Consider the following 115,343-nt stretch of genomic DNA (forward strand, 5'->3'; position numbering starts at 1 on the left):
CAGATCGTGAACCGATTTCACTTCCTGCGCGATGCGTTGCACGGTTGGCGGGTGCAAACCGAATCCCTGATCCCCCATCAAAGCTTCGCCTGAGATTTTCAACATGACCCGATTGTACTTTGTTTTCGGGGTCTCGGCTGTTTCAGAAGAAGGGGAAAGGCTCATGTTGCGCTCCGGGCTGGCACGGGGTTAATTTCCGGCGCAAAATGAAGCAAAAGCTCCGCAGGTTCAATGCGGTTGGTGAGGATAGAGGCAACCGCGCATGACCCGGCGATCAACAGACCTGCTTTTTCGGCAACTGCCGCCTGTTCCGGACGACAAGCCGGTTCTGATCGCGGGGCCCACGGCGTCCGGGAAATCAGCACTGGCTCTGGAGATCGCCGAACGGCATGGCGGGGTTATCGTCAATGCGGATGCGAGTCAGGTTTATGACTGCTGGCGCGTCATCTCGGCCCGGCCGTCCGCCCGGGAAGAAGCCCGCGCGCCGCATCTGTTGTACGGGCACGTCGCCTATGATCAGGATTATTCTACCGGCCATTGGCTGCGAGAGGTCCTGCCTCTGTTAACGGGGCACCAGCGCCCGATCATTGTCGGTGGGACCGGATTGTATTTCTCGGCCCTGACCGAAGGCATGGCCCAAATTCCTGCGACGCCACCCGAAGTTCGGGCCGAGGCCGATCAGATGCCCATGGTAGACCTTCTGGAGGGGGTCGATGCAGACACGCTTGCAAAGCTGGACATTCACAACCGTGCCCGCGTGCAACGCGCATGGGAGGTGCAGCGCGCCACAGGTCGCAGCCTGTTGTCGTGGCAAGCCGAAACGCCCCCACCGGCACTTCCGCTGAACGAGACCCTGCCGATCGTTTTTGACGTTGACAAAGCATGGCTGCTGAACAGGATAGAACGCCGCTTTGACCAGATGCTGGAACAGGGCGCGATCGAGGAAGTGCGTGCCATGCAGGACCGGTTCGATCCCACCCTTCCGTCCTGCAAGGCCATAGGCGTGCCGGAACTCAGGGCATATCTGGACGGCGCGATGACTTTGGATCAGGCGCGAGAGCGCGCAACCATTGCGACGCGTCAATTCGCCAAGCGTCAGCGCACCTGGTTTCGCGCCCGAATGAAGGCCTGGAATCACGTCGATCCCACTAGGTGATACCCAGCACGTCTGACATTGCACAAGCAAGATGCCCCGCCAGCTCTCGAAGCTTACGAGAACTTAATGATTTACTGCGGTTTCCCTTAACAAACCGGGAAAACAATGGGGAAACCGGCATCGTTTTGGGCTGCTGGAAGAAATGCGTCTTCACGACTTCAACGGATCGCGAATGTCGTTTTTGTACTACTTATGACGATTTCGAACATTGACCTTATTAGAAATCTGGTGCCGAATAACGACATGGGGATGAACAGAGTCCAAGAAACAAAATCCTTCACTCTGGCGACCGTAAGAAACCGGGTCGCGTAGAGCCATAATCAATCAACAAAATCAGTGTCACAGGGAGACATCCATGACGAATACCGTATCCACCGAAGACAAGGTGCACTGGGCGGCAGCGATGCACGCTCAGGAATACCGCGACGGCAAGCTAAGCCGAAGGGAATTCATGACGCGCGCAACCAGTCTTGGGGTTACTGCCGCAGCGGCCTATGGCATGATCGGATTGCCGACACCTGCTTTGGCCGAAACAGCAAAGCAGGAAGGCGGCACGCTGCGTGTCCAGCAGGAAGTCCGCGCCCTCAAAGATCCCAGAACTTATGACTGGTCGCAGATCGCAAACGTGACGCGCGGCACGCTGGAATATCTGGTCGAGTACAACTCGGACGGATCGTTCCGAGGCATGCTGCTGGAAAGCTGGGAAGTCAACGATGACGCAACCGAATACACTCTGAATGTCCGTCCGGGCGTCAAGTGGAACAATGGCGACGATTTCACGGCTGACGACGTTGCCCGCAACATTGCGCGCTGGTGCGACAAGAGCTCGGAAACCAACTCGATGGCGGGCCGCTTTGCAACCCTGATCGACGCGGATACCGGTCAGGCCGGTGAGGGTGTCATCGAAGTCGTCGACGCAACCACGGTCAAACTGAACCTGCCAAAGCCGGATATCACCCTTATTCCGGGCATGGCCGACTATCCCGGCGCGATTGTTCATAGCTCGTTCAGCGAGACTGACCTGCTGAACAATGTTGGAACCGGCCCCTATCTGATGGACGAACTTGAGGTTGGCGTAAAAGCCGTTCTGGTTCGCAACCCGGATCACACCTGGTGGGGTGAAGAAGTGTACGGCCGCCCTGCCCTGGACCGTATCGAGTACATCGACTACGGAACCGACCCTTCTGCCTGGTTGGCGGCGCTGGAATCCGACGAAGTCGACATGTTGTATGAATCGGTGGGTGAATTCATCGACGTGATGGACGGGCTTGGCTATGTGAAGTCAGAAGTGGTAACCGCCGCGACCATCGTTATTCGTCCCAACCAGCTGGCCGAGATCGACGGGCAAAAGCCTTATGCGGACAAACGTGTCCGGCAGGCCCTTCAGATGGCCGTAGACAATTCAGTTTGTCTGGAACTGGGCTATGGCGGTCGCGGAGCGCCGGCGGAAAACCATCACGTAGCACCGTTGCATCCGGAATATGCCGAGCTTCCACCGCAAAAGGTTGATCCCGCGGCAGCCAAGGCGCTGATGGACGAAGCCGGTTTTGGAGATTTCGAGCACGAGATCATCTCGATCGACGATGACTGGCGCCGCAACACCACAGATGCCGTTGCCGCGCAGCTGCGCGATGCCGGAATCAAGGTCAAGCGGACCGTTCTGCCGGGCAATACCTTCTGGAACGACTGGGCCAAGTACCCGTTCAGCTCGACCAACTGGAACCCGCGTCCGTTGGGTGTTCAGATTTGGGCGCTTGCTTATCGTACGGGCGAAGCCTGGAACGAGTTCGGCTATGCGAGCCCCGAGTTTGACGCCATTCTGGAAGAGGCGCTGGCCATTGCCGACGCGGACAAGCGTCGCGAAGTCATGGCGCGTGGCGAAGCACTGCTTCAGGAAGATGGGGTTACTATTCAGCCCTATTGGCGCTCGCTCTATCGCCACATGAAAGAGGGTCTTGTTGGAACCGACATGCATGTGACCTTCGAACACCATCACTACAAGTGGGGCTGGGCTGCCTAAGCACTGCAATCCACACACGAGGGGCGCCTGACACGGGCGCCCCTTTCCAGCCGCAGACTTGCCGACGCGGGGTCGGACGTCCGAGGCCAGAAAATGGTCCAATGATCTGCGGAATACCTGAACAACAGGGGCCACCATGGGACTATTCATCCTACGACGGTTCGGAGTGATGCTGCTTACGGCATTATGTCTGACATTCGTCGTCTTTTTCCTGACCAACCTATACCCGAACCTTGAAAAGCTGGCGAAAACGCAGGGCAACCAGCGTATGTCGGATGAGCAGGTCGAAGCCTGGTTGGAAAACCGCGGCTACTTGCAGCCGACACTCGTTAAATACGGCCAATGGTTGGGCGTGATGCCCGGGTTCCAGAATACACTGGAAGATGGCCAGTTCGTGGGAACCTGCACAAGACCCGGTTCGACTGCAGAGGACACGGCAAGATATTGTGGTGTTCTTCAGGGCGATTGGGGATACTCAACCGTTTTCAAGGAAGAAGTCGGAACCATCGTTGGCAAGCGCTTGGGCAACACAGGTTACCTGATGTTCTGGGTTTTGGTCCTGATGGTGCCTTCCGCCCTGATCGTTGGTGTACTGGCCGGGATGCGAGAGGGATCAGCCCTGGATCGATCATTGTCGACCTTCTCAATCATCACGACAGCGACACCGGAATACGTATCGGGCGTTATCTTCATCGCGATCTTCACCTCGTCCACCGTGGGGCTGAAATGGTTCAAGGGAACCGCGACGCAAGCGATGGAGAACCCGACATTCGAAAACTTCTTCCTGCCGGTTCTTACCATTGCGCTGTACGGTATGGGCTATATCGCCCGGATGACCCGCGCTTCGATGACCGAAGTGATGACGGCGCAATACATCCGGACCGCACGGCTGAAGGGTGTCTCGTTCCCGAACATCGTCATGAAACACGCCTTGCGCAACGCGTTGATCGCGCCGTTCACGGTTATCATGCTGCAGTTCCCATGGCTGCTGAACGGCGTGGTGATTGTTGAAACCCTGTTCAACTACAAGGGTTTCGGCTGGGCGCTGGTTCAGGCCGCTGGCAACAACGACATCCAGCTTCTGCTGGCGATCTCGGTCGTGTCGGTCTTCGTGGTTCTGATAACGCAGCTGATCTCGGATATCGGCTACGTTTACCTCAACCCGCGCATTCGCATTTCATAAGGAGGGTGAGATTATGGAACCACTAACCTGGACCGGCTCTATCGCCTTCCTGAACCCGCTTCTGATGATCGCACTGGCAGCACTTTTCCTGTCGATCCTGGTCTGGATCATCGCCAGTATCTTTTTGCCTGAACAGCAGATTGTCGTGAACCCGGATGGATCCGTCAGTTCTGGCGGCGGTGTCCGTGGATTGATCCAGCTTGCGCTGCACTACAGTTTCCTTGCCAGCGTGGGATTGGCCGTGGCTTATCTGGTGCTGGGCATCCTGATGGGCACTGGCGCAGGGATCATCGGCGCAATTTCCCAGCAATTCCTGCCAGTATGGGTCGCGCTGATCATCATGTTCGCCATGTCCATCGCCTTCAAACGACGGTTGGGGTTGTACGGCAAACTGTATGACAGTCCCATCGGAATGATCGGCTTTGGCCTTGTGATGTTCTGGGTCTTTACCGGCATCTTCGGCGCGCTTGATCTGATCGTGACCCATGACCCGCTGACACAGATCTCTGGCATGAAGAACAAAGTGCCGGGAACGCCTCTGCCAAATCTGGAGGACGGCGAGTATGCCTGGTATCTTCTGGGCGGTGACAATCTGGCGCGTGACGTATTCAGCCGGATGGTCAAGGGGGCCTGGGTTGTGGTGCAAATTGCACCGCTGGCAACGATGTTCGCCTTCATGGTCGGCATTACGCTGGGGCTTCCCGCCGGTTACTATGGGGGCCGTTTTGATACATTCCTGTCCTTCCTCGCCAACCTGATCCTCGCCTTCCCGGTGATCCTGCTGTTCTACCTGCTGGTGACACCGGAGATCGTGGCGACCGGGGTGCCGAACTACATGGCGGCCGTACTGTTCGTGTTCCCGATCCTGTTCATCGGCGTATTGCTGAATTCACGCTATTACACGCGCCCGAATTTCCGTACGCCGTTGCTGATCGGTGTTCTGGGTGTTGCGATCTGGCTGTATCTGTCGCTGATTTCGACCGGTGGCTACATCATCAACACCGACGCCTACCGGATCTGGGGCCTGCCGACCTATCTGGACCTGTTCGATATCCCCGGCGGTATTCTGGTGGTGTTCGTCTCGGTGGTCTTCGTCAACTCGCCCACGGTCTTCCGTATCGTGCGCGGCCTGGCGCTGGATATCAAAACCCGAGATTACGTGGCTGCAGCCCAGACACGCGGCGAGGGGCCGTGGTACATCATGCTTTGGGAAATCCTGCCCAACGCACGCGGCCCCCTGATCGTCGATTTCTGTCTGCGCATCGGTTACACCACCATTCTTCTGGGGACTTTGGGCTTCTTCGGACTGGGCCTTCCGCCGGAAAGCCCGGACTGGGGATCCACGATCAACGAGGGGCGCAAGCTGCTGTCGATCTACCTGCACCCTGCCCTTCCTCCTGCCTTTGCACTGCTGTCGCTGGTTCTTGGTCTGAACCTGCTGGCTGACGGTCTTCGCGAGGAAAGCCTGAAGGACTGATGTGATCGAGGCCGGGGGGCCAGCCCCCCGGACCCCCCGGGATATTTTTGGCCAGATGAAGGGGATCCCCGCATTTGGTGAGGAGTAAGCAAAATGAGCAAAATGGCGGATTATGACGGCCCGATCCTGGAGATCGACAAGCTGTCCATCTCATTCTTTACCCGCCTGCGGGAAATCCCCGCCGTTATGGATTTCTCGGTCAGCGTAGAGCCCGGTGAAGCCGTGGGGCTGGTTGGTGAATCCGGTTGTGGCAAATCAACCGTGGCACTGGGCGTTATGCAGGATCTTGGCAAGAACGGTCGCATCGTCGGAGGCACGATAAAGTTCAAGGGCCGCGATCTGGCAGAGATGTCGGCCGAAGAACTGCGCGACATTCGCGGCAATGAAATCGCGATGATCTATCAGGAGCCGATGGCATCGCTGAATCCGGCGATGAAGATCGGCAAACAATTGATGGAAGTGCCGATGATCCACGAGGGGGTAAGTCAGGAAGAGGCTTATTCCCGTGCGCTGGAAGTGGTGACGGACGTTCGCCTGCCAGACCCCGAACGGATGTTGAATTCGTTTCCGCACCAACTGTCGGGTGGTCAGCAGCAGCGGATCGTGATTGCGATGGCGCTGATGTCGAAACCGGCGCTGTTGATCCTGGACGAGCCGACAACGGCTCTGGACGTGACCGTCGAGGCCGCCGTGGTTGAACTGGTCAAGGATCTGGGCAAGAAATACGGCACCTCGATGTTGTTCATCTCGCACAATCTCGGGCTGGTTCTGGAAACCTGCGACCGTCTGTGCGTGATGTATTCGGGTGAAGCGGTCGAGCGTGGCTCGATCAAGGATGTGTTCGACGAGATGCAGCACCCTTATACACAGGCGCTGTTCCGTTCGATCCCGCTGCCGGGGGCTGACAAGAACACGCGTCCGCTGGTGGCTATTCCGGGGAACTTCCCATTGCCCCACGAGCGGCCTCCGGGTTGCAACTTCGGACCGCGCTGCGACTATTTCGAAGAGGGGCGCTGTGACGCGAAGGAAATCCTGATGGAGGCCGTTCCCGGAAATGACCGGCACCACACCCGCTGCCTTAAATTCCAGGAAATCGACTGGAACGCCCCACTTGCGCTGGCCGATCAGAAAGAAAAGGGTGAGATTGGCCGAACGGTTCTGAAAATGGACAACCTCAAGAAATATTACGAGGTTGCGGCAAATGCCTTGTTTGGCGGCGGTGAGAAGAAGGTTGTGAAGGCCAACGAAACGCTCAGCTTCGAGGCGCACGAATCCGAGACACTGGCCATCGTGGGGGAATCCGGCTGCGGCAAGTCGACCTTCGCCAAGGTGCTTATGGGATTGGAGACGGCCACAGACGGGCAGATCCTGCTGGACAACCGCAACATCGAACAGGTGCCCATCGAAGAACGCGATGCCAAGACGATCGGCGAAGTTCAGATGGTTTTCCAGAACCCGTTCGACACGCTGAATCCGTCGATGACCGTTGGCCGTCAGATCATCCGGGCGCTTGAAATCTTTGGTGTCGGAAACTCTGAAGCCGAGCGCAAGAAGCGGATGCTGGAATTGCTTGATCTGGTGAAGCTGCCGCGCGCCTTTGCAGACAGGATGCCGCGACAGCTGTCCGGTGGTCAGAAACAGCGCGTGGGTATCGCGCGCGCCTTTGCCGGCGATGCACGTATCGTTGTGGCGGACGAACCCGTCTCGGCGCTGGATGTGTCGGTTCAGGCTGCCGTGACGGATCTGTTGATGGAGATACAGCGACAGCACAAGACCACGCTGCTGTTCATCAGCCACGATCTGTCCATCGTGCGTTACCTCAGTGACCGGGTCATGGTGATGTATCTGGGCCATGTTGTGGAATTGGGCACCACGGATCAGGTCTTTGCCCCGCCCTATCACCCCTATACCGAGGCGCTGCTGAGCGCGGTTCCGATTGCGGATACCTCGATCGAAAAGCAGCATATCGTTCTGGAAGGCGATATTCCCTCGGCCATGAACCCGCCACCAGGCTGTCCGTTCCAGACGCGTTGCCGATGGAAATCCGAGGTGCCTGACGGTCGGTGCGAATCCCACGTGCCGCCGGTGCAGACGCTGGCGGATGGCCACCAGATCAAATGCCACCTGGCCGAAGATATTCTGGCCCGGATGGAGCCGGTGATCAAAGTCGCGGCGGAGTAAACCCGTTTCTGAACCTTGAGAAAGGGCCGGTCAGGAACCGGCCCTTTCTATTGGCGCCGCGGTTCGTGGGGAGACAGGCGGCGCTTGGGAGTGGCGTGAGTGGCGACCCCGGTAATTCGTCAGCCGGTCATGACGTTGTTGCCGAAATGCATGAATTCCTGGTTCATTCCTGCAATGCCACCGGCTTCAAGCAGAAGGCTGGCACTGTCGAGCATCTTGTAGCTCTGCTGAGCTTTCACCCAGTCGTCGGCAGATTGCAGAGTGGTCAGCGTGTAGGATGTGACCTCATTCAGGTAATGTGTGGGGATGATCACCTTGGGCTGGAGCTTGGATACGATGTCGTTGCCCTGATCGAAGCTGAGGATATGTTCCGAGCCATCAACCGGCAGCGTCAGAACATCCACCCGACCGATCGCGTCCCAGAACTCCTGTGGCGGGTTGTGGCGGTTGTCGCCCCAGATCAGCGTTCGAATGCCGCCGGTCTCGACCAGATAGACGACCATATCCATGTGGCCCACGTTGTTCGGCGGGCAGGCTTCCACACCGAACTCGGCCAGCGCATTGGTCCAGTCATACCATCCGGGCGCGACACAGGCGTGCTTGTCGGCAAAACCGGTGATCTTGATGTCTGCAAACTCGAACTTGCCCGCCATGCGATCCAGCACCATGGTCGAACTTGGGCGTTCAATCGCATCGTGATCAAAATGGGCATGGGTCGACAGGGTGATATCCACCGGGATTTGCGGGAATTCGTTGCGGAACCAAAGCCCCCAAGCGCCCGACGGATCATCGCGCCAGGGATCAAACAGCACTGTTGCGCCATTAGGCGAGGTGATCTTGATCGCACAATGACCATAATAGTCGATGCCAACCGTCCCGGTGCTGGCCTGACCCGTTGCGCCTTGCAGATCTATCACGTGGTTGTTGTTGCCCGGCTGTAGCCACGCCTGAGACTGCGCCTGAGCCGGTCTTGCGCCCAGTACGGAAGCAGTCGCACCGACACCGGCAGCCCCCGCCGCCATAAAGAACGACCGGCGAGACAGCCCCGGCGCCAGGTCATCCTTGTCCCCGTTCAGGATGGTTGGTTTCAGATCTTTGCGATCCATTTTTGTGTACCTCTCTGTTGGACATATGCAGGTTTTCCGCACGTCCCAACCAAAGGTAACAAGCCAAGGCACCTTGGCTCAGACCGAAAAAATGGGGGCGGATTATGGGGGAAAACCCCATATTCCGTGTTCACGAAATCGAGAGCAAATGACTGCGCAGGTTCTTGCTGCGCCCTTCAAGGCCCAGCTTGCGGCGGATGTTGTTGCGGTGAAAATCGATTGTCGATGTTTCTCGGGACAGGGCCTTGGCGATGTCCTTGGTTGTTTTTCCAAACATGACCATCTGCGCAATCTCGATCTCGGTCGGGGTCATTGCTGCAAACGCATCCGTCAGTTTGTCCGACAATGAAGACGTGATCTCGTTCAGGTTCTTCTCGGCCAACTCAAGATAGACATACTGCGCTTCGTCCCCGGAAAGCTGCGTTCGAACCTTTTCCAGATAGGGCAGAACTCGGCCGCGCACCTGTTCGACAATTTCGTGATCGCGGTTTTTGCGTTCGTCATCCAGACTGGACAGCAGAACGCGCAGCGCCGTGTTGGTTTCCTGCAATTCACGGGTACGATCCGCGACACGGGTTTCAAGCTGCGCCAGTGTTTCGTTGAGTTTCTCTTCCAGCGCGCGGCGCAGGTAAACCTCTTGCAACAAAGCCAAATCCGACTCGACCATGCGTGCGAACTGCGCCAACCCTTCGCGGAACAACAAGGCACGCCGGTTCTGCTTTCGATCCAGAACACAAATCGTTCCGAACACCGATCCATCGGGCCATTTCAGCGGCAGGCCGATGTAAAATGTCATTCCATGTTCCAGATCGTCATTGTCGGCCCAATCCGGATCGCAGGCTGCATCCTCAACCACCAGTTCTCCGTCCCGTTGCAATACGCCCTGACAATAAAGTTTGGGATTCAACTGGAAACTCAAACCAACCGGATACGGGTTTTCGGGATGATCCGAGGTGATCAGCACCGCGTGATCCGGTGCGTCGGTTTTCATGATCAGGCTTGCGGGCACATCCGCCAATTCCGCGACCAGATCAACCAGTTGCTGCCAGTTAACCAGCGTTTCTTGCGGGATCTCAGGGTGGTCAACAGGCATCAGGCGGCCTCACCAATTGCTGGACGATACCCTTTCAGGTTAGTTGGACTGGTTGCGTCGGATCAAGAACCGGACGTTCTGCGTCGCGGCATCGGGTTTAACCGCCCCAGATAACCTTCACGTAGTTCTGGGTTTCCTTGTATGGCGGTATGCCGCCATGCTTTTCCACCGCTTTTGGGCCAGCATTGTAGGCGGCCAAAGCCAGTGGCCAGGATTTGAACTTGCGATACTGCCAGGACAGGTATCTGGCCCCACCTTCGAGATTCTGCTTGGGGTCATGCGGGTTGACCCCCAAAAGCTCGGCGGTCTGAGGCATCAATTGCGCCAATCCCAGAGCACCCTTGTGAGACTTCGCGTGCGGGTTCCATCCGCTTTCCTGCTGAACAAGGCGCAGGAACAAGTCTTCGGGAATGTTGTGAAGGCGGGCAGCCTGTTTCGCCAGATCCAGATACTGGCCGCGATACTTGCCAGTATATCGCTTGCCGGTATGCGTACGGGATGTCTTGGGTTTCAACCGCGCGGAGTCGCGATACTGCGTCGCCGCACGGGAATCCAGAATCTTCGACTGCTTGAGGAAGATATCCTTGCGGCTTTTGGTAGACAGAGTTTGCGCCTGCACAGGCAAAACGGCCAGCACAAGGCAGACAACAGAAAACCCAGCAACCCAAGAACGCATCAATGCCTATCCTGCTCGATAAGAAACCAGTCGGATTATAGGTATTCCCACGAAAAATGAAAGCTTGGTAAAGACCAAAGTAAGACTCTTGTCCAACACTGTTGTATCTACTGTTTTCATCCATGATGCAGGCCGTATAGGGTCTCACGAAACAAGTCGCGCCAGATTCGGCGCACATACGCGAAAACAGAACGAGGAATTACATGGCGGGTTCAGTCAACAAGGTCATTCTGGTCGGAAATCTGGGTCGTGATCCCGAAGTGCGGACATTCCAGAACGGCGGAAAAGTATGCAATCTACGCATTGCCACGTCAGAGACCTGGAAAGACCGCAACACGGGCGAACGCCGCGAACGCACGGAATGGCACTCGGTCGCCATATTCAACGAAGGTCTGGTCCGTGTGGCCGAGCAATACCTGCGCAAGGGCTCTAAAGTCTATGTCGAAGGGCAGCTTCAGACCCGCAAGTGGCAGGACCAGTCTGGCCAGGACCGGTATTCTACTGAAGTTGTCCTGCAGGGCTTTGGCTCAACCCTCGTGATGCTGGATGCGCGCGGCGAAGGCGGCGGCGGCGGCGGTGGTTACGGCGGCGGCCAGGCCGGTGGCAGCGGGTACGGAGACCCTTACGGCGGTCCGTCCAGTTCCCCGGCACCGGCATCGGGTGGCATCGACGACGACGAGATTCCGTTCTAGGAAATTCGGAGACACGACATGACATGGTCCTTTTCTCTCGGCCGATTGCTCGGTTCCGAACTGAGGGTCCATGTCACGTTTTTCCTGCTTCTGACCTGGGTGGGCTTTGCGGCCTATTCTGCCGGTGGCCTGCCGGCCGCCATAGACAACCTGTTGTTTGTTCTGGCCTTGTTTGCCTGTGTGGTCGCGCATGAATTCGGTCATGCCCTCATGGCGCGGCGCTTTGGAATCAAGACCCCAGACATAACATTGTTGCCGATCGGCGGGTTGGCCCGTCTTGAAAGGATGCCGGAAAAACCGATGCAAGAAGTGCTTGTGGCACTTGCAGGTCCGGCGGTGAACATCGTGATCTGGGTCATACTGGTCGCCTTCGGAGCAGGAGTGCCGATCGAGACGCTTTCCCAGATCGATTCACCGGGTATCGGGTTTCTGAACAGGCTGGCCTACATCAACCTGCTGCTGGCCGTATTCAACATGATCCCGGCCTTCCCCATGGACGGAGGGCGCGTTTTCCGCGCCCTTCTGTGCCTGCGCATGGATCGCGTCAAAGCAACACGCGTGGCTGCTGTCGGAGGTCAGATCGTTGCGGTGGGTCTGGGGTTTTTGGGGCTGAGTTCAGGCAACCCGTTTCTGGTGCTCATCGCCGTGTTCGTGTTCATCGCCGCCAACGCCGAAAGCCAGGAAGTCGCCCTGCGATCCGCAGCGCGCCGGGTTCTGGCGCGGGACGCGATGATCACGGAATTTCACGCGCTTTCCCCCGACGATACGCTGAGTACCGCGGCGCAAGCCGTGATCCACACCACTCAACACGAATTCCCTGTATTGGACTCAAGCCAGGCCCTGCTGGGATTCGTCACGCGTGAACGGCTGTTCGCTGCGCTGGCAAGTGACCAACCCAGATCTGCGCCCGCCACGTCGATCATGGACGCGGCGGTCCCCGCAGTTTCGCTTACCACCGGGCTCGAGACCGTTCTGGAGCACTTGCACAACGGCGCTCCGGCCATCGCTGTGGTCACTCGGGGTGGTCGCATGATGGGTTACATCACGCGCGAGAACATCGGTGAATTGATGGTCATTCAGGGGCGCTAGGCTTTTAGGTCAAGCCGTGGCAAGCGCATCCGACAGGACCGAAAGAACCGCATCTTTCGGCACATCTGAGGTCACGAACGCCTCTCCGATCCCACGCGCCAGAATAAACCGAAGCTGGCCATCCACGACTTTCTTGTCCTGTCCCATAAGATCCACCAGCGCCTCGGCGCTTGGCAATTCGCCCGGAATATCGGCCAGATCCGTCTTCATCCCCATCGCACGCAAATGCGCGCGCACCCGGCTTGGGTCCTCTTGCGAACACAAACCCAGCCGAGACGACAACTCAAACGCCAGCGCGCAGCCAATTGCCACACCTTCGCCATGCAGAAGGCGGTCAGAATACCCTGTTGCAGCTTCCAGGGCGTGGCAGAACGTGTGACCCAGATTGAGAAGAGCCCTGTCACCTTGTTCGGTTTCATCCCGCGCGACGATGTCGGCCTTCATTTGCACCGAGCGCGTCACCGCATGCACACGGGCCGCCATGTCACCCGAGGAAACGCTTGGCCCGTGCGCCTCAAGCCAATCAAAGAACTTTGCATCACCAAGCAATCCGTATTTCACGACCTCGCCATAGCCCGACAAGAAGTCTCTTTGGGTCATGGTCCCCAGAACAGAGGTATCCGCCAGAACCAGCGAGGGTTGATGAAACGCGCCGATCAGGTTTTTGCCCTGTGGTGCGTTGATCCCGGTCTTTCCACCGACCGAACTGTCCACTTGTGCCAGCAATGACGTTGGAATCTGCACAAAGCGAACACCGCGCCGCAAAACCGCTGCTGCAAAGCCTGCCAGATCTCCGATGACGCCGCCCCCCAAGGCTACGACGACATCCCGGCGTTCGACTTTTTCTGCAAGCAGCCACTCGACGGCGCGCTCGAAATACGGCCAGCTTTTGGTTGCCTCTCCGGCGGGCAGCGCCAGTGCGGTCATCTCGATCCCCGCGGCATTCAGCCCGGCGCGCAGCGCCTCAAGATGCAGACCGGCCACGTTTTCATCCGTCAGAACCGCGACTTTTGGCCGGGCCAGAAGTGGTGATATCCAGCCCCCTGCCCGCGTCAGAAGATCCGGACCGATTTCAACATCATAGGATCGGTCACTGAGGTCCACATGTACTGTTTGGTGCATTTATTTGAGTTCCAAAACATCAGGGCGCGCCAACAGAGCGTCGACAACGCGGCCTACCATATTTTCGATCGAGGTCTCGCCATCCGAATCCACTGTCAGATCGGCCTGAGCATAAACCGGCACGCGGGCCTCGTAGAGGGATTTCAGCGTCGCATAGGGATCGGCGGTGCGCAGCAGAGGACGGGTGTCTTTGTGGCGCACACGGTTCCACAGAACATTCAGATCCGCGCGCAGCCAGACGGCAGCACCCTTTTCGGCGATGATGCGACGATTTTCCGGCTGGAGAAACGCCCCCCCACCCGTTGAAAGAATGCCTTTTTGTTCATCCAGCAAGCGCCCGATGACCTGCGATTCCTTGGTGCGAAAGAAAGGTTCGCCGTCACGCTCAAAGATTTCAGGAATGGTCATGTTGGCGGCTGATTCGATCTCGGCATCGCTGTCCAGAAACGGAACACCCAGACGTGCGGCCAACGCGCGACCCACCGCTGTCTTGCCAGCCCCCATCATACCCACCAGAACCACGGTTTTGTGCAGATCAAAACCACCCTGTGTGTCTGTCGAATGTGTGTTATGCTTAATTTCGCTCATTTAAACGTGAATGACGTGATCTTGGGAAAAATGCCAGTTATAACTTGGCCAAAATCAAAAATTGAGGCAGCGTGGGGCCATGGGCCGACTGATCAAATTCCTGATATATGTTCTTTGCCTGGTATTCATTGGGCTGGTCGCCTACGCCTATGTTGGCCCATTCTTTGGCGCGGATTTTTCTGCGCCTCAAAGTGAAATCCGCGAACCGGTCGTATTGGATGTCAACTAAACAGGCGTTGTTGGCGGTCTTTCTGGCGGGATCGGCACATGCGCAAACCCCGTTATCAGCGATCGAATGGCTTGCGGAACCGCCAGAAAACCTGCCCGGAACCGTATTGCTGGAACCGCCGGTGGCACAGAACGGCGGATTGCCCGAAATTGAGGTCACGCCGCTTGAAGCGTTGTCGCAACCTTTGGGCTTGGTCGCATCATCCGTCACCGGGTTGCCCGTGGATTTGTGGCAAGGCAGCGATGCGAACCGGCTGGCAGAGCTGATCGCGAAGACGCCCGTTCGCGACAACCCGACCATGCAACGCCTGTTGTTTACATTGCTTCTGTCGGAAACCCGCGCACCGGCGGGCCCTGATGCGCAAGAGATTATGCTGCTGGCGCGGCTGGACCGTCTGATGCAACTGGGTGCGGCTGATCCCGTGCAATCGCTGGTTCAACTGGCTGGGCCGACCGATACACAGGATCGGTTTCAGCGTTGGTTTGACGCAACGCTGCTGACCGGTGATGAGGATCGCAGCTGCACCGCCCTTATCGCCGATCCGCACCTGTCAAAGGACTACGCCGCGCAAGTGTTCTGTAAAGCCCGACGCGGAGATTGGGCATCGGCCGCGTTGACGCTTGAGGCAGCGCATGCCCTGAACATCCTGCCGCCGGCAGAGCTGGCGGTTCTGGATCGTTTTCTAAGCCCTGAACTCTATGAAGGCGCGGCTTATCTGCCCCAACCTGAAAACCCGGATCCTTTGAGTTTCCGACTGTTCGAAGCGATCGGAGAACGGCTTCCTTCCGCCTCGTTGCCACGCGCTTTCGCCAACGCGGATCTTCGGGATGTGGCCGGATGGAAAGCGCAGATCGAAGCCGCCGAACGGCTTACACGCATTGGCGCTTTGACGCCCAATCAATTGCTTGGACTTTATACCGAAAGGTCCCCGGCAGCGTCCGGCGCAGTTTGGGACAGGGTCGCGGCCATCCAACGATTTGAAAGCGCGTTGGATACGCGAAACGCTGAAGCCATTGGAAAAACATTGCCGACGGTCTGGCAGCAGATGCGCAGCGTCGGGCTTGAAGTGCCCTTCGCCGAATTGTTCGCCGAGCGTCTGTCGAAGGTTTCGCTGTCGGTGCCGGCGACTGAAAACCTGCGCTGGCGCATTCTGATGCTGTCTGGCCTGTACGAACAGGCTGCACAATCAGCGCCGGACAACTCGATCGATACCCTGTTTCTTGCGGCGCTGGCGCAGGGTGATCCGGGGCGGGCGGTTTCTCCTTCTCCGTTGGCCGACGCTGTTTCTCAGGGGTTTGCATGGGCAGCACCCGTACCCAACGACATCGACGCCTTGCTGGACAATGGTCAACTTGGTGAAGCCATACTGGAAGCCATGCAGTTGTTTGCGCATGGTGCACGGGGCAATCTGGTGGATCTGACCGCAGCAATCGCAACCTTCCGACGCGTGGGCCTGGAAGACACCGCGCGGCGTGCCGCGCTGAGCCTGTTGATCCTGCAAGAGCGCTGAAGATGGCTATTCCGGCGACAAATGAGCTATGGATTTCGACCTTTCTACAGGCCCAGGCAGCGGAACTTGGCGCGGCGACAAATACCTTGCTGGCCTATGGCCGCGATCTGAAAGACTTTGCATCCTGGTTGCAGCACAGGGGATCCGGATTCGATCAGGCAGATCGTGATCAGATCGAGGCCTATCTGATCGACTGCCAGGCACAGGGCTTGTCACGTTCCACCCGCGCGCGGCGATTGTCGGCGATAAAACAGCTGTACCGCTTTGCATTCGAGGAAGGCTGGAACGAGACGAACCCCGCCATCCAGATCAAAGGTCCGGGGCGGCAGAAGCGACTGCCCAAAACGCTGGACGTGCCCGAAGTCGACCGTCTTCTGGCAGCCGCCCGACAAACCGGGCGCAGCAAGGGCGATCGCATACGCAATACCTGTTTGATGGAAGTTCTGTACGCCACCGGGATGCGTGTGACCGAACTTGTGTCCCTGCCCGTTTCCTCGGCCCGTGGCGATCCCCGTATGTTGCTGGTGATGGGCAAAGGCGGCAAGGAACGCATGGTACCCCTGTCCCCACCGGCGCGGGATGCTTTGGCTGCCTGGTTGATCGCGCGGGACCAAGCCGAAGACCAGACCGTCGAGAAAGGCGGTCAAAGATCCCGTTTTCTGTTTCCGTCGCGCGGCAAATCCGGCCACCTGACACGGCACAGGTTCTTTCTGCTGGTCAAGGAACTGGCCGTTCAGGGTGGCGTTTCGCCCGAGAAAGTCACCCCGCATACCCTGCGCCACGCCTTTGCCACGCATCTGCTGGCCAACGGCGCGGATCTGCGTTCGATCCAGACCTTGTTGGGTCATGCCGACGTTGCAACGACCGAGATTTATACTCATGTTCTGGATGAACGGCTGTCGGAACTGGTGTTGCAACACCACCCGCTGAGCAAAGACCCTGACGAAGACCGGGGCTAAGCCCTTGATCCAGCAGCGCGGCATCCCCATAACGGATGCGTCACCCTAACCCACCAAGGACCAATGGAACCCTCATCTTCTCTGATCGACAGCACATTCTGGATTACGTCAGGCGCGATCCTCTTGTTGCTCGTTTTGTCCGGCTTTTTCTCGGGTTCGGAAACGGCGCTTACAGCTTCGTCTCGCGGAAAACTGCGGGCGCAGGCCGACAAGGGATCACGGGGCGCAAAAAAGGCGCTGGAAATCACCGATGACAATGAACGCCTGATCGGCTCGGTTCTTCTGGGCAACAATCTTGTCAACATCCTGGCCGCCTCGCTGGCGACGGCCTTGTTCACCCGTATATTCGGCGAAAGCGGTGTGGCGTTGGCGACCCTGGTCATGACTTTGCTGGTGCTGATTTTTGCCGAAGTGCTGCCCAAGACCTACGCCATCACCAATTCCGAAAAAGCCGCGGCGGCTGTTGCCCCGATCATCAGCGTCGTCGTGACGGTGTTTTCGCCCATTGTGGCGGCGGTGCGGCTGCTGGTGCGCGGTGTGTTGCGCCTGTTCGGCGTGCAGATCGATCCCGACAGCAACATTCTGGCTGTACGCGAAGAGATTGCCGGCGCCTTGCAACTTGGTCATTCCGAAGGCGTGGTCGAAAAGGAAGACCGCGACCGCATCTTGGGTGCGCTGGATCTGGGCGACCGGACGGTGGAAGAGATCATGCTGCACCGATCGAATATCGAGATGATCGACGCCAATGCCGCCCCAGAGGAAATCCTGAAACAATGTCTGCAAAGCCCCCACACCCGTCTGCCTGTGTTCCGGGACGAGCCGGAAAACATCGTGGGTGTTGTCCACGCCAAGGACCTTTTTCGCGCCATGTATGCGCAGGCAGGCAGCAGCGACGGCGGGACCGACCGTTTGGCAAGCTTTGACATCGGAAAGGTGGCAAACGACCCTTACTTTGTGCCCGAAACCACGACGCTGGACGACCAGATGCGGGAATTCCTGCGCATGCACAGCCATTTTGCATTGGTTGTGGATGAGTATGGGTCACTGCGAGGCCTGATCACGCTTGAAGACATTCTTGAAGAAATCGTGGGCGAGATCGCCGATGAGTTCGACATAGACGAAGAGGTGCCGGTAATGCGCACCGAAGATGGCCAGTATCTGGTTGAAGGATCCATGACGATCCGGGATGCCAACAGGGCGCTGGACTGGTCTCTGCCGGATGACGAGGCGAACACGCTGGCCGGTCTGGTGATTCACGAGGCCCAGATGATCCCTGACGTCGGTCAGGTGTTTTCGTTCCACGGTTTCCGGTTCGAGGTCACGGCGCGTGAAGGCAACCGTATCACGGGACTGAAAGTGCGCCCCCTGTAGCGCCTGCGATTTTTCTGAAATGTTCCGCGCGCTGCCCAAGTGCCTGTCGTCAACTGAACGACCCAATTGCACTGAACCGGGCCCGGATATTCCGATCATCGCACAGTTCGACCCAAGCACGGAGCTGGGCGAGATGGGCCAGTTTGATCACCCCGACTTTGTTTCAGCTGTGCAGTAAAGTGGAAAAGCAGCCTTCAAGGCCGAAAAACCACAGGGCGATGTCGTGCTGAACGAGGCCCAGACCGCCTGTTTGTTTGCCCTCGGCTACAGGTTTTGACGACATTGGCTGCGCGAGAAGGCTGTGAAATCCAAAGCTGGTGCAATAGGTGACATGCGACACTTGTTGTCGCTAACAGACGAGTAATATCCCCATCGGCTCGACAGTTTTTTCCAAAGTCATGGGGAGGAACACTGTGAAAACCACCTGTCAGGTTGCCGTCATCGGGGGCGGCGTCGTCGGATGCTCGGTGCTCTATCACCTGACCAAGCTGGGCTGGTCCGACGTGATGCTGCTGGAGAGGTCGGAACTGACCAGCGGATCGACATGGCACGCGGCGGGCGGGTTTCATACGCTCAACGGCGACACCAACATGGCCGCGCTGCAGGGCTATACTATCCGGCTGTATAATGAGCTGGAAGAGATCACCGGCATGTCCTGCGGGCTGCACCATGTGGGCGGCATCACGCTGGCCGACAATCAGGACCGGTTCGACATGCTGCTGGCCGAACGCGCCAAGCACCGCTTCATGGGGCTGGAAACCGAGATCGTCGGCCCCGACGAGATCAAGAAGATCGCCCCAATCGCCAACACCGACGGCATCATCGGTGCGCTTTATGACCCTCTGGACGGGCACCTCGACCCCTCGGGCACGACCCATGCCTATGCCAAGGCCGCGCGCATGGGCGGCGCCACGATCGAGACCCACTGCATGGTGCGCGAGACCAACCAGCGCCCCGACGGTACATGGGACGTGGTCACCGACAAGGGCACCATCCATGCCGAGCATATCGTCAACGCCGGCGGCCTCTGGGCGCGCGAGGTCGGCGCGATGGCGGGCATCTACTTCCCGCTGCACCCGATGGAGCATCAATACCTCGTCACCGACAACATCCCTCAGATCGAGGCGATCATCGACGCGGGCGGCGAACATCCGCACGTCATGGACCCGGCCGGTGAAAGTTATTTGCGGCAAGAAGGGCGCGGCCTGTGCATCGGGTTCTACGAACAGCCCTGCAAGCCCTGGGCCGTGGACGGCACTCCGTGGGAGTTCGGGCACGAGCTGCTGCCTGATGATTTCGACAAGATTACCGACAGCATCGAGTTCGCCTATCGCCGCTTCCCGGTTCTGGCCGAGGCCGGGGTGAAATCGGTAATCCACGGCCCCTTCACCTTTGCCCCCGACGGCAATCCGCTGGTCGGACCAGTGCCCGGCGTGCGCAACTACTGGTCGGCCTGCGGCGTGATGGCCGGCTTCAGCCAGGGCGGCGGCGTCGGCCTGACGCTGGCGCAATGGATGATCGAGGGCGAGCCCGAGCGCGACGTCTTTGCCATGGACGTCGCCCGCTTCGGCGACTGGATCACCCCCGGCTACACCCGCCCCAAGGTGATCGAGAACTATCAGAAACGCTTCTCTGTCGCCTACCCGAACGAGGAACTGCCCGCCGCCCGCCCCAACCGCACCACGCCGATGTATGACATCTTCAGCGATCTGGGCGCGGTCTGGGGCCAGCAATACGGGCTCGAGGTGCCGAACTATTTCGCGCAGGAGGACGAGCCGACCTATGAAACCCCCTCCTTCCGCCGCTCGGACGCCTTCGCGGCAACGGGCCGCGAGGTGCGCGCCGTGCGCGAGGGCGTCGGCATCAACGAGGTGCATAATTTCGGCAAATACCTTGTGACAGGCCCCCGCGCCCGCGACTGGCTGGATCGGATCATGGCCGGGCGCATCCCCAAGCCGGGCCGCCTGTCGCTGACGCCGATGCTGTCGCCCAAGGGCAAGCTGATCGGGGACTTCACCGTGTCGTGCCTGGGCGAGGAAGAGTTCCAGCTCACCGCCTCATATGGTGCGCAGAATTTCCACATGCGCTGGTTCCGGCAGCATCAGGAAGACGGCATAACCATTGAGAATATCAGCGACAAACGCAACGGGTTCCAGATTGCAGGCCCCAATGCCCGCGAGGTTCTGGCTGCCTGCACCCGCGCCGATATCAGCGACATGCGCTTCATGGACGTGCGCCGCATGGTCGTCGGCATGACCGACTGCATCGTGCAACGGGTCAGCTATTCCGGCGACCTGGGGTTCGAGATCTACTGCGATCCGATGGCGCAGCGGCAGCTGTGGTGGACGCTTTGGCAGGCCGGCCAACCGCACGGCATCACCCCCTTCGGCATGCGCGCGATGATGAGCCTGCGGCTGGACAAGTTCTTCGGCTCGTGGATGCGCGAATTCTCACCCGACTATACCCCCGCCGAAACCGGGCTGGATCGCTTCATCGCCTTTGGCAAGGACGCCGATTTCATCGGCCGCGCCGCCGCCGAGGCGGAACGTGCCAACGGCCCCGCGCGCAGGCTGGTGGCCTTTGAAGTCGATGCAGTCGATGCTGACGTGAACGCCTATGAACCGATCTGGCTGGACGGCAAGGTTGTGGGCTTTTGCACCTCGGGCGGTTATTCGCATTATGCCCGCAAGTCCGTCGCCATCGGTTTTCTGCCAACCGAACGCGCAGCAGATGGGCTTGAAACGAAGATCGAAATACTGGGCCAGATGCGCAAGGCAAAGGTCATCTCGACACCCTTGTTTGACGCAGATGGCGCCCGAATGAGGGGATGACTCGGGCTCGGGCTGACGGCATTGTGCTGAAATGACTGAAATACCCATTATCCTTCTGGCGGCTGGCCAATCCAGCCGCATGGGCGGCATCGACAAATTGATGCAGCCGATCAACGGCATCCCGTTGATCGCCCGCTCTGCAAGCGTGGCCTGCGCCGTGGGACCTGTGATCGTCGCCCTGCCCCCTGAACCAAATCCAAGATATGGCGCGCTTGATGGCATGGATGTTCAGATCGTTCCGGTCCGGGATGCGGCAGAAGGCATGAACGCCAGTTTGCGCGCCGCGATCCAAAACCTGCCACCTGATGCACCCGCCGCGATGGTTTTTCTGGCTGATCTGCCCGATCTGACAGAAGCTGACCTGGCAGCAATCCTGAAAGCGCGAGAAACCCATCCCCACAACCTGATCTGGCGTGGGACGACCGAGGAAGGAAAGCCCGGTCATCCGGTGGTGTTTGACAGATCCCTTTTTGATCAACTGTCACAATTGCAGGGGGACGACGGTGCCCAGAAGATCGTGCGAAAGCATCAAAACAGTGTTCATCTGCATCCCCTGCCCGGCCGAAACGCACTGTTGGATCTGGATACCCCGGGTGACTGGAAGGCCTGGAGCAAAAAACATGCCCCCTGAACAAACACGGCCCGGTCTTATCGACCGGGCCGGTGCCCAAAACAGGACTACCACTTTGCTCAATCTCCAAAGCGCGGCCAGTGTGCTTTCAGAAACACCCCGGCTCTCAAACAGCCAAACCTAAACAAGACCCCCTCGTTAACACGCCGTTATCACTTTTGGTGATCGAGTTAGCCGCCAGCGCCCCCTAGCGCTTTTGGCTCCCCTCACTTGGGCACCTTCATCCTCACTTATCCGATCGCTCGAAACAACGTAAAATTGGAAGGAAGGGTTAATTTGGGTCTTGTTCAAATGGCTTTTACGCAACATCGCGCCAACCAGAAATCAACTTAAAGGCGATAGACTGTTTTCACAAGAGGTAGCGATTCGTGATTAAACGCAAACTTATTAGCCAATATCCGTAATCATCCACATTTTTTTTGTGTCAAGCCATGTCTCAACCAAACCCACCCACAACCATTGGAAGAGCAGCTCTTTTCCCCATCATTTGGAAGGATGATTGTCAACAAAACAAAACAAATTCAATGTTTTTGAAAGTTTGACGCCATTTTTAGCAACAATCCTCCGATTCGCTGCGGTCTTGGTCGGTGAAATTCCGCGAATCCCGATTGACGTCGACCGCAAGCCAACACCGACTTTGTGGCAAAATTAAGATTTATTAATTGATCAGTCAGGAAACGCCAATTCTGAGCATGCATCTGTTGTCTCAACGCGCAGCCGCAACTGCGCGACGATAATCAGGAGACACAAATGAGCATCCGCAAATCCTCGCTTTTACTTCCCCGCACTTCCAACTGGGTCGGTGTCAGTGCGCTCGGCGCGGCCCTACTGGCAACGACGGCTATCCCTTCCATGGCGGACGAGGCATTGGCTGACCTGGTTGAGACCGTTTCACCATCGGTCGTAACCATCATCGCTGAACAAGACGCAGTGCCGACCCCAGCCCAGGGGCAGAACTTTGACTTCGAAGGACACCCGTTTGGTGAATTCTTCAAACGCTTCGGCGGCCCCGAAGGGTTCAACATGCCGCAACGCGGCCCGTCTCAGGGCCTGGGTTCGGGATTTGTTCTGGACGAAGCCGGATACATTGTCACCAATCACCATGTCGTCGACAATGCCTCGACCGTGACCGTAAGGCTCAGCGATGATCGTACCTTCGACGCCGAAGTGGTCGGAACGGACCCGCTGACGGATATCGCGGTTCTGAAAATCGACGCGGGAACTGACCTGCAAGCCGTAGAGCTTGGCGACAGTGATGAAATCCGCGTAGGTGAAGACGTGGTCGCCATCGGCAACCCCTTCGGCCTCAGCTCGACCGTGACCACGGGCATCGTTTCGGCAAAAGGCCGCAACATCTCGGAAGGCCCTTATGCCGAGTTCATCCAGACGGATGCAGCGATCAACAAGGGCAACTCGGGCGGTCCCCTGTTCAACATGGATGGCGAAGTGGTCGGTGTGAACTCGGCCATCTATTCGCCCAGCGGTGGTTCGGTGGGGCTTGGATTTGCCGTCACGTCCAACATCGTTGAACACATCGCGGCCGATCTGCGGGATGACGGACAGGTGAGCCGCGGTTGGCTGGGCGTGTCGATCCAGAACGTAAGCCCACAACTTGCGGCAGCGTTGGGAATCGAGGCTTCCTCGGGCGCGCTGGTGTCTGACGTGGTTGCGGGCAGCCCGGCAGACGGCGCCCTGAAGCAGGGAGACGTTATCCTGACCTTCAACGACGATGCCGTGGAATCCAGCGGTGACCTGCCCATCCTTGTGGGCACGACCAAGGTCGGCACCGACAGCACTCTGACCGTTTTGCGTGACGGCAGGATGGAAACGGTGACCTTGACGGTTGGCCAGCATCAGGCCGCAACAGCCGAGGCCGACAAACCGGTCGAGGCGGAAATTGCGGGAACAACACTGGGTGTGACCGTGGCCCCCCTGACCGAAGCGGTTCGGGCAGAAACCGGTGTTGCTGAAACCGTCCAGGGCGTCGTCGTCACCGACCTGAAGCCCGACAGCCCAGCGGCAAAGGCCGGCCTGCAACGCGGCGATGTGATCGTCAAGCTCGGCAATCAGGACACTGTCTCTCCGGACGCGCTGAAATCTGCGCTGGACAGTGAGAAAACCGATCCTGCCCTGGTGCTGATCAACCGTGGCGGCAGCCAGATTTTTGTCGCGGTCGAACTGGCCTGACCTTGAACATGCGTGCGCCGCTTGATGGGGATTTTCGGCGCACGCCTCACCCGGCGGATCAGAGTTGTCCACTATCCGCCGGGCTTGCCGGGTGCCGGCCCAGCACCCGGCAAGAACTTCTTCTAACCATATGCTTTAGTTAAAATTTGTGTTTAAATATCAAAAGAAAGGATCCCGACCATGAGCCGCCGTCTGTTGATCGTCGAAGATGATGCTGACACCAGGGACTTCATCGCCAAAGGTTTTGGCGAAGAGGGGTATGTGGTCGAAACCGCCGCTGACGGTCGTGAGGGGTTGTACCATGCCACGGACGGTGGGTTTGACGCCATTGTTCTTGACAGGATGCTGCCCGGTCTGGATGGGCTGTCGCTGATCAAGTCAATGCGGGCCGCCGGTTTGAAAACCCCGGTTTTGATGCTGACTGCGATGAGCGCTGTGGACGAAAGGGTCAAAGGACTGCGCTCGGGCGCTGACGACTACCTGGTCAAGCCTTTTTCGTTTCAGGAGTTGCACGCCAGAATCGAAGCCCTTTTGCGTCGCCCTCAGGAATCCGAAGAGACGCCGACATTGACTTGCAAAGACCTTCAGATGGACTTGTTGACTCGCAAAGTCACACGCGATGGGCACGAGATCACTCTGACACCGCGTGAGTTTCAGATTCTCGAATTTTTCCTGCGCCGCAAAAACCGTGTGGTGTCGCGCACCATGTTGCTTGAAGGGGTTTGGGATTATCATTTTGACCCGAACACCAACGTCGTGGACGTGCATATTTCGAAGTTGCGACGCCAGTTGGACGAAGGCGGTGACGCGCCGTTGATTGAAACCGTCCGCGGAGCGGGTTACATGATGTCCGATGGATAACCTTCGGCTTTCCCTGAACAATTCCCGCACAAGGCTGGTTGCAACCAGCATGTTTCTGAGCACGATTTTGACGGCGTCTGTGCTCGCCATCGTCTATGTGACCGCCAACCGAAGCATCGAGGCCGAAACCCGCTCGGTCGTGTCAGCCGAGTTGACAGGGCTTGCGGATGAATACGAAAGGCGTGGGCTTATAGGTTTGATCACTGCAATTGAGCGCCGTTTGCCAAGTGCCGCCGAGCGGGACGCGCTGTATCTTTTGACAGACAGGTTGGGAGTCAAACTTGTCGGCAATCTCAAGTCTTGGCCGGTGAACATTGCCGCTGGAAGCGGTTGGGTGGACTTGGAATTGCGCCGGGCCGACAATGATCAGCTTGTGCCGGTTTCAGCTGCATCCATCCGCCTGCCGGGCGGCGAGCGCCTGCTGGTTGGACGGGATGCAGCGTCGCGCCAGCAATTCGACAGGGTTTTGTTTCGCTCGGTTGCGTTGGCGCTTGGGATTGCTTTGGTTCTGAGCGTCATCACTGGCTGGTTGTTCACGCGTTTGGTGTTTTCACGCCTTTCGGATATCGCCAGTACGGCCGAGAATATCGTTTCAGGCGACCTGTCAAAACGGATGCCGCTGCGCGGAACCGGGGACGAATTCGATCAGGTTTCAGGCACATTGAACAACATGCTTGACCGGATCGAGGAGTTGATAAGCAACCTTCGGACCACATCTAATTCGATTGCTCATGATCTCCGCTCACCTTTGTCTCGTCTGCGCCAAAGGGTCGAGGCCCTCTCTGAACCCGACAAAAGCGACTTGGATCGCGAGATCGACATTGCGCGGGCGACGGGTGAAATCGATCACGTCCTGCGGGTTCTGGGGCAGCTCACTGAAATCTCTCGGGCCGAGGCCGGCCTGGGGCGCGAGCAATTCGAAACCATCGATTTGCAGCAACTTGTTGGTGATGTTGTCGAGCTTTATGACCCGGTGGCCGCCGATCAAGGCGTGCAGCTTGAAGTCAAAGGTTCCGCCCCTGCCATTCAGGGGCACCGGCCCCTTCTGTCGCAAGCTCTTTCCAATCTGTTGGAAAACGCAATGCGTTACGCGCCGGAACATACTGCAATCACGATTTCGATCGGTACTCGCGACGGATTCACCCAACTGAGCGTCAGGGATCGTGGCCCCGGCGTACCGCCTAAAGAACTGGATCGCCTTCAGCTTCCCTTCGTGACACTTGACCCCGCGCGGACGGAACGGAATGCGGGTTTGGGCCTGGCTCTGGTGGCCGCAATCTCACATATGCACGGCGGAAAATTTGCCGCCCGGAACTGCGACCCCGGGCTGGAAACCACGATCAATCTGGCGCAACTGCGTTAATCCGGAACACCGTATATCGCCATGGTCTTGTTCTTGTATCGCGTGTCGGCAGTGACATCCGCACCGAACCAATCCGGTGGCACGTATGCTTTGGCCTGCTCCTCCGAAGTGAATTCTACCTCGACCAAGCGTAGCGGCGCCAGATCGCCTGAAAAGACGTCCAGCTCAAACAGCAAACCATCCGGCAAATGGCCGGTGTAGCGCTCTTTTTCCACCCTGCGCCCTTCTGTTTCCGGCCAGAAGGTTTCGAACTGATCCGCAGTTATCTCAGCCTCTCGCTCTAACCGGACCAGGCCACCAACCCCTTTCAAGGTCAGGAAATACGCATCGTTCTTTTGCCTCAGCCGCAGCTCGGTGGAATCGTCGGGGGCCGTCAGATAACCCTGTCTTACGACGGCCTTTTTCGCTTTGCTCAGGTCCGGCAGGCTTGAAACCAGAAACTTGCGCTCGATTTCCTTGCTCATTGGTTCGAAATCACTCCATTTTCCAGCTCTTCAAACAGCGCCCTGTAAGACGCACAGGCCGCACTGCGCCCGGCATAAATACAGACCGGGGCACGATTCTGACCCATCTTTTCAATATCCGCAGCGAAAGGAACCACCGTCCGCAAAAAGCGTTTCGGATACAGCTTGCGCATCGCCTTCATGGTTTCCTGATGCAAAACCTTCTGGTGTTGCACCATCGAAAAAAAGGCGCGCAGCTTTTTCTTGCGCAGCTTGTGTTGTTCAAAAAAGCTCACCAACTGATCGAAACTCCGCTCGGACAGGGTTGTCGGCATGACCGGCACAACGATTTCATCGGCAGCCTTGAAGACATTTTCAGACAAAGTCGAAAAGTTGGGCGGGCAATCCAGAACGATCACGTCATAGTCGCTGCCCGCGGCCATCAAAGCTTTTTTCAGCCGCGAGCGTTTGTATCGCATCCGCGACAGGAACACGTCGAAGTCGCGGAAGGTCAGGTTCGCCGGCAGAACGTCCAGCCCTTCGAAATCGCTGGCCCGGATCGCCTTGATAAACCGCTCCACATCCTCGAAAAACCGCGCATCCTTCAGCTTTTTTGATGGCTTCACCCGAAAGTAGAACCCTGAAGCGCCCTGGGGGTCGAGATCGCACAACAGCACCTGTTGCCCCGCCTGCGCATAGGAATAAGCCAGATTCACCGAAGTAGCGGTTTTGCCGACACCGCCCTTGTTGCTGTAACAGGCAATGATCTTCATTCCTCACTCCTTTTTTCGGTGAAACAAGTTCCGAAACAGGCGCCGGGTATCTGGCCCGTCAAACTTCTGAAAGCTGGCAATCACGCGGCTCCGCTCGGCCTTTTGGCGCTGATCCAGAACGGCAATCAATCCCCCCACGGCCAGGCCCATCCGCGCATCCACACGGCCCCGCGTGTCGCTGTGCTGCGCGACAAAAGCCGTCAAGGACTTTTGCTGAACAGCACAGTCGTTGAACACGCCCAGATTGTCTTGTAGCTTTTTCAATGGCTTGATGATTTTCTTGAAGCTCTTTTCATCGAACAGAGGCCCAAAAATCTCCATCAGATAGCGCAGTTTCTTGCAATCAATACGAAGGTCATGCACGATTTCGTCCCGAGTTTCGTCATTGACACCGCGTGCGATTTTGCAGACCGTGCGATACCGTTTCCAGATCAATGCGCACGCGTATTCATGTGCTGCCCGTTTCGCGTTTGATCCGGGCGTCAGGCGGTCTGTTCCGTTGAACATCGCCGTCAGATCGGACATACGGGCGTTGTATTCGTCACTGCGCAACCGGCGGGACAAGCGTGACAGTTCCTCGGCACGCTCCTTCTCGAAAAGGTCGAACATCTCTTGCAGACCCGCGTGAAGACTGGGCGGTACAAGACTGAAGTATTTATCTTTTTCCAGAAGATAGACATCCAGATCACGCATACGCCCGGTGGCGGCCATGAGATCGGAAAAGACACGTTTCAATTGCACTGTCTGCGTGTCTGAAAAAACGCCTTTGAACAGGCTGATCACCGAGCGGACCTTTCGCAATGACACCCGGTAATCATGCAGAAACTCTGTGTCGATATCGGCTATCACCCCATATTCGTTTTGCCGGGCAACTTCCAGATATGTTTGAATAATATCTGCCGCGACCTGAATAGATGGCTCAGCTTCCCCCAACTTGATCTCTGGCTTGGCCCGATAGGCGGCCATGCCTGGGAAAAGTCCGGCACAAAGCGCTTCGACACCCGGCCCGCCCACGGACAAGGCGGAAATCGCGGTGTTCACCTTTTGAAATTCTTTCTCATACCCCCGCAGCCGCTGAAGCTGAACGATTGCTGCCTGACCCGTCTGCGAAGACAGGCACCAAGCCGTTCCCCTGACCAGCATTTTCTCCAGCTCATCCAATACGGCGAGGGGTTTCGTCTGAATCTCTCCGGTTCCGATCTGCATCAGCGCACGCAGTTTGGGGAAACCCTTCAAAGCCGCTTTCACCGGACCCTGCGGCAGGTCATGAACAAACCGCCCCTGCCCCTTGCAGCGTTGAGACAGCGGCGCGCGGCCATTCTGGAAAAGCCACAGTGTTTCTGCGACCTCAACCAGAACACGACCTGAATTCCGCAACGATTGATCGTGGCAATCCAAAAGCACGAAAGATCTCGATTCCGCTGGTGGGTCGATCCCGATCGTGAACCCGGGAATGAGCTTTTCAACATGCGCTTGGTCAATGGATTGGGACAGAATGCACTGAACACCTGAAGGATCGGTCATGATCCACCAATCCGGGGCGTTTTCAGGTATTCATTGACATTTGCCTCAACGATCTTCTGCACGCTGGTTCCTTCTTCGACGGTTCTGATCTTTCATCACGTTCAGCGTAACCGGCTTTTACCTTGGTCAGCAGTTTGTCTGGCCCTGGACCGACCCACGTTTGGTATCTGTTGGCTTTTGAAACCCGGACCGCCGAGGCAGCATGACTTCATGAGAGCGGAAACACCAGAAGACAGCAAGACATTATGTTGCGCCAACGCGCAAACATGGGTGACAGACCCCAGAGGTGCAATTAAGACAGGCTAATGAGCGATCCAGTTTCTTCGATCCGCAACCTTGGACCGGCTTTCGAGCAGGCCTGCGCGCGCGCCGGCATCCACTCGGCTGAAGAACTGCGACAGCTGGGACCGGATGAAGCCTATGCCCGGCTTTTGCGGGCTGGCACCAAAGCACATTTCATCGGCTACTATGTTTTGGTGATGGGGCTTCAGGGACGCCCTTGGAATGATTGCAAGGGTGAAGAGAAGAAGAAGCTGCGACAGCGTTTCGACGCGATCAAGGCCGGCAACAGCGCCGCGCCGGAAAACCAGATGGTTGCCGATCTGGATGCCATCGGGGTCCGCGTTGCAACCAAAGATCTAAAGCAGGTCTGAATAAAAAAGGCCGCTCCTGGCGGAGCGGCCCGATCTTTCGGCAAAAAACCGGCTTAGCCGACCAGTTCGATGCCCGAGAAGAAATATGCGATCTCAACAGCCGCGGTTTCCGGAGCGTCGGAACCGTGAACCGAATTTTCGCCAACCGATTCAGCGAACTCGGCGCGGATGGTGCCCGGTGCTGCGTCCGCCGGGTTGGTTGCACCCATAACTTCACGGTTCTTCGCAATGGCACCTTCGCCTTCCAGAACCTGAACAACGACCGGAGCCGAAGACATGAATTCGCACAGTTCGTCATAGAACGGGCGCTCGGCGTGCACTTCGTAGAACTTGCCGGCTTGTTCCTTGGTCATGTGGATGCGCTTCTGCGCAACGATACGCAGCCCGGCTTCTTCGAACTTGGCGTTGATCTTTCCAGTCAGATTGCGGCGCGTTGCGTCGGGTTTGATGATCGAGAATGTACGTTCCAGTGCCATGTCGGCCTCTCCTTACAATGTGGCGCGGGTCCGCGCCGAAATCCATCGCGCGCCGCGTATCACGGTCTTTCGCTCATGAAAAGTGTTATGATGGTTTGCCTGCCGCTTTGGCGCTCAGAATGTATCCGGCAAAGGATCTGTCCGGTCCAGACGCCGAACGTAAAGCACTGCAAGCAGACCTGCAAAACTGCTGGCCCACATCATGCCCAGAACCAGAAACGGCCCGTTTTCAGGGCTGACAAACGCACCCGTCATCGAGGTCAGGATCGCGCCAAGCCCGACCACCATCGCCCCGGACAACCCTGCCGCGCTGCCTGCCAGTTTGGGTCGCACGGACATGACCCCTGCCGAAGCGTTTGCATTGGTCAGTCCATTGCCGAACCCAACGCAGATGGCCGAACCGAAGAATACCCAGACTGACCCCAGCCCGGCGATGAACAGAAGCAATCCGCAGAATGGCCCGGTCGAAGCCACAACGCGGCCGATCAGGATCATTGTGGTCAGACGTGTCCGTGCCGCGATCCGACCAGTAACGAAGTTACCGACCATGAACCCGCCTGTTATGATACCAATCCCAAGGCCCAACATGACAGGGCTCAGATCAAACCACGCGGCGGCGACCAATGGCGCACCGGTGATGAAGCTGTAGAACCCACCAATCGAAAACGAAGCGCATAAGGCATAACCCCAGAATCGGCGGGCGCGAAACAGATCCGGATACTCGCGCAATTGGGCGGTAAAGGTTGAAGAGCGGTTTGTATTGGTCTCGCCCATGTCGAACCAAAGCAAAACCAGCAGCCCTGCCCCCAGCACAGTGTAAAGAGCAAATCCCGAGCGCCAGCCAAAGAGCATGTCGAGTGTCCCACCCAGCATAGGGCCAAGCATTGGGGCCAAAGCCATGGCCATCGCCACATACCCCAGTTTGCTTGCAGCCTCATTCGGCGGATACCGATCTCTGATCGATGCGCTTGAAAGAACTGACCCAGCCACCACCGCGGCCTGCAAAAGACGAAAGCCCAGAAAGGTCCAAATGGCCTCGGCCAGAGAGCAACCGATTGAGGCGATGACGAAGATGGTGATGCACATCAAAAGTATCGGTCTGCGCCCGTAACGATCGGAAAGCGGACCCATGATCAGTTGCAACACGGCTGAGACCGCCAGATACCCGGCAACCGACAGGTTAACCAAGCCATAATCCACACCGAAATCCGTACTCATGTGGGCCAGAGACGGCAGGAACATGTTCAATGACAAAACCGACAGTGCCGTGGCAAAGATCAGAGTGACCAAGTGCGGAGGTGTCCGGGCCGCGCGCATGTGAAAACCGTTCTGAATAGCAAACGACACAGCGCTATCACATTGCTGAAAGCTTGAACATGCCGAGCCGCTGGCGGTGGCAACACAGCTCTGCTAAGAGCGCCCCATGTTACGGATCGAAGACATCACCTATGCCGTTGAAGGTCGCCCGTTGTTTGACGGCGCAACCGCGACAATTCCCGATGGTCACAAGGTTGGCCTTGTCGGTCGGAACGGAACCGGAAAGACCACGCTGTTCCGCCTGATCCGGGGCGAGTTGGCTTTGGAATCGGGAAATATCTCGGTCCCGAAACGCGCTCGGATCGGTGGCGTGGCGCAAGAGGTGCCCTCCTCTGACGTCTCGCTGATCAATACAGTTCTGGCCGCCGATACCGAACGCAGTGCGTTGATGGCCGAGGCCGAAAGCGCCGAAGACCCGATACGCATCGCCGAGATTCAGACACGTCTGGCCGATATCGACGCCTGGTCCGCCGAGGCCCGCGCAGCTTCGATCCTCAAGGGGTTGGGCTTTGACGACGAAGACCAGCAGCGCCCCTGTTCGGATTTCTCGGGCGGGTGGCGGATGCGCGTAGCGCTGGCGGCGGTGCTGTTTTCTCAGCCCGATCTGCTGCTGCTGGACGAACCGACCAACTATCTGGACCTCGAAGGCGCGCTGTGGCTGGAAAGCTACCTGGCCAAATATCCGCACACTGTGATCATCATCAGCCACGACCGCGGCCTTCTGAACCGCGCCGTGGGGTCGATCCTGCATCTGGAAGACCGCAAGCTGACCTATTACGCGGTGCCCTACGACAAGTTCGCGGAACGCCGTGCGGAACGGCTGGCACAGGCGGAATCGGAAAACGCCAAGGCCAAGGCCCGCATCGCACATCTGCAAAGCTTTGTGGATCGGTTCCGTTATAAGGCGTCGAAGGCCGTTCAGGCCCAGTCGCGCCTGAAGATGATCGAACGCATCCAACTGGTCTCGACCCCGCAAGAGGCCGCCCTGCGCGCCTTCAGCTTTCCGGAACCCGAGGAACTGTCGCCGCCGATCATCCAGATCGAAGGCGGCGTCATCGGCTATGGCGAAACCGAAGTGCTGCGCCGCCTGAACCTGCGTATCGATCAGGATGACCGTATCGCGCTGTTGGGCAAGAACGGACAGGGCAAGTCGACCTTGTCCAAGCTGCTGTCGGACCGGCTGCCCCTCATGGGGGGCAAGATGACCCGCAGCAACAAGCTGCGCATCGGGTATTTCGCACAGCATCAGGTGGATGAGCTTTACGTGGACGAAACGCCGTTGGACCACCTGCGCCGTCTGCGCCCCGACGAAGCGCCGGGCAAGTGGCGCTCGCGTCTGGCCGGGTTCGGGTTAAATGCGGATCAGGCGGAAACCGAGGTCGGGCGCCTGTCGGGCGGACAGAAAGCGCGGCTTTCACTGCTGCTCGCCACGATCGACGCGCCCCATATGCTGATCCTTGATGAGCCGACCAACCACCTTGACATCGAAAGCCGCGAGGCGCTGGTCGAGGCGCTGACGGCCTATTCCGGCGCGGTGGTTCTGGTCAGTCACGACATGCACCTGCTGAGCCTTGTCGCGGATCGTCTCTGGCTGGTTTCGGACGGTACCGTCAAACCTTTCGACGGCGACCTTGAAGCCTATCGGTCCCTGCTGCTGGCGCGCGACAGACCTGTCAGGGAAAAGCCCCGCGCGGTCAAATCGAAACGCCCCCCACGCGAGACGATACTGGCCTTGCGTGCGGATCTGCGCAAATGCGAGGACCGAATCAAAAAGCTGACGGAAATGCACGACAGGCTTTCGACCAAACTGGCCGATCCGGCGCTGTACGAGGACGAAAGGATCAACGATCTGGAAACCTGGAACCGCAAGTTCACCGAAGTCACCGAGGCCATGCAAAAAGCCGAGGCATTGTGGGTCGCGGCCGCCGAACGGCTTGAACAGGCAGAAACCGCATGAGCACGCCCATCACGGACACCGACGCCATGATCGCAGGTATGCAGCCCGACTTGCAGCCCGGTGAATTTGCCTTTGTCGTCTGGCCTGACAACAAACCCTGGCCAGACGGAACACGTGCAAGCTGCGTCGAGGCGGAGGGGTTGTCCCTGATCGTCCCGATTGACAGCGCGCCACAAGACACGGTCGCCATGCACTGCATCACATTGCAGGTTCATTCCTCTCTGGAGGGCGTGGGCCTTACCGCTGCCGTATCTGGTGCTTTGGCGCGGCAGGGAATACCTGCAAACATGGTCGCGGGATATCACCACGACCACATCTATGTCCCCGCAGCGCAGTCGCAAGACGCCTTGCGGGTCCTACAAGACCTGCAACGGAGCAGCAAACAGTGATAGACAGCGCATTCCTGATTACTGCGTTCACGACGCTATTCGTGGTGCTCGACCCGCCTGCGCAAACACCGATCTTTGTGGCGCTGACCCAGGGCATGGATTGGAACACGCGCCGCTCGATCGCAATCCGCGCGTGTCTGACGGCGGGCGTCATTCTGGCCATGTTTGCCGCCTTTGGCGAAGCCCTGCTGGGGTTTGTCGGTATCTCGATGGAGGCATTCCGGGTCGCAGGTGGCGTCCTGCTGTTCCTGACAGCGCTCGACATGCTGTTTGAACGCCGAACAAAACGGCGTGAAACCAGCGCCGAGGAAGAAGAGCACCCGGATCCATCGGTCTTTCCGCTAGGCATCCCGCTGATTGCAGGCCCCGGATCGATTGCAACGATGATCCTGCTTGCGGGTCAGCAGCCCGGTATACAGGGGTTGGCCATCGTCATCGGTGTGATGCTGGTCGTGCTGGCGATGGTGTTCGTGATGTATCTGACATCCGGCGCTGTGGCCCGTATTCTGGGCAAGACCGGGCTGAACGTGCTGACCCGCCTGCTGGGCATGTTGCTGGCAGCTTTGTCGGTTCAGTTCATCTTGGATGGCCTCAAGGCCTTTGGATTTGCGTCCTGAATTCCCATGTATCACTCAGATAGTCTTGTTGGGATAACGGTATGGATGGCGACAGCATTGCACGTTTGGCGTATCTGAGCTTGCTCGGCGCAGCGGTGGTGGCCTGGTTCATCTCTCAGAACCGGCAATCGCTGAACAAGACCCTGCAACAGATGATGGCCTGGGTGTTCATCTTTATTGGCGTGATAGCCGTCATCGGCTTGTGGGAAGACATACGGTCTTCGGTTGGCCCTGCCCCGCAGATGACCGTCACCGGCAACGCGATCGAGGTGCCTCGTGCCTATGATGGTCACTATTACCTTCCGGTTTTGGTGAATGGTGAGCCGATCAACTTTCTTGTCGACACCGGCGCCAGCCAGATCGTTCTCAGTGCCCGGGACGCAAAACGTGTAGGCATCGATCCCGATCAACTGAACTATTTCGGCCGCGCCCTGACCGCCAACGGCGAGGTGCGCACGGCGCCGGTGCGGCTTGACACCCTGACCGCAGGGCCCATTACCGACCAGAACGTATCGGCCTGGGTCAATGAGGGCGAGCTGGACAAGTCGCTTCTGGGGATGGAATATCTGCATCGTTTCTCGAGCGTCCAATTTGCAAATGGTAAGTTGATCTTGTCTCGTTGACGGCCCGGGCAGCTTGAGAACAAAAATAGAACATGCTAGTGTTCCGGCATGTCCACTCAGCTTCTTGGCCACAAAACTGCGCGTCAGGCACCGGGGGTAAAGCTCCATCCGCAGATCACCCTGGAACTGGGCCGCGTGCACGAGGCATGCGGCCCCGCCCGGCGCAGCTTTGCCATGTGGCTGGCCAGTCAGACGCAGGGGCCGGTCTTGTGGATTTCCCCCGCCTGGGAACCCGGCCAGCTGAACCCCGATGGGATGATGGCCTTTGCCGATCCGGCCCGGTTCATATTTGTTCATCCCACCCGTGCCGAAGATCTGCTGTGGTGCCTGGAGGAGGCGCTGCGCAGCGGGGCCATTCCGCTGATAATCGGCGACCTGCCCGGCGCACCGGGGCTCACGCCGATACGCCGGATGCATCTGGCTGCCGAACAGGGGGGTGCGATGGGGCGGGCTCCGCTTGGTTTGCTGCTGACACCCGGAGATGGCGGCGCGCAAGGGGTTGAAACGCGCTGGCACATGGCGGCCACCCATCGGGATGAGGCTCGGATCTGGGCTCTGACACGCCGCCGCGCCCGTGCCCTGCCCCCGGTCACATGGCAGGCCACCATGACCGCCGCTCGTGCCGGGTTGCATCTGGAACGGATCGAAACCGAAGACACACCGGCATAAAGCCACACGGATCACGCAAGAAGTGACTGGTCAAAACCCGGGCCGCGCCCTAGCGTCACGACATGAGCCATCCGATCCATGACAGCCGCTATTCCTGGCTTCGCCTTCTGATCACGCTCGCCATTGCAACAGTGGCGAATGTCGGCATGTGGGCCGTGATCGTGGTCATGCCCGCAGTTGAAACCGAATTCGGGGCCGGTCGTGCCGAAGCCTCGATGCCGTACACTCTGGCAATGATCGGTTTTGCCCTGGGCAACATGTGGCTGGGGCAGGTAGTGGACCGGCTGGGCGTCACCAGCGCCCTGATCGGAGCAGCCGTCTTAAGTGCGCTGAGCTACGTGCTGGCAACGCTGGCACCAAGCATAATGTTGCTATCCGCGGCACATCTCCTGCTGGGGCTGGGCACATCGATCGGGTTTGGCCCGCTGATCGCAGATATCTCACATTGGTTCATGAAACGGCGCGGCATTGCCGTCGCGTTGGTCGCCAGTGGGAATTACCTGTCCGGCGCCATCTGGCCCACCATGCTGTCCGGAATTCTGGCGCGGGATGGATGGCAACAGGTCTATCTGACGCTCGCCGTGCTGACGCTTGTCGTCGTCATTCCCCTGTCGCTGCTGCTACGCCGCAGGGTTCCGGTCGAGGCACACAGCACCGCCGCAGCATCCGCCAAAATCAATGCACGAAGTGTCGGTGTATCACCGCGCGCGCTGCAATATATTCTGGGCCTGGCCGGGATCGGTTGTTGTGTCGCCATGTCGATGCCACAGGTTCATATCGTCTCCTATTGCGTCGGGCTGGGATATGGGCCCGCGGTCGGGGCCGAGATGCTGTCACTGATGTTATTGGGTGGTGTTGTCAGCCGGATCATCTCGGGTTTGTTGGCAGATCGGCTTGGCGGGGTCCTGACGCTTTTGATCGGTTCGCTCCTGCAATGTATCGCCTTGTTCCTGTTCCTGCCCTACGATGGAATGGTGTCGCTTTATGCCATCAGTCTGCTCTTTGGTCTGGCACAGGGCGGCATCGTGCCCAGCTATGCGTTGATTGTCCGCGAATACATGCCGCCGCAAGAAGCTGGTGCGCGCGTCGGGTTCGTCATGATGATGACTATTCTTGGCATGGCACTCGGTGGCTGGATGTCAGGATGGATCTACGACCTCACCGGAAGCTACCAACTGGCGTTCGTGAATGGCATCCTTTGGAACGGTCTGAACATTGCAATCGTTCTGATGCTGCTCAGAAGATCCCGCCCTACACGGGAAGGCGTCATGGCATGACCCTTCTGACCCGTCGCAGCCTGCTTGCCGGGCTGGCAACCCTGCCCCTGACCCGGGCAGCACAAGCCGCATTGCGGCCATACATCCTGTCGGATGAAGGCACCCGGGTCGGGTTCACCTTTGATCTTGCGGGGGTGACACAGTCAGGGACGATGCCGATCCGGACCGCCGATGTTCAGATTGACACAGGTCGGCAACAGAACAGCCAGGTCACGGTGACACTGGACGTCAGCAAAGCCAGAACACGGCTGCCCTTTGCCCGTATGCCCATGCTCAGCCCCAGCGTTTTGGACGCGAAACAGCACCCAACGATCCGGTTTGTGTCAACAGACATACAACTGGGCGCGGAAGGGCGAATATCAGATGGCGCTCGGATCACGGGTGATCTGACGGTCCGCGGCGTGACCCGCCCGATCACATTGGAGGCCAATCTGTACCGGCAGGCGGGAAGTGCGGCAAACGATCTCAGCCGTCTGACCTTTGGTCTGAAGGGCGCCTTGAACCGGCACGACTTCGGAGCTTCGAGCTATCCTGACCTGGTTGATGACACTGTCGGCCTGGACATCCGCGCCGAGATCATACGCGCGACCTGATCGCCGAACGGCAAAAAACGACTCGCTAAAGTCGAATTGATGCGCGCATTGTGCGGCGACCCTGCCAATCTGAGACCACCATGCGCACGATCATTTCATTTGCCGCCCTGTTTCTTTCGGTCATTCTGCTTCAGCTTTCGACAGGAGGCGTCGGGCCACTCGATGCCATTTCCGGCATCACGCTGGATTTCACGACCGAGCAGATCGGTCTTTTGGGGTCTTCGCACTTTCTGGGGTTTTTCATCGGCTGCTGGTGGGCGCCACGTCTGATGGGCAATGTCGGTCATTCACGCGCATTTGCAGTTTGCACCGCGTTGGGCGCGATGGGTCTCATCGGACATACGCTGACCGAAAACCCATATATCTGGGCCGCCCTTCGTGTGGCCTCGGGCACCTGCGTCGCAGGCGCTTACACGGTGATCGAGGCATGGCTGAACGCAAAGGTCACCAATGAAACCCGAGGGCGTGCAATGGGAACGTACCGGATCGCGGATATGGGCGCGTCCCTGTGCGCCCAGTTGATTATCGCCGTTCTGCCCCCGGCCTCTTACGTCTCGTACAACCTGCTGGCGATCCTGTGCTGTGCGTCACTTCTGCCGCTGACGCTGACCAAAGCAAGCCAACCCAAAACACCCGACGCGCCCCGTCTGAAACCCAAGCTGGCTTGGCGCAGCTCACCCTTGGCCGTGGCTGGCGTGATCGTGGCCGCGCTCAGCTCGGCCTCGTTCCGAATGGTGGGTCCGGTTTACGGGCAAGAGGTCGGACTGGGCGTCGATCAGATCGCATTCTTCCTGGCCTCTTTCGTACTGGGTGGAGCGCTTGCTCAATACCCTGTCGGCTGGCTGGCTGATAAATATGACCGGCGCTGGGTGCTGATCTGGCTGTCAGCTGCCGCGGTTTTCAGCTGCGGCGTCACCATGGCGGCCAGCGGCACCGGAACGATCGGAGTCATGTCGGCGGCCGTGTTCTTTGGTCTGACAACCTTCCCGATCTTCTCGGTCTCTTCCGCCCACGCAAACGACTTTGCCACGTCCGAGGAACGGGTGGAACTCTCGGCTGCCCTGATGTTCTGGTTTGCCTTGGGGGCAATTGCATCGCCCTACATAACCTCGACCCTGATCCAGCAATTTGGCCCCGGTGCCCTTTTTGCCTTTGTGGCGTTCGGGCATGTCTTCCTGATCGTGTTTGGTCTAGCGCGGATGCGGTCTCGCCCCACCCCCGAGGAGCGCACGAATTATGTTTACGCCCCGCGCACCTCATTCACGATTGGTCGCCTTCTGAAACGATCACGGGAAGACTGAACAACCCAACGCCCCCGTTTTTGGATGTCTTTTGTGATCGCCCCGTCCTTTTCGGTCGGTTCGGTATGGAACAAGGAGAAGGCGCTGCCACTCGGAGTCGCAGCGTTGAGATCCCTCTGTTCACTTCAGTGGCATTTTACGTCTCCGGAACGCGATCCAGACCGTCGCGGCAGCACGATTTTCGATCCCTTCGGGATCTAAATCGACAAGCAAGTCAATGCCGGGCTTTTGCTGGGCGATCACATCATGTAGACGGGCGCGCAGACAGTTACGCGGAAACGGATCATGGCTCGGATTCTCATCACCTCGGCGATCCCCTACATCAACGGGATCAAACACCTCGGCAATCTGATCGGCTCGCAATTACCGGCTGATTTGTACGCACGTTACCAGCGTGGCCGGGGGAACGAGGTCATGTTCCTGTGCGCCACGGATGAACACGGTACACCCGCCGAGCTGGCCGCCGCCAAGGCTGGCAAGCCGGTGGCGGAATATTGCGCCGAGATGTATGCGATTCAGGCCGATATCGCCAACCGGTTTGGTCTCAGCTTCGATCACTTCGGCCGCTCGTCCAGCGACCAGAACAAGCGCCTGACCCAGCATTTTGCGGGCAAGCTGGATGACGCGGGCCTGATCCGCGAAGTCAGCGAGAAACAGGTGTATTCCAACGCCGATGGCCGCTTTCTGCCTGACCGGTATATCGAAGGCACCTGCCCTAATTGCGGCTATGATCGCGCACGCGGCGACCAGTGCGAAAACTGCACCAAACAATTGGATCCGACCGACCTGATCGAGCCGCGCTCGGCCATTTCCGGATCCACCGATCTGGAAGTGCGCGAGACCAAGCACCTGTATCTGCGTCAATCCGCGATGAAGGACAAGCTGGATGCGTGGATCGACAGCAAGACGGACTGGCCGATCCTAACCACTTCGATTGCCAAGAAGTGGCTGCATGACGGTGACGGCTTGCAGGACCGTGGCATTACCCGCGATCTGGACTGGGGTGTACCGGTCAAGAAAGGCGATCAGGATTGGCCGGGGATGGAAGGCAAGGTCTTTTACGTCTGGTTCGACGCCCCCATCGAATACATCGCCTGCGCCAAGGAATGGGCCGATGCCAACGGCAGGACCGATGCGGATTGGGAACGCTGGTGGCGCACCGACAAGGGCGCGGACGACGTGCGCTATGTCCAGTTCATGGGCAAGGACAACGTGCCGTTCCATACATTGTCCTTCCCGGCCACCATACTGGGCACCAACGCGCATAATGAAGAGGCCGGATCACCCGAAAGCTGGAAGCTGGTGGATTACATCAAGTCGTTCAACTACCTGAATTATGACGGCGGCCAGTTTTCGACCAGCCAGGGCCGTGGCGTGTTCATGGATCAGGCGCTGGACATTCTGCCTGCCGATTACTGGCGCTGGTGGCTGCTGAGCCATGCACCCGAAAGCAGCGACAGCGAATTCACCTGGGAGAATTTCCAGCAATCGGTGAACAAGGACCTTGCAGACGTTCTGGGCAACTTTGTCAGCCGCATCACCAAATTCTGCCGCTCGAAATTTGGTGAGACCGTGCCCGAAGGTGGACAGTTCGGCCCCCGCGAACAGGCCTTGATCGAAGAGCTCACCAAACGTGTCCGCGCCTATGAAGGCCATATGGAGGCGATGGAGGTTCGCAAATCCGCGCAGGAGCTGCGGGCAATCTGGGTCGCAGGAAATGAATATCTACAGGCCGCAGCTCCGTGGTCCACATTCAAGGAAGACCCCGAGCAGGCCGCCGCGCAGGTACGTCTTGGCCTGAACCTGATCCGGCTTTACGCCGTTCTCAGCGCACCGTTCATCCCCGAAACCTCGGCCCGTATGCTGAGCGCGATGAACACTTTGGATACCAACTGGCCCGATGATGTTGCCACCGCGTTGAACGCCTTGCCGTCCGGCCACGACTTTGCCGTGCCAGACGTTCTGTTCGCCAAGATAACGGATGAACAGCGCGAAGAATGGCAGGACAGGTTCGCGGGAACCCGCGACTGATCGGTCCGGCACAATAGACCCGGGGGGCCCATTTCGGGCCCCTTTTGTTTGGGCCCCGCGGCCGCGTCAGGGCCTAAGCCAGCATAAGTGCTTGAACTTTTGATCTCCGCCCTGACCAGCGCGGGACTCATCACGCTTGAGATATCGGCACAAAAAAGTCATCCTGAGACAAGGTTCTTCCGACTCGCGTCGCCGTGGCGACTGGGTCGGTATCTTTTGTTTCTGCATCGATCGAGGCTTTCGCCATGTCCCCAGCATTCCTTTCACCCAACAAGACCAGCAGGCATTTGGCCGCCGCATTCATGCTGATGTCCTTGGGTTTGGCGCATCCGGCGACCGCGCAGGAAGAAGGGGCACCGCCAAAGGTTTCCATAGCGGCGGCCTATACCGAGGAAATCACCGACGAAGCCACGTTCATCGGACGCGCCGAGGCAATCAACAAGGTCGATATAGTGGCGCGGGTGAACGGATTTCTCAACAGCCGCGAGGTCGAGGATGGGGCGACCGTCAAAGAAGGCGATCTGCTGTTCACCATCGAACCCGACCTGTACGAGGCGACGCTTGAGGCCCGAAAGGCCGATCTGAACCGGGCCGAAGCAAATCTTGAACTGGCAAAGGTCGATCTGGCGCGTAAAGAAGAACTTTACAAACGCGACGCGACACCAGAGTCAGAACGCGACATTGCCCGCGCCAACGAACTGGTCGCCGAGGCAGAGGTGAAGGCGGCCAATGCTGCAATCCAGCAGGCCGAGCTTGACCTGAGCTACACGCAGATGCATGCGCCATTCGACGGCCGTATCGGCAGGATCACGACCAGCGTCGGAGATGTGGTAGGCCCAAACAACCCTCCTCTGGTCAATATCGTCAGCGAGACGCCCATATATGTGAATTTCTCGTTGAACGAAAAGCTCTTCACCTCAGTCTTGCAGACTTATGGTGAAAACTCGGCATCGCTGGCGGAAAGCCCGCAAAGCCCGAATGTACACGTCATCCTGCCCAACGGCACCAAGATGGATGAAGTCGGCAGAATTGTATTCGTTGACAACCGTATCGACCCATTGACCGGCGCAATTACCATTCGCGCCCAGTTCGACAACGCGGACCGGCTGATTCTGGATGGCGCCTTTGTGAATGTGCAGATCGAAGCGCTGGAACCGACCTTGCAGGTGTTGGTGCCTCAAGCCGCCTTGCAGCGCGATCAGCGGGGTGAGTTTGTCCTGGTGGTCAACGACAAGCAGATGGTTGAACAGCGTTACATCACCACCGGTGACACGGTCGGAACCGCGATTATCGTGCTGGACGGGCTGCGCGAAGGCGAAAGCGTCATTGTCGAGGGCCTGCAACGGGTTCGCCCCGGCGTCGCTGTTGACGCAGTCGTCGCCTCTGAACAACCGGGAGAGTAACAGATGTTCTCAGCCCTGTTCATCAGCCGGCCCAAGCTGGCGCTCGTCATTTCGCTGGTGCTGACCATCATGGGCGGTATCGGATACCTTGTGCTGCCGGTCGCGCAGTTTCCCGATATCACCCCGCCCGTGGTCAACGTCTCGACCACCTATACCGGCGCAAACGCCGAGACCGTTGAAAATACCGTTGCCGCGCCGATCGAGGCACAGGTCAACGGTGTGGACGACATGATCTACATGACGTCCAGATCATCGGACAACGGGTCCTATTCGCTGGATGTGACCTTTGAGGTCGGCACCGATCCTGACATCGCATCGGTCAACGTTCAAAACCGTGTGGCGCAGGCCATGTCGTCGCTGCCAGCCGAAGTGACTTCGTCCGGCGTGGTGACACAGAAATCTTCGACCAACATGCTGATGCTGGTCACTCTGACTTCACCAAATGGGACCTATGACAGTGTGTTCCTGTCGAACTATGCCTCGATCAATCTGCGCGATGCGCTGGCCCGCGTGCAGGGCGTCGGCAAGGCCGATGTTCTGACCAACCTTGAATACGCCATGCGGATCTGGATGGACCCGGACAAGATGGCGGCGCTGTCCATCACACCGGGGGATGTCATCAATGCGATCCGGGAACAGAATATCGAAGTATCCGCCGGTTCGATCGGTGCGCCACCCGTTCCCGAAGGGCAGACGTTTCAATACACGATTAAATCCAAAGGCCGTCTGACCTCCGCAGAGGAATTCGGTGACATTGTCATCCGGACAGGTGACGCCGGTGCCATCGTCCGCGTCAAAGACATCGCCCGGGTAGAGCTTGGCGCGGAATATTATGCGGCTTCCGGCTATTTTCAGGCGGTTCCAGCCACGGTTATCGGCATCTATCAGGCCCCCGGTGCAAACGCTTTGGCGGTTTCGGAACGCGTGCAGGCGGAATTGGAGCGGCTGTCCCGCGCCTTTCCGACAGATGTCGAATATGATGTCCCCTTCAACACGACCGACTTTGTCGAGGCGTCTTTGAACGATGTGGTCTCGACCCTGATCCTGACCTTCATTCTGGTTATTTCGGTTGTGTTCGTGTTCCTTGGAAGTTGGCGCGCAACGATCATTCCGGCGGTGGCAATCCCGGTATCCCTGATCGGTACTTTTGCCTTCCTGCTGGCGTTCGGGATGTCGCTGAACACCATCTCGCTGTTCGCCTTGGTGCTGGCCATCGGTATCGTGGTGGATGACGCCATCGTCGTCGTCGAAAACGTGGAGCGCATCATTGCCGATGAAGGGTTGCCCCCTGCTGAAGCCACCCGTAAAGCCATGGGCCAGATCACGGGGCCGGTCATCGCGACCACACTGGTTCTTTTGGCGGTGTTCGTGCCGGTCACGTTCATGCCCGGCATCTCGGGGCGGCTGTACTCCCAATTTGCCATAACGATCTCGACCGCTGTCGTAATCTCTTCCATCAACGCTCTGACCCTTTCGCCCGCCCTGTGCGGCTTGGTTCTTCGTCCCCGGTCCGGCCCTCCCAAAGGGGTGCTTGCGATGTTCGAAAACTTCATCGGCACCGTGCGCAACGGCTATGTGGCCATTGTACGAAAGCTGTTGGTTTTTCCGGCCATTGCGCTGGCCATCGTGGTTGGGCTTGGCATGGGAACCGGAACAATCATGTCCAACACCTCGGCCGGGTTTATTCCGCTTGAAGACAACGGGTATCTGTTCGTTGATGTTCAGTTGCCTGATGCCGCAACGTTGGAACGGACCGAGGCGGTCACTGCTCGTCTGGACGAACAGATAAGTGAAATCCCGGGCGTTGCGAGCACGGTTCTTGTCAACGGCTTTTCGATGCTGAACGGCACGATCACCAACGGCGCTGCGATTTTCGTCAATCTCGAAAACTGGAGCGAACGGCAGGAAGAGGATCTGAGCGCGGACGCCATTCTGGCCAAAGTGCTGGCGATCGCGAACGGTGAATCAGCAGCTTCGGTCCTTGCTTTCAACCCACCGCCCATCCAGGGCCTTGGTATGTCCGCCGGTGTCGAGATGGAAGTTCAGCAAACCGGTGGTGGCACTCCGCAGGATCTGGCCTCGGCCGTGGGTTCGTTCGTGTATTCGGCCAATCAGAGGCCCGAGATTGGGCAGGCCTATACGACCTTCCGCGCCAACGTCCCACAGCTGTTCGTTGATCTGGACCGCGAAAAAGCCAAAACGCTGAATGTCTCGGTCGCCGAGATATTTCAGACCATGCAGGCGCAGCTGGGATCTTACTATGTCAATGACTTCAACCTGTTCGGCCGTGTCTATCGCGTGATGATTCAGGCCGATGGGACCTATCGGGACAATGTCGAAGATATCGCGAACCTCTATGTCCGTTCTCAAAACGGAGACATGGTGCCGCTGGGGACACTGATCGACGTTGAAAACGTGCTGGGTCCGGTTCTGCTGAAGCGCCACAACCTGTTCCGGTCGGCCACGGTGACGGCGGTCCCTGCACCCGGCTTGTCCAGCGGCGATGCAATCAACGTGATGACCGAAGAATCCGCGACCGCCCTGCCCCCGGGCTATGCGTTCGAATGGACAGGGACAGCGCAGCAGCAGCTGGCCTCGGGAAGTCTGGTGATCATCATCCTCGGGCTTGCCATCCTGTTCGGTTACTTGTTCCTGGTGGGTCAGTATGAAAGTTGGACGCTACCTGTTTCAATCCTGCTTTCCGTTGTCGTTGCCTTGTTTGGGGCCGTGGCGGCGGTGGCCATCGTGGGCAGTGACATCAACCTCTATACGCAGATCGGTATGATCATGCTTGTCGGGCTGGCCTCGAAAAACGGTATTCTGATCGTCGAGTTCGCCATGGAGCAACGCGCCAAGGGGCTGTCCATCAAAGAGGCCGCAGCAGAGGCGGCATATCAGCGTTTCCGCGCTGTGATGATGACTGCGCTGTCCTTCCTACTTGGCGTTGTCCCCCTGCTGGCCGCCAACGGAGCCGGTGCCGCCAGCCAGAAGGCGATTGGTGTCGCGGTATTTGGCGGGATGCTGGCCGCAACGCTGGTTGGTGTGATCGTGGTACCCGTGCTCTATGCCCTGATGCAAGGCATGCGGGAATGGTTGAAGGGCAACAAGAGCGACCCCGACCCTACGGAAAAAGCCGCCTGAACACCGAAAGCCCCATCTGAACTGATGGGGCTTTTTTGCAATTCCGCTACTAGGATTTAGGCGTTTTCAGGCTATCCCTTATCCTCGGACCGTTCGGACATCCATTGATCGATCCGCGCAATCTGCTCGGCACTCAGCCGCAAGCCCAGCTTGTTGCGGCGCCAAACCACATCTTCGGCTGAGCGGGCATATTCCTTGTTCATCAGCCACGCGACCTCTTTCGCTGTCAGGGTTGCGCCAAACTCCTCTCCCAGATCGGATACCTGTTTTACATCATCCAAAACATCCCTTGCTTCAGTCCCGTAAGCTCTGATCAGGCGGGCAGCCCAGCTTTCGGTCAAAAAAGGATAGGCCGCCATAAGATCGCTTTTCAGGGTTTCGACAGCATCCACCGGAAAATCACCCCCCGGCAGTGCGACACCTGCGGTCCAGGGGCCGGGCAGGTTCGGAAAATACTCACCGACCTTCTCAAGCGCGCTTTCTGCAAGCCTGCGATAGGTCGTGATCTTGCCGCCGAATACATTCAAAACAGGCGCCCCGCCCTGCGCATCGACTTTCAACGTGTAATCCCGCGTTGCCGCAGTGGCACTGCTTGCTCCGTCATCATAAAGAGGCCGCACGCCGGAATAGGTCCACACGACATCGTCGCGCGTTATGCTTTTTTTGAAGTACTTTGATGCAAAGGCGCACAGGTAATCCTGCTCGGCCTCTGTGCAGACCGGTTTGGTCGACGGGTCCGGATGATCCTGATCCGTTGTCCCAATCAAGGTAAAGTCCTGCTCGTATGGTATGGCGAAAATGATGCGGCCATCTTCGCCCTGGAAAAAATAGCATTTGTCGTGATCGTAAAGCCTGGGCGTCACGATATGACTGCCCCGCACAAGCCGCACGCCCTCGCGAGAGTTCACGCGGATCTTGGATTGAATGATGTCGCCCACCCAGGGCCCACCTGCATTGATCAGCATCTTGGCCCGGACCAAACGGGTCTCACCGCTGATCCGATCCCGAACGGACACTTCCCAAAGATCGCCGACCCGCTCGGCCGAGGTCACTTCGGTTCGGACCATGATCTGCGCGCCGCGCGACTCGGCGTCACGCGCATTCAGGACCACCAATCGCGAGTCTTCGATCCAGCAGTCGGAATATTCATAAGCGGTTTCGAACTTGTCCTGCAACGGGGCCCCCTCGGGCGCTGACCGCAGGTTCAATGACGTCGTGCCCGGCAGGATTTTGCGCCCGCCCAGATTGTCATACATGAACAGGCCCAACCGGATCAGCCAGGCCGGACGCCGCCCGCGCATCCACGGCATGACCGTGCTGAGCAACCGCGAGGTCGGCGTTTCGGAATCAAACCGCATATCCTTGTGGTAGGGCAGCACAAAACGCATGGGCCAGCTGATATGCGGCATCGCGCGCAGCAGGGTTTCACGCTCGATCAGGGCCTCACGCACCAGGCGAAATTCAAAATACTCAAGATACCGCAATCCGCCGTGAAACAACTTGGTCGAGGCAGAGGACGTGGCAGAAGCGAGATCGTTCATCTCGACCAGCGTCACCGAAAGACCCCGCCCGGCGGCGTCCCGCGCTATTCCACAGCCATTGATCCCGCCGCCGATGATGAAAAGGTCTGTGATCTGGTTGTCCGTTGACTGCATATCCATTGATTCCCTGCCTGACACGGTTGCGGGCATTAGCCAGAATGACCTTCGCTTCGTCAATGTTTATGTTCGTTTTTTTTCTTTTTGCAACACTGGTATGAATTTCCAGCAAGTTGGCTTGCCAAAATCGACAAAAAGAACAAAAACGAAAATCAATCCTCTACACCGGAACTGCCCATGTCCTTGTCCTTTCGCCAATCCGACATTCTGGAAATCGCCAGCACCGATGGGCGCGTTACCGTCGAGGGGCTGGCTGAACGCTTTGGCGTCACCGTTCAGACGATCCGGCGCGACCTGACCGAGCTTGCAGATGCGGGCAAGCTGGACCGGGTTCACGGGGGCGCTGTTCTCCGCTCGGGTGTTTCAAATATCGGATACGAGGACCGCCGCGCGCTGAACGCGGACGCCAAGACCCGCATCGCTCAAACCTGCGCGGCTGATATCCCGGATGGCGCATCAATTTTCATGAACATCGGAACCTCGACCGAGGCCGTGGCAAGGCAGTTGCTGAACCACAAGAACCTGCTGGTGGTGACCAACAACATGAACGTTGCAAACATTCTTGTCGAAAACCCGGACTGCGAAATCATCATGGCCGGCGGCGTTTTGCGTCGGACAGACGGGGGGCTGATCGGCAACCTGACCGTATCAGCCATCCGGCAGTTCAAATTCGACATCGCCGTCATAGGATGTTCGGCGCTGGACGCGGATGGCGATCTTTTGGACTTCGACTTTCAGGAGGTTCAGGTCAGCCAGGCCATCATCGAGAAGGCGCGCCGAACTTTTCTGGTTGCCGATCATTCAAAGTTTCAACGCTCGGCCCCGGCGCGGATAGGATCAATTGCCGAACTTGACACGGTGTATAGCGACCTGCCCCTGCCCGGCAAGCTGCCAGAGCATTGTCGCGAGTGGCAGACTGATGTCGTCATCTGCGACTAGAGGCGGGCAAATAACAACGTCCGGGCGAGTTGCGCGGCTTGCCAGATCGAACTTGGCCTGACACTATCCTTCATACAAGAATTTGTGCACGGGAGGGGAGGACCGGGCCATGATTGCGCTTTTATTTTCGTTGTTTATCGCCACGATGGGGCTGAACTATTTCAAGTTGACCAAAGCTGGCAACGCCTTGTTTTTCGTCACATTGACCATGTGTATCTACTGGTTGAAATTCCACGCCACCACACCGCTTACAATTCAACTCTGAGGGGCTTGCCATGACACCTGAACTGTCCCGCACCCTCAACGCGATCGGTATGCTTGCCGTCTGCCTTGTACTGGCGTTGGCGTTTTTCTATCAGCTTGTCCTCTATGAACTGCCCTGCCCGCTTTGCCTGCTGCAACGTGTTGGGTTCGTTGCCGTCGGTGTGGGGCTTGGTTTGAACCTGCTCTACGGTCCACGGCCGCAACACTATGCCATCGTGCTGATTGCGGCCTTGTATGGCGGCACTGTATCGATCCGCCAAATACTTCTGCATATCGTACCCGGCACCGGGCACTATGGCTCTCCTGTTTTGGGCCTGCACTACTATACCTGGGCCGGGATCGCCTTTTTCCTTGTGTTGCTGGGCACGTCGATCATGCTGTTGTTTGATCGCCAATACGCGGACCCTTCCCGTCAGGAACCAAGGTTCGGCGGAAATGCTCTGGCCAAGATCGCGTTTTTCGTCATGCTGGCTTTGGCGGTGCTGAACGCGGGTTCGACCTTGTTGGAATGCGGGCCGGGTATCTGCGCCGACCCGCCGACAAGCTACAAGTTGATTGACGAGTTGGACGCCGGCAACTGAAGATACCGTAACCTTCCCGAAAAGGAGGAGCGAGCATGGGACTACTGGGACAGCCGCTTGGCTATTATGACTATCTGACTTTCGTGGCATTGATCCTGCTTCTGGCGGCTGTGATGGCGTTGTTTCTTTTTCTCATGGGTCTTCCGGGTCGGATCGCCATCAAGCGCAACCATCCCCATGCCGAGGCCGTAAAGATAATGGGCTGGATGGGATTTCTGGCCGTGGTGCCCTGGGTCCATGCCTTTATGTGGGCGTTCCATGATGGCGTTACGGTCGACATTCGCCGTGGCCCTGACGAGGAAAAAGACGCCATTCGTGATGAAATCAAACGTCTGGGTGGCGATGTCCGACCTGAATATCAAGGTCGTCTGGACACAGACGATCCGCAGCAAAGCTAAGGCCAGAGGAAGTCACAAAACATGTTCGTCGCCCTTGGCATCACGTTATTTTACATCATTTTCGTCTGGCTTATTTTCTTCAAGCTGGAACTGCTGAAATTCAACATCGCCTGGGGCATCGTATCCTTTTGGGTTGGCGCGCACCTGTTGCTGATTTTTCTGGTCGCATTGCGGTTCTTTCAACCCTTCTCGGCCGACAGCCACGTGGTGCGTTCGACCATACAGATCATTCCCAAACTGACACAGCCGACGATCCTGACCGAAGTTCTTGTGGAACCGAACACACCTGTCACCAAGGGCGATCCACTCTACCGCTTTGATGACACGGTGTTTTCACTGGCGGTGGACAATGCGCAGGCGCAATTGGTCGCCGCTGAACAGAATTCCAAGATTCTGGAACAGGATGTGATCGCGTCGACCGAAGCTGTTGAACGCGCAAACGCGCAGCTGGCCTATGCGCAGACTCAGCAAGCCCGGTATGAAACTCTTGTGCCCGCCGGTGGAGCGCGGCAAGACGAACTGGACCGCTGGAACGAGCAGGTGACCGAAGACCTTGCTGCCGTCAAACAGGCCGAAGCAAATCTGGAAAAGGCGCAACTGGCTGTGGAGTCCCAGATAGACGGTGTTAACACGGGTATTCTCCAGGCAAGGGCGCAGTTGGCCGAGGCTGAGTATTTTCTTGAAAACACAACGATCTACGCGCCTGAAAACGGCATGATCGTATCGCAGCAAGCCCGCCCCGGGCTGGTCGTCGGCGATGTTCGACTGGGCGCGATAGCCAGTTTCGTGACCGAGGACAGCCCCTATCTTCTTGCGACCTTTCGCCAGCAGAATCTGAAATTCGTGGAACCGGGGCAAGAGGTCGAAGTGGCGCTGGATCTTTACCCGGGCGAAATCCTGACGGGCAAGGTCGAGGCGATCTGGTGGGCCACACGCCAAGGGCAACTGATCCCTTCAGGCCGCCTGCCCGGCTTTGAACTGCCGAAACTGCCCGGTCGAATTGCCGTGCAGATCACCGTCGATATCCCGGAAGGGCACACTTTCCCGGCTGGCGGCCACGCCGCAGTGGCGATCTACACCGGCATGGGCAAAAGCTTTGAGTTCCTGAGACGCATCAACATCCGTCTCTATTCCTTCGCCAACTTCATTCGACCGCTGGATATCTGAGGATGCGCGCCATGACACTTAGCCGGTTGATGGGAACTGCACTTTGCGCCGCCACTTTCGCGGCCTGCACGCCCGTGGGGCCCGATTTCGTGCGCCCGAACTCTCCGGTCGTCAAGCAGTGGATCGAGGTAAACAGCCCCAGCGTCGGTCAAAGCGGCCTGACATCGCGCAGCGCACCCGTGGTCAAATGGTGGGAGACATTCAATGACCCGACCCTCAACCGGCTGATTGCCGAAGCTTATGCTCAGAACCTGACGCTTCAGGTCGCGGGCGCGCGGGTGCTGCAAGCGCGGGCACAGCTGGGGATCGCTTTCGGCGAATTGTACCCGCAATCCCAGGCCATAGGCGCGTCTTTGCAGCGGCGGCAAATCAGCGACAACCTTGGGCCTGTTGCCGATATCAACCGGATCATCCCCCTGGATACCGAATTCTCGACGTCTCAGGTTGGGTTCGACGCCCAGTGGGAGCTGGATGTCTGGGGCGCACAACGGCGCGGTGTGCAGGCGGCGCGGTCGAATCTGGCTTTGCAGGTCGCAAACTATGATGACGCATTGGTGACACTGACCGGCGACGTGGCCGCGCTCTACGTCAATATCCGCGCGCTGCAGGAATCGTTGGCGGTCGCCCGGGAAAACATCAAATTGCAGCAGGAATCGGCGGACCTGACCCAGCTGCGGTTCAACAACGGGGTCACGACCGAACTGGACGTTCAGGAATCCACTGCCCTGCTTAACAATACCAAAGCCTTGGTGCCCGAGTTGGAAAGCGACCTGCAACAGACCAAGAATGCGCTGGCCGTGCTGCTAGGGGCCACGCCGTCCCGGATGACCAACCTGCTGGGGAATTCCGGCCGTATCCCGTCAGCGCGAACAAATGTGGCCGTTGGGGTGCCAGCAGAATTGCTGCGCCGCCGCCCGGATGTCCGCGCGGCGGAACTGGCCGCTGCGACTCAATCCGCGCAGGTGGGTATCGCAATGGCTGACCTGTATCCTCAGTTCGTGCTGTCAGGCGCGATCGGTTTACAGGCTTCGGGCGGGCGCGATCTGTTCAGCGGCAACAGCACCACCGGTCTGGCCAGTGCCGGCGTGGTCTGGAACGTGCTCAACTATGGCCGCATCAAAAACAATGTCCGTGCGCAGGATGCGGCATATCAAGCGCTGATTGCCAATTATCAGAATACCGTTCTGACCGCGTATTCCGAGGTGGAAAGTGCGATGGTCGCCTATGCGCAAGCACGCAAACAGGTTGGGTTCTATCAGAAAAGCGTCGAAGCTTCGCGCAAGGCCGCAGATATCGCCGTAAGCCAGTACAGGGATGGAATCGCCAGCTATTCTCGCATTCTGAACACGCAGACCGCGCTTTTGCGGTCGCAGGCAAACCTGATCGAAGCGCGGCAGCAGGTGTCCAGCAATCTGGTTGCCGTTTACAAGGGTCTGGGCGGCGGATGGCAGATCCGGCAAAACCAGGAATTCCTGCCTGAAACCGTGCTGGCGGAAATGGCCTATCGAACCGATTGGGGCGATCTGCTTGAAAAAACCCCAACCCGGGCCAGCCTGAACTAGGCGCTAATTGGTCAACCCGCGCAGACCACCCGAGATCAAAATATTGACCTCGTAAAGGATGCGAGGGGCGGCCAGCCCGCCGGGGCTGGCCAGATAGTTGGGGCTCCATTCCGGATCGAATTTCTGTTTGAAGGCGCGCAAACCTTCGAAATGATAGAATTGCTCGCCATGCTCATAGACAAAGCCGCCGATGCGGTTCCAAAGTGATGCAAGCTGACGGTTTTCGATGCCTGAGAACGGCGCCGCACCCAATGAGAACCAGTGGAACCCCTGTTGCGATCCCCAGTTCATCATCTCGGCAAAAAGCGCATCCATGACAAAGCTCGGGCTGTCAGGCTCATAGCGCATCAAATCCAGTGACAGCTCGGATTTGTTGCCGCCCTGAAACAGGTTGGCGAAGGCCATGATCTTGCCGGTCTTACCGTCACGCAGAACCGCATGATCGAAATATGACAGGTACTGATCGTCAAAGCCCCCCAACGCAAAGCCCTTTTCGGCACCCGCCTTTTGCGCCAGCCAATGGTCTGAAATCGCGCGCAGTTCCGGCAATACCGGGGCCAGGTTCTCTTTCGGGATGATCTCGAATACATAGCCCTCCCTCTCGGCCCGGTTTCTGGCCTGTCTGAACCGCTTGCGCGACTTTCCGTCCAGCGAGAAATCCCTGAGTGGCACCCGCGCGACCTCGCCGATCTTCAGGATCGACAGGCCCAGATCCAGAAATGTCGGCAGGTATTTGGTTGAAACACTGTAGAAGGCACACAGTTTTCCTTCTCGGTCCGCCATTTCCCTGAGTTGCCAGATCAATTGCCGCCCCGCCGTTTCATCGCCAACCGGCTCTCCCTTCGAGATCAGAGCGTTGCCCGTGTCTGCATATGCAATGAATGCGGTCTCATCCGGTGAGATGAGGAACTGCTTGTCACCGGTAAGCGAGATTTGGGATTCGGTATCTTCGCACTCCATCACAAGCCGTTCAACGACCTCGGGGATTTCCGTGCGCACAGGTGTCGGAATCTCTCGCCCGAACAGAGAGTTCACGGCCACGATGCCCACGATCACCGCCACGATGAGGCTGGAGCGCAAAAAGCGCGAAGCATCTCCGTTCCAGGCAAATTCCCACCACAGGGCGTTCTGGTACTCGACATGGGAATAGGCGAACAGTCCGATCCAGAATATCACCGCCAGCAGCGCCACGACACTGACCAACCAGGGAATATTCAGCCTGAAGATCGACGCACCACTGACCCGGTAAAACGCCCCGCGGAACATCGCCAGAAGGCCAATCGTGCCCAGCATCGACAGCGCTTCGTGAGTGTCCAGCCCCTTTGCCAGCGAGGCAAAGAACCCGGCCACCATCAACAACATTGCCACCACCCATGCGCGGTAGAGCTTTCGAAACAAACCGCGAGACACCAGCAAAAGCAGCACTCCGACAGCACTGCCGGCAAGGTGCGATGCCTCGACGAAGGACAGCGGCAAAACCTCTCTCAGAACGCCAAGGTTCTGCGTGCCCGCTGGCAACGCTCCGGACACCAGCAGGATCACTCCGGCCACTGCCGCAACCCCGGCTGCAACCATGGGAACGATGGGGCGGATGACCCGATAGACCCATGTCGCGGCCCCGCCGATCCTGTGCCTCTGTGTCAGTACCGACGCGACCGCTATGGACACGCTGGCGATACCGAAGGGCAAGAAGGTGTAAACGACCCGATACAGCAACAAGGCTGCGATCACATCCGAACGCCCCGACGCCCCAAGCCCCGCGATCAACGTGGCTTCGAATACCCCAAGCCCGCCCGGTGCGTGGCTGAGGATTCCAACGGCGATGGCGGCGATGTAGATCGTGAAGAAATAGGGATAGCCGACGCCCAGATCGTCCGGCATCAGGACATAGAGCGCCATGGACGCGCCAACCAGATCTCCGATGGCGGCCAGTGTCAGAAGGCTGGCCAGTTTGCCACCCGGCAAGTCAAACCCGATACCTGCGACGGCCAATCGCCTGCCCCCGCTGGACAACCATATGAACATCGCGACCAATGCCCCCAGAAGGCACAATCCGATGGCGGTTTCCACCGTTTCGCTGACAGGCATCACTTTGGAGATTCCGTCCGGATGCACGGTCAGCAACACACCCAGAACCAGAACAAGCCCCATCCAGAACGCGACCCAGGATGTTGCGATGACCCCGGCCACCCGCCCCAGATCCAAACCCAGTGACGCATATATCCGATACCGGATCGCCGTTCCGGTGATGTAGGAAAACCCCAGGCAGTTCGATACGGCATAGCCGCTGGCCCCTGCCAATCCGGCTACAGGCAAAGGCACTTTGCCGCCTGCCACACTCTGCACGGCAAACACATCATAGAGCGACAGAGAAAGAAAACTGAACGCAGTCCAGAGCAAGGCGAAAAGCATAAGTTTCCACGACGTCATCGCGACATCGGTCTGGACATCCGACCATTTCACATGCGCCGACAAATCATGCAAAACCGTCAGTGCGATCCCGGTCACAAGAACCGGTATCGCAATCCGCAACCAGGGTTTTTCCAACATTGCCGTGAGCTTTTCAACCCAGTGCACGGCCAGAGGTTCACCGTCACTTTCCGCATTGGTCATGCTGCACGTCCCCGCCAGTTTCCGATCACAGATACCACGCCCGGCTCACCCGCCCGTCGGTCATCAAGACTTCACTTGCAGACCAACACTGGCACATTTTGTTTTTATCTCAAAGCGCTAGAGCCGCCCCTTGCGTGTTGACAGCAGAAGGTTCGTTTCCGAACGCGTCACGCCGTCGATTTTTCGTATCTGAAACAGAACTTCATCCAGTTCGGCCAGGGTTTCGGTGCTGATCTCGGCGATCAGATCCCAACTGCCATTTGTCGAATGAACCGCCGTCACCTGACGCATGGCTCCGATCCGGGCCATCACGCGTTCCGTACCACGCCCTTCAATCTCGAGCATCATCAACCCGCGCACCGGGCTTTGCGCCAGATCGCGACGCGTCAGGACGGTGAAGCCAACGATTTCACCGGACTGTTTCAGCCGCTGCAACCTGCTGCGCACCGTGGTGCGCGTCACGCCCAGTGTTTCCGACAGCTCTGACAGGCTTGCCCGTGCATCCCGTTGCAACGCATTGAGCAGCCGATTGTCCAATTCGTCCATGGCATCTTCTCATAAAGGATTTTCCGAGACCATTTTGAGCATTTTGCCGACTTCACGCAAGACAGCTCGACGGCCTAAATGAACACATGGAAATCAAGGATATCATACTGGTCGGCGCCCCAATGGACGCCGGGAAACGTCGTCAGGGATGCCGGATGGGACCTGATGCGTATCGCGTGGCAGGGTTGGATGAGGCGCTGTCTGATCTTGGTCACACCGTTCAAGATTGGGGCGACGTGCAGGCCGAAAACGTCGACATTCCCCGACACCCGCACCTGTTCGCCCTGCCCGAATGCGTGGGGTGGACGCACGCTCTCAGCAAAGCTGCACAAGACGCGGCGGGTCAGGGCATTCCGATTTTCATGGGGGGTGATCACGCCCTGTCCATGGGTACGGTGGCCGGGATGGCCGCCCATGCTGCTCGGATCGACCGCCCTCTTTTTGTGCTATGGCTTGACGCCCACAGCGACTTTCACACTCCGGACAGTACCGGCAGCGGCAACCTGCACGGAACGCCGGTGGCGTATTTCACCGGCAGACCCGGATTCGAGGATTTCCCCCCTTTGCCGGCCGTCATACCGACGGATCGCGTCGGCATGATCGGATTGCGTTCTGTTGACCCGGCGGAACGGGCGGCGCTGGAGCAAGACCGCGCCATGCTGGCGGATATGCGCAGCATCGATGAAAATGGAATCAAAGCCCCCCTTTTGGCCTTTCTTGATCGCGTGAAGGCAGAAAACGCTCTGCTACATGTATCTTTGGATGTCGATTTCCTCGACCCGGCAGTGGCGCCCGCAGTCGGCACGACCGTGCCCGGCGGTGCAACCGAGCGCGAAGCCCACCTGGTAATGGAACTGCTGCATGAAAGCGGGCTTGTCTGCTCGCTGGACCTGGTCGAACTGAACCCGTTTCTGGATGAGAGGGGCCGAACCGCAAAACTGATGGTCGATCTGGCCGCCTCGTTGATGGGTCGCCGTATCTTCGACCGTCCCACCCGGAGTTTTTGATGCTGTCTCTGCAAGCGCCATCTGCCGCTATCATGATCCGGCCGCACGCTTTTGCGTCCAACCCAGAAACACGCGATGACAATGCCTTTCAAACGCTGAGCACTGCATCCGCCCAGGCCACGTCGGAAGCGGCCAGGGATGAACATGATCGGGCGGTACAGCAATTGCGCGACGCCGGTGTCACTGTTCATGTGTTTGACGATTTCGGGGACCTCAACACACCTGACAGCGTTTTTCCAAACAACTGGTTCTCGACGCATCCCGGCGGCCATGTGGCGATCTACCCGATGTTCGTGCCATCGCGCAGACGCGAACGCCGGACCGATGTAATCGAACTGCTCAAAGAGGAATACCGTGTGCAGGATGTCATCGACTATTCCGGGCTGGAACAAGACAACCTGGCCCTGGAAGGGACCGGCGCGATGGTGTTGGATCATGTGGCCCGTATCGCTTACACGGTGACGTCCAATCGCGCCGATCCGGTCCTGTTGGAACGGTTCTGCACACATTTCAACTATGAACCAATCGCCTTCGAAGCCCGCGATGCCAAGGGCCGAGACGTTTATCACACCAACGTTTTGATGGGTATCGGAACGCATTACGCCCTGATTTGCCTCGACATGATTTCGGACCCGGCCCGCCGCATGACCGTTCGCAATCGGCTGGAAGAATCCGGTCGAACGGTCATTGACCTGACGCACGACCAAATTGCCGAGTTCGCAGGTAACGCCATTGAACTGACCGGACGGGATGGGTTGGTTCTTGCCCTGTCCAGCAGGGCACTTGCCGCCCTCACACCAGACCAAATCGCAGCAATCCAGGACAGTGCAACACCGTTGCCGCTGTCCGTTCCTACAATTGAAACCGCCGGTGGGTCCGTGCGCTGCTTGATTGCAGGCGTTCACCTTGCCCGCCGATAGGAGAGCACCATGCAACCTTCAGACAAGGCCCTGGTACCATTCGTTTCCGTCGACAACATGATGCGACTGGTACACCACATTGGCGTCGAACAGATGATCACGCAGATTGCCGCTCAGATCGAGGCCGATTTCAAACGATGGGAAAGCTTCGACAAGACACCTCGTATTCCGGCACATTCTCCTCATGGCGTAATTGAGTTGATGCCAACTTCGGATGGTGAGGCGTACGGGTTCAAATACGTAAACGGCCATCCCAAGAACACCTCCGAGGGGCTGCAAACAGTAACTGCATTCGGTCTGTTGGCAGATGTCTATACAGGATATCCGACGCTGTTGACCGAAATGACAATGCTGACCGCGCTGCGCACGGCTGCAACTTCGGCATTGGTCGGGCGCTATCTGGCCCCGAAAAATGCCAGGACAATGGCCATGATCGGCAATGGCGCACAGTCCGAATTCCAATGCCTTGCCTTCAAGGCAATGTGCGGAATCGACACCGTTCGGCTTTATGACATCGACCCGAATGCCACGTCGAAATGCGCTGCGAACTTGCAGGGCAAGGGCCTGACAGTCATCCTTTGCAAGACGCCGGAAGACGCCATTGAAGGTGCCCAGATCATCACCACCTGCACGGCAGACAAGAAATACGCAACGATTCTGACCGACAACATGGTCGGGCCCGGCGTGCACATCAACGCCATCGGAGGCGATTGCCCCGGCAAGACCGAGCTGCATCGCGACATCCTGTTACGTTCGGACATCTTCGTCGAGTACCCTGAACAAACCCGGATCGAAGGCGAAATTCAGGCGCTGGACGCGGATCACCCTGTGACCGAGATGTGGCAGGTCATCACCGGCGCCGCCAAGGGGCGCATCGATGAGCGGCAGATCACTTTGTTCGACAGTGTCGGCTTTGCCATCGAGGATTTCTCGGCCCTGCGCTATGTGAAACAGGCGATTGAAGGCACAACCTTCTTTGAACCTCTGGACATGTTGGCCGACCCGGACGATCCGCGCGATCTGTTCGGAATGTTGATGCGAGCTGGATAACACGCGATCTTGGGGGCTCTGCCCCCGCCGCGCTGCGCGCGCCTCCCCCGGGATATTTTCAGCCAGATGAAGCAGGGGATCCGAACTTCATCTGGCCACAAATACCCCGGAGCGCGAGGCAGAGCCTCGCTTCCGAGCTATCCCGCAAGCGATGGCAGGTAGAGGACAATACCCGGGAATGCCACAAGCATTGCGATGGTCAGGGCGTCCGCGATGAAAAAGGGCGTGACGCCTTTGAACACATCTTGAACACTCAGGTCCGGGCGCACACCGGCAACGACAAAGCAGTTCAGCCCGATGGGCGGTGTAATCAGGCAAAACTCGGCCATTTTGACGACCAGAATGCCAAACCAGATCGCGCACATCGGGCCGGACATTCCAAACGCGCTGTCGGCGGCACTGACGGTTTCACCACCATTCAGGGCCATCACCGCCGGATAGACGACGGGCAAAGTCAAAAGCAGCATGCCGATCGCGTCCATGAACATGCCCAACACCGCATATGCCAGCAGAATGCAGATCAGGATCATCATGGGCGACATCTCGAGCCCCGTGATCCAATCCGAGAAGGCACCCGGCAGGTCGGCGAACCCAAGAAAGCGCACATAGATCAGAACGCCCCAGATGATCGAAAAGATCATCGCCGTCAGTTTGGCGGTTTCCAAAAGCGCGGATTTGAGCTCGGCCCAGCGCATTCCGTGGAACAAGGCGAAACAGAATACGATGAAGGCGCCAATGGCACCGCCTTCCGTCGGAGTGCCCCATGCTTTTTCTCCAAACGGATTGTAGACAAAGCAAATGATGATCAGGATGACGGCGACAATCGGAATAGCACCGGGAAGAGCGGCAAAGCGCTGTTTCCAGGAAAACCCCGTGACAGGCGGACCAACGGATTTGAATATCACTGCAATCCCGACGATCAGAAGGCCGTATACAATTGCGGAAAACGCACCCGGAATGAACCCCGCCAACAGCAGCTTCCCGACATCCTGCTCGACGATGATCGCGTAGATCACCAAAATGGCCGAAGGCGGGATCAGGGAGGCCAGCGTCCCGCCCGCGGCAACCACACCTGCTGCAAAGCGTTTGTTATAGCCCACCTTCAGCATTTCCGGAATCGCGATACGGGCGAAGACGGCCGAAGTCGCAACCGAAGCACCGGACACCGCAGCGAAGCCGGCTGTGGCGAAAACGGTCGAAACCGCCAACCCTCCGGGCACCCATGCGACCCAACGTTTTGCGGCCTCGAACAAAGCACGGGTAAGCCCCGCGTAATAAGCCAGATACCCGATCAGGATAAAGGTCGGAATCAGGCTGAGAGTGTGGGACGCGACCTTGGAATGTGGCACCTGCCCCGCGGTCTTGACTGCCACTGTCAGCGCCTTGCCAAACCGTTCCGGATCGTAACCGAACTTGGCCCAGAAAATCCAAACCAGTCCGACAAGCCCTGCCAAACCCGCTGCGAAGGCAACCCGCATGCCCGCCACGACAAGGACCAGAAGGCCGCCAGTGACCCAAAGGCCAATCTCAATCGTGTCCATGTATCAGTCCTGCCCTTCGAACTGTTCGGCCTCGGCCGCCGCCTGCGCCGCTGCATCCTGTATCAACGGAACGGCCGCCGGAGTGTCCAGCCCCAGCCAGAACGCCCGACCATACCCCCAGACTTGCAGCGCAAGGCGCAGGCAGAGAACGGAAAATGCAACGGGTGCCAGCAGCTTGGCCGGCCACAAGGGTATGCCGATGTCGATCGAACTGTCCCGGCTCCACATTGGGGCGCCAAAATCAAAGGACCGGTCGAAATGAGACCAACTGCCCCAAACCAGAGCCAGCATCAGGATCAGGATCAGGACCACCGAGAGCAATTCGAACAGCCACAAAGCCCGACCGTGCAAGCGGGATATGACTATATCCATCCGGATATGCCCCCCATCACGCTGAACATATGAAATGCCCAGAAAAGCGATGAGAGGCATCGCCTGTTCGATCCAGTCCACATAGCCCGGCAAAGGAGCATTCAGTGCATTTCGACCACTGACCGATACAACGGCCAATACCATCAGTGAAAAAACCGCCAATCCGCTGATCAGTGCCAGAAACCGTTCGAGCACGAGCAAACGCTGATCCAACTGGCTCAGACGGCTGCCGTCTACCAGAACCGTGGCTTGTCCTGCCATTCCGGTGTTTCCTTGTTGTTTGTTGCCGGGCGCCTTGAAAGCACCCGGCCTTGTGGATCAGTTGCCGCCGCGCTGTTGCTTCAGCGTCGTCTGGACAAGATCGTAAAGGTCCTGCGCCGGCAGGCCCTGTGCGGTCATGTCCGCAATCCATTTTTCACGGATCGGATCAGCGGCCTTCGTGCGGAACTCTTCGATTACCGCGTCGTCGATCATGACCTTCTGGACACCCTTTTCTTCCAGGACACTGTCCCATTGTTCGAGCAAGCCGCCGTAATTCGCAAGGTAGTGATCGATCGCCTCGTCAATCGAGCTGTCCAGAGCCTCACGATGTTCGGCTGGCAGCGCCTCGTAGGCATCGATGTTGACGACAACCGGGCAGTTCACCGTTCCTGGATTCAGGTTCGCAGTCCACCAGTCCGCTTCGTTGATCGTTCCGAATGACAGGTGCGCGTGCTGGGCAAAGGCCACGGTGTCGACGACGCCCGATTCCATCGCATTGAAGGCTTCGGTCGCCGGAACCGATGTCGGCACCCCTCCGACCGCCTCGAAGGCCTGACCAAGGCCACCGGTCGCCCGGACCCGCATTCCGTCAAATTCAGCAAGTTCATCCCGCGGCTCGCCCGTGCCGACAAGGTTATACTGCGGCATTGGCGAGGTCATGATGATGCGGGCGTTCCATTGCGCCATCTCTTCCTTGACCGCTGGATGGTCGTATACTGCATGGCTTACCGCAACTTCTTCCTGCAGGTTGTTCACACCCAGAAATGGCAGTTCCAAAACGGTAATCGCCCGGTTCTTGTCGCGGTGATAGCCGGCACAGAACTGCGCCATCTCAAAGGCGCCGATTTCGATCCCGTCCAGGTTTTCCTTAGGTTTGGACAACCCGCCATAGCTGACATTGATGGTGAATTCGCCACCGGTTTTCTCGCTGACCAGTTCGGCCAGCTTTTCAACATGTTCCGTAAAGGCGCGGCGCTTGCCCCAGACGGATGCGTTCCATTCCGTCGCTGCAGCTTCAGTCACAAAAGCAACGCCAAGGGCGGCGACTGCGGCACCGCTCAACATCTTTTTCATAGTATCGTCTCCCATAGGTGCGCCCCCTACCGAGGCGCTTGCCGATCAAGCTAGCGCCAACAATCGGTTGTGCCAACCCTAACCGGGATTTGCGTATTTTGCAGAATAAGTCCCAGAAATGACTCAAAACGACAGAAGCCTTGAGGTCACCTGTCGTTGCAACCACAATTGACACACAGCGCCCTCAATTCTCGTTACTTTTAAGTGACTGTTTTTGTTTTATTTTAGAGATTCTTTTGCCAATATTTTTACTAATATGGCCGTATTGTTAAAATTTCTTTACAAAGAAATCCAAGGATTACACCAATTTATTTATTTATTTTCAGAACGCGGTAATATTCAAACTTGGGGAGGAACAGGATCGACATTGCCTGAATGACAGGCAAAAAATCCACAAGCAATCCAGTCCAGAGGGAGGAGCCTCAAAGATGACCACCGCTGCCCAGGCAGATGCCAAGACTTATCCGCCATCCGCAGAAACCGTCGCTCGTGCGCATGTCGATGCGGCAAAGTATGCTGACATGTACGCAGCCTCAATCAGCGACCCCGACGCGTTCTGGGGCGAGCAAGGCAAGCGCATCGACTGGATCAAGCCCTTCACCCAGGTCAAGGACGTCAGTTACGAGTTTGGCTCGGTCAAGATCAACTGGTATGCCGATGGCACGTTGAATGTGTCGGCCAACTGCCTGGATCGTCATCTAAAAACCCGCGGCGACCAGACCGCGATCATCTGGGAGCCGGATGATCCGAATGACCCGGCCCAGCATATCTCTTACGCAGAATTGCACCGCCGCACCTGCCGGATGGCCAACATTCTGGAATCCCTGGGCGTGCGCAAGGGCGATCGCGTGGTCATCTATCTGCCGATGATCCCCGAAGCTGCTTACGCCATGCTGGCCTGTGCGCGGATCGGCGCAATTCATTCGATCGTTTTCGCGGGCTTCTCGCCCGACGCTCTGGCAGCGCGGATCAATGGGTGCGACGCCAAGGTCGTGATTACGGCAGATGAGGCCCCGCGTGGCGGCCGCAAAACGCCGCTGAAATCCAACGCAGACGCCGCCCTGCTGCACTGCAAAGACACGGTAAAATGCCTTGTGGTCAAGCGCACCGGCGGTCAGACTACCTGGATCGACGGTCGCGACTTTGACTACAACGAAATGGCGCTTGAGGCGGACGACTACTGCGCCCCTGCCGAAATGAACGCCGAAGATCCTCTGTTCATTCTTTACACGTCGGGTTCGACCGGTCAGCCCAAGGGCGTTGTGCACACCACAGGGGGGTATCTTGTTTACGCCTCGATGACGCACGAGATCACATTCGATTATCACGAAGGTGACGTGTATTGGTGCACCGCTGACGTGGGCTGGGTCACCGGGCACAGCTATATCGTCTATGGCCCGCTGGCCAATGGCGCAACCACGCTGATGTTCGAAGGCGTGCCCACTTATCCCGACGCCTCGCGCTTCTGGCAGGTCTGCGAAAAGCACAAGGTCAACCAGTTCTACACCGCACCGACCGCGATCCGCGCGCTGATGGGTCAGGGCAATGAGTTTGTCGAAAAATGCGACCTCAGCGATCTGCGCATTCTGGGCACCGTGGGTGAACCGATCAACCCCGAGGCCTGGACCTGGTACAACGACGTTGTCGGCAAAGGCAAATGCCCCATCGTCGACACCTGGTGGCAGACAGAAACCGGCGGCCACCTGATGACGCCGCTGCCCGGTGCACATGCGATGAAGCCCGGATCGGCGATGAAGCCGTTTTTTGGCATCGAACCGGTGGTTCTGGACCCGCAATCCGGTGTTGAAATCGAAGGCAACGGTGTCGAGGGCGTTCTGTGTATCAAAGACAGCTGGCCCGGCCAGATGCGCACCGTCTGGGGCGATCATGAGCGGTTCGAGAAAACCTATTTCTCGGATTACAAAGGCTATTACTTCACGGGTGACGGCTGCCGTCGCGACGAAGATGGCGACTATTGGATCACCGGTCGTGTAGACGACGTGATTAACGTGTCCGGTCACCGCATGGGCACGGCCGAGGTGGAAAGCGCGCTGGTTGCGCATGCTGCTGTGGCCGAGGCTGCCGTGGTTGGATACCCTCATGAAATCAAAGGGCAAGGCATCTATTGCTACGTCACGTTGATGAATGATCGCGAGCCGTCGGACGAGTTGATGAAAGAGCTGCGCACATGGGTCCGCACCGAAATCGGCCCGATTGCATCTCCGGATGTGATACAGTGGGCACCTGGCCTGCCGAAAACGCGCTCGGGCAAGATCATGCGCCGTATCCTGCGCAAGATCGCCGAGAACGATTTCGGATCGTTGGGCGATACTTCGACACTGGCCGATCCGTCGGTGGTCGAAGACTTGATCGAAAACCGTGCGAATAAGTGAGGGTGTGATGGACGCTGCCACGATCACCACGCCCGCCGTTCTCATCCTTCTCGGCCCTCCGGGTGCCGGGAAGGGCACGCAAGCCCGGATGTTGGAAGAGAAATTCGGACTTGTACAACTCAGCACCGGTGACCTGCTGCGCGAAGCCGTCGCGGCCGGAACCGACGCCGGCAAAGCGGCAAAAGCCGTTATGGAAGCCGGCGATCTGGTCAGCGACGAGATCGTCATCGCCATCCTGCGCGACCGCATGGCACAGCCGGATTGCGCCAAGGGCGTCATTCTTGACGGTTTCCCGCGCACGACGGTTCAGGCCGAAGCGCTTGACAGTCTGCTGGCATCGAACAACCAGAAGATCAACGCCGCGATAAGCCTTGAAGTGGAAGACGCGGAAATGGTGACCCGTATTTCGGGCCGCTACACCTGCGCCGGCTGTGGTGAAGGGTACCACGACCAGTTCAAGAAACCTGCCGAAGAAGGCAAATGCGACAAGTGTGGCCATACCGAATTCAAGCGCCGCGCGGATGACAATGCCGAAACGGTGGCCTCGCGCCTTGCGGCGTACCACGCGCAGACGGCACCACTGATCGCCTACTATGACGGTCAGGGCGTGCTGCAGCGCACAAACGCCATGGGCAGGATCGAAGACATTGCCAATGACCTTGAAGGAATCGTTGGCGAAGTCATGAATTAGGGGGTGGATTTAGGGCCGCAAGGCTCTGATCCCAAACAGAATACTTCAAAAGACCGCTTTGGCGGACTGGAGGAGTTTTGCCTGACGTCACATGGCGTCCGGCACAAGTGAGAAGCGGCCCGACGCACTGGAGGATGTGGGCATCGGGCCGTCCAACGAGGAAGCGAAGGAGGAACCCGCGATGGCGGATCATTCAACAAACTCCGCGCAGACTGCCGAGTCCGACAAGGGCTATTGGCAGGCCAACCTGCGCCTTATCTACATCAGCCTCGCGATTTGGGCGCTGGTGTCGTTTGGATTCGGCATTCTGCTGCGTCCGATGTTGTCGGGGATCGCCGTCGGCGGAACCGATCTGGGCTTTTGGTTCGCACAACAGGGATCGATCCTGGTCTTTTTGGTGCTGATCTTCAACTACGCCTGGCGCATGAACAAGCTAGACGCCGAATACGGTGTTGAGGAGTAAACCCCATGGATCAGTTTACCATCAACCTGCTGTTTGTTGGCGCGTCCTTTGCGCTATACATTGGCATCGCGATCTGGGCCCGGGCGGGGTCCACATCTGAATTTTACGCTGCGGGTCGCGGCATCCATCCTGTCACCAACGGTATGGCAACGGCGGCAGACTGGATGTCTGCGGCTTCGTTCATCTCGATGGCGGGTCTGATTGCCTTCACCGGCTACGACAACAGCTCGTTCCTGATGGGTTGGACTGGCGGCTATGTGCTGTTGGCACTGCTGCTTGCGCCTTACCTGCGCAAGTTTGGTAAATACACCGTGTCGGAATTCATCGGCGACCGCTTTTACAGCCAGACTGCGCGTATCGTTGCCGTGATCTGCCTGATCGTGGCCTCGGTGACCTACGTGATCGGTCAGATGACCGGCGTCGGCGTGGCCTTTGGCCGCTTCCTCGAAGTGTCCAACACCTCGGGCCTGTTGATCGGTGCAGCGGTTGTATTTGCCTATGCGGTGTTTGGTGGGATGAAAGGCGTGACCTATACTCAGGTCGCTCAGTACTGCGTGCTGATCACTGCCTACACCATCCCGGCTATTTTCATCTCGCTGCAGCTGACCGGCACGCCGGTTCCGGCGCTGGGTCTGTTTGGTGACACCGCCAGCGGTGAACCCCTGCTGACCAAGCTGGATGCCATCGTGACCGAGCTGGGCTTCAATGAATACACGGCCCACCACTCGAACACGCTGAACATGGTACTGTTCACCCTGTCGCTAATGATCGGTACTGCGGGTCTGCCGCACGTCATCATGCGCTTCTTCACCGTTCCCAAAGTGGCTGACGCACGTTGGTCGGCTGGCTGGGCGCTGGTCTTCATCGCTCTGCTGTATCTGACCGCGCCTGCGGTTGGTGCCATGGCGCGTCTGAACATCAGTGATATGATGTGGCCCAATGGCGGCATCGAAGGCGGTGCTGTTACTGTTGAACAAATCGACAATGACGCACGCTATGACTGGATGGCCACGTGGCAAAAAACCGGTCTGCTGGATTGGGAAGACAAGAACGGCGACGGCAAGATCCAGTACTACAACGACAAGAATGCCGACATGCAGGCACTTGCCGAAGAAAAAGGCTGGGTTGGAAACGAGCTGACCAAGTTCAACCGTGACATCCTGGTTCTGGCCAACCCCGAGATTGCCAACCTGCCGGGTTGGGTGATCGGTCTGGTCGCAGCCGGCGGTCTTGCGGCTGCTCTGTCCACCGCTGCGGGCCTGCTGCTTGCAATCTCGTCGGCTGTGTCCCACGACCTGATCAAGGGTGCCATCAACCCGCAAATCTCGGAAAAGGGCGAGCTTCTGTCAGCGCGTATCGCAATGGCCGTGGCGATTGTGGTTGCGACCTATCTGGGTCTGAACCCACCGGGCTTTGCGGCACAAACCGTGGCGCTTGCGTTCGGTCTGGCGGCTGCTTCGATCTTCCCGGCGCTGATGATGGGGATCTTCTCGACCCGCATCAACAACACCGGCGCGGTCGCAGGCATGCTGGCTGGTCTGGTCGTCACTCTGGTCTACATCTTCCTGCACAAGGGCTGGCTGTTCATTCCGGGCACCAACTCGTTCACTGATGCAGATCCGCTGCTGGGTCCGATCAAGTCGACCTCGTTCGGTGCGATCGGTGCCATGGTCAACTTTGCAACGGCCTACATCGTTGCCGGTATGACCAAGGAGACTCCGCAGGAGATCAAGGATCTGGTCGAAAGCGTACGCATTCCCCGTGGTGCGGGCGCAGCTCAGGATCACTGAGTATGATGCGGTTGTCGGCACTTGCCTTCGGCCGCGTCTTTCGATCCACTGTTCCCGCCCGGCACACCACCGGGCGGGATTTTTTCACCAGAATACCGGAGACATCAGATGCCCCTATCCCACGATGAAATTACCCGGTTTCTGAAATCCGTTCATCCCTATGACGCGCTGCCGTCGGACACCCTCGATCAGATCGTAAAGCAGATCGAGGTCTGGGAGGTTGAGGAAGACGCCTCGGTCTATGAGCTCGGCCATTCCCTGCCCGGGGTCTTTGTGATTTATGAAGGACAGGTTGAGATCACCGACGAGAACGGCGCAGTCGTTTCTCATCTGGGGTTGCGCAATTCCTTCGGTGAACGCGGCCTGTTGAAGGACGGCAAGGCTGCGACCAAGGCCCGCGCTCATACACCATCCGTCCTGATGGTTCTGCCTCCGGATTTGGTCCGGACTTTGATCGACAACCACGACGTCGTCGCCAAATTCTTCAATCGAACCCGCGGTAATCGCAGCGGCCCTCAAAGCCTTGCGACCAGTTCGATTGACGTTCTGATGGCGCGCGATCCCGCCACCTGCCCTGCGGACACGACAGTTCAGGAAGCGGCACGGATCATGCGTGACAAACACATCTCGTCACTATGCGTGACAGATGGAGAGACGTTGCAGGGTATCGCCACCCTGCGGGACATTTCGGGCAAATTTGTTGCCGACGGGTTGCCCGTAACAACACGGATATCCGAAATCATGACTGCAAATCCCGTAACCCTCTCGCCCAGCGATATCGGCTCGGACGTTCTGCATATCATGATGGAGCGCGGCATTGGCCACATCCCGGTTTCCGAAGGCGGTCGTCTGGTCGGGATCGTGACGCAGACCGATCTGACCCACTATCAGGCCGTCAACTCGGCCGAGTTGGTTGGTCGGATCGCAAAGGCCGACAGCGCAGAAGAGATGGCGAGGGTGACGGCGGAAATTCCGCAGTTGCTGGTTCAGTTGGTTGCCGGCGGGAACCGGCACGAGATCGTCACGCGGCTGATCACCGATATTGCCGACACGGTTACCCGTCGCCTGCTGAAATTGGCCGAAACTGAACTAGGCCCGCCGCCTGTACCCTACTTGTGGCTGGCCTGCGGTTCACAGGGCCGGCAAGAACAAACCGGCGTATCGGATCAGGACAATTGCCTGATGCTGGATGACAGCGCCACCGACGCCGATATGTCCTATTTTACCAAACTGGCCATATTCGTCTCTGACGGGCTGGATGTCTGCGGGTACTTTTACTGCCCCGGCGACATGATGGCGACCAATCCGCGCTGGTGTCAGCCGGTTCGTGTCTGGCGCGACTATTTCAAGGGCTGGATTGCCAAGCCAAACCCCGAGGCGCAAATGCTGGCTTCGGTCATGTTCGACCTGCGCCCCATCGGCGGCGCATTTGAGTTGTTTGCCGACCTGCAAGCCCACACTCTGGCAGCGGCCAGGGCAAACTCGATCTTCGTCGCACACATGATTTCGAACTCGCTGAAGCATACGCCCCCACTGGGCCTGCTGCGCGGTTTCGCAACGATCCGCTCGGGTGAGCATCGCAATACGCTGGACCTGAAACACAACGGAGTTGTGCCCGTCGTCGATCTGGCGCGCATCTACGCGCTGCAAGGCGAGCTGACCGAGGCCAACACCCGCGCCCGCCTGAAAGCCGCCGAGGCCAGCGGTGTGCTCAGCCCTTCTGGTGCGCGTGACCTGCTGGACGCCTATGATCTGATCGCGGAAACCCGGCTCGAACATCAGGTTCGGCTGGTTAAGTCCGGAGCGATGCCCGACAACTATCTGCCACCGTCTGAATTGTCGGACTTTGAGCGAAGTCATCTGCGTGATGCTTTTGTGGTGGTAAAAACGATGCAATCGGCAGTTGGCCACGGCAAGGGAATGCTGGGCTGACATGCGACTGACCAACGGAGAGACCACATGTTTCTGGAACTGATCGGCACGGTTTTTGCGGGGATCGCATTTGCCGGAATCGTTCTTCTGCTGAACAAGCTGACCGGAGGGCGCCTGCCGAAATGGACAACGCCGGTTGCGGCCGGTCTTGGAATGATCGCGATGACCATCACCAGCGAATATTCCTGGTACGATCGCACGCGCGACCAACTGCCCGAAGAGATGACCATCGTGCAAGAGGTCGAAAGCCGCGCGTTTTATCGCCCCTGGACCTACGCGGTGCCGTTCGTTGACCGGTTTGCCGCAATCGACACCGTATCGGTGCGCACAAACGAAAACGTTCCGGAACAACGGCTTGTCGATCTTTACTTCTTTGGCCGCTGGGCTCCGGTTTCGAAACTGCCGGTGGCCGTGAATTGTGCAGAAGGCCGCCGCGCCAACCTGGCGGATGGTGCCGAATTTGCCGAGGACGGGCGTCTGGTGAACGCTGACTGGATTGCAGCCGGAACCAATGACCCCGTCATCGCAGCCACTTGCGGGGTTTGATCATGCTGACCGGATTGAGTTTGAGGCTCAGGATTTTTCTGTTTTTCTGCCTCCTCGCCCTGGGCGGGGTTGCCATCAGCGCCACCGCTCTCTGGATCACCTATTCCCGTACGGGAAACCCTGGTCTGCTGAATGATTTCGTCTTCGCCGAAATCCTGATCGGATTTGGATTTCTGGCACTGGTCGCGGGTGTTTGGCTGCTGTTCGACGACAACGTCGCCAAACCGATCGAACGGCTTTCCGCCCAGTTGCGTGCCCGTGCACATGCCGGTGTAAGCACCGACCTGGACATGCAGGCCGCGCGGTATCTGGGCGATCTTGCCCCGGCTGCGGCGGGATTGGCGGAACAACTGGCCTCGAACGCCATGCGCACAGCCGAGGCCGTGGCCGCCGAAACCGCGCATCTGGCCGCAGAAAAACAGCGCCTGACCGCGCTGCTGACGGAAATTCCGGTGGCCATGCTGCTGGCCAGTCCGAAACATCAGATCGTTCTGTACGACGGGCAGGCCGCCGAGGTTCTTGCCCAGATCGCGCATCCTCGTCTGAACGCATCTCTTTTCGAATACCTCGAAGCCACCGGCCTGACAGACGCATATGCCAAGATGTGCAAAACCGGAAAGGACGTCTATTGCACCCTGTCCAGCGTGGACGGGCGGCAGACATATTCCGCCCGGATGAAACCCTTGGGCGATGCACCCGGATATATGCTTGTCTTCGAAGACAGCGCGACACATATGTCACCGGACGATGCCCGCCCGCTGGTCTATGATTTCGAACTTCTCAATAAACCGGGGGATGATGCGTTCGAGAACCGCCCCCTGACGGATCTGTGTTTCGTGGTTTTTGACACGGAAACAACCGGTTTGCTGCCTCACAAGGATGAGATCGTACAGATCGGCGCAGTGCGCGTTCTGAATGGTAAAATCGTTCAGGGTGAGCATCTGGACATGCTGGTTGATCCCGGCATTCCGATTCCCCCGGCCTCGACCAAGGTACACAAGATCAGCGATCGTATGGTTCAGGGGGCGCCCGATATCGCCGAAGCCGGACGCGTATTCCATCAGTTTTCGCGCGACGCCGTGATCGTGGCGCATAATGCCCCGTTCGACATGGCGTTTCTGCGCCGCCATGCCAAACGGATGGGTGTCGAGTGGGATCATCCGATACTCGACACGGTCTTGCTGTCTGCGGTGCTGTTCGGGGCAAGCGACACGCACACACTGGACGCCTTGTGTGAACGGTTGGAAATCACGATCCCCGAAGCGTTGCGCCATACCGCACTTGGCGATGCGATTGCCACGGCCGAGGCATTGATCAAGGTGCTGCCGATCCTGCAAGCACGCGGTCTGACGACTTTTGGCGAGGTGATTATGGAAACCCGCAAACACGGTCGTTTGCTGGAAGATCTGAACTGACGGTATAAATTGCACCCGGCAGTCAGCTTTTCATGGACAATCCGGGCCACGCATGGCACCTGATGCGCGGCCAAGGATTAAGCGCGCAATGACCGAAAAGACCTTTAGACCGACCCCGGATCAAAGCCCCGCCTTTCGGGAAGCGCTGGGATGCTTTGGCACCGGTGTCACGGTGATTACCGCGCAATCCGACAATGGCCCGCGCGCCATTACGGTGAATTCATTTGCCTCAGTCTCATTGGACCCGCCACTGGTCCTGTGGTGTCTGGCCAAGGAATCTTTCCGATTCGATACGTTCAGTACCTGTGATCTCTATTCGATCCACGTCATGGCACAGGATCAGCAGGATCAGGCGTTACGGTTTGCACGCGATGGGGCGGATTTCTCACATGCAGACTGGACCGCGGATGAGGCCGGGCGCCCACATCTGGCCCAGTGTCTGGCCCGGTTCGATTGCCGCCTTCATGCCCGTCATGACGCCGGGGATCATCTGATCATCGTGGGTCAGGTAGATCAGGTCATGTATCGCACCGGCAAAGGGCTGATCTTCAAACGCGGGCAGTTCGGCGGGTTTGTCGACCTGATCTAATCGTCCAGCGACCCGTGAACCGCCAACGCCTCCAACTCCGCGTCCTGCGGAGTGATCACGCGAAAGGCTTCGTGCACGCCTGTCTCTGTCAATTCCCTTGCGACGGTCAACAGCGTGTTGGCCGGATGGTCTTCACACAACTCTGACATGTGGTCGATTTCAGCTTGCGCAACGCCCAATGCGGCCTCGACCGAGGGTGCGCCATAGAACTGCACAAAATGTTCGGCCAGATTACGCGTAATCTGATCTTTCTCTGCGGCTTCGATCTGCGTCACGGCGACAAAAGTCACCCGGCCAAAGGTTTCCAACCCCAGCCAGCCATTCGCAAATGCCTGTCGTGCCTTGCCTTCAAGATCGCCCTGCCCCCAGTTGGAAAACTCAAACCCACCCGAAACGCACCACTCTCCGGTGCGCGCCGGCGAATGAAACACGTTCATGTCGCTTTCGTCGAAATGGATCGCTCGGGCCAGTTTCATTCTCGGTTCTCCAACATGTCAGTCAGGGGGCGCAGATGTGTATCGACCCCATCGCGGATCAGCATCCCGAAACGTTCATCCGTTCCAAGGAATACACCACCATCGATCAGCGGTTCGCCCACGCCGCGCAGCAGGCCCATCCATTCGGCGTGCAAGGACGCGTTGCCATCCTCCTGCCAACGGTTGAGCCAGGTCAACATGTGTCGTGACCAGCTTTCCACCAGCAGCGTTGCAGAAACCTCGGCACAGCCTTCATCGTACAGCGCTGTGATATCAGGGGTTTCACCCGGCGCATCACTTGTTTGCAACAGCGTCAGCTCCCAACCGACGACCAGCCAGTCCGGCTCTTCCTCGGGCATTGATGTTGACGCAGCCGCGCGGAACCGGCCGCACCGCGCCCCGTTCACGCAAATCAGACCATCCCAACCCAGATGCACCGCAACCTCTGGCGGGGCCAAAGCGCCCAGCGCGTTCTGAAATCCCACAGCACAAAGCGGCAGCATCGCCACCGCATCCTGCAATGGCACCTCAGGGGCAAAAACAATTGCCACGCGCAGGAAATCCGCCTGAATATTGTAGACAACCGTCCCCGCATCACAGCCCAGCGCAGCCATGGCCTGCGCGCGCTCGAACGGGTCTTCCCCACCCTGAACCGGGTGGCCCGTCAGCAAGGGTGGGAAAACCGGCTGGCTCATGCGTTGCCTTTGGCGATCATGTCGCGGGCGATCTTGCGGAATGCCTCGGCCTGCGGGCTGTCAGGTTTGCTGACCACGATGGGCGCACCACCGTCGGCGGCGACGCGGATGTCCAGATGCAAGGGGATTTCACCCAGCAGCGGCACGCCCAGCGCCTCTGCCTCGGACTTGACACCACCATGACCGAAAACATGTTCTTCGTGCCCACAGTTCGAACAGATATGCGTGGACATGTTTTCGATCATCCCGACAATGGGTGTCTTGAGCTGGTTGAACATGTCGATCCCCTTGCGGGCATCAATCAGGGCCACGTCCTGCGGCGTTGAGACGACAATGGCACCATCCACCTGGAACTTCTGGCTCAGCGTCAGTTGCACGTCACCGGTGCCGGGCGGCAGATCGACGATCAGAACATCCAGCGCGCCCCATTGCACCTGGCTCATCATCTGTTGCAGCGCACCCATCAGCATCGGCCCACGCCAGACAACCGCCTGACCTTCGTTGGTCATCAAACCCATCGACATCATGGTGACGCCGTGGTTGCGCAGCGGCAGGATTGTCTTGCCGTCAGGGCTGGCCGGACGGCCCGAGACACCCAACATCCGGGGTTGCGACGGCCCGTAAACGTCCGCATCCAGCAGACCTACACGCCGGCCTTCCGCAGCCAATGCGCAGGCAAGGTTGGCCGAAACGGTGGATTTGCCAACCCCACCCTTGCCAGAGGCAACAGCGATGATTCGATCCACACCCGGCACTGCCTGCGGCCCGGTTTGCGATGGCTTGGGTTTCGGTTTCAGATCCGGCGGTGCCTTGTCGGAATGCGCGGTCATCAAGGCCGAAACATTTGCCACGCCTTCCACCATCTGAGCGGCCTTTTCAGCCGTGGCGCGGACGGGTTCCATCTTTTCCGCATATTTCGGGTCGACCTCAAGCACGAAGCGTACCGTGTCGCCTTCCACGTTCAAGGCGCGCACGATGCCTGCGCTTACGATGTCCTGCCCGGATACCGGGTCGGTGATCTTTTTCAGGTTCGCCAGAACCGCGTCACGAACACTCATGCTTGTTCCCCTTGATCCGCCCTGCTGACAGGGGCGTGCGTATCGACTCGCCGCTCATTGCACGTGTCTCCGTCTTTGTCTGTACATTTGACGCATCCCGCCCCGCGAAGTTACGTTGAGCCATGCGCTTTGTCCTCTTGTGCCTGAGCCTGACGCTCTCTGCCACCCCCTCTTGGTCACAAGAGGCGATTGGCCTTGCGGCCCCGGCAGAGGTTAAAGACTCTGGCCTGTTGCAACATATCCTTCCTCGCTTCTCTCTCAAGACCGGGATCCGTGTTATTGCAGACGACGCCGGGGTCATGGCGCTGGAAACCGCGCCGCCCGGTGATCCGGTCTTTGCCCGCGACGGTGTGATCTATCACCTGCGTATCGAAGACAGTGACCGCCAGGCCCGTTTTCTTGAATGGCTGAAGTCGGATATCGGCAAGCGCACGGTGGAAAGCTTTGCCCCGGCAGACGGAGGGCCCTACTCTGCCAATTTTGATATTGTCGAGGTTGAGTCCGGTGACATCGTCGAGGGCGACACCCAACTTGGCGAAGAACTTTCGATGACTCATTGCGGGCGCTGTCATGTCATCGGGCCAAGGAACCGCATGAATGGCCTGGGGTCGACGCCCTCTTTCGCCGTTCTGCGCGCAATGCCCGACTGGTCGCAGCGATTCGAAGCGTTTTTCGCCCTGAACCCCCACCCCGCATTCACACAGATCGACGGTTTGACACCGCCTTTCGATCCCGAACGCCCATCTCCTATTCACCCGGTTGAGATGACATTGGACGATCTTGACGCGATCCTGGCGTTCGTATCGCGCATCGACGCTGCGGATCTGGGTGCACCCTTGAAACTTCAGTGATCCTTTCTGTCTGAATAGTAATCCTCGGTCGTGACGACCCGGGGCTTGGGTTTTGATTGGAAAGGATTGTCTTGCTGTTGGAACTGCACGTTCACCCGGCAATTGTCACACATCTGGATCATCCGCGCCTGATCCGACGTCGCGAACATCGGATGTGTGCCCGACAGCTTCTCCATGATCCGCTCAACCGTGGATTTCACGCCGAACAATGCCCCGCATTCCACGCAGGCAAAAGGTTCTTCTTCGTTCAGAACCTGCTGTGACAGGGCCGCATCGCTGAGATCAAGTTGTGGAACAAGCGTGATCGCATCCTCGGGGCATATGGTCTTGCACATCCCGCATTGCAGACAGGCATCTTGCTGGAAGTTCAATTGCGGCTTGTCCGGATTGTCGATCAACGCACCGGATGGGCACAGCGACACACAGCTGAGACACAGGGTGCAGCTGTCGGTATTCATTGCAACCGCCCCGTAAGGCGCATTTTCGGGCAGCGGCAAAGGCGATTCAGCCTGCGGGTTCAGCGCCTGTGCTGCCAGCCGCGCGATTTGCCGGCGATTGCCCATAGGCAAGACCGGATCGGACAAAGGCCGGGGCACCGCTTGCCCGTACAGCAGATCGGAAATCGCATCGGGGTCCGCTTCGTCAATCAGGCCTATACCCTCGGGGCCTGCAATTGCATGTGCCAATTCAAGCTCGCGGTTCAGCGCCTCGCGTTCAGTCGTCGGTGCCAACAGCACGTCCACCCGAGCGAACCCATGCGCCAGAGCAGCCAGCATCTCGGCATGGCCAAAGCCAGATATCACGTTCAATTCCAATGGGATCACGTCCGAAGGTAATCCACGCCCGAAACGCGCCGCCAACCGGATCATTTCGGCCCCGTGGGCGTCATGTACAAGCAGCCGAGGCGCGGTGCCGCCGGCCCGTCGATAGGTACGGGCCAGAATATGCATCCGCGACAGCAGCGCCGAAACAGGCGGGTCTTCATAGGTTATGGCCGTTGAAGGGCACAGCGCGGCGCAAGCACCACAGCCTGCACATACCATCGGGTCAATCGCCACATGCTCGCCCGCCGGGGAAATCGCACCGGTTGGGCAGATATCCAGACAGTTGGTACAGCCCACCTGCTCGGCCCGGGAATGGGCACAGAGGGTTTCTTCCACGCGCACAAAAAGTGGCTTTTCGAATGTCCCCACCAATTGCGCGGCTTCAAAAGCCAGGCGTTCAACGGAAACCGCATCCCTGGGATCAGCCCGCAGATAGCCTTCACGCTTGGCCGGGGCCTGAACAAAGGGCGTTTCTCCTGCCAGATCGATGACAATGTCACACGATGAAAGCGCACCGTCCTTTGGATCGGTCCAAGCAAACGCGCCGCGCCCACCGGGCACGACCTGCTGAAGCGCGTCCAGACGCAACGAAAACCCACCAAGCGCACCGGAAACCGATCGAAGCTGCCCCCGTACCACGTCATAGGCGCGCGAGAGGGGCGCGGACAAATCGGTCGTCATGACGGTCACTGCCAACGAATCCGCCAAACGCTCTGCCAGATCAAAGGCCACCGCACCGGGCCCGATGATGAAACAGGTGCCTTCACTGAAGACATCCACGCTGGGTGTGACCGGTTGCGCCAGAACGGCCTCGGCCGCCAATGCCGCCATCTTGGGGGTCGCATCCGCACCTTGGTCAGACCACCCGGCCCGATCGCGCAGATCGACAAATCCGGGCACGTCGTTATTCAGGTCTTCGGCCAGTGACCTGAAAACGTCATCCTCTTGCGCACAAGCGATGACGGTATCACCTTCTTTCATCAAGGCAGCGGCGGACTGCAACTCATCGGTACAAAGCGCGGTATGCAACCTGGAACAGGCAACGCCGCAGGCGCTTTCGATCTTGTCCGGATCGATTGCCTGTGTTCCGGCGCAATCACATAGCAGTAGTTTCGTGGCCATATCCTCTCCTCGGGCAACCGCCCCGGTTCCATGCACACTAGGCTGTACCCCTGGGAAAGCAACTTCAACCCCTTGCCGCGTTTCCTGCACAGGGTTGAATTTCGGCAATAAATGCCACGAAACACAAGCATTCGCAGGACCTGCTCACGCAGTTGCTACCCTGGACTACGACCAAAGTCGTAGAGCTTAGGCTTGGCACACAGCTAGTTTGTGTACCATAGTGGACTTGGAAAGGCAGGGGAGAGCCTTTCGGGGAGGAGCCAGTGGCGAAGGCCGCAAGCCAGACTGAAATGCCGGTTGGCGTCATCGTGCGCAAGACACCCGGGGTCACACGGTGGGCCCGGTGGAACTGGAGCGCTGTGGCCCTTTTACCCGGCGCAGGGCCGGCCGACTGGCAGGAACTGCGCCGCGAAGGCGATGCTGTCGAGTATCACGCGGCCACCCTGCCCCTGACGCTCTGGGCAGATGAAACCGAAGCCTACATGGTTAACTTGTCGGATGGGCAGCCTTCGCTGTACCTTGTGCTGCGGGACGAACTGAAAGGCGAAACTCCCCTGAATGCAGTTCTGATCACCGCCTCTCCGTTCGAGGGGCAGGATTACGCGGATACCGGTGAAGAAATTGTCGAGAAGATCCCGATGACCGAAGGGCTGATTGCCTGGGTTCGCGATTTTACTCTGAAACATCATCAGCACGAAGTGTTCGTCAAGCGCCGCCGCGACAAGAAGCGGACAGATCTGGTTGAAGACGGCAAGGGTGATGCTCGTATCCGGCAGACGTCGGACGTGTATCGCGCCCCGAGAAAGGCGCTGCAATGAACCGGCCCGATGATTTCTGGTCTCGCCGAAAGGCCGCCGTTCAGGCCGAAGCCAAGGCCGAGGCACTGGCCCTTGAAGAACAGGTGATCGCAGAACGGCAAGCGGAGCTGGAAGAAAAGGATGACGCCGAGATCCTCGCCGAGTTCAACCTTCCTGACCCAGAGACCCTGCAACCCGGCGACGATGTTTCGGGCTTCATGGCCAAGGCCGTGCCTGATCGCCTGCGTCGTCGTGCTTTGCGTCGGCTGTGGCGGCTGAACCCGGTTCTGGCCAATGTCGACGGGCTGGTTGATTACGGCGAGGACTACACCGATGCGGCCTGCGTGATCGAAAACATGCAAACCGCCTATCAGGTTGGAAAAGGTATGCTGGCACATATCGAAGCACTGGCGGCCGACGCGGAAGAGGCCAAAGACGATGCTGCTGAAAGCGAAGCCGATACGCGCGCTGAACCCGAGGCCGCGCCGGTCGAACCCGATACCGAGCCCGAACCGGTTTCCGTCGCCCGCGCAGACGAGCCGGAAGAAATCGACCTTCCCCCGGCGCCACGTCGAATGACATTTGAATTTGAAGGATGACCGAATGACCGCAAGTGACGCGCACACTCTGGACGTTTCAGCCGAGGATCGCCTGCGCGCGGATTTCTACAACTTTCTGGGCTTGCTGCTGGCCGGTCCACCCGACCAGATGCTGCTGGATCAAATGGCGGGCCTCAGCGGTGATGACACTGATCTTGGTCAGGCCATCCAAGCCATGGCGCGGGTTGCAAAGGTCACCAAGCCCGCCGCCGCTGAACGGGAATTCAATGCATTGTTCATCGGTTTGGGTCGGGGCGAACTGCTGCCCTATGCCAGCTTCTACCTCACTGGTTTTCTGAACGAGAAACCCCTTGCGCAGCTCCGCAATGACATGGCCGTGCGTGGGATCACACGCGCCCAGAACGTGTTTGAGCCCGAGGACAACATCGCCTCATTGATGGAGATGATGGCAGGCATGATCGTTGGGCGTTTTGGCAGCCCGGCATCGCTTGAAGACCAGAAAGCGTTCTGGAGCAAACATATCGGCCCATGGGCCGCACATTTCTATTCGGATTTGGAAGCTGCTGAAAACTCGGTTCTCTATGCATCCGTCGGCACCGCCGGTCGGGTATTCATGGAGATCGAGCGCGAAGCGTTCCGGATGACAGCGGGGTAGCCCGCAAATCGCCGGTGCCCCGTGGGCACCAAACCGCAATTGGGACAGGAGGAGCCCATGAGCAAGACCAAGGAAGAAGGCGCCACACGCCGCGACTTCCTCAAACTGGCCGGAACCGCAGCACCTGCTGCCGTTGCCGCCGCCAGCCTGACCGGAAAAGCCGAAGCGGCCGAAACGCCGACAGACGACACCCGCATCCAGGATACCGCGCATACACGCGCCTACATCGAAAGCACCCGGTTCTAGGATCGGACGTTTTCACACCCGACTGACGGTTGCGATTGGCCCCGACGTCGGCTTCAGCAGTACCAAGCCAGCCGTGGCATACACGGCGCGCAAGGGAGGAAACAAATGCTTAGGAAAAAGACCAACGGGGTTGCGAGACGCCCCCAGCGGACAAGTATCCTGTCCCAAATCGGCGAGAATACCGTCGATCGCCGCGCATTCCTGCGTGGCTCGGGCCTGACGATCGGCGGCCTTGCCGCGATCAGCGCCACGGGTGGAACCGTGACGCCAGCCAACGCCCAGACCGCAGCCAACACGGCAGTCGAGAACATCAAATCCGTCTGCACGCATTGTTCGGTCGGTTGCACCGTGGTTGCCGAAGTTCAGAACGGCGTCTGGATCGGGCAGGAACCCGGCTGGGACAGCCCGTTCAACCTGGGCGCTCATTGCGCCAAAGGGGCCTCGGTTCGCGAGCACGCCCATGGCGAGCGCCGCCTGAAATACCCGATGAAAAAAGAAGGCGGAGAGTGGAAGCGCATCAGCTGGGAAGAGGCGATCAACGAGATCGGCGACGGCATGATGAGCATCCGCGAAGAAAGCGGGCCTGACAGCGTCTACTGGCTGGGTTCCGCCAAGCACAACAACGAACAGGCTTATCTGTTCCGCAAGTTCGCCGCCTACTGGGGCACGAACAACGTGGACCATCAGGCCCGGATCTGCCACTCGACCACAGTAGCGGGCGTTGCGAATACATGGGGCTACGGCGCCATGACCAACAGCTACAACGACATGCACAACAGCAAGGCGATCTTCATCATCGGCGGCAACCCTGCCGAGGCGCATCCCGTCTCGCTGCTGCATATTCTGCGCGCAAAAGAGCAGAACAACGCCCCGCTGATCGTCTGCGACCCGCGCTTTACGCGCACTGCGGCGCACGCGGATGAATATGTCCGTTTCCGCCCCGGCACGGACGTTGCGCTGATCTGGGGTATCCTCTGGCACATCTTCGACAACGGTTGGGAAGACAAAGAGTTCATCCGCACCCGTGTCTGGGGCATGGATCAGATCCGCGAAGAAGTTGCTAAGTGGAACCCGGATGAGGTGGAACGTGTCACCGGCACTCCGGGGTCGCAGTTGAAGCGGGTTGCCCGCACGATGGCCAACAACCGTCCTGGAACGGTTGTCTGGTGCATGGGCGGAACGCAGCACACCAACGGCAACAACAACACCCGCGCGTATTGCGTACTTCAGCTTGCACTGGGCAACATGGGCACCTCGGGTGGTGGCACCAACATCTTCCGCGGTCATGACAACGTTCAGGGCGCAACGGACCTTGGTGTTCTTTCCCATACCCTGCCCGGCTATTATGGCCTGTCCGCAGGCGCATGGGGTCACTGGGCCCGTGTCTGGGGCGAAGAACCTGAATGGCTGGCCGGTCAGTTCGCCACGATCAAGGACAAGGACGGCAAGGACAAACCGCTGCAGAACGAGCGCGGCATTCCCGTTTCCCGCTGGATTGACGGTGTTCTGGAAGACCCGGCCAACATGGATCAGGACAACAATGTCCGCGCCATGGTTCTGTGGGGCCACGCGCCCAACTCGCAGACCCGGATGACGGAAATGAAGACGGCGATGGAAAAGCTGGACATGCTGGTCGTTATCGACCCGTATCCCACCGTTTCCGCCGTTTTGCATGACCGGACCGATGGCGTTTACTTGTTGCCGGCCTGTACGCAGTTCGAAACCCGTGGCTCGGTCACGGCCTCGAACCGGTCGTTGCAGTGGCGCGACAAGGTGGTCGATCCGTTATTCGAAAGTCTGCCGGACGAGGTCATCATGGCCAAGTTCGCCAACAAGTTCGGCTGGGCGGATCGGTTCTTCCGCAATATCGAGATGGAAGACCCCGAAACCCCGAATGTTGAAAGCATCACGCGTGAGTTCAACTCGGGCCTCTGGACCATCGGCTATACCGGTCAGTCGCCGGAACGTCTGAAAAGCCATATGGCCAACCAGCACACGTTCGACAGAACCACGCTGCAAGCCATTGGTGGACCAAACGACGGCGAATATTACGGTCTACCGTGGCCCTGCTGGGGCACACCGGAAATGGGCCATACGGGGACACCAAACCTCTATGACATGTCCAAACCGGTGGCCGAAGGCGGCCTGACCTTCCGCGCCCGTTTTGGTGTGGAACGCGACGGCGACAACCTGCTGGCCGAAGGGGTCTATAGCGTTGGGTCGGAAATTCAGGATGGCTATCCAGAGTTTACGATGCAGATGCTGATGGATCTTGGCTGGGACGGTGATCTGACGGCCGAGGAACGCGCGGCCATCGACGCCGTGGCCGGACCAAAGACCAACTGGAAAACCGACCTGTCCGGCGGCATCCAGCGGGTCGCGATCGCACATGGCTGTGCGCCCTTCGGGAACGCCAAGGCCCGCGCGGTTGTCTGGACCTTCCCGGATCCGATCCCGCTGCATCGCGAGCCGCTCTACACGCCGCGGCGCGATCTGGTGGCCGACTATCCCACCTATGAGGACCGGCATGCCTATCGCCTTCCGACCTTGTATGCCTCGATCCAGAAGAACGACTTTTCAAAGGATTACCCGATAATCCTAACGTCTGGTCGTCTGGTCGAATATGAAGGCGGCGGTGATGAGACACGGTCCAATCCGTGGTTGGCTGAGCTTCAGCAGGACATGTTCGTCGAGATCAATCCGCGCGATGCCAACAACCTTGGCATTCGGGACGGATCACAGGTCTGGGTCGAAGGCCCCGAGGGCGGCAAGGTCAAGGTGATGGCGATGCTGACCAACAGGGTCGGTGCCGGCGTGGCCTTCATGCCGTTCCACTTCGGCGGCCATTTCCAGGGCGAGGACCTCAGGGAGAAATACCCCAAAGGTGCAGACCCCTATGTGCTGGGTGAAAGTACCAACACCGCCCAGACCTATGGCTATGATTCAGTGACCCAGATGCAGGAGACCAAGGCGACTCTCTGCAAGATCTGGGCAGCGTAAGGAGGACGATTAATGGCTAGAGCAAAGTTTCTCTGCGACGCTGAACGCTGCATCGAGTGCAACGCCTGCGTAACCGCGTGTAAGAACGAACACGAGGTGCCGTGGGGCATCAACCGCCGCAGGGTGGTGACGATCAATGACGGCAACCCGGGCGAACGCTCGATCTCGGTCGCCTGTATGCATTGTTCGGATGCGCCTTGCATGGCGGTGTGCCCGGTCGACTGCTTCTATCAGAACGAAGAAGGGGTCGTGCTGCACTCCAAGGACCTGTGCATTGGCTGCGGCTATTGCTTCTATGCGTGCCCCTTCGGTGCGCCGCAATACCCGCAGGCGGGCAACTTTGGATCGCGCGGCAAGATGGACAAATGTACCTTCTGCGCCGGCGGCCCCGAGGAAACGCACTCGACCGCAGAGTTCGCCAAATACGGTCGCAACCGGATCGCCGAGGGCAAGCTGCCCATCTGCGCCGAAATGTGTTCCACAAAGGCCCTGCTCGCCGGTGACGGCGACGTGGTTTCCGCAGTTTACCGTGAACGCGTCGTGGCGCGCGGTTTCGGCTCGGGCGCCTGGGGCTGGGGCACGGCCTACGACCAGAAAGACGGTTGAAATCCGGCTTTTGACAAAACAGCCTCCCGCCCTTTGCGGGGGGCTTTTCAGGTGATGTGATCGGGGATCCGTTTCCTGTAACGTCACAGCAAACAAATTTGAGAGGCGCGCATGACCAATGATGTTTACTGGCTGCTGAAGCTTGACCTCGATCTGGATAAAAAGGATGAGTTCGAAGCGCTTATGGCGGAAATGGTCGCGGCCACGCTGCAAGAAACCGGCGCCAGAAGCTATGAATGGCACATGACCGGTTCGGCCGTTCATATCTATGAACGCTATGCCAGTTCCGAAGATGCCATGATACATATGCAAAATTTTGGTGCTAATTTTGCGGAACGGTTTCTGGCGCTTCTGACGCCAGTGGGGTTGGACGTGTATGGTCCGGCCAAAGATGATCTTCGCGAAGCGCTCGCACCGGTCGGCGCCGTTTTTCACCAGCAAATCGGTGGATTTGACCGCTGATATGAAAATGCACAGGAGGATATCCCTATGCGTCTGATTCAGTTTCTGCTCGTTTCGTTTTTTCTGACCGGAGCCGCATGGGCGCAAGAGACCTCTGAACCCACGACGGATGAGCGCACCTCGACCGGCGGAGCGACAACGCTGGAAGACATTCTCGCCCGGCAGCGTGGTGAAACCGTCGACAACAGCTATCGTTCCGAGAACACTGGTCAGGGCAATGCCGAGGGGTTGCTGGGTCAGCTTGGCACCCGTGGAGTGGCCTCGGACAGTGACGTGTATCGCGCTTTGCGCTATGGCTCGGCTGATGTGACGGTGTCTTCTCATGGTCCGGCAGACAGCGTGCTGATTCAGGATGGCGGCATGTGGTGGCTGACCTTCCGCACTGGACCGCTGCGCGAATACGGCACCTATATCATTGCCGGGATGCTGGGCATCATCCTGTTATTTTTCTTGATCCGAGGCAAAATTCGCATCGATGGTGAGAAAACCGGCCGTACGGTCACGCGTTTCAACGGGTTCGAGCGGTTCGGCCACTGGTTGTTTGCCGGGTCATTCCTGATCCTTGGCGTCACGGGCCTGCTGACGCTTTATGGGCGCGACTTCCTGATCCCGGTTTTCGGGAAAGAGGGCTTTGCAACCCTCGCACAGGGCTGCAAGTGGTTGCACAACAATCTGGCCTGGGCCTTCATGCTGGGCCTGATCATCGTCACGGTAAACTGGATTGCCCATAATATCCCCAACCGCGTCGATCTGAAATGGCTGGCCGCGGGTGGCGGGTTGTTTACCAAGAACAGCCATCCACCGGCAAAGAAATTCAACGCTGGTCAAAAGATCATATTCTGGGCCTGCATCCTGCTGGGCGCCTCCATCAGCCTGTCGGGTCTGTCGCTGTTGTTCCCGTTCGAGATGCCCTTGTTTGCCAAAACCTTCCAGATCGCCAATGCGACCGGTATTCCGCAAATGATGGGCCTGAACCTGCCGGTGCAGATGTCGCCGCAGGAAGAAATGCAATATGCCCAGGTCTGGCACGTGATGGTTGCTTATGTGTTCATTGCGATCATCGTGGCGCATATCTATCTCGGCTCTGTCGGAATGGAGGGCGCCTTTGACGCCATGGGCACCGGCGAGGTCGAAGAACAATGGGCCCGTGAACACCACTCTTTGTGGCTGGAAGAAGTTCAGGAAAAAGAGGCAGGCAAAACCGCCGCCTCGCCTGCTGAATAGATGCGGGGGCTGGTACTGGCCCTGGCGCTGATCCCTCTGCCCGCCTTGGCCGAATTCTTCACACTCAAGGGACACGGCGGCCCAATCATGGGGATCGCCACAGCCCCGGACGGGCGTATCGCAACAGCCAGTTTCGACAATTCCGTCGGGCTGTGGGCTGATCGGACCCCTGAATGGCTGGAAGGTCATGAAGCCGCCGTGAACGCCGTTGCCTTCAATGGCACGGCCATCTACTCGGCGGGAGATGACTTCACCCTGCGCAAGTGGCCCGGTGGCGACGTGGTTGGGCGACATCAGGGCAAGATCGTGGGTCTGGCGGCGTCCAAGACCCACGTCGCAACCGCCAGTTGGGACGGAATGATTGGGCTTTGGCCCGTGAACGGAGCCGCGCCCACAACTCTTGGACCGACGGGAAGCGGTGTGAACGCCGTAGTTTTTTCTTCTGACGGCACACGGCTTTATTCAGCAAGCATGGATGGGTCGCTGCGCATTTGGGATATCTCGACTGGGCAAGAGATCAACCGGCTCATCGAACACGGGTTCGGTATCAACGAGCTGGTCCTGAATGAACAGGACAACTGGATCGCTTACGGTGCCGTCGACGGAGTGACCCGAATACTGGACCTTTCCACCGGTGAAGAGCGCGATTTCACACTGGATCGTCGCCCGATCCTGGCCATGGCGCTCAGCCCGGATCGTCGGTTTCTGGCCGTGGGCGACGGCGAAGGCTTTATAATGGTCATCGATACCTCGGACTGGCGCATCGCGCAGGACTTTCGCGCAACGTTGCGGGGGCCAGTCTGGGCCCTGGCCTTCTCGGTCGATGGTGAAAACATCCATGCTGGCGGGATCGACGAGGCCATGTACAGTTGGCCGGTCACCGCCCTGTCCGATCGGCAACAGATGGCTTTTGTCGAGCCAAGTTTTCTGCAAAACCCCGACGAGATGGACAATGGTGAGCGTCAGTTCGCGCGGAAATGCTCGATCTGTCACAGCCTCACCCCCAACAGCCAGCGCCGCGCAGGCCCCTCCTTGCACGGGGTTTTCGGCAGGCGCGCGGGCACGTTACCGGGATATTTGTACTCGGATACGCTGCAAGGCTCTGATATCATTTGGAATGACGAAACGATAAATGCTCTTTTCGACGAAGGGCCAGACCATTACATTCCGGGGTCCAAGATGCCGATGCAGCGAATTACACAAGCTCAGGATCGTCAGGATCTTATTGTTTTTCTGCGCCGCGCAACGGGTGCCCGGAACTGAACTGGAGGAGACCATGAAAGCCTTTCTTGCCGCGGTCGCCGCAATGGTCGTCATTGCAGTGGCAGCCCCTGTCGTGCTGGATCGGATCGGGTTCACCGCCGCCGACGCCACGTCCGGCTCTGCCGTGCGCCTCGACTGAATGTCGCAATACCTGACCACCCGCGAACTGGCCGATCTGCTGCGCATCGGCGAGCGCAAAGCCTATGATCTTGCCTCCTCGGGCGAGGTGCCCTGTGTTCGCGCCATGGGCAAGCTGTTGTTCCCGCGGGCCGAAATCATTGCCTGGCTCAACGCGTCGCGATCCGGCCCGCAGGTGGCCGAACCGCCTCTGCCTCCGATTGTAGCAGGCAGCCATGATCCTCTGTTGGACTGGGCGCTGCGTGAAAGCGGATCGGGGCTTGCCACCTATTACGACGGCTCCTTTGACGGGCTGACACGGCTGAGCGAGCGCAGCGCACAGGCGGCCGTGTTGCATATCCACGAAGACGGAGGGTTCAACGAAAAATCCCTGCGTGACGCCTTGGGCGAAGGGCCGGTGGTATTGTACGAAATCGCCCGACGCAAGCGCGGGCTGCTTCTTGCCCCGGGCATATCGGATATCAAAACGTTTAAGGATCTCAAATCGCGCCGCGTGATCATGCGTCAGGACAGTGCGGCCAGCCAACACCTGTTCGATAGCCAGCTGGAAGCCCATGGCATGAGCCGAGACGATCTGGACGCAACCCCCGGCTGCGCACGCACCGAAGAGGAACTGGCCATCGCCCTTCACGGCGAAAAGGCCGAGGCCGGCTTTGGGCTGGGGGCTTTGGCAGGGCTTTACAACCTGGGTTTCGTCCCCACCCATTCCGAGAGGCTGGATCTGGCGATTTGGCGCAGGTCATATTTTGATCCGCCAATGCAGAAACTGATAACGCTGCTGCGCTCGGATCAATTTGCGCAAAGGGCCCGTGAATTCGGTGGCTACGACCTGTCGGGCCTGGGCACGATACACCACAACGGTGCCAGCGGGTGAGCCCTCACCCGCCTTTTACCTTGTCAGGATACGCCCGCCGCAGGCCGGCTTAGTCGGCGTTCGGAAAGAACACCTGCTGTCCGTCCAGCCTGAACGACGCAATCGCTTCCTGCCCGTCCGGCCCCGTCAGCCAGTCGATGAAACGTTGGCCGGCTGCCGCCCGCACATGCGCGTGCTTGTCAGGGTTCACAAGAATCACACCGTATTGATTGAACAGGCGCGGATCCCCTTCGACCAATACCTCAAGATTTCCCCGGTTTCCAAAAGACAGCCACGTAGCTCGATCCGTCAGCGTATAGGCATCCATTCCACTGGCCACGTTCAGCGTCGCGCCCATACCAGATCCGGTCTCGCGATACCAAGCACCCGAAGCCTCGGCAGGGTCCAGCCCGGCTGCGGACCAATAGCCCAGCTCGGCCTTGTGTGTTCCGCTGTCGTCACCGCGTGATGCAAACGGCGCTTCCACCTCGGCGATTTTCGACAGCGCGGCCAACACATCGACGCCGCCGCGAATTCGGGCAGGGTCAGACTTGGGGCCGACCAGAACGAAATCATTGTACATCAGATCCTTCCGCTCTACGCCCCAACCATCAGCAACGAATTTCTCCTCGGCCGGTTTGGAGTGAACCAAAAGAACATCCCCGTCCCCGTTGACGGCGTTCCGAATGGCTTGACCGGTTCCAACCGCCACGACACGGACATCGATACCTGAATCGGCTTCGAACCACGGCAGGATGTAATCCAACAGTCCCGAGTTCTGTGTAGACGTGGTCGACTGCACCACAATAAACGGTTCTTCCGCCGAAACCGCGCTGGTCAACAGGCCCACAGCCACCACCGCTGCCCGAATTGATTTCCGGAACATCACACTCTCCGCTTTCTGTATTTCATGTAACCAACCCGCCCGCCAAATAGCGGCGCGACGCATCGCTTTCGGGTGAATTCAAAACCTGTTTTGCCACACCGTGTTCCACGACATGCCCGCCCTGCATCATGACCACGTCCGAGGCCAAACGACGGGCCTGACCGATATCATGCGTCACCATCACGATCCGCACGGCCCGAGCTGATGCCCGCAATATCATTCGTTCGATCATCTGGGTCGCGCTGGGATCCAGAGCGCTGGTAGGCTCGTCCAGAAACAAGGTCTCGGGGTCCAGCGCCAGCGCACGGAGAATCGCCAATCGCTGCGCTTCTCCCCCGGACAATGACCGCGCGGGTTGTCTGGCCTTGCCGTCCAGCCCGCCTTCGGTCAGCAATTCGGCGATACGGGCCTTACGGGCCCTTCGCCCCATGCCTTGACGCTTGAGAACGAAGTCAAGGTTTGCCGCAACAGATCGGCGCAGCAGAACCGGTTTCTGAAACACCATGGCCTGGCGGGCTTTCTGTGCCGCGCCCAGCGGTTTTCCACCCTGGACGACCTGCCCCCGATCCGGCGTGATCAGCCCGTGCAGACAGCGCAGCAACAGGCTTTTGCCTGCACCGTTGGGGCCAAGAATCAAGGTTGGCCCCGGCCCATCCAGAACCAATGACGAGACGTCCAACAACGCCTTGCCGTTACTGCGGATTTGCAGGTTCTCGACCTTGAGGCAGTTCACCCTGTCGCAGAGCAGGTCACGCATGACGCACCCCTTCCCGTTCGGCCCGCAGGCTGATCGCGCTGACCATCGCGTTCACGGCCACCGCGATCCCGATCAGGATTGCCCCCAGCGCCAGAGCCAACGCCAGATTTCCCTTCGACGTCTCCAACGCGATCGTCGTCGTCATTACGCGGGTCACATGGTTGATGTTGCCGCCCACGATGATCACCGCGCCGACCTCGGCAATGGCGCGCCCAAACCCCGCAAGCAAGGCGGTAACCAGTGCCAGCCGCGCATCCCAGAGAAGCACGGGAACCGATGCCAGCCGCGACACGCCCAGTGATCGCAGCTGTTCGGAATATTCCTCGGCCAGCATTTCGACCACCTGCCGGGTCAATGCCGCGATAATGGGAGTGACCAACACGACCTGCGCAATGATCATGGCCGTCGGGGTATACAAAAGCTCTAGCACACCCAACGGGCCGGAACGGGACAGCATCAGATAGACCAGCAGCCCCACGACCACGGGCGGGAACCCCATCAGGGCATTCATTAGAACGATCAGCATCCGCCGCCCCGGAAACCTGGCCACAGCCAGAGCGGCACCGACGGGCATGCCGATCAGGGCGGAAATCAGAACCGCAAACACGGATACTTTCAGGGACAACAGCACAATCGCCCACAGCTCTGAGTCTCCCTCAAAGATCAGCGCGATGGCAGAGCTGAATTCTGATGCAAATCCCTGCATTTTATCCCGTGAAGTTCACAATTCGTATGAAATGCGTTCGTTTACAGGTAAATACTACTCTGATTTCAGGTCGAGTACAGACACATATCCGGCATTTAGAATGAAAAACGCGGCCCCGATTGGGACCGCGCCTCAATTCCCCAAGGAAAGGCTGAGATCAATTCAGTGCAGCATCGGTGATCTGATGTGTCCAGGCCCCTTCGGGCTTTTTGGTTATAACCGGATCAGACCCGCCTGCCAGCAATGTGTTGACGGTGCGGTCGAAATCAGCCGGGTCCAGCGCGCCGTTCGACCCTGCGGTCAACTTGGCGATCTCACCCATCATACGCTTTTGGTGCTCTTCCGTCTGAGCACCGGTTGCATCGTTTTCCAGAACGATTTCCGCCGCTTCGTCCGGGTTCTCCTCGGCATATTTCCACCCCTTCATCGACGCGCGAACGAACCGCTCCATCTTGTCGGCGAAGGCCGCATCGCTCAGGTTCTCTTCCAGCACATAAAGGCCGTCTTCCAGCGTTGCCACGCCCTGGTCTTCGTATTTGAAGGTCACCAGCTCATCCGGGCTGACACCGGCATCGATGACCTGCCAGTATTCATTGTAGGTCATGGTGCTGATGCAATCCGCCTGACGCTGAAGCAACGGGTCGACGTTGAAGCCCTGCTTCAAAACTTCCACTCCGTTTTCGCTTTTGCCATCGGTACTGATGCCCAACTGGCTCATCCAGCTCATGAAGGGAAACTCGTTGCCAAAGAACCAGACACCCAGCGTGCGGTTTTTGAGGTCTTCGGGCGACGAGATCCCGGCGTCTTTCCAGCAGGTCAGCATCATGCCCGAGCTTTTGAAAGGTTGCGCGATGTTCACCAGCGGCAGCCCTTTTTCACGGGCAGCCAGCGCGGCAGGCATCCATTCGACGGTCACATCGGCACCACCGCCTGCAATCACTTGCGTCGGAGCGATGTCAGGCCCGCCGGGCAGAATGGTGACGTCCAGCCCCTCTTCTTCGTAAAAGCCCTTGTCCTTGGCAACATAATAGCCCGCGAACTGTGCTTGCGTGACCCATTTCAGTTGCAATGTCACCTCATCCGCCGCCAGCGCCGCACTGGCTGCCAGGCTAAAGGCGGCAACCGCCCCGCTGAGTAGCTTGTTCATCTTCATTTCTCCTAGTTGCTTGTTGTGCCCCAATTTCGGGGTCTGTTGATTTCTTTGTTTTATCCGCGCTGTGACGGGTGCCAGAAGGTCACCACTTTTTCGATCCCCGCCACCAGCCCATAAAAGGCCGTGCCGGCCAGTGCCGCAACAACGATTTCGGCCCAGACCATGTCCAGCGACAATTGCCCGACGCTGGTAGAGATCCGGAACCCCATACCAAGTGTCGGTGAACCGAAGAACTCGGCCACGATAGCGCCGATCAGAGCCAAAGTGGTGGAAATCTTCAACCCGTTGAAAATGAAAGGCATCGCTGCGGGCAAACGCAGTTTCATGAAGCTCTGCCAATAGGTTGCGGCATAGGTCTCCATCAGATCGCGCTGCATCGAGGTGGCTTCCCGCAGGCCCGCCACGGTGTTGACGAGCATCGGAAAGAACACCATCACAACCACCACCGCCGCCTTGGAGTGCCAGTCGAACCCAAACCACATCACCAGAATGGGGGCGGTTCCGACAATCGGCAGGGCGGCCACGAAATTGCCGACCGGCAACAGGCCCAGACGCAGGAAATCCCAGCGATCCACCGCAATCGCCATCAGAAAGGCCGCGATGCACCCGATGACATAGCCGCTGAGCGCGCCCTTGATGATGGTCTGCACAAAATCAGCCCACAGGATCGGAAGGCTGTCCGCAAACCGTACCGCAATTACCGACGGCGCTGGCAGGATGACCAGAGGAACCTCAAGCCCGCGCACCAGAAGCTCCCAGATCCCGATGACCGTCAGGCCAAAGATCAGCGGGGCCAGAAATCGCACCATTCGGGTGTCGGCATAAGGCCCGCTGGCCAACCGGCTGTTCAACCACCAGCCCAAAAGCCAAAGCAGGACAGCACACAAAACCAGTATCATTGCGCCATCCCCATCCGTTTCAATACGGCACGTTCAATCAGCCCCAGCAACCCGACCAGGCATGCCGCCAGAATGGCAGCCGCGAACAGAGCCGACCAGATCTGTACCGTCTGACCGTAATAGCTGCCGGCAAGCAACCGCGCGCCCAGACCGGCAACAGCCCCTGTCGGAAGCTCACCAACAATGGCGCCGACCAGCGACGCGGCGATCCCGATTTTCAGCGAGGTGAACAGATACGGCATGGATGCCGGCAGGCGCAATTTCCAAAAGCCCTGAGACCGGCTGGCGTTATACGTCCGCAACAAGTCCAGCTGCATCGCATCGGGGCTGCGCAGGCCCTTGACCATGCCGACGACAACCGGAAAGAAACTCAGATAGGCCGATATGATCGCCTTGGGAATGATGCCCTGGATACCAACGGAATACAGCACCACAATGATCATCGGCGCCAGCGCGATGATCGGAATGGTTTGACTGACAATGGCCCATGGCATGACCGACAGGTCCATAACGCGGCTATGCACGATACCCACGGCCAGAAGGATCCCCAGGCCGGTGCCAATCGCAAATCCCAGCATCGTCGCGCTGAGCGTGACCCAGCCATGATAGATCAGCGACCGTTTCGAAGTGATCTTTTTCTGGACCGTCGTTTCCCACATTTCTACGGCGACCTGATGCGGGGCCGGCAGTCGAGGCCGGTCCTGTTCCCATGTGGCCGGGATGGCGAATGTGTTGTTCAAAACAAGACCAACCTCGGACATGTCACGCCGGTCCTTGGCGGACGGCGGCTGCACGACGGCCCCGGCACGTTCCTGTTCGGTCAACACGCCCTTTATGTTCATCGGAATACAGGCTACGTACCAGAACAAAACAATTGCGGCGATGACTGTGAATACGGCGATGACTTGCTTCATGCACGCCACTCCATCCGATAGACGGGCACGGTATCCGGCGGCACAGGGGGTTCCTCGGCCGTCACTTCAAACCCTTCACGGCGATAAAAACGTTGCGCCGCCGTATTGGGCCGGTGCGTCGTCAGCCAGAGAAAATTTCGGCCCTCTTTTGCTTTGTCGACAAGGCGCTTGCCGATACCCTGCCCCGTCCGGCTGCAATACAGCGCGCCGATTTTATTCTGTGCCGGGTCCACTGACATGTAGCAATCGACCGGATCACCGGCGACCCACATTTCACGGCTGTCGAATGCGTCGCTGATCAGCTTCGCCAGTTCATCGACCGGCAGTTCGTCGGGCATCCAGTCCGTTTGCGTGGCCCAGTCGTGAACAACCCTGGCGCAGGCAGGCACATCGTCTGGCGCCGCGCGCCGGATCTTATCCGCATTCAGCTCAGCCGTCATTGGAATGCCCACCCCGCAAACCTTCGCGCACACGGTGCGCAACCTCGATGAATTCCGGGGTGTCGCGAATGTCCAGCGGCCGTTCCTTGGGCAGCGGGCTGTCAATCACATCGGCGATCCGCCCGGGCCGTGGGCTCATCACCACGATCTTTGTGCTCAGATAAACCGCCTCGGGAATGGAATGCGTCACAAATCCGATCGTCTTTTCCGTACGCGCCCAAAGCTCAAGAAGCTGCTCGTTCAGATGGTCCCGCACGATCTCATCAAGCGCCCCGAACGGCTCGTCCATCAGCAGGATATCCGCGTCGAACGCAAGGGCCCGAGCAATACTGGCCCTCTGCTGCATCCCACCGGACAACTGCCAGGGAAACTTGCCGCCAAACCCATTCAAATCAACAAGCTCCAGGACCTTTCTCACCCGTTCATCCTGTTCGGCAGCAGGGTATCCCATGATCTCAAGAGGCAGTTTTATGTTCTTTGCAATGGTGCGCCAGGGATATAGGCCCGCCGCCTGAAAGACATACCCGTACGCCCGGTTTCGACGCGCCTCATCAGGCGTCATGCCATTGACGGTCAGCGTCCCGCCCGTAGGTGTCTCCAGGGCTGCGATACAACGCAGAAAGGTGGTTTTGCCACAGCCGGACGGCCCGATGAAACTGACGAAATCGCCCTTGTCTATTGTCAGGTTCACGTCTTTAAGCGCGTGTACAGGCCCATCATTGGTCTGGAATGTCAGGTCCAGCTGCCTTGCCTCGATGACGGGCTGGGTCGTGCTTTCAGTGTTCATTTTATTGCCTTGAAAAGAGTGGTGTCAGGGCCGCCAGCAAAGCGGCCCCAACCGATCAAACACCGGTCGCCGGAATTCCTGTCCGCTCGACCGGTCTAGGGGCGGTCAGCTCTTTCCAGGTGCTCAGCGCCTTGTTGACGGTGGTGTTCGCCTCACGCGCGACAAAGTCCCCATGACCTTCCTGCGTCCGGATTTCACCGTCATGCACCGCCACCTGACCCCGCGTCAGAGTAAAGCGCGGCAGACCTTTGACCTCTTTGCCCTCGAACACATTGTAGTCGATCGAAGATTGCTGCGACGCGGCGCTGATTGTCTTGCTTTTCTCAGGATCCCAAACAACAAGATCAGCATCCGCCCCGACCAGAACCGCACCCTTTTTAGGATAGCAATTCAATATCTTGGCAATGTTTGTTGAAGTGACAGCCACGAATTCGTTCGGTGTCAGACGTCCAGTGTTGACCCCATGTGTCCACAACATCGGCATCCGGTCTTCCAGCCCGCCGGTGCCATTCGGGATCTTGGTGAAATCCCCTACGCCAAAGCGTTTCTGTTCGGTTGTGAAGGCGCAATGATCGGTTGCAACCACGCTCAGCGTTCCCGATTGCAGGCCATTCCACAGGCTGTCCTGATGCTGTTTGTTGCGGAACGGAGGGCTCATGACCCGTCGCGCCGCATGGTCCCAATCCTGATTAAAATATTCACTTTCGTCCAATGTCAGGTGCTGGATCAGGGGTTCTCCCCACACCCGTTTACCCTGCATTTTTGCCCGGCGGATGGCTTCATGCGCCTCTTCGCACGAGGTGTGAACAACATACAGCGGGACACCCGCCATGTCCGCGATCATGATCGCTCGGTTGGTGGCTTCACCTTCCACCTGCGGCGGGCGCGAATACGCATGTGCCTCGGGGCCGGTATTGCCTTCGGCAAGCAGCTTGGCACTCAGCTCTGCCACCACATCTCCGTTCTCGGCATGCACCAGGGCGGTACCGCCAAGCTCGGCAAGACGCTTGAACGAGGCGAACAGCTCATCATCATTCACCATCAGCGCGCCCTTGTAGGCCATGAAATGCTTGAAGGTGTTGATACCGCGCGTCTCGATCACGGTTTTGATGTCGTCGAACACCTGTTCCCCCCACCAGGTCACCGCCATGTGGAACGAATAGTCACAATTGGCCCGTGTCGACTTGTTGTCCCAACGTTTCAGCGCATCCAGCAGGCTTTCACCGGGGTTGGGCAGTGCAAAATCAACAACCATGGTCGTGCCGCCCGCCAGGGCCGCCCGCGTCCCGCTTTCAAAGTCATCGCTGGAATAGGTGCCCATGAACGGCATTTCGAGATGGGTATGAGGATCGATACCGCCCGGCATCACAAAACAGCCGGTTGCGTCCAGTTCCTTGTCCCCCGTCAGGTTCATGCCGATTTCGGTGATCACGCCACCCTCGACCAATACATCCGCCTTGTAAGTCAAATCCGCGGTGACAACGGTTCCGTTTTTGATGACAGTACTCATTTTGAACTCCCTGATGCGGTCTGCGCCGCTTGCTTCATCTGGCCAAAAATATCCCGGGGGAGTCGCCCTTGGGGCGACGGGGGCAGCGCCCCCTATTCCACGATTTCGGCAGTCTCGACCACGGCATGCAGCAGAACATCCGCTCCGGCTGCGGCCCATTCCTTGCTGATTTCTTCGGCTTCATTGTGGCTCAGCCCGTCAACACAGGGGCACATGATCATCGCGGTCGGCGCAACCCGGTTGATCCAGCAGGCATCATGCCCCGCGCCCGAGATGATATCAGTGTGCGAATAGCCCAGCCGTTCGGCTGCGTTTCGCACGGCCGATACGCAAGCATCGTCAAATTTCACCGGATCGAAACCGCCGACTTTCTCGAATTCGATCTGAAGACCCATCTCGTCAACGACGTCCTCGGCAGCCACCCGCAGGCGGTTTTCCATGTCGGTGATCACCTCCAGCTCGGGCGAGCGGAAATCGACCGTAAACACCACCTTGCCCGGAATCACGTTGCGTGAGTTCGGGTAGACATCGATATGCCCTGCCGCACCCACCGCATGCGGAGCATGAGACCATGCGATCTCGTCGACTTTCTCCAGGATCCGCGCCATGGCCAGCCCGGCATTCTTGCGCATCGGCATCGGTGTCGATCCGGTATGCGCATCCTTGCCCGTTACCGTGATCTGCGTCCAGCTCAGCCCCTGACCATGGGTGACGACGCCGATATCCTTGCCTTCGGCTTCAAGGATCGGGCCCTGTTCGATATGCAGTTCAAAGAACGCATGCATCTTGCGGGCGCCCACCTCTTCATCACCACGCCAGCCGATCCGGTTCAGCTCATCCCCGAACTTTTTGCCTTCAGCATCTTCGCGGTTGTATGCCCAGTCTTGCGTGTGCATCCCGGCAAAAACGCCCGAAGACAGCATCGCCGGCGCGTAACGCGTGCCTTCTTCGTTTGTCCAGTTGGTGGCGACGATCGGATGTTTCGTCTTGATCCCCAGGTCGTTCAGCGTCCGGATCAGTTCCAGCCCTCCCAGGACACCTAGCACACCATCATATTTGCCGCCGGTCGGCTGCGTATCCAGATGCGAACCCACGTAAACCGGCAGCGCGTCCGGGTCAGTGCCTTCGCGACGGGCAAACATGTTGCCCATCTGGTCAAGCCCCATGGTGCACCCTGCTTCCTCGCACCATTTCTGGAACAAGGCGCGGCCTTCCGCGTCCTCATCCGTCAAGGTCTGGCGATTGTTGCCACCGGCGACACCCGGGCCGATCTTGGCCATCTCCATCAGACTGTCCCACAACCTGTCGCCATTGATCCTGAGATTCTGCGCCGGAGCTGCCATGTTCATCTTCCCTGTTTGCTGGCGAGTTGGCTCGCTTTTGATGTCTTGATTTGACCATATGGTCAAACTCACGCTATCACGGGTTCGGTATCAGTCAAGAATTTGCGCGGTTCAGCTGAAATTTTCAGTACGTCCCGCACCTGTTCGACGAAAAAAGAGACACGCTGAAAACATGCCAAAAGACCGCGCACCAACCCGTATTCAGAAAAAGAACCGCGCCGCGATTCTAGAGGCCGCCCTGAACGTGTTTTCAGCCCACGGGTTTCGCGGCGCAACCGTAGACCAGATCGCGGCAGAAGCAGGTCTGAGCAAGCCAAACCTGCTGTACTATTTCCCATCAAAAGAAGCGATCCATACTGAATTGCTGTCCGGCCTGCTGGATACCTGGCTGGCTCCGCTGCATGATCTGGACGCCAATGGCGATCCGATGGAGGAAATCCTGGCATACATTCGGCGCAAGTTGCAGATGAGTCAGGAGCTACCACGGGAAAGCCGCCTTTTTGCCAACGAGCTTGTACAGGGCGCGCCGCGTATTCACGATGCATTGTCCAATGATCTCAAGACACTGGTCGACGAAAAGGTCACGATCCTTACCGGCTGGATGGATCAGGGAAAAATCGCGCGGGTGCACCCCTACCACCTGGTGTTCTCGATCTGGGCCTTGACGCAGCACTATGCAGATTTCGATGTTCAGGTTCGTGCAATTCTGGGCAACGAAGATCCGTTCGAGGGTGCAGAAGCCTTTGTTGACACGTTGTACCGCAAACTTCTGAGCCCCTGAAAAAAGGGGCCGCAATAACGGCCCCTTGACGATCTGTCGCAATCCCCTCATTCGGCCGCCTTGGCCATCGGGTTGTTCGGATGCGTCGTCCAGTTCGCATAAGTTGGCTGAACTTCTTTTCCGGTCCGGGGATCAACCTCACCCGCTGCCATCGGCACCATATCGATGCAGCCTTCGATCGGACAAACATCGACGCAGAGGTTGCAAGCGACGCATTCGTCATCCATCACCTCAAACACGCGGTCCTCGGACATGGAAATCGCCTGGTGGCTGGTGTCTTCGCAGGCAGCATAACACCGGCCACACTTGATGCACTGATCCTGATCGATCTTCGCCTTGGCGACGTAGTTGAGGTTCAGATACTGCCAGTCGGTGACATTGGGCACCGCACGTCCGATCACCTCATCAATGCTGGAATAGCCTTTCTCATCCATCCATTCCGACAGCCCCGCCGTCAGTTCGTCAATGATCTTGAAGCCATAGGTCATCGCAGCGGTGCACACCTGAACGTTGCCGCAACCCAACGAGATGAACTCGGCCGCGTCACGCCAAGTGGTGACGCCGCCGATGCCGGAAATCGGCAGGCCCCGCGTCGCCTCGGCCCGCGCGATCTCGGACACCATCGACAATGCAATGGGCTTTACTGCCGGGCCGCAATACCCACCGTGGCTGCCTTTGCCGTCAATGGACGGTTCAGGGCTGAACGTGTCCAGATTGACGCTGGTGATCGAATTGATGGTGTTGATCAGCGACACCGCATCCGCACCACCGTTTCTGGCGGCCGCAGCCGGTTTGCGGATATCTGTGATATTCGGTGTAAGCTTAACGATGACCGGGCGGTCGTAATACTGTTTGCACCAGCGGGTGACCATCTCGATATATTCCGGCACCTGCCCCACGGCCGAGCCCATGCCGCGTTCGCTCATCCCATGAGGGCAGCCGAAGTTCAGCTCGATCCCGTCCGCACCGGTTTCTGCCACGCGTGGCAGAATGGCCTTCCATGCTTCTTCCTCGCACGGAACCATGATCGACGCGATCAAGGCGCGATCCGGGTAATCGGATTTGACCCGCGCCATTTCCTCGAGATTCACCTCGAGAGGACGATCCGTGATCAGTTCGATATTGTTCAGGCCCAGCAAACGGCGGTCGGCCCCGTAGATTGCGCCATAGCGCGGGCCATTCACGTTCACGACCGGAGGCCCCTCGGACCCCAGCGTTTTCCAGACAACTCCTCCCCACCCGGCTTCGAAGGCGCGGCGCACATTGTATTCCTTGTCCGTCGGCGGCGCAGAGGCCAGCCAGAACGGGTTGGGGCTGGAAATGCCCAGAAAGTTTGTCGTCAGATCGGCCATGGCTTCTCCCTTCCCGGCTCAGCCGGATTTTTTGAATATCATTTCGGTCGGGCGAATACGCCCGGCCTTGAGGTTTTTGACGTAGTTTTGGAACTTTTCGGGCGCCGTTTCGCCCATCATCAGGTGGATTCCCAGCGGCGCTGGTCCGGTCTCGGCTATCTTGGCAAATACGTCTTCGAAGAACTGGATCGCAAACGCGGTGCGGTCTGTTTCGGCAACCAGCTCAAGACCGGCCGCGGCCGCGGCGTCTTTGTATACTTCTGGCGCGTGAACAAAGGAGGTTTCCGGAAAAGTGGACCAGGGAAGCGGAAAAGCCAGCGGCTCATCCACCTCTCCGCCCATGACGTCGAACAGGGCAAAGGTGCCACCGGTGGCCAGAACCCGTGACACTTCCGCGAACAGCCCCGCTTTGTCTTCGATATTCATGCCCACATGCATCATGACGGCAAGGTCGAACCCGGCATCCGGCAAAGGCATGTCCAGAGCACTGCCAACAAGAAAGCTGGTCTTTTCGGAATGTCCGACCAGATCGCTGAGCGCAGTTGCGGTTTCCACGAACTCGGGCGTCAGGTCGACCCCTGTAACCGTTGAGTCATATTTGTCTACTATGTACCGGGATGTGCCCCCGATGCCGCATCCGATGTCCAGAACGCGTGTCGCATGGGTCGGAGAAAGTTGCGCAAACAGGTTGTCGGTCGCAAGAACGCCGCCGGTATGGAATTCATCCCCCGCCTTCAGATCAGCGACAGTGGCCGCATCCGGGTCGATGCCGCTGGCCTCCAGCGCCGCGCGGACGCGTTCGGTCAGTGCACCGGTGGTATAGTGTTGAGCAACAGCTTGTTCGATCTGGGACATGGGAATACCTCAGCAGCGAAAGGAATGGGGTGAATACCCCACCCTATCACGAAACGAGCGTCGCGTGGATGTCCATCGCCGCGTCCCGACCTTCGGCAACGGCCGTTACGGTCAGATCTTCGCCGCCCGCAGCGCAGTCACCACCAGCCCAGACACCAGCCAAAGAGGTTCGGCCAGCGCCGCTGACGGCGATCTTGTTGCCATCCAGCGTCAGGCCTTCGGGTGCGCCCTCCAAGGTCTGTCCGATGGCCTTGAGAACCTGATCGGCCGGCAAGCGGATCGTTTCTCCGGTTGCGATGAGCTGACCGTTCTGGCTGGAGGTATATTCCAGCTCGATCTCGGTCGCGGCGCCATTGCCGTGGATGGCCACTGGCTGAACATTGGTCATGATCCGAACGCCATGCGACGCTGCCAGGTCCTGCTCGTACCGGCTGGCCCCCATGGCATCCCGGCCGCGGCGATAGGCAATCGTGACGTTTTCGGCGCCCAGAAGCTTGGATTTCACGGCGGCATCCACAGCCGTCATGCCCCCGCCGATGACGACCACATTCCGTCCAACGGGCAGATCGGCAAGGTCGCTGGCCTGCCGCACGTCCGATATGAAATCAACCGCGGCCCGCACACCGTCCTTGTCAACACCGCCTGCACGCAAGGCGTTGACGCCGGCTAGACCGATGGACAGAAACACCGCGTCGTAGTTTTCGACCAGCCCATCCAATGAGATGCTTTCGCCCAAAACCGAACCGGTCTCGATTGCAATCCCGCCGATTTTCAGAAGCCAGTCCACCTCGGCCTGTGCAAAATCGTTGGTCGATTTGTAGGCCGCGATACCATATTCATTCAGGCCGCCGGGTTTGGGCTTGCTTTCATGGATCACCACGTCATGGCCCAGCATCGCCAGCCGATGGGCACAGGCCAGGCCCGCAGGCCCGGCCCCTACAACGGCAACTGTCTTGCCGGTCGAAGGCGCACGTTCAAACGGATGCACGCCCGAGGCCATGATTTCATCGGTGGCGAAACGTTGCAGGCGCCCGATCTCAACCGGCTTGCCTTCGGCGGCCTCGCGAACGCAGGCCTCTTCGCACAGCGTTTCGGTTGGACAGACCCGAGCGCACATTCCGCCCAGAATATTCTGTTCCAGAATCGTGCGCCCTGCTGATTGCGGTTGACCGGCTTGAATCTGGCGAATGAACAACGGGATATCGATATCCGTTGGACAGGCCGTCACGCATGGCGCGTCATAGCAGAAATAACAGCGATCTGCGGCTACTGCGGCCTCGTGCTGCGCAAGTGGCGGATGCAGATCGGTGAAATTCGAGGTCAGCTCATCGCTTGAAAGCCGCCCGGCTACGATGCCGGGTGCCATCTGGCCCTGTGCCATCACTCTACTCCCTGTAGATATGTTTGTTATGTTCTCAGCTTGCCACAAATAATTTTTTTATCAATTGGTAAAATTTGCCAAATGGTCAAAAAATGAAAAGCCTTGCAAAAACAACCGTGTTTTTGGGCACTTCGCTTAGGGACTAAGCACGAAAAGCGTTGAATCATTGGGTCCGAAGGCAGGATTTGCCCAGGAAAGGGCTGTGTGGGTATTGGCAAACAAGGTTCGGTCAGCATCGAACGCCACCGATTTCCCCTTACGACATGAACCGGGCCAACCTCGGAAAATCCGCAAAATGACCTTGCTCAGCCCTTTCTCGGCGCGATGAGAGGAATGCCATAGATAACAAGAAATCAAACTTTCGGCTTTTGACGCCCCACCCCGCTTGCTGTAACCCGGATCAAAGGGTGCCGGTTCCGGCAGCTTTCAGGAATGGGCATAGATGCAGGCAAGTTCTCGGAAATTCAACATCGCGGTTGTCGGGCAAAACAACCGCCTGCAATATGAGGCCCTGTTGTTCGCGGCCTCGCTTCGCCATTGTTCGCCCGGGTTCAAAGGCCGGCTGTTTGTCGCCACACCCAACCCGGGCCCGCGCTGGACCCACAACCCCAGCATCCAGGACGAAGACGTTCTGAAGGCCCTGAAACAGTTGGATGCCGAAATCCTGCCCTTCGACTCGCATGTTTTCGGCGAAAGCTACCCTTATGGCAACAAGATCGAGGCCTTGTCGGCCCTGCCGGAAGGTGAACCCTTTGTGTTCTTCGACACAGACACGCTGATCACCGGCGACATCACAAGCGTCCCGTTCGATTTCAACCACCCCGGAGCCTCACTGAAGGTCGAGGGCACATGGCCAAAGCCGACGCTGTACGGCCCCGGCTTTGACGGTATCTGGCGGGCGCTTTATGCGCGCTTCGGGCTGGATTTCGAAAGCTCGGTGGATCCGGGCCAACCCCATGATTACTGGCGGCGATACCTTTACTTTAACGCAGGTTACTTTTTCTTCAAATGCCCCAGGATGTTCGGTGAACGGTACCTGGACTACGCAAGAACGATCCGGGATGAGAACATTCCCGAACTGACGGGCCAGAACCTTGACCCATGGCTGGATCAGGCGGCCCTGCCGCTGGTCATTCATTCTTTCGGCGGCGGGCGGGACGCTTTGCCGGACGGGCTTCTGGACGGGTCCGTCAGCTGCCACTATCGCCTGTTCCCTTTGCTTTATGCCCGCGAAAGCGATCACGTGATCGATGTGCTGGAAACCGTCGTGGCCCCCAACAAGGTCAAAAAAGTGCTCAAACAGTATGATCCGTTGAAAAAACTGGTTCTTCAGGGCAAAGGCGAAAAAATCCGTGCGCTCTTTGATCAGGACAATCTGCCGCGGCGTGAACAGGCACTGCGCAACGCGATCAAAAGCAAAGGACTCTGGCTGCGCTGACAGGATCGTTGTGCGCAGGCGGGCAATGGCCTACAGATTCCGCAAGACAGATACCAACAGGAGATTTTCACGATGTCTGACGGCCCGACCTACGGTTTCGACACATTGCAAATTCATGCGGGTGCCCGCCCCGACCCGGCGACCGGAGCACGCCAGACACCGATTTATCAGACCACGGCCTATGTGTTCCGGGATGCGGACCACGCAGCGGCCCTGTTCAACCTGCAAGAGGTGGGCTTTATCTATTCCCGCCTGACCAACCCAACCGTCGCCGTTCTGCAGGAACGCGTGGCGACGCTTGAAGGCGGCGTCGGGGCGGTGTGCTGCTCGTCCGGGCATGCGGCACAGATCATGGCGCTGTTCCCGCTGATGGGGCCCGGCTGCAACGTGGTCGCCTCGACCCGTTTGTATGGCGGCACGGTCACGCAGTTCAGCCAGACGATCAAACGCTTTGGCTGGTCCGCCAAATTCGTGGACACCGATGATCTGGACGCCGTGAAGGATGCCATCGACGAAAACACCCGCGCCGTGTTCTGCGAATCCATCGCCAATCCGGGCGGTTATGTGTCTGATATCCGCGCGTTGGCGGATGTTGCTGATGCTGCGGGCATCCCGCTGATTGTCGACAACACCTCGGCCACGCCCTACCTGTGCCGTCCGATCGAGCATGGCGCGACACTGGTTGTGCATTCCACCACCAAATACCTGACCGGCAACGGCACCGTCACCGGCGGGTGCATCGTGGATTCTGGCAAGTTCGACTGGTCCGCGAATGACAAATTCCCGTCACTGAGCGAACCCGAGCCTGCCTATCACGGCCTGAAATTCCATGAGACTTTTGGCCCGCTGGCCTTCACCTTCCACGGCATTGCCATCGGTCTGCGTGATCTGGGCATGACCATGAACCCGCAGGCAGCTCATTACACGCTGATGGGGATCGAAACACTGTCGCTGCGTATGGAGCGCCACGTGGAGAACGCCCAGAAAATCGCAACGTGGCTGGAAGCGGATGACCGGGTGGAATACGTCACCTATGCGGGATTGCCGTCATCACCTTACAAGGACCGGGTCAAATCGCAGTATCCACGTGGCGCTGGCGCATTGTTCACTTTTGCGGTGAAGGGCGGCTATGACGCCTGTATCAAACTGGTCAACGCGCTGGAAATCTTCAGCCACGTGGCCAATTTGGGCGATGCCCGCTCGTTGATCATCCACTCGGCTTCGACCACCCACCGACAACTGACGCCGGAACAACAGGAAGCCGCGGGCGCGGGCCCCGGTGTCGTGCGGGTGTCTATCGGCATCGAAGACGTGAACGACCTGATCGCGGACCTTGATCAGGCCCTCGCCAAGGCAAGCGCCTGACTATGGCCGGGCACGACACAAACGACCTTGGCCAGCCCATCGGTTTGCCGGTGTCGGGTGACTTTCCGCGCCCGACGCCGCCTTACACACCGATGGAAGGCCGGTACTGTTCTGTCGTGCCACTGGATGTGAATCGCCATGCGCCCGGACTTTTTCGGGCGTTTGCCAATGACAGGGATGGCCGTAACTGGACTTACCTGCCCTATGGCCCGTTTGTCAGCGAACCGGAATTTGAAGACTGGGCCCGCGCCAACTGCATGGATGCGGACCCGATGTTTCATTCCGTATTGGATGCGGACGAAGTGCCAGTCGGCATGGCCTCTTATCTTCGGATCGAACCCGCAGCGGGTGCCATCGAAGTCGGCCACATCCACTTCTCGCCGCTGCTGCAACGCAAGCCGCAATCGACCGAGGTCATGTACCTCATGATGAAGCGTGTTTTCGACGAGCTCGGCTATCGCCGGTACGAGTGGAAATGCGACGCACTGAATGCACCGTCACGCAATGCCGCTGAACGGCTGGGATTTACTTTCGAAGGGGTGTTTCGACAGGCGACCCACTACAAGGGCCGCAATCGGGATACGGCATGGTACGCGATCATCGACACTGAATGGCCGCGCATTCGCGATGCATTCGAAGCCTGGCTGTCGCCCGACAATTTTGACGGCACGGGCCAGCAGCGCAAACCGCTGATGGCCCGTGTGAAAGCGTGATCTTAGTCTGAAATCTCGAATTCCATCGAGACACTGACGGAAACCGACACCTCGCCGCCCGCGACGGGAACACCACCCGCATCCGCCATGCTCAGCGCGCGCATTTCTGCCATCGGACGAATGCCAGCTGTTTGCTCCGAGATCGACTGAACCGGACCAAGCGTCACGCCCGCTGCCTCTGCCAACTGCTGTGCTTTGGCCGTGGCTTCGCCAACGGCCTTGGCACGCGCCTGCGCCTCGATCGGTTTGGGATCCTGCACGCCAAAGCTCAAGCCCCCGAAATCATTGGCGCCGTCCTGAATGACCGCGTCCATGATCTTCCCCAGTTGGGTCAGGTCGCGTACGCGCACAAACACGCGGTTGGACGCCGTAAAGCCGGTGATTTCGGGCGTCTCCCCATTCTGTCCATGACGACCCGACCAGACGGGCGACAATGACAGGTCCCGTGTCTGGACGTCACGATCTTCGATACCCATCTCGGTCAGGCGCGCCAAGACTTTGGAAACGGCATCTGACGTCGCCTGCATCGCAGCCGAGGCTTCGGCGTCTTCGTTGGTCACGCCCAAGGTTATCGTCGCCATATCAGGCGCAATCTGCACTGTTCCGGTTGCATCAACGTTGATGCGACGTTCTTCCGCATGAGCGGCCCCGGCAGCCGTAGCCGCCATCATCGCGGCCAGAAAAGCGAATGTCTTCAAGGTTATCACTCCAAATTACTCTGCTTTTAGATGGGTTGACGGGCCCTTGCGATACAAGAGGAGATACCGCCTTTTTCTTTCCCTCGGCGGGTTCCTGCTTTAATGTCGGTCTGCAAACGCAAAGTCGTTTGCATTGACATTGATAATTATGGTTCCTCCGGAATATGAAACCCGCCTTTGCGCTGTCTTTTTCTGCGACCGGAATAACACTGCACCACCGTTCCGATGACGACTGGTTTGTTGTGGGTACGATTCCGCTGGATGTTCCGGACTTGTCCGCACAGATGCAGGCGTTGCGGGAAAAGGCATTTGCGCTGGAAAATGATCTGAGCTGCAAGCTTGTGCTGCCAGAGGATCAGATTCGGTTTCTAGAGCTTTCCACCGATAGGTTGCCGCCGGAAGACCGGGCTGAACGTATCGAAACTGCTCTGACCGAGGCCACGCCTTACGCCCTGTCGGAACTGAGTTATGACAGCCAGACCGAAGGCGACACGACCTTTGTTGCCGCCGTGGCGGTTGAAACTCTGGCCGAAGCGCGGACCTTTGCCTCGGAAAATGGTTTTGTGGTGGTGGCGTTCACCGCCGAAGACAAAGAGGGCGCGTTCCCGCGTGAGGCGTTGTTTCGCGAAACCTCGGACGCTTCCGATCTGTCACACCCGGAAAACCAGCCATCTCCGGTGGAAACGGACGCAGTTAAACAGGCTGATGATTCCGACCTGCCCACCCATCCGATTGCCGGAACCGCCGCGCCCGAGGCTTTCCGAGCACCCCGGGAAACAACGAACAATCTTGATGCATCTTCAGGGGTAAACCGGTCTGTCATTCCGGTCTTTGCCGCCGTGCTTCTCGTTGGTGGACTTGTTGGCGTTTGGCTGGCATCGGGGTCCGACCCTGAACAGGATCAGGCGGAACAGAGCCCGGCTCAGGTTGCGGTTCCCGCCACTGAACCCGCCGCAGAGCCCCTGCCTGAATCGGAGCTGGACACGGCTGCGCTGGAAGCCCCGCAACAAACCGTTCCGGACCTTGCGACCGATGACGCCGAAGTGCCTGCGAACGAGGCCTCGGAAACCGAGACCGGCACGCAGCCGGATCTGACTGCCACAGATGCAGCCATTCTGGAGGCCCTCAAAGTTGCCCCTACCGCGGTGGACTCCGTCGCTCAGGACCCCGAAACACTAAAAGGTGTCGAGGCCGTTACGGGCATAAGCACGACAGCGCCTGCGGCACCGGAAATACCTGAGACCGCGGAACCGCAGGAATTGTATCTGGCATCGCTGGACCACGCCGATCTGTTCAAGGATGCGGTTGCCTTACCGCCCGACCCCAGTTTTGACACCGACGCTCCTTTTGAACCCGACGTATCCCCCAACATTGCGGGCACTCGGTTTGATCTGGATGAGAACGGCCTGGTCGTGCCTACACCGGAAGGCACCGTTAATCCGGCGGGGGTCGTTGTTTATCTGGGGCGCCCTTCCAAGGTTCCACCTGAAACTCCGGTTCGTTTCGAAGAAGAACCTGTGGTTGACGAGGTCGACGACAGATTGGCAGGCATTCGACCCAAGCCGCGCCCCGCTGATCTGGTCGAGAATTTCGAGCGCGGTCAACTGGGTGGCCGGTCATTGGAGGAATTGGCATCCAAGCGACCGAAAGCGCGCCCGGAAAACCTTCAGACCGAACCACAGGTCGATGAGGCACCAACGGCCTTGGCTGTCGTAAGAGTCCCGCGGCCCAAATCCCGCCCCGCCGGATTGGCCCCTGCCAAATCACCTGCTTCAAACAGTTCGAATCTTGGGTCCACAGCAGCATTGGATCAGAAATCCGATGACGCAGGATCTTTCCAACCAAAGACCGTCGCGCCCAAAATCCCTTCGACCGCGTCGGTCGCACGACAAGCCACGATCGACAACGCAATCAACCTGCGCAGGCTGAACCTGATCGGGGTCTACGGAACGCCGGCCAACAGACGCGCATTGGTGCGGCTTCCCAGCGGGCGTTACAAAAAGCTGAAAGTCGGAGACCGCCTTGATGGCGGGAAAGTCATCGCGATCAGCGACAGTGAGCTTCGATATCAGAAAAAGGGCCGCAACGTGACCCTGGCGATGCCGCGCAGCTGAAAACCGGCAATCGATCTTCTGACGCACCAACCGTCACATAAAAGCGCCGAAGGCAGATGAACTGCCCCCGGCGTGTCAGTGCGTTGCAATCAGGCTGCGGAAATCTCGCCGCTTTCGATCTGTTCGCGTTCGATGGATTCGAATAGCGCCTGAAAATTTCCCTCGCCGAAACCGTCGTCGCCCTTGCGCTGAATGAACTCGAAGAAGATCGGTCCGATGACGGTTTTCGAGAAAATCTGTAGCAGAATCCGGGTCTCACCACCGTCGACAACGCCTTCACCATCGATCAGGATGCCGTGTTTCATCATCCGGTCCAGCGGCTCCTCGTGGCCGGCCACGCGGGTCCTGGACATCTCGTAATATGCCTTGTTCGGGCCCGGCATGAATTTCAGACCGTTTTCCGCAATTGCATCGGTCGAGGCGTAAATATCGTCACTGCCGACAGCAATATGCTGAATGCCTTCACCTTTGTATTTCTTCAGGTAGGATACGATTTGCCCCGTCTCACCGCGGTCTTCGTTGATGGGGATGCGGATACGACCGCAAGGAGACGTCAGCGCCCGGCTGTACAACCCGGTGAACTTGCCCTGAATGTCAAAGAAACGAATTTCACGGAAGTTGAACAGGTCGCCGTAGAACTTGAACCACTTGTCCATGTTGCCCTTGTAGACGTTGTGCGTCAGGTGATCGAGATAGAAGAACCCCTCGCCCCGAGGTTTGGATTCTTTGATCCACTCGAATTCCTGATTGTATGGCGATGTGTCGTAATATTGATCGACGAAATAGATCAACGATCCGCCGATGCCCTTGATCGCAGGTACATTCATGGTTTTGTCAGCGCCGTCGTAAGGTTCCGCACCTTTTGATACGGCATGGTCATAGGCCTTTTGCGCGTCAACAACTCGCCACCCCATGGATGGCGCGCAAGGTCCGTGCTCGTCCACGAACCTCGCGGCAAAGCTGTCGGGATCCGCGTTCAGGATATAGGTGACATCCCCTTGCTGCCACAGCTCGACGGCGGGCTTTTCCTTGTGGTGGGCCACCAGGTCAAACCCCATCTTCGCGAACAGATCACGCAGCTCCTGCGGCTCAGGATGGGCAAACTCGACGAACTCAAACCCATCGGTACCGGCAGGGTTTTCTTCGCTGATAACAGATTTCGGGGCGTTGTGTGGGAAAGGACCCATGGCGCGTCTCCTTCGAAAACAGGAATTTCTTTGCTGATTCAAAAATATGACTTTTATGACGCTGTTTCTGCGCATTGTTTTCGTGTAAACTGCCGATAGGCGCGCAAAACGCGCATAAAAATTAATAATGGCAGGATTTTTCCGCACATGCTGGACGCGACCGACAAGCGATTGCTTTCCGCCCTGCAAAAGGACGCACACCTGACCGCGCACCAACTGGGCGAAATGCTGAACCTGTCACCCAGTCAGGCAGGACGCCGCCGCCAGCGGCTTGAAGCCGAAGGGTACATAACCGGGTATGCCGCGCGGCTGGACCCGTTGAAACTGGGTCTGCAAGTGCAAGGCTTTGTTCAGGTCCATCTGGGAACTCATGGCCCTGATCAATCTGCAAGCTTCGCCCGCATGGTCGACACCCGCCCCGAAATTACCAGCGCATGGACGATGACCGGTGAGGCAGATTACCTGCTGCACATCTATTGTGACGATCTTTCCGCGCTCAACAGCTTGCTACATTCGGTCATCCTGCCGCATCCTGCCGTTGCAAGAGTTCAGAGCCAGATCGTAATGGACCAACTGAAACGCGACGCCCCCCTGCCCACCTGAACGGGCCCGAGAGGACACCTATGGACGTATTCCTATATCAGGCTTCAATCTATCTGGCAGCCGCAGTCATCGCCGTTCCCCTGTCTGCACGGCTGGGGTTGGGGTCGGTTCTGGGGTATCTGGCTGCCGGGATTATCATTGGTCCTGTTCTTGGCCTTGTCGGCGCGGAAACGGAAAACCTTCAGCACGTTGCCGAATTCGGTGTGGTGATGATGCTGTTCCTGATCGGTCTGGAACTGGAGCCGCGCGCCCTGTGGGATATGCGCGACAAGTTGCTGGGGTTGGGCGGGTTGCAGGTTGCGTTGTCGACGGCTGCGATTGCTGCCGTGGCAATGTACGCCAACCACCCCTGGTCGGTCGCCCTGGCCGTAGGGCTGACTTTGTCGCTGTCATCCACGGCAATCGTTCTTCAGACCCTTTCCGAAAAGGGCCTGATGCGAACAAATGGCGGTCGAGCTACGTTTTCGGTGCTGTTAACCCAGGACATAGCGGTCATTCCGATCTTGGCCTTGCTGCCACTTCTGGCCTTACCTGCCATGCCTCAGATCAAATCGGATGGTTCGATTGACCGCGGGGCCGGAGGACTTCACGGCGCGGACCATCACAGCCTTTCTCTGGTCGAAGGTCTGCCGGGTTGGGCCGTCACGCTGGTCACGATCGGGGCAGTGGTGTTTGTCATTCTGGCCGGTGTCTACCTGACCCGTCCGCTGTTTCGCTTCATTCACGCGACCCGCCTGCGCGAGATGTATACCGCTCTGGCGCTTATGATCGTGGTCGGGATTTCCTTCCTGATGACCCTCGTCGGACTTTCCCCTGCCCTGGGCGCCTTCCTGGCGGGCGTGGTTCTGGCCAGTTCCGAGTTCAGACATGAAATGGAAAGCGACCTTGAGCCATTCAAAGGGCTTTTGCTTGGGCTTTTCTTCATCACGGTCGGTGCCGGGATCGATGTTGCCTACTTCTTTGATGACCCCCTTGACCTGATCGGTCTGGCGCTTCTTTTGATCCTTGCAAAAGGGATCATCCTGTATCTTGTAGGCAAGGCCTTCAAGTTGCGTGGGCGCGATCACTGGCTGTTCACCCTGGGGCTGGCGCAAGCGGGTGAGTTTGGCTTTGTGCTGCTGGCATTTTCCACGCAACAGAATGTCATCCCCCCCGACCTGTCCCAAAAACTGCTGATGATCATCGCTTTGACGATGCTGATCACACCGCTTCTGTTCATCATCTACGATCTTCTGTCGCGAAAGATCGGCGACACTTCCAAAGAACCTGTGCCGGACGAAATTGACGAAAAAGGCCCCGTCATCATCGCCGGGATTGGTCGGTTCGGGCAGATTGTAAACCGGCTGGTGCGGGCCAGCGGGTTCAAGACGGTTGTGCTGGACCACAACATCGAAACTATTCAGCTGATGCGCCGTTTCGGGGTCAAAGGGTTTCTGGGCGATCCAACACGCCCTGAATTGCTGCGCGCTGCGGGATTGGAAAAAGCGTCGGTCCTTGTCGCTGCCATGGATGACCACAAACAAGTCACGCGGCTTGTCGGGTATGCCAGACGGCAGCGCCCTGACCTGCACATCATCGCACGCGCCCGCGACCGGACTCATGTGTACGAGCTCTATCAGGCTGGTGCCAACGACATCGTGCGGGAACTTTTCGACAGCTCATTGCGCGCAGGCCGCTATGTTCTGGAGAATATCGGGCTGAGTGAGTACGAGGCCGCACAGGCGGAACAGACTTTTTATCATCATGACCGGATGTCTGTTCGCGATCTCGCCGAGCTGTGGGTCCCGGGTCTGCCAACTGCCGAAAACAAGAAATACATCGAGCGTGCACAGCAGCTGGAAAAGGATCTGGAAACCGCGCTGCTGGAACTGGCCGAAAAACACGCCAAGAAGTCCGCCTGACCCAAGCCTGTGCCCGGGTCAGGCAATGAATCAACCGTCAGACACTCCTGCCTCGGCAAAGGTTGCCATACCGGAATGGCAGGCCACGGCGCTTCTGAGAATATTGATCGCCAGCGCCCCGCCCGAGCCTTCGCCCAGCCGAAGACCAAGGCTCAGCAGCGGTTCCTTGCCCAGCTTCGCCAATACGGCACCGTGTGCGGCCTCGGCGCTTTGGTGGCCGGCCACGGCGTGATCCAGCGCGGTGTCCGACAGCCTCCACAGGCAGGCAGCGGCAGCGGTACAGATGAAACCGTCCAGGATCACAGGAATGCGCAATATCCGCGCGGCGGCAATCGCCCCGGCCATCGCCGCAATCTCACGACCTCCGAGGCAGCGCAGAATTTCAAGGCCATCCTCTGACCTGTGCAACGCTACACCTTCGGCCACAACACGGGTCTTGTTGGTCAGCCCCGCATCATCGACGCCCGTCCCGCGACCTGTCCAATCGGCCGCGTCACCACCGAACAGCGCGCAGGCAATCGCGGCTGCCGGGGTGGTGTTGCCAATGCCCATCTCGCCCACGACCAACAGATCAGCCTGCGGATCCACGGCCTGCCAGCCAGTGCGCAGCGCGTCCAGCAATTCGGCTTCCGTCATGGCCGGTGCCCGGGTGAAATCTGCTGTCGGGTTGTCCAGATCCAGCGCGTGAACATCCATCGTTGCACCCGCCGCCCGGGCCAGCTGGTTGATCGCCGCACCGCCATGTTCGAAGTTCATCACCATCTGCACGGTCACTTCCGACGGAAAAGCCGAGACCCCCTGTGCGGTGACTCCGTGGTTTCCGGCAAAGACGATGACCTGTGGCGCCGCGATCTTTGGCCGGGCATCTCCGCGCCATCCTGCGTACCAGATTGCCAAATCTTCAAGTCGCCCCAACGCGCCCGGGGGTTTCGTCAGTTGTCCGTTTCGCTCTGCCGCGCCCTGCGCCGCGGTGGCATCCGGCCCCGGAACCGCTGCAAGCGCAGCACGGAACGCGTTCAAATCATTCAGTTCAGGCAACATGAAAGCCTCATTGCATCAGAGTGGTCCTGTGTGTTTAACCGAAGCATCGAAACCAACAAGACCCCGAAAGGCACGGGCGTGCAGAAAAACGACACCAATCCCTTTTCCCTGTGGGATATTCCGCTGGCTCTGGTGCTGTTGACCCGCCTGCCCTTGCCCCGATTGCCGGAACCTGTATTCAAGCGGCAGGCACAGGCGGCATGGGCCTTCCCCATCGCCGGGCTGGCCGTCGGAGCGATCGCCTGTCTGGTCGGATGGTTGGCAATGGTCTTTCATCTGCCCCCTTTTGTTGCCGCGACACTGTTGGTTGCAATGTTGATCATGACGACGGGCGCGATACACGAGGACGGTCTGGCCGATACGTTCGACGGCCTCTGGGGCGGGTTCACCGCTGAACGTCGACTTGAAATCATGAAAGACAGCCAGATCGGAACCTATGGTGTTCTCGCTTTGGTTGTTTCCCAGCTTGCTCGGGTTTCGGCAGTTGCCACGATTTTGGCAACCGGGTCGATTTGGGCGATTCTGGCAGCCTGCGTGTTCTCACGCGCCCTGATGCCGGTTTTGATGGCATCCCTGCCAAACGCCAGAAAATCGGGGCTGAGCCATTCGGTGGGAACCCCCGGCGCGATTTCGGTCAGCATGTCCTTGGGCCTGGCCGTTACAATCGCCGTTTTCCTGTGCGGGGGTGCGGCGATCACCGCCATATTCTCTGCTGCCTTGGTTGCCGCCATCTTGGCGCTGACAGCGCGCAAGAAGATCGGCGGCCAGACCGGGGACATACTTGGGGCATCGCAACAACTGGCCGAGATCGCGTTTCTGCTTGCCATAAGCGCGCAGATTTAGGACGCGCCGCCTGTTTCGATCCGCAGTGTTCCACCGCAGTGCTTGCAATGCACGGCATCCGGATCATGCCGATACAACCCGCAGCTTGGGCATTTGTGACGTACCTTCTGCGGCATGAATATCGCCTGCGCCAAACGGACAAACAACGCGACGCCCACGACCATGATGAAGACCGAAAACAGCTTGCCCCAAGGTGTGCTCAGCGTGATGTCGCCGAACCCGGTTGTGGTCAGGGTGGCCATGGTGAAATACAGCGCGTCTATGTAAGGCGTCTGGGCGTCTTCCGGAATGAAGAACACCAATACCGCCGTAGAGGTGGCAAAGACGAAAACCATCAGATTGATTGCTGCAATCACCGCGTCTTCATGGGTGCGAAAAAAGGTACTGTCGCGTCGCAAGTCCCTGAGCAGGTGGTATGAATGGATCAGGCGCAAGGCCCGCAGAATCCTCAGGAAAGCCAGGTTGCCCGTCAGAAACGGATCCAGAACCAGCGAGACGATAACGACAATATCCGCCAGCGTATAAATCTGGCGCAGCAGCTTCCAACGATCCTTTGAAATCCAAAGCCGCGCTAAAAAGTCCAAGAAAATTAAAAAACCGATCAACTGGCTTGCAAGGATCAAGCCGGGACCATGAGGGACGTGAGCCGTTGCGACAAAGAAAATGATTGTCGCAACATCGAACAGGATCAGAGCGTACCGAAACCAGACCGAAATCGGGTCATGTCCGATATACAGATATCTAACTGTCTGCTTCATGTCTGCCCTGTAGCTTGCTGCATATACAGTAGAATTAGCGGTACTTGCGGAATTCACCAAGCCACGAAAAAGGCCGCCCCGATGGTGGAGCGGCCTGTTGTCATATCGAACTCGCTGTCAGGCAGCGCGAGAGGTCAGAACTTCGTCCACCTGTTTGGCGGCGGATACTTCGCCGGTGCCGGAAACCGCCGCAACCTCGCGGGTCAGGCGTTCCAGCGCAGCTTCGTACAGCTGACGTTCGGAATAGCTCTGCTCGCGCTGGTCGTCCGTGCGATGCAGATCGCGGACCACTTCCGCAATCGAAATCAAATCGCCCGAGTTGATTTTCTGCTCGTATTCCTGAGCACGGCGCGACCACATGGCGCGTTTGACCTTTGCCTTTCCCTTCAGCGTTTTCATTGCCTGACTGATCACGTCGGGCGAGCTGAGCGACCGCAGACCGGATTCGGTAACCTTGTTGGTCGGCACGCGCAGAGTCATCTTGTCTTTCTCAAATGAGATGACGAACAGCTCCAGAGAGAATCCCGCGACTTCCTGTTCTTCGATCGAGATGATCTGGCCTACGCCATGAGCGGGGTAGACAACATAGTCGTTCGGGCGGAACTCGAGCTTTTTCGACTTTGTCATTCAGTTTTTTCCTTGCTTGCGGACGGGACACAGACAACAAAAGCACCACATGCGGGGACTTTCTCAGCCCCGACAGGCGGCGATATTGTCACAAATTCAAATCTCCAAAGCGAGCATACTTGTGGAGCGCATCCCAATCTCGGTCATCATACAAGAACCAAGTATATCACAAAAATACGACACCCGAAAGTTTACCCGGCGGTAAATTTTCATATTAAACCTGTTTTCAACAGGTTGAGCCGCGTTCTTTTCGCATCAAACAGAGGTTTGAGCGCGAATCGTTCAACCACCCTCGCCCGGTGCTTCCGAGAAATACTTCTCCATCTTGCCTTCTTCACCGTCGCGTTCTTCCGCATCGGGAAGCGGATCTTTCTTGGTGACGATCACGGGCCACATTTCCGAGTACTTGCGATTGAATTCGACCCATTGATCCATGCCCGGTTCAGTATCGGGGCGGATCGCGTCGGCCGGGCATTCTGGTTCGCAAACACCGCAGTCGATGCATTCATCGGGATGGATGACCAACGTGTTCTCACCTTCATAGAAACAGTCCACCGGACATACTTCGACACAGTCGGTATATTTGCAGGCGATACAGTTTTCGGTGACAACATAGGTCATGATCGGATTCCCGTTTGCGGTTTGAGCGTTTAGCTAATTCAGTCTGGCCTACTCTTCAAGATATGATCAGCGATCTTCGGTGCGAGAAAGATCAAGAGAACGGCGATCTTTCTTTGTCGGGCGACCTTTTCCCTCAAACCCCGGATTTTTGGGCGGAACGTCCTGTTTTTCGGTCATATCGAAATACAGCGTTTGCGCTTCGGGGGCCGGACCACGGCGATCCCCGATTTTTTCGATGCGCACAACGCGGACGATACGGCCCTGAGGAAAGGTCAGAACGTCGCCCGGGGCCACGGCCTGCGCCGGTTTTTGCACCCGGCTTCCGTTCAACCTGACATGGCCCCCGCTGACCTGTTTGGCGGCCAGGCTGCGGGTCTTGAAGAACCGCGCCTGCCACAACCATTTGTCAATCCGCAGCTTGGCCTCGGCCATTTCGGATCAGTTGCCGTCCTTCAAACCCATCAGCGCGGCTGCAAACGGGTTGTCGGGATCAATCGCCTTTTCCTTTTTCGGCGGCCGGGACGAGAAGGTCTTGGCGCCCTGAGGCTTGCCGCCCTTCTTGCCATGCGGTTTGCTACGGCCATCCTGCGGCTTGCCGCGCGGTTTACCCTTGCCCTGCCCCTGCTCGCGGCGCGGACCTCGGTTGGGCTGTCGCTGACGGGCCCAGGTGAAGGTGTAGAACACTTCAACCTCGGGTTCGTCTGACACTGGTTCTGCGGGAAGGCTGTCCGCACCAGCCTCGGCTGCCGCCTCGGTGCCGTCGGTGGCCTCGACTGCCGCCTCGGCGGGTGCGGCCACCTCTTCTGCCCCGACTTCACTTGCCGGGGCTTCTTCGGCGGTCGGTTTGTCCGCTTCAGCTGCCGCCGGCTGTTCGGCCGGTGCAGGTTTGACTTTCGGCCGCTCGCCGCGTTCCGCCTTGTATCCCAGCCCCTGCATAAGGTCTGCGAACTGATCCAGCGTCATACCGGTGATCGACAGCATATCGGGTTTGGCTTCGAAACCGCCGCGGCTGTCTTCTGCGCGCAGCATGTCCGCCAAACGTTCCAGCATGTCGATACGGATCGAACGCTCGCCTGCATCGCGGTAGCCACACATGGTGTCATAGCCCTGCGGCGCATCCTTGGCGACCGGCACGGTCACCAGGCCCGGAGGCGGCGCTTCGGGGAATTCCTGCAACCCGCTGGACAGCGCCCAAAGCACGAGACGCAGACGCGTCGGGGCCGGTTTCAGCAGCAGCGGCATGAAAATGGTGAACTGGCCGAACCGGATACCATGCTTGCGCAAGGCGCCGCGGGCGTCCTGATCAAGATCCTTGACCTCTTGTGCGACCTGTGCGCGGGGCAGGATACCCAGCGCTTCGACCATGCGGAAAGCAAAGCCTTTGGCAAGGCCGCTGAGTTCCTCATCGCGGGACAGGTTCAGCAGCGGCTCGAACAGAGCGGCCACCTTGCGGTCAATGAAGTGCTGCAAACGGCGCTGCACTTTCTGCTCGACATCCGGCCCCGCCGCTTCGTCAACGAACACTTCGACCATAGGTTTGAGAGGTTCCGCCCCGG

Annotated in this window: 106 protein-coding genes (2 of these 106 cut by a window edge); 64 read left to right on the plus strand and 42 right to left on the minus strand. The window is 58.4% G+C overall.

Going from position 1 to position 115,343, the window contains the following annotated elements:
- Positions 1–165: the start of a UMP kinase gene (gene pyrH / locus I9184_RS06270; protein ID WP_152457773.1), read on the minus strand. The gene continues 588 nt to the left of window position 1, outside the view; 165 of the gene's 753 nt are visible here — the first part of the coding sequence; the start codon lies at positions 163–165; its stop codon lies off the left edge, out of view.
- A 97-nt stretch (positions 166–262) separates the two neighbouring features.
- Between pyrH and miaA the strand changes: the two genes are divergently transcribed.
- The 5 genes from miaA (at position 263) to I9184_RS06295 (ending at position 8,017) form a co-directional block, all read left to right on the plus strand.
- A complete protein-coding gene (gene miaA, locus I9184_RS06275; RefSeq protein ID WP_209833307.1) occupies positions 263–1,156 on the plus strand; it encodes a tRNA (adenosine(37)-N6)-dimethylallyltransferase MiaA in 894 nt (297 codons plus the stop codon).
- Positions 1,157–1,511: 355 nt separating this feature from the next.
- A complete protein-coding gene (locus I9184_RS06280) occupies positions 1,512–3,176 on the plus strand; it encodes an ABC transporter substrate-binding protein (RefSeq protein WP_171723401.1) in 1,665 nt (554 codons plus the stop codon).
- Positions 3,177–3,312: 136 nt separating this feature from the next.
- Positions 3,313–4,359, plus strand: coding sequence for an ABC transporter permease (locus I9184_RS06285; RefSeq protein WP_152457770.1), 1,047 nt, complete (start codon positions 3,313–3,315; stop codon positions 4,357–4,359).
- Positions 4,360–4,372: 13 nt separating this feature from the next.
- Positions 4,373–5,836 carry an ABC transporter permease gene (locus I9184_RS06290; RefSeq protein WP_171723402.1) on the plus strand — a complete coding sequence of 488 codons (1,464 nt, stop codon included), beginning with the start codon at positions 4,373–4,375 and terminating at the stop codon, positions 5,834–5,836.
- A gap of 93 nt (positions 5,837–5,929) precedes the next feature.
- On the plus strand, positions 5,930–8,017 hold the full coding sequence (locus I9184_RS06295; protein WP_152457768.1) for an ABC transporter ATP-binding protein: 2,088 nt from the start codon (positions 5,930–5,932) through the stop codon (positions 8,015–8,017).
- 119 nt (positions 8,018–8,136) lie between these two features.
- Here I9184_RS06295 and I9184_RS06300 read toward each other — a convergent pair whose 3' ends face one another.
- The 3 genes from I9184_RS06300 to I9184_RS06310 form a co-directional block, all read right to left on the minus strand.
- Positions 8,137–9,123, minus strand: a complete 987-nt coding sequence (locus I9184_RS06300; protein WP_209833309.1) for an MBL fold metallo-hydrolase — start codon at positions 9,121–9,123, stop codon at positions 8,137–8,139.
- A gap of 130 nt (positions 9,124–9,253) precedes the next feature.
- The gene (locus tag I9184_RS06305; protein ID WP_171632933.1) at positions 9,254–10,216 is read right to left on the minus strand and encodes a LuxR C-terminal-related transcriptional regulator; all 963 of its coding nucleotides are present in this window, start codon (positions 10,214–10,216) and stop codon (positions 9,254–9,256) included.
- Positions 10,217–10,313: 97 nt separating this feature from the next.
- The gene (locus I9184_RS06310) at positions 10,314–10,892 is read right to left on the minus strand and encodes a lytic transglycosylase domain-containing protein (protein WP_171632935.1); all 579 of its coding nucleotides are present in this window, start codon (positions 10,890–10,892) and stop codon (positions 10,314–10,316) included.
- 203 nt (positions 10,893–11,095) lie between these two features.
- Here I9184_RS06310 and ssb point away from each other — a divergent pair, with 203 nt between their 5' ends.
- Complete coding sequence (gene ssb / locus I9184_RS06315; RefSeq protein WP_209833311.1) at positions 11,096–11,584, plus strand: single-stranded DNA-binding protein; 489 nt, start codon at positions 11,096–11,098, stop codon at positions 11,582–11,584.
- 18 nt (positions 11,585–11,602) lie between these two features.
- Positions 11,603–12,673 carry a site-2 protease family protein gene (locus tag I9184_RS06320; protein WP_171723405.1) on the plus strand — a complete coding sequence of 357 codons (1,071 nt, stop codon included), beginning with the start codon at positions 11,603–11,605 and terminating at the stop codon, positions 12,671–12,673.
- A 9-nt stretch (positions 12,674–12,682) separates the two neighbouring features.
- Here the strand turns inward: I9184_RS06320 and aroB are convergent, their stop codons facing one another.
- Both aroB and I9184_RS06330 read right to left on the minus strand, forming a co-directional pair.
- Entirely contained in the window at positions 12,683–13,795 is a 1,113-nt protein-coding gene (gene aroB / locus I9184_RS06325) for a 3-dehydroquinate synthase (RefSeq protein WP_209833313.1), read from the minus strand.
- Positions 13,796–14,383, minus strand: a complete 588-nt coding sequence (locus I9184_RS06330) for a shikimate kinase (RefSeq protein ID WP_171116289.1) — start codon at positions 14,381–14,383, stop codon at positions 13,796–13,798.
- Positions 14,384–14,601: 218 nt separating this feature from the next.
- On the opposite strand from I9184_RS06330, the gene I9184_RS06335 reads away from it, so the two are divergent.
- The 8 genes from I9184_RS06335 to I9184_RS06370 all read left to right on the plus strand — a co-directional run bounded on the left by I9184_RS06335 (position 14,602) and on the right by I9184_RS06370 (position 26,325).
- The gene (locus tag I9184_RS06335) at positions 14,602–16,122 is read left to right on the plus strand and encodes a hypothetical protein (RefSeq protein WP_209833316.1); all 1,521 of its coding nucleotides are present in this window, start codon (positions 14,602–14,604) and stop codon (positions 16,120–16,122) included.
- Between the two features lie 2 nt (positions 16,123–16,124).
- On the plus strand, positions 16,125–17,081 hold the full coding sequence (locus I9184_RS06340) for a site-specific tyrosine recombinase XerD (RefSeq protein ID WP_209833318.1): 957 nt from the start codon (positions 16,125–16,127) through the stop codon (positions 17,079–17,081).
- Between the two features lie 63 nt (positions 17,082–17,144).
- Positions 17,145–18,452 carry an HlyC/CorC family transporter gene (locus I9184_RS06345; protein WP_171632949.1) on the plus strand — a complete coding sequence of 436 codons (1,308 nt, stop codon included), beginning with the start codon at positions 17,145–17,147 and terminating at the stop codon, positions 18,450–18,452.
- 413 nt (positions 18,453–18,865) lie between these two features.
- A complete protein-coding gene (locus I9184_RS06350) occupies positions 18,866–21,283 on the plus strand; it encodes an FAD-dependent oxidoreductase (RefSeq protein ID WP_209833320.1) in 2,418 nt (805 codons plus the stop codon).
- 31 nt (positions 21,284–21,314) lie between these two features.
- Entirely contained in the window at positions 21,315–21,914 is a 600-nt protein-coding gene (locus tag I9184_RS06355) for a nucleotidyltransferase family protein (RefSeq protein ID WP_209833322.1), read from the plus strand.
- Between the two features lie 750 nt (positions 21,915–22,664).
- Positions 22,665–24,101 (plus strand): DegQ family serine endoprotease, encoded by a 1,437-nt coding sequence (locus I9184_RS06360; protein ID WP_209833324.1) that lies wholly within the window; start codon positions 22,665–22,667, stop codon positions 24,099–24,101.
- Positions 24,102–24,281: 180 nt separating this feature from the next.
- Entirely contained in the window at positions 24,282–24,962 is a 681-nt protein-coding gene (locus tag I9184_RS06365; protein ID WP_152457754.1) for a response regulator transcription factor, read from the plus strand.
- The gene (locus tag I9184_RS06370) at positions 24,955–26,325 is read left to right on the plus strand and encodes an ATP-binding protein (protein WP_171328677.1); all 1,371 of its coding nucleotides are present in this window, start codon (positions 24,955–24,957) and stop codon (positions 26,323–26,325) included. The genes I9184_RS06365 and I9184_RS06370 overlap by 8 nt, the downstream gene beginning before the upstream one ends.
- On the opposite strand, the gene I9184_RS06375 is transcribed toward I9184_RS06370, so the two are convergent.
- The 3 genes from I9184_RS06375 to I9184_RS06385 are packed head-to-tail and all read right to left on the minus strand — an operon-like array spanning position 26,322 to position 29,065.
- Positions 26,322–26,789 carry a CYTH domain-containing protein gene (locus I9184_RS06375; protein ID WP_171723413.1) on the minus strand — a complete coding sequence of 156 codons (468 nt, stop codon included), beginning with the start codon at positions 26,787–26,789 and terminating at the stop codon, positions 26,322–26,324. The two genes, I9184_RS06370 and I9184_RS06375, sit on opposite strands and share 4 nt — an antisense overlap.
- Positions 26,786–27,541, minus strand: coding sequence for an AAA family ATPase (locus I9184_RS06380; protein ID WP_209833326.1), 756 nt, complete (start codon positions 27,539–27,541; stop codon positions 26,786–26,788). Before I9184_RS06380 ends, I9184_RS06375 begins: the two co-directional genes overlap by 4 nt.
- A gap of 3 nt (positions 27,542–27,544) precedes the next feature.
- A complete protein-coding gene (locus I9184_RS06385) occupies positions 27,545–29,065 on the minus strand; it encodes a CHAD domain-containing protein (RefSeq protein WP_209833328.1) in 1,521 nt (506 codons plus the stop codon).
- Positions 29,066–29,370: 305 nt separating this feature from the next.
- On the opposite strand from I9184_RS06385, the gene I9184_RS06390 reads away from it, so the two are divergent.
- The gene (locus I9184_RS06390; protein WP_171632970.1) at positions 29,371–29,718 is read left to right on the plus strand and encodes a TfoX/Sxy family protein; all 348 of its coding nucleotides are present in this window, start codon (positions 29,371–29,373) and stop codon (positions 29,716–29,718) included.
- Positions 29,719–29,771: 53 nt separating this feature from the next.
- Here I9184_RS06390 and ndk read toward each other — a convergent pair whose 3' ends face one another.
- A complete protein-coding gene (ndk, locus tag I9184_RS06395) occupies positions 29,772–30,194 on the minus strand; it encodes a nucleoside-diphosphate kinase (RefSeq protein ID WP_068334875.1) in 423 nt (140 codons plus the stop codon).
- Positions 30,195–30,308: 114 nt separating this feature from the next.
- Entirely contained in the window at positions 30,309–31,511 is a 1,203-nt protein-coding gene (locus I9184_RS06400; RefSeq protein WP_209833723.1) for a multidrug effflux MFS transporter, read from the minus strand.
- A gap of 106 nt (positions 31,512–31,617) precedes the next feature.
- Here I9184_RS06400 and I9184_RS06405 point away from each other — a divergent pair, with 106 nt between their 5' ends.
- The 11 genes from I9184_RS06405 to I9184_RS06455 all read left to right on the plus strand — a co-directional run bounded on the left by I9184_RS06405 (position 31,618) and on the right by I9184_RS06455 (position 45,512).
- Positions 31,618–33,468 carry an ABC-F family ATP-binding cassette domain-containing protein gene (locus tag I9184_RS06405; protein WP_209833330.1) on the plus strand — a complete coding sequence of 617 codons (1,851 nt, stop codon included), beginning with the start codon at positions 31,618–31,620 and terminating at the stop codon, positions 33,466–33,468.
- Positions 33,465–33,857 carry an ACT domain-containing protein gene (locus tag I9184_RS06410; RefSeq protein ID WP_171723418.1) on the plus strand — a complete coding sequence of 131 codons (393 nt, stop codon included), beginning with the start codon at positions 33,465–33,467 and terminating at the stop codon, positions 33,855–33,857. The genes I9184_RS06405 and I9184_RS06410 overlap by 4 nt, the downstream gene beginning before the upstream one ends.
- Positions 33,854–34,474: a MarC family protein gene (locus I9184_RS06415; protein WP_171632979.1), complete on the plus strand. Its 621-nt coding sequence runs from the start codon at positions 33,854–33,856 to the stop codon at positions 34,472–34,474. Before I9184_RS06410 ends, I9184_RS06415 begins: the two co-directional genes overlap by 4 nt.
- 41 nt (positions 34,475–34,515) lie before the next feature.
- The gene (locus I9184_RS06420) at positions 34,516–35,097 is read left to right on the plus strand and encodes a TIGR02281 family clan AA aspartic protease (RefSeq protein WP_209833332.1); all 582 of its coding nucleotides are present in this window, start codon (positions 34,516–34,518) and stop codon (positions 35,095–35,097) included.
- Between the two features lie 48 nt (positions 35,098–35,145).
- Positions 35,146–35,766: a hypothetical protein gene (locus I9184_RS06425; protein ID WP_152457744.1), complete on the plus strand. Its 621-nt coding sequence runs from the start codon at positions 35,146–35,148 to the stop codon at positions 35,764–35,766.
- 62 nt (positions 35,767–35,828) lie between these two features.
- On the plus strand, positions 35,829–37,043 hold the full coding sequence (locus tag I9184_RS06430; protein WP_171632984.1) for an MFS transporter: 1,215 nt from the start codon (positions 35,829–35,831) through the stop codon (positions 37,041–37,043).
- On the plus strand, positions 37,040–37,636 hold the full coding sequence (locus tag I9184_RS06435) for a YceI family protein (protein ID WP_209833334.1): 597 nt from the start codon (positions 37,040–37,042) through the stop codon (positions 37,634–37,636). The genes I9184_RS06430 and I9184_RS06435 overlap by 4 nt, the downstream gene beginning before the upstream one ends.
- A gap of 80 nt (positions 37,637–37,716) precedes the next feature.
- Entirely contained in the window at positions 37,717–38,937 is a 1,221-nt protein-coding gene (locus tag I9184_RS06440) for an MFS transporter (protein WP_171632989.1), read from the plus strand.
- Between the two features lie 285 nt (positions 38,938–39,222).
- A complete protein-coding gene (gene metG / locus I9184_RS06445; protein WP_209833336.1) occupies positions 39,223–40,968 on the plus strand; it encodes a methionine--tRNA ligase in 1,746 nt (581 codons plus the stop codon).
- A 245-nt stretch (positions 40,969–41,213) separates the two neighbouring features.
- A complete protein-coding gene (locus tag I9184_RS06450; protein ID WP_209833337.1) occupies positions 41,214–42,371 on the plus strand; it encodes an efflux RND transporter periplasmic adaptor subunit in 1,158 nt (385 codons plus the stop codon).
- A 3-nt stretch (positions 42,372–42,374) separates the two neighbouring features.
- Positions 42,375–45,512, plus strand: a complete 3,138-nt coding sequence (locus I9184_RS06455; RefSeq protein ID WP_171632997.1) for a multidrug efflux RND transporter permease subunit — start codon at positions 42,375–42,377, stop codon at positions 45,510–45,512.
- A gap of 71 nt (positions 45,513–45,583) precedes the next feature.
- Here the strand turns inward: I9184_RS06455 and glpD are convergent, their stop codons facing one another.
- Entirely contained in the window at positions 45,584–47,167 is a 1,584-nt protein-coding gene (glpD, locus tag I9184_RS06460) for a glycerol-3-phosphate dehydrogenase (protein WP_209833725.1), read from the minus strand.
- A gap of 180 nt (positions 47,168–47,347) precedes the next feature.
- On the opposite strand from glpD, the gene I9184_RS06465 reads away from it, so the two are divergent.
- From I9184_RS06465 to I9184_RS06490, 6 genes are all read left to right on the plus strand, one after another.
- The gene (locus tag I9184_RS06465; RefSeq protein ID WP_171633000.1) at positions 47,348–48,109 is read left to right on the plus strand and encodes a DeoR/GlpR family DNA-binding transcription regulator; all 762 of its coding nucleotides are present in this window, start codon (positions 47,348–47,350) and stop codon (positions 48,107–48,109) included.
- Positions 48,110–48,218: 109 nt separating this feature from the next.
- The gene (locus tag I9184_RS06470; RefSeq protein WP_171633003.1) at positions 48,219–48,374 is read left to right on the plus strand and encodes a DUF5993 family protein; all 156 of its coding nucleotides are present in this window, start codon (positions 48,219–48,221) and stop codon (positions 48,372–48,374) included.
- 10 nt (positions 48,375–48,384) lie between these two features.
- Positions 48,385–48,954, plus strand: coding sequence for a disulfide bond formation protein B (locus I9184_RS06475; protein ID WP_171204606.1), 570 nt, complete (start codon positions 48,385–48,387; stop codon positions 48,952–48,954).
- A 35-nt stretch (positions 48,955–48,989) separates the two neighbouring features.
- The gene (locus I9184_RS06480; protein ID WP_152457735.1) at positions 48,990–49,352 is read left to right on the plus strand and encodes a DUF3302 domain-containing protein; all 363 of its coding nucleotides are present in this window, start codon (positions 48,990–48,992) and stop codon (positions 49,350–49,352) included.
- A gap of 21 nt (positions 49,353–49,373) precedes the next feature.
- Positions 49,374–50,519, plus strand: a complete 1,146-nt coding sequence (locus I9184_RS06485) for an HlyD family secretion protein (protein WP_171633005.1) — start codon at positions 49,374–49,376, stop codon at positions 50,517–50,519.
- An 11-nt stretch (positions 50,520–50,530) separates the two neighbouring features.
- Entirely contained in the window at positions 50,531–52,081 is a 1,551-nt protein-coding gene (locus I9184_RS06490) for an efflux transporter outer membrane subunit (protein WP_245217982.1), read from the plus strand.
- Between the two features lie 3 nt (positions 52,082–52,084).
- Here the strand turns inward: I9184_RS06490 and mprF are convergent, their stop codons facing one another.
- Entirely contained in the window at positions 52,085–54,694 is a 2,610-nt protein-coding gene (gene mprF, locus I9184_RS06495) for a bifunctional lysylphosphatidylglycerol flippase/synthetase MprF (RefSeq protein WP_348539505.1), read from the minus strand.
- A gap of 117 nt (positions 54,695–54,811) precedes the next feature.
- Positions 54,812–55,240 (minus strand): Lrp/AsnC family transcriptional regulator, encoded by a 429-nt coding sequence (locus tag I9184_RS06500; RefSeq protein WP_170344639.1) that lies wholly within the window; start codon positions 55,238–55,240, stop codon positions 54,812–54,814.
- An 86-nt stretch (positions 55,241–55,326) separates the two neighbouring features.
- Between I9184_RS06500 and rocF the strand changes: the two genes are divergently transcribed.
- From rocF to I9184_RS06515, 3 genes are read left to right on the plus strand one after another with little or no spacing between them, the layout of a single operon-like run.
- Positions 55,327–56,247 carry an arginase gene (gene rocF / locus I9184_RS06505; protein WP_171633014.1) on the plus strand — a complete coding sequence of 307 codons (921 nt, stop codon included), beginning with the start codon at positions 55,327–55,329 and terminating at the stop codon, positions 56,245–56,247.
- Entirely contained in the window at positions 56,247–57,167 is a 921-nt protein-coding gene (locus tag I9184_RS06510; protein WP_209833339.1) for an arginine deiminase-related protein, read from the plus strand. Before rocF ends, I9184_RS06510 begins: the two co-directional genes overlap by 1 nt.
- 9 nt (positions 57,168–57,176) lie before the next feature.
- On the plus strand, positions 57,177–58,217 hold the full coding sequence (locus I9184_RS06515) for an ornithine cyclodeaminase (protein ID WP_209833341.1): 1,041 nt from the start codon (positions 57,177–57,179) through the stop codon (positions 58,215–58,217).
- Between the two features lie 137 nt (positions 58,218–58,354).
- Here the strand turns inward: I9184_RS06515 and I9184_RS06520 are convergent, their stop codons facing one another.
- Genes I9184_RS06520 through I9184_RS06530 form a run of 3 tightly spaced genes read right to left on the minus strand, consistent with a single transcriptional unit; the run spans position 58,355 to position 61,465 of the window.
- Positions 58,355–59,758, minus strand: a complete 1,404-nt coding sequence (locus I9184_RS06520; protein WP_171723428.1) for a TRAP transporter large permease — start codon at positions 59,756–59,758, stop codon at positions 58,355–58,357.
- A gap of 3 nt (positions 59,759–59,761) precedes the next feature.
- The gene (locus I9184_RS06525) at positions 59,762–60,391 is read right to left on the minus strand and encodes a TRAP transporter small permease (RefSeq protein WP_171723429.1); all 630 of its coding nucleotides are present in this window, start codon (positions 60,389–60,391) and stop codon (positions 59,762–59,764) included.
- A 57-nt stretch (positions 60,392–60,448) separates the two neighbouring features.
- Complete coding sequence (locus tag I9184_RS06530) at positions 60,449–61,465, minus strand: C4-dicarboxylate TRAP transporter substrate-binding protein (protein ID WP_171723430.1); 1,017 nt, start codon at positions 61,463–61,465, stop codon at positions 60,449–60,451.
- Between the two features lie 428 nt (positions 61,466–61,893).
- Between I9184_RS06530 and acs the strand changes: the two genes are divergently transcribed.
- From acs to I9184_RS06570, 8 genes are all read left to right on the plus strand, one after another.
- On the plus strand, positions 61,894–63,858 hold the full coding sequence (gene acs, locus I9184_RS06535) for an acetate--CoA ligase (protein WP_171633027.1): 1,965 nt from the start codon (positions 61,894–61,896) through the stop codon (positions 63,856–63,858).
- 7 nt (positions 63,859–63,865) lie between these two features.
- Entirely contained in the window at positions 63,866–64,549 is a 684-nt protein-coding gene (locus I9184_RS06540) for an adenylate kinase (RefSeq protein WP_171723432.1), read from the plus strand.
- A 181-nt stretch (positions 64,550–64,730) separates the two neighbouring features.
- Positions 64,731–65,012 carry a DUF4212 domain-containing protein gene (locus I9184_RS06545; RefSeq protein ID WP_170344753.1) on the plus strand — a complete coding sequence of 94 codons (282 nt, stop codon included), beginning with the start codon at positions 64,731–64,733 and terminating at the stop codon, positions 65,010–65,012.
- 5 nt (positions 65,013–65,017) lie between these two features.
- The gene (locus tag I9184_RS06550) at positions 65,018–66,802 is read left to right on the plus strand and encodes a sodium:solute symporter family protein (RefSeq protein WP_171633032.1); all 1,785 of its coding nucleotides are present in this window, start codon (positions 65,018–65,020) and stop codon (positions 66,800–66,802) included.
- A gap of 108 nt (positions 66,803–66,910) precedes the next feature.
- On the plus strand, positions 66,911–68,734 hold the full coding sequence (locus I9184_RS06555) for a DUF294 nucleotidyltransferase-like domain-containing protein (protein ID WP_209833344.1): 1,824 nt from the start codon (positions 66,911–66,913) through the stop codon (positions 68,732–68,734).
- Between the two features lie 27 nt (positions 68,735–68,761).
- Entirely contained in the window at positions 68,762–69,280 is a 519-nt protein-coding gene (locus I9184_RS06560) for a hypothetical protein (protein ID WP_171633037.1), read from the plus strand.
- Between the two features lie 2 nt (positions 69,281–69,282).
- Positions 69,283–70,695 carry a 3'-5' exonuclease gene (locus tag I9184_RS06565; protein ID WP_209833346.1) on the plus strand — a complete coding sequence of 471 codons (1,413 nt, stop codon included), beginning with the start codon at positions 69,283–69,285 and terminating at the stop codon, positions 70,693–70,695.
- A gap of 88 nt (positions 70,696–70,783) precedes the next feature.
- Entirely contained in the window at positions 70,784–71,284 is a 501-nt protein-coding gene (locus I9184_RS06570; protein ID WP_209833347.1) for a flavin reductase family protein, read from the plus strand.
- Here I9184_RS06570 and I9184_RS06575 read toward each other — a convergent pair.
- The 3 genes from I9184_RS06575 to I9184_RS06585 are packed head-to-tail and all read right to left on the minus strand — an operon-like array spanning position 71,281 to position 73,513.
- Positions 71,281–71,760 (minus strand): DUF6505 family protein, encoded by a 480-nt coding sequence (locus I9184_RS06575; protein ID WP_171633041.1) that lies wholly within the window; start codon positions 71,758–71,760, stop codon positions 71,281–71,283. The two genes, I9184_RS06570 and I9184_RS06575, sit on opposite strands and share 4 nt — an antisense overlap.
- Positions 71,757–72,455: a biotin/lipoate--protein ligase family protein gene (locus I9184_RS06580; protein WP_209833348.1), complete on the minus strand. Its 699-nt coding sequence runs from the start codon at positions 72,453–72,455 to the stop codon at positions 71,757–71,759. Before I9184_RS06580 ends, I9184_RS06575 begins: the two co-directional genes overlap by 4 nt.
- Positions 72,452–73,513, minus strand: a complete 1,062-nt coding sequence (locus tag I9184_RS06585) for an Mrp/NBP35 family ATP-binding protein (RefSeq protein ID WP_152457717.1) — start codon at positions 73,511–73,513, stop codon at positions 72,452–72,454. The genes I9184_RS06580 and I9184_RS06585 overlap by 4 nt, the downstream gene beginning before the upstream one ends.
- 122 nt (positions 73,514–73,635) lie before the next feature.
- Between I9184_RS06585 and I9184_RS06590 the strand changes: the two genes are divergently transcribed.
- Positions 73,636–74,364 carry a hypothetical protein gene (locus tag I9184_RS06590; protein ID WP_171633047.1) on the plus strand — a complete coding sequence of 243 codons (729 nt, stop codon included), beginning with the start codon at positions 73,636–73,638 and terminating at the stop codon, positions 74,362–74,364.
- Here the strand turns inward: I9184_RS06590 and I9184_RS06595 are convergent.
- A complete protein-coding gene (locus tag I9184_RS06595) occupies positions 74,358–76,310 on the minus strand; it encodes a 4Fe-4S binding protein (protein WP_209833349.1) in 1,953 nt (650 codons plus the stop codon). The genes I9184_RS06590 and I9184_RS06595 overlap by 7 nt on opposite strands.
- Before the next feature lie 263 nt (positions 76,311–76,573).
- Here I9184_RS06595 and I9184_RS06600 point away from each other — a divergent pair, with 263 nt between their 5' ends.
- The 11 genes from I9184_RS06600 (at position 76,574) to I9184_RS06645 (ending at position 86,135) form a co-directional block, all read left to right on the plus strand.
- Positions 76,574–77,128: a DUF3305 domain-containing protein gene (locus I9184_RS06600; RefSeq protein WP_171723437.1), complete on the plus strand. Its 555-nt coding sequence runs from the start codon at positions 76,574–76,576 to the stop codon at positions 77,126–77,128.
- Entirely contained in the window at positions 77,125–77,706 is a 582-nt protein-coding gene (locus I9184_RS06605) for a DUF3306 domain-containing protein (protein ID WP_209833351.1), read from the plus strand. Before I9184_RS06600 ends, I9184_RS06605 begins: the two co-directional genes overlap by 4 nt.
- A 4-nt stretch (positions 77,707–77,710) precedes the next feature.
- On the plus strand, positions 77,711–78,322 hold the full coding sequence (locus I9184_RS06610; RefSeq protein ID WP_171231802.1) for a molecular chaperone TorD family protein: 612 nt from the start codon (positions 77,711–77,713) through the stop codon (positions 78,320–78,322).
- A gap of 57 nt (positions 78,323–78,379) precedes the next feature.
- The gene (locus tag I9184_RS06615; RefSeq protein WP_171633057.1) at positions 78,380–78,568 is read left to right on the plus strand and encodes a ubiquinol-cytochrome c reductase iron-sulfur subunit N-terminal domain-containing protein; all 189 of its coding nucleotides are present in this window, start codon (positions 78,380–78,382) and stop codon (positions 78,566–78,568) included.
- 105 nt (positions 78,569–78,673) lie between these two features.
- Positions 78,674–81,568 (plus strand): formate dehydrogenase subunit alpha, encoded by a 2,895-nt coding sequence (locus tag I9184_RS06620; RefSeq protein WP_171633060.1) that lies wholly within the window; start codon positions 78,674–78,676, stop codon positions 81,566–81,568.
- 12 nt (positions 81,569–81,580) lie between these two features.
- Positions 81,581–82,174 carry a formate dehydrogenase FDH3 subunit beta gene (gene fdh3B, locus I9184_RS06625; RefSeq protein ID WP_010439472.1) on the plus strand — a complete coding sequence of 198 codons (594 nt, stop codon included), beginning with the start codon at positions 81,581–81,583 and terminating at the stop codon, positions 82,172–82,174.
- Positions 82,175–82,285: 111 nt separating this feature from the next.
- Positions 82,286–82,636 (plus strand): antibiotic biosynthesis monooxygenase, encoded by a 351-nt coding sequence (locus tag I9184_RS06630; protein ID WP_171633062.1) that lies wholly within the window; start codon positions 82,286–82,288, stop codon positions 82,634–82,636.
- A gap of 27 nt (positions 82,637–82,663) precedes the next feature.
- Entirely contained in the window at positions 82,664–83,860 is a 1,197-nt protein-coding gene (locus tag I9184_RS06635) for a formate dehydrogenase subunit gamma (RefSeq protein ID WP_171723439.1), read from the plus strand.
- Positions 83,861–85,123, plus strand: a complete 1,263-nt coding sequence (locus I9184_RS06640) for a c-type cytochrome (RefSeq protein WP_209833353.1) — start codon at positions 83,861–83,863, stop codon at positions 85,121–85,123. It abuts the gene before it with no gap.
- A 13-nt stretch (positions 85,124–85,136) separates the two neighbouring features.
- The gene (locus I9184_RS21055) at positions 85,137–85,262 is read left to right on the plus strand and encodes a hypothetical protein (protein WP_256367747.1); all 126 of its coding nucleotides are present in this window, start codon (positions 85,137–85,139) and stop codon (positions 85,260–85,262) included.
- Entirely contained in the window at positions 85,263–86,135 is an 873-nt protein-coding gene (locus tag I9184_RS06645; RefSeq protein WP_171633070.1) for a helix-turn-helix transcriptional regulator, read from the plus strand.
- A 49-nt stretch (positions 86,136–86,184) separates the two neighbouring features.
- Here the strand turns inward: I9184_RS06645 and I9184_RS06650 are convergent, their stop codons facing one another.
- The 10 genes from I9184_RS06650 to I9184_RS06695 all read right to left on the minus strand — a co-directional run bounded on the left by I9184_RS06650 (position 86,185) and on the right by I9184_RS06695 (position 95,509).
- Positions 86,185–87,000: a substrate-binding domain-containing protein gene (locus I9184_RS06650; RefSeq protein ID WP_171633073.1), complete on the minus strand. Its 816-nt coding sequence runs from the start codon at positions 86,998–87,000 to the stop codon at positions 86,185–86,187.
- A gap of 22 nt (positions 87,001–87,022) precedes the next feature.
- A complete protein-coding gene (locus I9184_RS06655) occupies positions 87,023–87,757 on the minus strand; it encodes an ATP-binding cassette domain-containing protein (protein ID WP_209833355.1) in 735 nt (244 codons plus the stop codon).
- Positions 87,750–88,463 carry an ABC transporter permease gene (locus I9184_RS06660; protein ID WP_209833356.1) on the minus strand — a complete coding sequence of 238 codons (714 nt, stop codon included), beginning with the start codon at positions 88,461–88,463 and terminating at the stop codon, positions 87,750–87,752. Before I9184_RS06660 ends, I9184_RS06655 begins: the two co-directional genes overlap by 8 nt.
- Before the next feature lie 157 nt (positions 88,464–88,620).
- Positions 88,621–89,610 (minus strand): ABC transporter substrate-binding protein, encoded by a 990-nt coding sequence (locus I9184_RS06665; RefSeq protein WP_152457702.1) that lies wholly within the window; start codon positions 89,608–89,610, stop codon positions 88,621–88,623.
- Positions 89,611–89,669: 59 nt separating this feature from the next.
- Positions 89,670–90,515: an ABC transporter permease gene (locus I9184_RS06670; RefSeq protein ID WP_171231810.1), complete on the minus strand. Its 846-nt coding sequence runs from the start codon at positions 90,513–90,515 to the stop codon at positions 89,670–89,672.
- The gene (locus tag I9184_RS06675) at positions 90,512–91,429 is read right to left on the minus strand and encodes an ABC transporter permease (protein ID WP_171363011.1); all 918 of its coding nucleotides are present in this window, start codon (positions 91,427–91,429) and stop codon (positions 90,512–90,514) included. The genes I9184_RS06670 and I9184_RS06675 overlap by 4 nt, the downstream gene beginning before the upstream one ends.
- Positions 91,426–91,869, minus strand: a complete 444-nt coding sequence (locus I9184_RS06680; protein ID WP_245217983.1) for a GNAT family N-acetyltransferase — start codon at positions 91,867–91,869, stop codon at positions 91,426–91,428. Before I9184_RS06680 ends, I9184_RS06675 begins: the two co-directional genes overlap by 4 nt.
- A complete protein-coding gene (locus I9184_RS06685) occupies positions 91,859–92,656 on the minus strand; it encodes an ABC transporter ATP-binding protein (RefSeq protein WP_209833358.1) in 798 nt (265 codons plus the stop codon). Before I9184_RS06685 ends, I9184_RS06680 begins: the two co-directional genes overlap by 11 nt.
- 55 nt (positions 92,657–92,711) lie before the next feature.
- Complete coding sequence (hydA, locus tag I9184_RS06690; protein ID WP_152457698.1) at positions 92,712–94,166, minus strand: dihydropyrimidinase; 1,455 nt, start codon at positions 94,164–94,166, stop codon at positions 92,712–92,714.
- Between the two features lie 92 nt (positions 94,167–94,258).
- Positions 94,259–95,509 (minus strand): Zn-dependent hydrolase, encoded by a 1,251-nt coding sequence (locus I9184_RS06695; protein ID WP_171633086.1) that lies wholly within the window; start codon positions 95,507–95,509, stop codon positions 94,259–94,261.
- Positions 95,510–95,681: 172 nt separating this feature from the next.
- Here I9184_RS06695 and I9184_RS06700 point away from each other — a divergent pair, with 172 nt between their 5' ends.
- A complete protein-coding gene (locus tag I9184_RS06700) occupies positions 95,682–96,290 on the plus strand; it encodes a TetR family transcriptional regulator C-terminal domain-containing protein (protein WP_171633089.1) in 609 nt (202 codons plus the stop codon).
- Between the two features lie 47 nt (positions 96,291–96,337).
- Here I9184_RS06700 and preA read toward each other — a convergent pair whose 3' ends face one another.
- The 3 genes from preA to I9184_RS06715 are packed head-to-tail and all read right to left on the minus strand — an operon-like array spanning position 96,338 to position 99,878.
- The gene (gene preA, locus I9184_RS06705; protein ID WP_171633091.1) at positions 96,338–97,642 is read right to left on the minus strand and encodes an NAD-dependent dihydropyrimidine dehydrogenase subunit PreA; all 1,305 of its coding nucleotides are present in this window, start codon (positions 97,640–97,642) and stop codon (positions 96,338–96,340) included.
- Between the two features lie 18 nt (positions 97,643–97,660).
- Positions 97,661–98,497, minus strand: a complete 837-nt coding sequence (locus tag I9184_RS06710) for a methyltransferase domain-containing protein (RefSeq protein ID WP_209833360.1) — start codon at positions 98,495–98,497, stop codon at positions 97,661–97,663.
- A 46-nt stretch (positions 98,498–98,543) separates the two neighbouring features.
- Positions 98,544–99,878, minus strand: a complete 1,335-nt coding sequence (locus I9184_RS06715; RefSeq protein WP_171723451.1) for an NAD(P)-dependent oxidoreductase — start codon at positions 99,876–99,878, stop codon at positions 98,544–98,546.
- A 442-nt stretch (positions 99,879–100,320) separates the two neighbouring features.
- On the opposite strand from I9184_RS06715, the gene I9184_RS06720 reads away from it, so the two are divergent.
- From I9184_RS06720 to I9184_RS06730, 3 genes are all read left to right on the plus strand, one after another.
- Positions 100,321–101,316, plus strand: coding sequence for a hypothetical protein (locus I9184_RS06720; RefSeq protein WP_171633098.1), 996 nt, complete (start codon positions 100,321–100,323; stop codon positions 101,314–101,316).
- A gap of 72 nt (positions 101,317–101,388) precedes the next feature.
- Complete coding sequence (locus tag I9184_RS06725; RefSeq protein WP_171633102.1) at positions 101,389–102,681, plus strand: O-acetylhomoserine aminocarboxypropyltransferase/cysteine synthase family protein; 1,293 nt, start codon at positions 101,389–101,391, stop codon at positions 102,679–102,681.
- 2 nt (positions 102,682–102,683) lie between these two features.
- Entirely contained in the window at positions 102,684–103,394 is a 711-nt protein-coding gene (locus I9184_RS06730; protein ID WP_171633105.1) for a GNAT family protein, read from the plus strand.
- A gap of 2 nt (positions 103,395–103,396) precedes the next feature.
- Here I9184_RS06730 and I9184_RS06735 read toward each other — a convergent pair whose 3' ends face one another.
- Positions 103,397–104,092, minus strand: a complete 696-nt coding sequence (locus I9184_RS06735; RefSeq protein WP_171633107.1) for an SIMPL domain-containing protein — start codon at positions 104,090–104,092, stop codon at positions 103,397–103,399.
- A gap of 164 nt (positions 104,093–104,256) precedes the next feature.
- Between I9184_RS06735 and I9184_RS06740 the strand changes: the two genes are divergently transcribed.
- Positions 104,257–106,206: a hypothetical protein gene (locus I9184_RS06740; RefSeq protein ID WP_209833362.1), complete on the plus strand. Its 1,950-nt coding sequence runs from the start codon at positions 104,257–104,259 to the stop codon at positions 106,204–106,206.
- An 89-nt stretch (positions 106,207–106,295) separates the two neighbouring features.
- On the opposite strand, the gene hppD is transcribed toward I9184_RS06740, so the two are convergent.
- Positions 106,296–107,393 carry a 4-hydroxyphenylpyruvate dioxygenase gene (gene hppD / locus I9184_RS06745; protein WP_171633112.1) on the minus strand — a complete coding sequence of 366 codons (1,098 nt, stop codon included), beginning with the start codon at positions 107,391–107,393 and terminating at the stop codon, positions 106,296–106,298.
- Positions 107,394–107,540: 147 nt separating this feature from the next.
- On the opposite strand from hppD, the gene I9184_RS06750 reads away from it, so the two are divergent.
- Together I9184_RS06750 and I9184_RS06755 are read left to right on the plus strand one after the other, a co-directional pair.
- Entirely contained in the window at positions 107,541–107,996 is a 456-nt protein-coding gene (locus I9184_RS06750; RefSeq protein ID WP_209833364.1) for an Lrp/AsnC family transcriptional regulator, read from the plus strand.
- Positions 107,997–108,016: 20 nt separating this feature from the next.
- The gene (locus I9184_RS06755) at positions 108,017–109,897 is read left to right on the plus strand and encodes a monovalent cation:proton antiporter-2 (CPA2) family protein (protein WP_209833366.1); all 1,881 of its coding nucleotides are present in this window, start codon (positions 108,017–108,019) and stop codon (positions 109,895–109,897) included.
- 30 nt (positions 109,898–109,927) lie between these two features.
- On the opposite strand, the gene cobT is transcribed toward I9184_RS06755, so the two are convergent.
- Positions 109,928–110,938 carry a nicotinate-nucleotide--dimethylbenzimidazole phosphoribosyltransferase gene (gene cobT, locus I9184_RS06760; protein WP_209833368.1) on the minus strand — a complete coding sequence of 337 codons (1,011 nt, stop codon included), beginning with the start codon at positions 110,936–110,938 and terminating at the stop codon, positions 109,928–109,930.
- 30 nt (positions 110,939–110,968) lie between these two features.
- On the opposite strand from cobT, the gene cobS reads away from it, so the two are divergent.
- Positions 110,969–111,781: an adenosylcobinamide-GDP ribazoletransferase gene (gene cobS / locus I9184_RS06765; RefSeq protein ID WP_348539506.1), complete on the plus strand. Its 813-nt coding sequence runs from the start codon at positions 110,969–110,971 to the stop codon at positions 111,779–111,781.
- Here cobS and I9184_RS06770 read toward each other — a convergent pair.
- The 5 genes from I9184_RS06770 to I9184_RS06790 all read right to left on the minus strand — a co-directional run.
- Positions 111,778–112,539: an ion channel gene (locus tag I9184_RS06770; RefSeq protein ID WP_209833370.1), complete on the minus strand. Its 762-nt coding sequence runs from the start codon at positions 112,537–112,539 to the stop codon at positions 111,778–111,780. The two genes, cobS and I9184_RS06770, sit on opposite strands and share 4 nt — an antisense overlap.
- Before the next feature lie 117 nt (positions 112,540–112,656).
- Positions 112,657–113,166 (minus strand): CarD family transcriptional regulator, encoded by a 510-nt coding sequence (locus tag I9184_RS06775; RefSeq protein WP_171116428.1) that lies wholly within the window; start codon positions 113,164–113,166, stop codon positions 112,657–112,659.
- 282 nt (positions 113,167–113,448) lie between these two features.
- On the minus strand, positions 113,449–113,787 hold the full coding sequence (gene fdxA, locus I9184_RS06780) for a ferredoxin FdxA (protein ID WP_152457680.1): 339 nt from the start codon (positions 113,785–113,787) through the stop codon (positions 113,449–113,451).
- Positions 113,788–113,853: 66 nt separating this feature from the next.
- A complete protein-coding gene (locus I9184_RS06785) occupies positions 113,854–114,219 on the minus strand; it encodes an RNA-binding S4 domain-containing protein (RefSeq protein ID WP_171633125.1) in 366 nt (121 codons plus the stop codon).
- A gap of 6 nt (positions 114,220–114,225) precedes the next feature.
- Positions 114,226–115,343: the end of a helicase-related protein gene (locus tag I9184_RS06790; RefSeq protein WP_209833372.1), read on the minus strand. 1,708 nt of this gene lie beyond the right edge of the window; 1,118 of the gene's 2,826 nt are visible here — the last part of the coding sequence; its start codon lies off the right edge, out of view; its stop codon occupies positions 114,226–114,228.

Origin of the sequence: Ruegeria sp. HKCCE3926 (assembly GCF_017872515.1) — a bacterium.
In the GTDB taxonomy this organism is placed as follows: Bacteria; Pseudomonadota; Alphaproteobacteria; order Rhodobacterales; family Rhodobacteraceae; genus Ruegeria.

What these genes read in the sequence shown, in the direction of transcription:
- I9184_RS06775 (WP_171116428.1), bottom strand. Translation starts at nt 113,166, where the DNA reads ATGACAAAGTCGAAAAAGCTCGAGTTCCGCCCGAACGACTATGTTGTC.
- I9184_RS06610 (WP_171231802.1), top strand. Translation starts at nt 77,711, where the DNA reads ATGACCGCAAGTGACGCGCACACTCTGGACGTTTCAGCCGAGGATCGC.
- fdxA (WP_152457680.1), bottom strand. Translation starts at nt 113,787, where the DNA reads ATGACCTATGTTGTCACCGAAAACTGTATCGCCTGCAAATATACCGAC.
- I9184_RS06555 (WP_209833344.1), top strand. Translation starts at nt 66,911, where the DNA reads ATGCCCCTATCCCACGATGAAATTACCCGGTTTCTGAAATCCGTTCAT.
- I9184_RS06635 (WP_171723439.1), top strand. Translation starts at nt 82,664, where the DNA reads ATGCGTCTGATTCAGTTTCTGCTCGTTTCGTTTTTTCTGACCGGAGCC.
- I9184_RS06590 (WP_171633047.1), top strand. Translation starts at nt 73,636, where the DNA reads ATGCGCTTTGTCCTCTTGTGCCTGAGCCTGACGCTCTCTGCCACCCCC.
- I9184_RS06595 (WP_209833349.1), bottom strand. Translation starts at nt 76,310, where the DNA reads ATGGCCACGAAACTACTGCTATGTGATTGCGCCGGAACACAGGCAATC.
- I9184_RS06375 (WP_171723413.1), bottom strand. Translation starts at nt 26,789, where the DNA reads ATGAGCAAGGAAATCGAGCGCAAGTTTCTGGTTTCAAGCCTGCCGGAC.
- I9184_RS06385 (WP_209833328.1), bottom strand. Translation starts at nt 29,065, where the DNA reads ATGACCGATCCTTCAGGTGTTCAGTGCATTCTGTCCCAATCCATTGAC.
- I9184_RS06520 (WP_171723428.1), bottom strand. Translation starts at nt 59,758, where the DNA reads ATGGACACGATTGAGATTGGCCTTTGGGTCACTGGCGGCCTTCTGGTC.
- I9184_RS06420 (WP_209833332.1), top strand. Translation starts at nt 34,516, where the DNA reads ATGGATGGCGACAGCATTGCACGTTTGGCGTATCTGAGCTTGCTCGGC.
- I9184_RS06320 (WP_171723405.1), top strand. Translation starts at nt 11,603, where the DNA reads ATGACATGGTCCTTTTCTCTCGGCCGATTGCTCGGTTCCGAACTGAGG.
- I9184_RS06405 (WP_209833330.1), top strand. Translation starts at nt 31,618, where the DNA reads ATGTTACGGATCGAAGACATCACCTATGCCGTTGAAGGTCGCCCGTTG.
- cobT (WP_209833368.1), bottom strand. Translation starts at nt 110,938, where the DNA reads ATGTTGCCTGAACTGAATGATTTGAACGCGTTCCGTGCTGCGCTTGCA.
- I9184_RS06280 (WP_171723401.1), top strand. Translation starts at nt 1,512, where the DNA reads ATGACGAATACCGTATCCACCGAAGACAAGGTGCACTGGGCGGCAGCG.
- I9184_RS06365 (WP_152457754.1), top strand. Translation starts at nt 24,282, where the DNA reads ATGAGCCGCCGTCTGTTGATCGTCGAAGATGATGCTGACACCAGGGAC.
- I9184_RS06355 (WP_209833322.1), top strand. Translation starts at nt 21,315, where the DNA reads ATGACTGAAATACCCATTATCCTTCTGGCGGCTGGCCAATCCAGCCGC.
- I9184_RS06560 (WP_171633037.1), top strand. Translation starts at nt 68,762, where the DNA reads ATGTTTCTGGAACTGATCGGCACGGTTTTTGCGGGGATCGCATTTGCC.
- I9184_RS06360 (WP_209833324.1), top strand. Translation starts at nt 22,665, where the DNA reads ATGAGCATCCGCAAATCCTCGCTTTTACTTCCCCGCACTTCCAACTGG.
- I9184_RS06585 (WP_152457717.1), bottom strand. Translation starts at nt 73,513, where the DNA reads ATGAGTGTTCGTGACGCGGTTCTGGCGAACCTGAAAAAGATCACCGAC.
- I9184_RS06305 (WP_171632933.1), bottom strand. Translation starts at nt 10,216, where the DNA reads ATGCCTGTTGACCACCCTGAGATCCCGCAAGAAACGCTGGTTAACTGG.
- hydA (WP_152457698.1), bottom strand. Translation starts at nt 94,166, where the DNA reads ATGAGTACTGTCATCAAAAACGGAACCGTTGTCACCGCGGATTTGACT.
- I9184_RS06580 (WP_209833348.1), bottom strand. Translation starts at nt 72,455, where the DNA reads ATGAGCCAGCCGGTTTTCCCACCCTTGCTGACGGGCCACCCGGTTCAG.
- aroB (WP_209833313.1), bottom strand. Translation starts at nt 13,795, where the DNA reads ATGCACCAAACAGTACATGTGGACCTCAGTGACCGATCCTATGATGTT.
- I9184_RS06645 (WP_171633070.1), top strand. Translation starts at nt 85,263, where the DNA reads ATGTCGCAATACCTGACCACCCGCGAACTGGCCGATCTGCTGCGCATC.
- I9184_RS06720 (WP_171633098.1), top strand. Translation starts at nt 100,321, where the DNA reads ATGCAGGCAAGTTCTCGGAAATTCAACATCGCGGTTGTCGGGCAAAAC.
- metG (WP_209833336.1), top strand. Translation starts at nt 39,223, where the DNA reads ATGGCTCGGATTCTCATCACCTCGGCGATCCCCTACATCAACGGGATC.
- I9184_RS06730 (WP_171633105.1), top strand. Translation starts at nt 102,684, where the DNA reads ATGGCCGGGCACGACACAAACGACCTTGGCCAGCCCATCGGTTTGCCG.
- I9184_RS06430 (WP_171632984.1), top strand. Translation starts at nt 35,829, where the DNA reads ATGAGCCATCCGATCCATGACAGCCGCTATTCCTGGCTTCGCCTTCTG.
- I9184_RS21055 (WP_256367747.1), top strand. Translation starts at nt 85,137, where the DNA reads ATGAAAGCCTTTCTTGCCGCGGTCGCCGCAATGGTCGTCATTGCAGTG.
- I9184_RS06485 (WP_171633005.1), top strand. Translation starts at nt 49,374, where the DNA reads ATGTTCGTCGCCCTTGGCATCACGTTATTTTACATCATTTTCGTCTGG.
- I9184_RS06480 (WP_152457735.1), top strand. Translation starts at nt 48,990, where the DNA reads ATGGGACTACTGGGACAGCCGCTTGGCTATTATGACTATCTGACTTTC.
- I9184_RS06700 (WP_171633089.1), top strand. Translation starts at nt 95,682, where the DNA reads ATGCCAAAAGACCGCGCACCAACCCGTATTCAGAAAAAGAACCGCGCC.
- ssb (WP_209833311.1), top strand. Translation starts at nt 11,096, where the DNA reads ATGGCGGGTTCAGTCAACAAGGTCATTCTGGTCGGAAATCTGGGTCGT.
- I9184_RS06390 (WP_171632970.1), top strand. Translation starts at nt 29,371, where the DNA reads ATGAGCGATCCAGTTTCTTCGATCCGCAACCTTGGACCGGCTTTCGAG.
- I9184_RS06710 (WP_209833360.1), bottom strand. Translation starts at nt 98,497, where the DNA reads ATGTCCCAGATCGAACAAGCTGTTGCTCAACACTATACCACCGGTGCA.
- I9184_RS06290 (WP_171723402.1), top strand. Translation starts at nt 4,373, where the DNA reads ATGGAACCACTAACCTGGACCGGCTCTATCGCCTTCCTGAACCCGCTT.
- I9184_RS06425 (WP_152457744.1), top strand. Translation starts at nt 35,146, where the DNA reads ATGTCCACTCAGCTTCTTGGCCACAAAACTGCGCGTCAGGCACCGGGG.
- I9184_RS06665 (WP_152457702.1), bottom strand. Translation starts at nt 89,610, where the DNA reads ATGAACAAGCTACTCAGCGGGGCGGTTGCCGCCTTTAGCCTGGCAGCC.
- I9184_RS06750 (WP_209833364.1), top strand. Translation starts at nt 107,541, where the DNA reads ATGCTGGACGCGACCGACAAGCGATTGCTTTCCGCCCTGCAAAAGGAC.
- I9184_RS06650 (WP_171633073.1), bottom strand. Translation starts at nt 87,000, where the DNA reads ATGTTCCGGAAATCAATTCGGGCAGCGGTGGTGGCTGTGGGCCTGTTG.
- I9184_RS06490 (WP_245217982.1), top strand. Translation starts at nt 50,531, where the DNA reads ATGACACTTAGCCGGTTGATGGGAACTGCACTTTGCGCCGCCACTTTC.
- glpD (WP_209833725.1), bottom strand. Translation starts at nt 47,167, where the DNA reads ATGCAGTCAACGGACAACCAGATCACAGACCTTTTCATCATCGGCGGC.
- ndk (WP_068334875.1), bottom strand. Translation starts at nt 30,194, where the DNA reads ATGGCACTGGAACGTACATTCTCGATCATCAAACCCGACGCAACGCGC.
- I9184_RS06540 (WP_171723432.1), top strand. Translation starts at nt 63,866, where the DNA reads ATGGACGCTGCCACGATCACCACGCCCGCCGTTCTCATCCTTCTCGGC.
- preA (WP_171633091.1), bottom strand. Translation starts at nt 97,642, where the DNA reads ATGGCCGATCTGACGACAAACTTTCTGGGCATTTCCAGCCCCAACCCG.
- I9184_RS06455 (WP_171632997.1), top strand. Translation starts at nt 42,375, where the DNA reads ATGTTCTCAGCCCTGTTCATCAGCCGGCCCAAGCTGGCGCTCGTCATT.
- I9184_RS06695 (WP_171633086.1), bottom strand. Translation starts at nt 95,509, where the DNA reads ATGGCAGCTCCGGCGCAGAATCTCAGGATCAATGGCGACAGGTTGTGG.
- I9184_RS06335 (WP_209833316.1), top strand. Translation starts at nt 14,602, where the DNA reads ATGTCAACTAAACAGGCGTTGTTGGCGGTCTTTCTGGCGGGATCGGCA.
- I9184_RS06615 (WP_171633057.1), top strand. Translation starts at nt 78,380, where the DNA reads ATGAGCAAGACCAAGGAAGAAGGCGCCACACGCCGCGACTTCCTCAAA.
- I9184_RS06370 (WP_171328677.1), top strand. Translation starts at nt 24,955, where the DNA reads ATGGATAACCTTCGGCTTTCCCTGAACAATTCCCGCACAAGGCTGGTT.
- I9184_RS06345 (WP_171632949.1), top strand. Translation starts at nt 17,145, where the DNA reads ATGGAACCCTCATCTTCTCTGATCGACAGCACATTCTGGATTACGTCA.
- I9184_RS06440 (WP_171632989.1), top strand. Translation starts at nt 37,717, where the DNA reads ATGCGCACGATCATTTCATTTGCCGCCCTGTTTCTTTCGGTCATTCTG.
- I9184_RS06545 (WP_170344753.1), top strand. Translation starts at nt 64,731, where the DNA reads ATGGCGGATCATTCAACAAACTCCGCGCAGACTGCCGAGTCCGACAAG.
- I9184_RS06660 (WP_209833356.1), bottom strand. Translation starts at nt 88,463, where the DNA reads ATGCAGGGATTTGCATCAGAATTCAGCTCTGCCATCGCGCTGATCTTT.
- I9184_RS06570 (WP_209833347.1), top strand. Translation starts at nt 70,784, where the DNA reads ATGACCGAAAAGACCTTTAGACCGACCCCGGATCAAAGCCCCGCCTTT.
- I9184_RS06685 (WP_209833358.1), bottom strand. Translation starts at nt 92,656, where the DNA reads ATGAACACTGAAAGCACGACCCAGCCCGTCATCGAGGCAAGGCAGCTG.
- I9184_RS06770 (WP_209833370.1), bottom strand. Translation starts at nt 112,539, where the DNA reads ATGAAGCAGACAGTTAGATATCTGTATATCGGACATGACCCGATTTCG.
- I9184_RS06330 (WP_171116289.1), bottom strand. Translation starts at nt 14,383, where the DNA reads ATGAGCGAAATTAAGCATAACACACATTCGACAGACACACAGGGTGGT.
- I9184_RS06475 (WP_171204606.1), top strand. Translation starts at nt 48,385, where the DNA reads ATGACACCTGAACTGTCCCGCACCCTCAACGCGATCGGTATGCTTGCC.
- I9184_RS06530 (WP_171723430.1), bottom strand. Translation starts at nt 61,465, where the DNA reads ATGAAAAAGATGTTGAGCGGTGCCGCAGTCGCCGCCCTTGGCGTTGCT.
- I9184_RS06380 (WP_209833326.1), bottom strand. Translation starts at nt 27,541, where the DNA reads ATGAAGATCATTGCCTGTTACAGCAACAAGGGCGGTGTCGGCAAAACC.
- I9184_RS06785 (WP_171633125.1), bottom strand. Translation starts at nt 114,219, where the DNA reads ATGGCCGAGGCCAAGCTGCGGATTGACAAATGGTTGTGGCAGGCGCGG.
- I9184_RS06655 (WP_209833355.1), bottom strand. Translation starts at nt 87,757, where the DNA reads ATGCGTGACCTGCTCTGCGACAGGGTGAACTGCCTCAAGGTCGAGAAC.
- I9184_RS06295 (WP_152457768.1), top strand. Translation starts at nt 5,930, where the DNA reads ATGAGCAAAATGGCGGATTATGACGGCCCGATCCTGGAGATCGACAAG.
- I9184_RS06525 (WP_171723429.1), bottom strand. Translation starts at nt 60,391, where the DNA reads ATGGCAGGACAAGCCACGGTTCTGGTAGACGGCAGCCGTCTGAGCCAG.
- I9184_RS06510 (WP_209833339.1), top strand. Translation starts at nt 56,247, where the DNA reads ATGCTGTCTCTGCAAGCGCCATCTGCCGCTATCATGATCCGGCCGCAC.
- I9184_RS06300 (WP_209833309.1), bottom strand. Translation starts at nt 9,123, where the DNA reads ATGGATCGCAAAGATCTGAAACCAACCATCCTGAACGGGGACAAGGAT.
- I9184_RS06605 (WP_209833351.1), top strand. Translation starts at nt 77,125, where the DNA reads ATGAACCGGCCCGATGATTTCTGGTCTCGCCGAAAGGCCGCCGTTCAG.
- I9184_RS06550 (WP_171633032.1), top strand. Translation starts at nt 65,018, where the DNA reads ATGGATCAGTTTACCATCAACCTGCTGTTTGTTGGCGCGTCCTTTGCG.
- I9184_RS06310 (WP_171632935.1), bottom strand. Translation starts at nt 10,892, where the DNA reads ATGCGTTCTTGGGTTGCTGGGTTTTCTGTTGTCTGCCTTGTGCTGGCC.
- I9184_RS06565 (WP_209833346.1), top strand. Translation starts at nt 69,283, where the DNA reads ATGCTGACCGGATTGAGTTTGAGGCTCAGGATTTTTCTGTTTTTCTGC.
- hppD (WP_171633112.1), bottom strand. Translation starts at nt 107,393, where the DNA reads ATGGGTCCTTTCCCACACAACGCCCCGAAATCTGTTATCAGCGAAGAA.
- I9184_RS06675 (WP_171363011.1), bottom strand. Translation starts at nt 91,429, where the DNA reads ATGAAGCAAGTCATCGCCGTATTCACAGTCATCGCCGCAATTGTTTTG.
- fdh3B (WP_010439472.1), top strand. Translation starts at nt 81,581, where the DNA reads ATGGCTAGAGCAAAGTTTCTCTGCGACGCTGAACGCTGCATCGAGTGC.
- I9184_RS06400 (WP_209833723.1), bottom strand. Translation starts at nt 31,511, where the DNA reads ATGCGCGCGGCCCGGACACCTCCGCACTTGGTCACTCTGATCTTTGCC.
- I9184_RS06630 (WP_171633062.1), top strand. Translation starts at nt 82,286, where the DNA reads ATGACCAATGATGTTTACTGGCTGCTGAAGCTTGACCTCGATCTGGAT.
- I9184_RS06340 (WP_209833318.1), top strand. Translation starts at nt 16,125, where the DNA reads ATGGCTATTCCGGCGACAAATGAGCTATGGATTTCGACCTTTCTACAG.
- I9184_RS06620 (WP_171633060.1), top strand. Translation starts at nt 78,674, where the DNA reads ATGCTTAGGAAAAAGACCAACGGGGTTGCGAGACGCCCCCAGCGGACA.
- I9184_RS06450 (WP_209833337.1), top strand. Translation starts at nt 41,214, where the DNA reads ATGTCCCCAGCATTCCTTTCACCCAACAAGACCAGCAGGCATTTGGCC.
- I9184_RS06640 (WP_209833353.1), top strand. Translation starts at nt 83,861, where the DNA reads ATGCGGGGGCTGGTACTGGCCCTGGCGCTGATCCCTCTGCCCGCCTTG.
- I9184_RS06725 (WP_171633102.1), top strand. Translation starts at nt 101,389, where the DNA reads ATGTCTGACGGCCCGACCTACGGTTTCGACACATTGCAAATTCATGCG.
- I9184_RS06670 (WP_171231810.1), bottom strand. Translation starts at nt 90,515, where the DNA reads ATGATACTGGTTTTGTGTGCTGTCCTGCTTTGGCTTTTGGGCTGGTGG.
- I9184_RS06575 (WP_171633041.1), bottom strand. Translation starts at nt 71,760, where the DNA reads ATGAAACTGGCCCGAGCGATCCATTTCGACGAAAGCGACATGAACGTG.
- I9184_RS06740 (WP_209833362.1), top strand. Translation starts at nt 104,257, where the DNA reads ATGAAACCCGCCTTTGCGCTGTCTTTTTCTGCGACCGGAATAACACTG.
- I9184_RS06465 (WP_171633000.1), top strand. Translation starts at nt 47,348, where the DNA reads ATGTCCTTGTCCTTTCGCCAATCCGACATTCTGGAAATCGCCAGCACC.
- I9184_RS06435 (WP_209833334.1), top strand. Translation starts at nt 37,040, where the DNA reads ATGACCCTTCTGACCCGTCGCAGCCTGCTTGCCGGGCTGGCAACCCTG.
- I9184_RS06470 (WP_171633003.1), top strand. Translation starts at nt 48,219, where the DNA reads ATGATTGCGCTTTTATTTTCGTTGTTTATCGCCACGATGGGGCTGAAC.
- mprF (WP_348539505.1), bottom strand. Translation starts at nt 54,694, where the DNA reads ATGACCAATGCGGAAAGTGACGGTGAACCTCTGGCCGTGCACTGGGTT.
- I9184_RS06755 (WP_209833366.1), top strand. Translation starts at nt 108,017, where the DNA reads ATGGACGTATTCCTATATCAGGCTTCAATCTATCTGGCAGCCGCAGTC.
- I9184_RS06680 (WP_245217983.1), bottom strand. Translation starts at nt 91,869, where the DNA reads ATGACGGCTGAGCTGAATGCGGATAAGATCCGGCGCGCGGCGCCAGAC.
- I9184_RS06285 (WP_152457770.1), top strand. Translation starts at nt 3,313, where the DNA reads ATGGGACTATTCATCCTACGACGGTTCGGAGTGATGCTGCTTACGGCA.
- I9184_RS06715 (WP_171723451.1), bottom strand. Translation starts at nt 99,878, where the DNA reads ATGGCACAGGGCCAGATGGCACCCGGCATCGTAGCCGGGCGGCTTTCA.
- I9184_RS06500 (WP_170344639.1), bottom strand. Translation starts at nt 55,240, where the DNA reads ATGGACGAATTGGACAATCGGCTGCTCAATGCGTTGCAACGGGATGCA.
- rocF (WP_171633014.1), top strand. Translation starts at nt 55,327, where the DNA reads ATGGAAATCAAGGATATCATACTGGTCGGCGCCCCAATGGACGCCGGG.
- I9184_RS06410 (WP_171723418.1), top strand. Translation starts at nt 33,465, where the DNA reads ATGAGCACGCCCATCACGGACACCGACGCCATGATCGCAGGTATGCAG.
- I9184_RS06515 (WP_209833341.1), top strand. Translation starts at nt 57,177, where the DNA reads ATGCAACCTTCAGACAAGGCCCTGGTACCATTCGTTTCCGTCGACAAC.
- acs (WP_171633027.1), top strand. Translation starts at nt 61,894, where the DNA reads ATGACCACCGCTGCCCAGGCAGATGCCAAGACTTATCCGCCATCCGCA.
- miaA (WP_209833307.1), top strand. Translation starts at nt 263, where the DNA reads ATGACCCGGCGATCAACAGACCTGCTTTTTCGGCAACTGCCGCCTGTT.